The 90,088-nt window shown below is 40.0% G+C and carries 76 protein-coding genes and 5 tRNA genes (1 of these 81 only partly in view); 29 read left to right on the top strand and 52 right to left on the bottom strand.

Going from position 1 to position 90,088, the window contains the following annotated elements:
• From M3P19_RS14825 to M3P19_RS14805, 5 genes are all read right to left on the bottom strand, one after another.
• On the bottom strand, positions 1-5,562 hold a 5,562-nt coding region (locus M3P19_RS14825), incomplete at its 3' end, for a beta strand repeat-containing protein (RefSeq protein WP_249658465.1).
• Positions 5,563-5,885: 323 nt separating this feature from the next.
• On the bottom strand, positions 5,886-10,313 hold the full coding sequence (locus tag M3P19_RS14820) for a beta strand repeat-containing protein (RefSeq protein ID WP_249658464.1): 4,428 nt from the start codon (positions 10,311-10,313) through the stop codon (positions 5,886-5,888).
• Between the two features lie 191 nt (positions 10,314-10,504).
• Positions 10,505-12,460: an OmpA family protein gene (locus M3P19_RS14815; protein ID WP_249658463.1), complete on the bottom strand. Its 1,956-nt coding sequence runs from the start codon at positions 12,458-12,460 to the stop codon at positions 10,505-10,507.
• Positions 12,461-12,471: 11 nt separating this feature from the next.
• Complete coding sequence (locus tag M3P19_RS14810) at positions 12,472-13,422, bottom strand: PorP/SprF family type IX secretion system membrane protein (protein ID WP_249658462.1); 951 nt, start codon at positions 13,420-13,422, stop codon at positions 12,472-12,474.
• Between the two features lie 14 nt (positions 13,423-13,436).
• Positions 13,437-16,910: a T9SS type B sorting domain-containing protein gene (locus tag M3P19_RS14805; protein WP_249658461.1), complete on the bottom strand. Its 3,474-nt coding sequence runs from the start codon at positions 16,908-16,910 to the stop codon at positions 13,437-13,439.
• Positions 16,911-17,309: 399 nt separating this feature from the next.
• Between M3P19_RS14805 and M3P19_RS14800 the strand changes: the two genes are divergently transcribed.
• Positions 17,310-18,902: a peptide chain release factor 3 gene (locus M3P19_RS14800; protein ID WP_249658460.1), complete on the top strand. Its 1,593-nt coding sequence runs from the start codon at positions 17,310-17,312 to the stop codon at positions 18,900-18,902.
• Positions 18,903-19,001: 99 nt separating this feature from the next.
• Complete coding sequence (locus tag M3P19_RS14795) at positions 19,002-19,433, top strand: hypothetical protein (RefSeq protein ID WP_249658459.1); 432 nt, start codon at positions 19,002-19,004, stop codon at positions 19,431-19,433.
• 55 nt (positions 19,434-19,488) lie between these two features.
• Here M3P19_RS14795 and M3P19_RS14790 read toward each other — a convergent pair whose 3' ends face one another.
• From M3P19_RS14790 to M3P19_RS14655, 28 genes are all read right to left on the bottom strand, one after another.
• Positions 19,489-19,803, bottom strand: coding sequence for a DUF3467 domain-containing protein (locus tag M3P19_RS14790; RefSeq protein ID WP_249658458.1), 315 nt, complete (start codon positions 19,801-19,803; stop codon positions 19,489-19,491).
• Between the two features lie 63 nt (positions 19,804-19,866).
• Complete coding sequence (rpoC, locus tag M3P19_RS14785) at positions 19,867-24,165, bottom strand: DNA-directed RNA polymerase subunit beta' (RefSeq protein ID WP_249658457.1); 4,299 nt, start codon at positions 24,163-24,165, stop codon at positions 19,867-19,869.
• A 43-nt stretch (positions 24,166-24,208) separates the two neighbouring features.
• Positions 24,209-28,018, bottom strand: a complete 3,810-nt coding sequence (gene rpoB / locus M3P19_RS14780) for a DNA-directed RNA polymerase subunit beta (protein WP_249658456.1) — start codon at positions 28,016-28,018, stop codon at positions 24,209-24,211.
• A 129-nt stretch (positions 28,019-28,147) separates the two neighbouring features.
• Positions 28,148-28,528: a 50S ribosomal protein L7/L12 gene (gene rplL, locus M3P19_RS14775; protein WP_249658455.1), complete on the bottom strand. Its 381-nt coding sequence runs from the start codon at positions 28,526-28,528 to the stop codon at positions 28,148-28,150.
• Positions 28,529-28,582: 54 nt separating this feature from the next.
• Positions 28,583-29,101: a 50S ribosomal protein L10 gene (gene rplJ, locus M3P19_RS14770; protein WP_249658454.1), complete on the bottom strand. Its 519-nt coding sequence runs from the start codon at positions 29,099-29,101 to the stop codon at positions 28,583-28,585.
• A gap of 22 nt (positions 29,102-29,123) precedes the next feature.
• A complete protein-coding gene (gene rplA, locus M3P19_RS14765; protein ID WP_249658453.1) occupies positions 29,124-29,816 on the bottom strand; it encodes a 50S ribosomal protein L1 in 693 nt (230 codons plus the stop codon).
• Positions 29,817-29,834: 18 nt separating this feature from the next.
• Positions 29,835-30,272 carry a 50S ribosomal protein L11 gene (gene rplK / locus M3P19_RS14760; RefSeq protein ID WP_249658452.1) on the bottom strand — a complete coding sequence of 146 codons (438 nt, stop codon included), beginning with the start codon at positions 30,270-30,272 and terminating at the stop codon, positions 29,835-29,837.
• Between the two features lie 106 nt (positions 30,273-30,378).
• A complete protein-coding gene (gene nusG / locus M3P19_RS14755) occupies positions 30,379-30,930 on the bottom strand; it encodes a transcription termination/antitermination protein NusG (RefSeq protein WP_249658451.1) in 552 nt (183 codons plus the stop codon).
• A gap of 6 nt (positions 30,931-30,936) precedes the next feature.
• The gene (gene secE, locus M3P19_RS14750; protein WP_249658450.1) at positions 30,937-31,125 is read right to left on the bottom strand and encodes a preprotein translocase subunit SecE; all 189 of its coding nucleotides are present in this window, start codon (positions 31,123-31,125) and stop codon (positions 30,937-30,939) included.
• Positions 31,126-31,144: 19 nt separating this feature from the next.
• Positions 31,145-31,217 (bottom strand) — tRNA-Trp (locus tag M3P19_RS14745).
• 70 nt (positions 31,218-31,287) lie between these two features.
• Positions 31,288-32,475 (bottom strand): elongation factor Tu, encoded by a 1,188-nt coding sequence (tuf, locus tag M3P19_RS14740; RefSeq protein ID WP_073181471.1) that lies wholly within the window; start codon positions 32,473-32,475, stop codon positions 31,288-31,290.
• A gap of 50 nt (positions 32,476-32,525) precedes the next feature.
• A tRNA-Thr gene (locus M3P19_RS14735) sits at positions 32,526-32,597 on the bottom strand.
• An 82-nt stretch (positions 32,598-32,679) separates the two neighbouring features.
• Positions 32,680-32,752, bottom strand: a tRNA-Gly gene (locus tag M3P19_RS14730).
• An 80-nt stretch (positions 32,753-32,832) separates the two neighbouring features.
• Positions 32,833-32,915, bottom strand: a tRNA-Tyr gene (locus M3P19_RS14725).
• A gap of 22 nt (positions 32,916-32,937) precedes the next feature.
• A tRNA-Thr gene (locus M3P19_RS14720) sits at positions 32,938-33,011 on the bottom strand.
• Between the two features lie 101 nt (positions 33,012-33,112).
• Positions 33,113-33,415: a ribosome hibernation-promoting factor, HPF/YfiA family gene (gene hpf, locus M3P19_RS14715; protein WP_249658449.1), complete on the bottom strand. Its 303-nt coding sequence runs from the start codon at positions 33,413-33,415 to the stop codon at positions 33,113-33,115.
• 57 nt (positions 33,416-33,472) lie between these two features.
• Positions 33,473-34,366 (bottom strand): tyrosine-type recombinase/integrase, encoded by an 894-nt coding sequence (locus M3P19_RS14710; RefSeq protein WP_249658448.1) that lies wholly within the window; start codon positions 34,364-34,366, stop codon positions 33,473-33,475.
• Positions 34,367-34,451: 85 nt separating this feature from the next.
• On the bottom strand, positions 34,452-34,646 hold the full coding sequence (gene rpsU / locus M3P19_RS14705; protein ID WP_073181465.1) for a 30S ribosomal protein S21: 195 nt from the start codon (positions 34,644-34,646) through the stop codon (positions 34,452-34,454).
• An 83-nt stretch (positions 34,647-34,729) separates the two neighbouring features.
• Complete coding sequence (locus tag M3P19_RS14700) at positions 34,730-35,869, bottom strand: acyl-CoA dehydrogenase family protein (RefSeq protein WP_249658478.1); 1,140 nt, start codon at positions 35,867-35,869, stop codon at positions 34,730-34,732.
• Positions 35,870-35,906: 37 nt separating this feature from the next.
• Positions 35,907-36,764 carry a ComEA family DNA-binding protein gene (locus M3P19_RS14695; protein WP_249658447.1) on the bottom strand — a complete coding sequence of 286 codons (858 nt, stop codon included), beginning with the start codon at positions 36,762-36,764 and terminating at the stop codon, positions 35,907-35,909.
• A gap of 18 nt (positions 36,765-36,782) precedes the next feature.
• Positions 36,783-38,390 carry an alanine/glycine:cation symporter family protein gene (locus M3P19_RS14690; protein WP_249658446.1) on the bottom strand — a complete coding sequence of 536 codons (1,608 nt, stop codon included), beginning with the start codon at positions 38,388-38,390 and terminating at the stop codon, positions 36,783-36,785.
• An 86-nt stretch (positions 38,391-38,476) separates the two neighbouring features.
• On the bottom strand, positions 38,477-39,484 hold the full coding sequence (locus M3P19_RS14685; protein ID WP_249658445.1) for a potassium channel family protein: 1,008 nt from the start codon (positions 39,482-39,484) through the stop codon (positions 38,477-38,479).
• A gap of 1 nt (position 39,485) precedes the next feature.
• The gene (locus M3P19_RS14680) at positions 39,486-39,713 is read right to left on the bottom strand and encodes a PspC domain-containing protein (RefSeq protein ID WP_138839391.1); all 228 of its coding nucleotides are present in this window, start codon (positions 39,711-39,713) and stop codon (positions 39,486-39,488) included.
• 52 nt (positions 39,714-39,765) lie between these two features.
• Positions 39,766-41,046 carry a DUF2851 family protein gene (locus M3P19_RS14675; protein WP_249658444.1) on the bottom strand — a complete coding sequence of 427 codons (1,281 nt, stop codon included), beginning with the start codon at positions 41,044-41,046 and terminating at the stop codon, positions 39,766-39,768.
• 21 nt (positions 41,047-41,067) lie between these two features.
• Positions 41,068-41,577 (bottom strand): DinB family protein, encoded by a 510-nt coding sequence (locus tag M3P19_RS14670; RefSeq protein WP_249658443.1) that lies wholly within the window; start codon positions 41,575-41,577, stop codon positions 41,068-41,070.
• 3 nt (positions 41,578-41,580) lie between these two features.
• Positions 41,581-41,892: a rhodanese-like domain-containing protein gene (locus M3P19_RS14665; protein ID WP_249658442.1), complete on the bottom strand. Its 312-nt coding sequence runs from the start codon at positions 41,890-41,892 to the stop codon at positions 41,581-41,583.
• Between the two features lie 75 nt (positions 41,893-41,967).
• Positions 41,968-42,585 carry a thioredoxin family protein gene (locus tag M3P19_RS14660; RefSeq protein ID WP_249658441.1) on the bottom strand — a complete coding sequence of 206 codons (618 nt, stop codon included), beginning with the start codon at positions 42,583-42,585 and terminating at the stop codon, positions 41,968-41,970.
• Position 42,586: 1 nt separating this feature from the next.
• A complete protein-coding gene (locus M3P19_RS14655) occupies positions 42,587-43,144 on the bottom strand; it encodes a TlpA disulfide reductase family protein (RefSeq protein ID WP_249658440.1) in 558 nt (185 codons plus the stop codon).
• A 133-nt stretch (positions 43,145-43,277) separates the two neighbouring features.
• On the opposite strand from M3P19_RS14655, the gene M3P19_RS14650 reads away from it, so the two are divergent.
• The 13 genes from M3P19_RS14650 (at position 43,278) to M3P19_RS14590 (ending at position 54,419) form a co-directional block, all read left to right on the top strand.
• Entirely contained in the window at positions 43,278-43,724 is a 447-nt protein-coding gene (locus M3P19_RS14650; RefSeq protein WP_249658439.1) for a MarR family winged helix-turn-helix transcriptional regulator, read from the top strand.
• A gap of 1 nt (position 43,725) precedes the next feature.
• On the top strand, positions 43,726-44,358 hold the full coding sequence (locus M3P19_RS14645) for an NAD(P)H-dependent oxidoreductase (RefSeq protein WP_249658438.1): 633 nt from the start codon (positions 43,726-43,728) through the stop codon (positions 44,356-44,358).
• A gap of 36 nt (positions 44,359-44,394) precedes the next feature.
• A complete protein-coding gene (locus M3P19_RS14640) occupies positions 44,395-44,967 on the top strand; it encodes a YceI family protein (protein WP_249658437.1) in 573 nt (190 codons plus the stop codon).
• A 236-nt stretch (positions 44,968-45,203) separates the two neighbouring features.
• The gene (locus M3P19_RS14635; protein WP_249658436.1) at positions 45,204-46,601 is read left to right on the top strand and encodes an anthranilate synthase component I family protein; all 1,398 of its coding nucleotides are present in this window, start codon (positions 45,204-45,206) and stop codon (positions 46,599-46,601) included.
• Position 46,602: 1 nt separating this feature from the next.
• Positions 46,603-47,169: an anthranilate synthase component II gene (locus M3P19_RS14630; RefSeq protein WP_249658435.1), complete on the top strand. Its 567-nt coding sequence runs from the start codon at positions 46,603-46,605 to the stop codon at positions 47,167-47,169.
• A gap of 17 nt (positions 47,170-47,186) precedes the next feature.
• Positions 47,187-48,182 (top strand): anthranilate phosphoribosyltransferase, encoded by a 996-nt coding sequence (trpD, locus tag M3P19_RS14625; protein WP_249658434.1) that lies wholly within the window; start codon positions 47,187-47,189, stop codon positions 48,180-48,182.
• Positions 48,179-48,964 (top strand): indole-3-glycerol phosphate synthase TrpC, encoded by a 786-nt coding sequence (gene trpC / locus M3P19_RS14620; RefSeq protein WP_249658433.1) that lies wholly within the window; start codon positions 48,179-48,181, stop codon positions 48,962-48,964. Before trpD ends, trpC begins: the two co-directional genes overlap by 4 nt.
• Positions 48,961-49,617, top strand: coding sequence for a phosphoribosylanthranilate isomerase (locus M3P19_RS14615; protein ID WP_249658432.1), 657 nt, complete (start codon positions 48,961-48,963; stop codon positions 49,615-49,617). Before trpC ends, M3P19_RS14615 begins: the two co-directional genes overlap by 4 nt.
• Positions 49,614-50,795: a tryptophan synthase subunit beta gene (gene trpB / locus M3P19_RS14610; protein ID WP_249658431.1), complete on the top strand. Its 1,182-nt coding sequence runs from the start codon at positions 49,614-49,616 to the stop codon at positions 50,793-50,795. The genes M3P19_RS14615 and trpB overlap by 4 nt, the downstream gene beginning before the upstream one ends.
• 39 nt (positions 50,796-50,834) lie before the next feature.
• Positions 50,835-51,596, top strand: a complete 762-nt coding sequence (gene trpA / locus M3P19_RS14605; RefSeq protein WP_249658430.1) for a tryptophan synthase subunit alpha — start codon at positions 50,835-50,837, stop codon at positions 51,594-51,596.
• Positions 51,597-51,627: 31 nt separating this feature from the next.
• Positions 51,628-53,124 (top strand): M20/M25/M40 family metallo-hydrolase, encoded by a 1,497-nt coding sequence (locus M3P19_RS14600; protein ID WP_249658429.1) that lies wholly within the window; start codon positions 51,628-51,630, stop codon positions 53,122-53,124.
• 66 nt (positions 53,125-53,190) lie between these two features.
• On the top strand, positions 53,191-53,556 hold the full coding sequence (locus tag M3P19_RS14595) for a hypothetical protein (protein WP_249658428.1): 366 nt from the start codon (positions 53,191-53,193) through the stop codon (positions 53,554-53,556).
• On the top strand, positions 53,553-54,419 hold the full coding sequence (locus M3P19_RS14590) for a hypothetical protein (protein WP_249658427.1): 867 nt from the start codon (positions 53,553-53,555) through the stop codon (positions 54,417-54,419). Before M3P19_RS14595 ends, M3P19_RS14590 begins: the two co-directional genes overlap by 4 nt.
• Here the strand turns inward: M3P19_RS14590 and M3P19_RS14585 are convergent.
• The 6 genes from M3P19_RS14585 to M3P19_RS14560 form a co-directional block, all read right to left on the bottom strand.
• The gene (locus M3P19_RS14585) at positions 54,416-55,081 is read right to left on the bottom strand and encodes a uracil-DNA glycosylase family protein (protein WP_249658426.1); all 666 of its coding nucleotides are present in this window, start codon (positions 55,079-55,081) and stop codon (positions 54,416-54,418) included. The two genes, M3P19_RS14590 and M3P19_RS14585, sit on opposite strands and share 4 nt — an antisense overlap.
• On the bottom strand, positions 55,081-55,806 hold the full coding sequence (locus M3P19_RS14580; protein ID WP_249658425.1) for a hypothetical protein: 726 nt from the start codon (positions 55,804-55,806) through the stop codon (positions 55,081-55,083). The genes M3P19_RS14585 and M3P19_RS14580 overlap by 1 nt, the downstream gene beginning before the upstream one ends.
• Before the next feature lie 73 nt (positions 55,807-55,879).
• Positions 55,880-58,426 (bottom strand): phosphoenolpyruvate carboxylase, encoded by a 2,547-nt coding sequence (locus M3P19_RS14575; protein ID WP_249658424.1) that lies wholly within the window; start codon positions 58,424-58,426, stop codon positions 55,880-55,882.
• A 157-nt stretch (positions 58,427-58,583) separates the two neighbouring features.
• Positions 58,584-59,345 carry a peroxide stress protein YaaA gene (gene yaaA, locus M3P19_RS14570; protein ID WP_249658423.1) on the bottom strand — a complete coding sequence of 254 codons (762 nt, stop codon included), beginning with the start codon at positions 59,343-59,345 and terminating at the stop codon, positions 58,584-58,586.
• Between the two features lie 87 nt (positions 59,346-59,432).
• The gene (locus M3P19_RS14565; RefSeq protein WP_249658422.1) at positions 59,433-60,461 is read right to left on the bottom strand and encodes an RluA family pseudouridine synthase; all 1,029 of its coding nucleotides are present in this window, start codon (positions 60,459-60,461) and stop codon (positions 59,433-59,435) included.
• 2 nt (positions 60,462-60,463) lie between these two features.
• Complete coding sequence (locus M3P19_RS14560) at positions 60,464-61,051, bottom strand: PASTA domain-containing protein (protein ID WP_249658421.1); 588 nt, start codon at positions 61,049-61,051, stop codon at positions 60,464-60,466.
• 78 nt (positions 61,052-61,129) lie between these two features.
• On the opposite strand from M3P19_RS14560, the gene M3P19_RS14555 reads away from it, so the two are divergent.
• The 5 genes from M3P19_RS14555 (at position 61,130) to M3P19_RS14535 (ending at position 66,851) form a co-directional block, all read left to right on the top strand.
• The gene (locus M3P19_RS14555) at positions 61,130-62,104 is read left to right on the top strand and encodes a D-alanine--D-alanine ligase (RefSeq protein WP_249658477.1); all 975 of its coding nucleotides are present in this window, start codon (positions 61,130-61,132) and stop codon (positions 62,102-62,104) included.
• Positions 62,105-62,135: 31 nt separating this feature from the next.
• Positions 62,136-62,594: a pantetheine-phosphate adenylyltransferase gene (coaD, locus tag M3P19_RS14550; protein ID WP_249658420.1), complete on the top strand. Its 459-nt coding sequence runs from the start codon at positions 62,136-62,138 to the stop codon at positions 62,592-62,594.
• Positions 62,595-62,770: 176 nt separating this feature from the next.
• Positions 62,771-64,609, top strand: coding sequence for a PAS domain-containing sensor histidine kinase (locus tag M3P19_RS14545; RefSeq protein ID WP_249658419.1), 1,839 nt, complete (start codon positions 62,771-62,773; stop codon positions 64,607-64,609).
• Entirely contained in the window at positions 64,593-65,006 is a 414-nt protein-coding gene (locus M3P19_RS14540; RefSeq protein ID WP_249658418.1) for a response regulator, read from the top strand. Before M3P19_RS14545 ends, M3P19_RS14540 begins: the two co-directional genes overlap by 17 nt.
• 42 nt (positions 65,007-65,048) lie before the next feature.
• On the top strand, positions 65,049-66,851 hold the full coding sequence (locus tag M3P19_RS14535) for a M14 family metallopeptidase (RefSeq protein ID WP_417953930.1): 1,803 nt from the start codon (positions 65,049-65,051) through the stop codon (positions 66,849-66,851).
• On the opposite strand, the gene M3P19_RS14530 is transcribed toward M3P19_RS14535, so the two are convergent.
• Positions 66,838-67,440, bottom strand: coding sequence for an NUDIX hydrolase (locus M3P19_RS14530; RefSeq protein WP_249658417.1), 603 nt, complete (start codon positions 67,438-67,440; stop codon positions 66,838-66,840). The genes M3P19_RS14535 and M3P19_RS14530 overlap by 14 nt on opposite strands.
• A 7-nt stretch (positions 67,441-67,447) precedes the next feature.
• Between M3P19_RS14530 and pyrE the strand changes: the two genes are divergently transcribed.
• Together pyrE and M3P19_RS14520 are read left to right on the top strand one after the other, a co-directional pair.
• Positions 67,448-68,086, top strand: a complete 639-nt coding sequence (gene pyrE / locus M3P19_RS14525) for an orotate phosphoribosyltransferase (RefSeq protein ID WP_249658416.1) — start codon at positions 67,448-67,450, stop codon at positions 68,084-68,086.
• A gap of 9 nt (positions 68,087-68,095) precedes the next feature.
• Positions 68,096-68,488, top strand: a complete 393-nt coding sequence (locus tag M3P19_RS14520; RefSeq protein ID WP_249658415.1) for an SRPBCC family protein — start codon at positions 68,096-68,098, stop codon at positions 68,486-68,488.
• On the opposite strand, the gene M3P19_RS14515 is transcribed toward M3P19_RS14520, so the two are convergent.
• Entirely contained in the window at positions 68,485-69,228 is a 744-nt protein-coding gene (locus M3P19_RS14515) for a biotin--[acetyl-CoA-carboxylase] ligase (protein WP_249658414.1), read from the bottom strand. The two genes, M3P19_RS14520 and M3P19_RS14515, sit on opposite strands and share 4 nt — an antisense overlap.
• 81 nt (positions 69,229-69,309) lie before the next feature.
• Between M3P19_RS14515 and rsfS the strand changes: the two genes are divergently transcribed.
• Genes rsfS through M3P19_RS14485 form a run of 6 tightly spaced genes read left to right on the top strand, consistent with a single transcriptional unit; the run spans position 69,310 to position 74,021 of the window.
• Positions 69,310-69,687 carry a ribosome silencing factor gene (gene rsfS / locus M3P19_RS14510; protein ID WP_249658413.1) on the top strand — a complete coding sequence of 126 codons (378 nt, stop codon included), beginning with the start codon at positions 69,310-69,312 and terminating at the stop codon, positions 69,685-69,687.
• A gap of 3 nt (positions 69,688-69,690) precedes the next feature.
• The gene (gene ftsH / locus M3P19_RS14505; protein WP_249658412.1) at positions 69,691-71,637 is read left to right on the top strand and encodes an ATP-dependent zinc metalloprotease FtsH; all 1,947 of its coding nucleotides are present in this window, start codon (positions 69,691-69,693) and stop codon (positions 71,635-71,637) included.
• A 53-nt stretch (positions 71,638-71,690) separates the two neighbouring features.
• Positions 71,691-72,299: an LUD domain-containing protein gene (locus tag M3P19_RS14500; protein WP_249658475.1), complete on the top strand. Its 609-nt coding sequence runs from the start codon at positions 71,691-71,693 to the stop codon at positions 72,297-72,299.
• A 4-nt stretch (positions 72,300-72,303) separates the two neighbouring features.
• A complete protein-coding gene (locus M3P19_RS14495; RefSeq protein WP_249658411.1) occupies positions 72,304-73,107 on the top strand; it encodes a phosphatidate cytidylyltransferase in 804 nt (267 codons plus the stop codon).
• Complete coding sequence (locus M3P19_RS14490) at positions 73,097-73,762, top strand: phosphatidylserine decarboxylase family protein (protein ID WP_249658410.1); 666 nt, start codon at positions 73,097-73,099, stop codon at positions 73,760-73,762. Before M3P19_RS14495 ends, M3P19_RS14490 begins: the two co-directional genes overlap by 11 nt.
• Positions 73,755-74,021 (top strand): acyl-CoA-binding protein, encoded by a 267-nt coding sequence (locus tag M3P19_RS14485; RefSeq protein WP_249658409.1) that lies wholly within the window; start codon positions 73,755-73,757, stop codon positions 74,019-74,021. The genes M3P19_RS14490 and M3P19_RS14485 overlap by 8 nt, the downstream gene beginning before the upstream one ends.
• 60 nt (positions 74,022-74,081) lie before the next feature.
• On the opposite strand, the gene M3P19_RS14480 is transcribed toward M3P19_RS14485, so the two are convergent.
• The 11 genes from M3P19_RS14480 to M3P19_RS14430 form a co-directional block, all read right to left on the bottom strand.
• Entirely contained in the window at positions 74,082-76,451 is a 2,370-nt protein-coding gene (locus tag M3P19_RS14480; RefSeq protein WP_249658408.1) for a spondin domain-containing protein, read from the bottom strand.
• A gap of 120 nt (positions 76,452-76,571) precedes the next feature.
• Positions 76,572-77,210 carry a Crp/Fnr family transcriptional regulator gene (locus M3P19_RS14475; RefSeq protein WP_249658407.1) on the bottom strand — a complete coding sequence of 213 codons (639 nt, stop codon included), beginning with the start codon at positions 77,208-77,210 and terminating at the stop codon, positions 76,572-76,574.
• A gap of 61 nt (positions 77,211-77,271) precedes the next feature.
• Positions 77,272-78,528 (bottom strand): sterol desaturase family protein, encoded by a 1,257-nt coding sequence (locus M3P19_RS14470; RefSeq protein WP_249658406.1) that lies wholly within the window; start codon positions 78,526-78,528, stop codon positions 77,272-77,274.
• Between the two features lie 21 nt (positions 78,529-78,549).
• Entirely contained in the window at positions 78,550-80,847 is a 2,298-nt protein-coding gene (locus tag M3P19_RS14465; protein WP_249658405.1) for an FdhF/YdeP family oxidoreductase, read from the bottom strand.
• A gap of 127 nt (positions 80,848-80,974) precedes the next feature.
• Complete coding sequence (locus M3P19_RS14460) at positions 80,975-81,835, bottom strand: RNA polymerase sigma factor (RefSeq protein WP_249658404.1); 861 nt, start codon at positions 81,833-81,835, stop codon at positions 80,975-80,977.
• A gap of 9 nt (positions 81,836-81,844) precedes the next feature.
• Entirely contained in the window at positions 81,845-82,336 is a 492-nt protein-coding gene (locus tag M3P19_RS14455; protein ID WP_249658403.1) for a YybH family protein, read from the bottom strand.
• A gap of 109 nt (positions 82,337-82,445) precedes the next feature.
• Positions 82,446-83,288, bottom strand: coding sequence for a sugar phosphate nucleotidyltransferase (locus tag M3P19_RS14450; RefSeq protein WP_249658402.1), 843 nt, complete (start codon positions 83,286-83,288; stop codon positions 82,446-82,448).
• A complete protein-coding gene (locus M3P19_RS14445; RefSeq protein WP_249658401.1) occupies positions 83,288-84,346 on the bottom strand; it encodes a GHMP family kinase ATP-binding protein in 1,059 nt (352 codons plus the stop codon). The genes M3P19_RS14450 and M3P19_RS14445 overlap by 1 nt, the downstream gene beginning before the upstream one ends.
• Before the next feature lie 16 nt (positions 84,347-84,362).
• Positions 84,363-85,751: a Gfo/Idh/MocA family protein gene (locus tag M3P19_RS14440; protein ID WP_249658400.1), complete on the bottom strand. Its 1,389-nt coding sequence runs from the start codon at positions 85,749-85,751 to the stop codon at positions 84,363-84,365.
• 85 nt (positions 85,752-85,836) lie between these two features.
• The gene (locus M3P19_RS14435) at positions 85,837-86,541 is read right to left on the bottom strand and encodes a LytR/AlgR family response regulator transcription factor (protein WP_249658399.1); all 705 of its coding nucleotides are present in this window, start codon (positions 86,539-86,541) and stop codon (positions 85,837-85,839) included.
• A 3-nt stretch (positions 86,542-86,544) separates the two neighbouring features.
• Positions 86,545-87,543: a sensor histidine kinase gene (locus M3P19_RS14430; protein ID WP_249658398.1), complete on the bottom strand. Its 999-nt coding sequence runs from the start codon at positions 87,541-87,543 to the stop codon at positions 86,545-86,547.
• 215 nt (positions 87,544-87,758) lie between these two features.
• Here M3P19_RS14430 and M3P19_RS14425 point away from each other — a divergent pair, with 215 nt between their 5' ends.
• Positions 87,759-90,088: the 5' portion of a TonB-dependent receptor gene (locus tag M3P19_RS14425; protein WP_249658397.1), read on the top strand. 43 nt of this gene lie beyond the right edge of the window; the window shows 2,330 of its 2,373 coding nt (coding positions 1-2,330); it begins with the start codon at positions 87,759-87,761; its stop codon lies off the right edge, out of view.

Genomic DNA, 90,088 nt, shown 5'->3' with positions numbered 1-90,088 from the left:
GGTATTTCCAGTCAAACTCAAAGTCTGGTCATCCGTGTCCGTATCAATGGAACTGATGTCTATTGTATTTCCATCTGCAATGCTCAAATCTGTACCAGATAAGCTTAATGTTTGATCATCTGTATCAATGGAGCTAATGTCTATTGTATTTCCGTCGGCGATACTCAAATCGGTTCCTGTCAGACTTAAAGTCTGGTCGTCAGTATCCACATAACCACTCAAGTCAACGGAGTTACCATCGGCAATAGCCAAGGTGTTTCCAGTCAAACTCAAAGTCTGGTCATCCGTATCAATGGAGCTAATGTCTACTGTATTTCCGTCAGCGATACTCAAATCGGTTCCGGTCAGACTCAAGGTCTGGTCGTCAGTATCCACATAACCACTCAGGTCAACGGAGTTACCATCGGCAATAGCCAAGGTGTTTCCAGTCAAACTCAAGGTCTGGTCATCTGTATCCGTATCAATGGAACTGATATCGATGGTGTTTCCGCCACTGATGGATAGGTCGTTTCCACTTAAGGAAAGTGTCTGTGAATCCGTATTTACTCCTGAGATATCCACCGTATTTCCATCGGCAATAGATAGATCTGTGCCTGTAATGCTTAATGTTTGATCATCTGTATCCGTATCGATGGAGCTAATGTCCACTGTATTTCCGTCAGCGATACTCAAATCGGTTCCTGTCAGACTCAAGGTCTGGTCGTCTGTATCCACATAACCACTCAAGTCGACGGAATTACCATCGGCAATTGCCAATGTGTTTCCGGTCAAACTCAAAGTCTGGTCATCCGTATCAATGGAGCTAATGTCTATTGTATTTCCGTCAGCGATACTCAAATCGGTTCCGGTCAGACTCAAGGTCTGGTCGTCTGTATCCACGTAGCCACTCAAGTCAACGGAGTTCCCATCGGCAATAGCCAAGGTATTTCCGGTCAAACTCAAGGTCTGGTCATCTGTGTCGACAGTGTGGGAAAGATCAGAAATTTGACTCTCCGTTATTGTTAAGTTCGCAACATTGAAATCAATATCGACCTCATCATTTGCAACATCATCAGTTATGCTGATAAGATTGGATCCTGCATTAATATTTTTAAACTCTAAATCAGCTCCTATTTTACGAGCAAACAATCCAACACCCCCATTACCTGTATTCGAAGCAGTATTGGTTTGACCTGAAGTTGCCGCAAAAGCATCCACTTCTGCTTTTAGCTCTTCGATTACGTCTTGCACATTATTAGAAACCAAAGTTGTTGTACTGGGGTCGTAACTCACCTCACTGGCGTCCTGGTTATCGGTATCTATACCACTTAAATCCACTGTATTTCCATCGGCAATGCTTAAATCAGTACCTGATAAACTTAGTGTCTGATCATCAGTATCAGTATCTATTGCACTGATATCAATTGTATTTCCGCCACTGATGGACAGGTCATTTCCACTTAAGGAAAGTGTCTGTGAATCCGTATTTACTCCAGAAATATCCACAGTGTTTCCATCGGCAATAGATAGATCCGTACCTGTAATACTTAATGTCTGATCATCTGTGTCGACGGAACTAATATCTACAGTATTTCCGTCAGCGATACTCAAATCAGTTCCGGTAAGACTTAATGTCTGGTCGTCTGTATCCACATAACCACTTAAGTCAACGGAATTACCATCTGCAATAGCCAATGTATTTCCGGTCAAACTCAAGGTCTGGTCATCGGTATCCGTGTCAATAGAACTGATATCAATGGTATTTCCTCCACTGATGGACAGGTCATTTCCACTTAATGAAAGAGTCTGTGAATCTGTATTTACTCCTGAAATATCTACTGTGTTTCCATCGGCTATGCTCAAGTCCGTTCCCGTGATACTTAAGGTTTGGTCATCTGTATCCGTATCAATGGAACTGATATCGATGGTGTTTCCATCTGCAATACTTAAGTCAGTACCGGAAAGACTCAATGTTTGATCATCGGTGTCAACAAATCCACTCAGGTCGACGGAGTTACCATCGGCAATAGCCAAGGTGTTTCCTGTCAAACTCAAGGTCTGATCATCCGTATCCGTATCAATAGAACTGATATCGATGGTGTTTCCATCGGCAATCGATAAATCCGTTCCTGTAAGACTTAATGTTTGATCGTCGGTGTCAACAAATCCACTCAAGTCAACTGAGTTACCATCAGCAATAGCCAACGTATTTCCGGTCAAACTCAAGGTCTGGTCATCCGTATCCGTATCAATTGAACTGATATCGATGGTGTTTCCATCTGCAATCGATAAATCCGTTCCTGTAAGACTCAATGTTTGATCGTCGGTATCGGTATCTATACTGCTAATATCCACGGTATTTCCTCCACTGATAGAAAGGTCATTACCGGTTAAAGAAAGCGTTTGTGAATCCGTGTTTACCCCAGAGATATCCACGGTATTTCCGTCAGCAATCGATAGATCGGTGCCTGTAATACTCAAGGTTTGATCATCGGTATCCACAGAACTAATGTCTATTGTATTCCCATCTGCAATACTTAAATCAGTACCGGTAAGACTTAATGTTTGATCGTCGGTATCCACAAATCCGCTTAAGTCAACGGAGTTACCATCTGCAATAGCCAAGGTGTTTCCTGTCAAACTCAAGGTCTGATCATCCGTATCCGTATCAATTGAACTGATATCGATGGTGTTTCCATCTGCAATCGATAAATCCGTTCCTGAAAGACTCAATGTTTGATCATCCGTATCGGTGTCAATAGAACTGATATCTATTGTATTTCCACCACTGATTGATAGGTCATTTCCAGTTAAGGACAACGTTTGTGAATCTGTATTTACTCCTGAGATATCTACTGTATTTCCGTCAGCAATCGATAAATCCGAGCCTGTAATACTCAAGGTTTGGTCATCCGTATCCACAGTGTGCGAAAGGTCAGAAATCTGGCTTTCTGTAATGGTTAGGTTAGCCACATTGAAATCAATATCCACCTCATCATTTGCCACATCATCAGTGATGCTGATAAGGTTAGATCCAGCATTAATATTCTTGAATTCAAGATCTGCACCAGTTTTACGGGCAAAAAGTCCAACTCCGCCTGCACCTGCATTAGAAGCAGTATTGGTTTGTCCGGAAGTAGCCGCAAAAGCATCCACTTCCGCTTTTAATTCCTCAATTACGTCTTGAACATTATTTGAAACTAAGGTAGTCGTACTTGGATCATAGCTTACTTCACTAGCATCCTGATTATCCGTATTTATGCCACTTAAATCAACTGTATTTCCATCAGCAATGCTCAAATCATTTCCAGACAAACTCAAAGTCTGATCATCAGTATCGGTATCGATGCTACTAATATCCACGGTGTTCCCCCCACTGATGGAAAGGTCATTTCCAGTTAAGGACAACGTTTGTGAATCGGTATTAACACCAGAGATATCAACTGTGTTTCCATCGGCTATGCTCAAGTCCGTACCAGTGATACTAAGTGTTTGGTCATCTGTGTCCGTATCAATGGAACTAATATCGATGGTATTTCCATCAGAAATACTCAAATCTGTACCGGACAAACTCAAGGTCTGGTCATCCGTATCTGTATCGATGCTGCTAATATCTACTGTATTTCCGCCACTAATTGAAAGATCGTTACCACTTAATGAAAGTGTCTGCGAATCGGTATTAACGCCAGAGATATCAACTGTGTTTCCATCGGTTATGCTTAAATCCGTTCCCGTGATACTCAAGGTTTGGTCATCTGTATCCGTATCAATGGAACTGATGTCTATTGTATTTCCATCTGCAATACTTAAGTCAGTACCGGAAAGACTCAACGTTTGATCATCGGTGTCAACAAATCCACTCAAGTCAACGGAGTTACCATCCGCAATAGCCAAGGTGTTTCCAGTCAAACTTAAGGTCTGGTCGTCAGTATCCGTATCAATTGAACTGATATCGATGGTGTTTCCGTCAGCGATGCTCAAATCTGCCCCAGATAAACTTAATGTCTGATCATCTGTATCCACATAACCACTTAAGTCAACAGAGTTACCATCGGCAATAGCCAATGTATTTCCAGTCAAACTCAAGGTCTGATCATCCGTATCAATGGAGCTAATGTCTACTGTATTTCCGTCAGCGATACTCAAATCGGTTCCGGTAAGACTTAAAGTCTGGTCGTCCGTATCTGTATCGATAGAACTGATATCTATGGTATTTCCACCACTGATGGTTAGGTCGTTTCCACTTAAGGAAAGTGTCTGTGAATCCGTATTTACTCCAGAGATATCCACGGTGTTTCCATCGGCGATCGATAGATCGGTGCCTGTAATACTTAAGGTTTGATCATCGGTATCCACGAAACCGCTTAAATCTACAGAGTTACCATCAGCAATAGCCAAGGTATTTCCAGTCAAACTCAAGGTCTGATCATCTGTATCGGTGTCAATAGAACTTATATCGATGGTGTTTCCATCGGCAATACTCAAATCCGTTCCTGTAAGACTCAATGTTTGATCATCCGTATCTACATAACCACTCAAGTCAACTGAATTACCATCAGCAATAGCCAAGGTGTTTCCTGTCAAACTCAAGGTCTGGTCATCCGTATCGGTGTCAATAGAACTGATATCTATTGTATTTCCTCCACTAATGGAAAGGTCTGTACCTGTTAAGGAAAGTGATTGTGAATCTGTGTTCACTCCTGAGATATCTACCGTATTACCGTCTGAAATACTTAAATCAGTACCTGTAATACTCAATGTCTGGTCATCGGTATCTGTATCAATTGCACTTATATCGATTGTATTTCCACCACTAATAGAGAGATCATTTCCAGTTAAGGACAATGTCTGTGAATCGGTATTTACTCCAGAGATGTCTACCGTGTTTCCATCTGAAATGCTTAAATCAGTACCTGTAATACTCAATGTCTGGTCATCAGTATCTGTATCAATTGCACTTATATCGATTGTATTTCCGCCACTAATAGAGAGATCATTTCCAGTTAAGGACAATGTCTGTGAATCGGTATTTACTCCCGAGATGTCTACTGTGTTACCGTCTGAAATGCTTAAATCAGTACCTGTAATACTCAATGTCTGGTCGTCTGTATCGGTATCAATCAATGCTGCAATATCTGCCAGAGCCACGGCAAATGTATTGGTATCAGAATCAGTAATTACAAGATTTGTATTACTACCATCTATAGCAAAAGATGTGATAGTTGTATTTGTATCTGTCAGCGTATCACTCAATGCACTAAGGTCTACATTCACACTTCCCCCATTTTCAAGTGTCAATGTCAACTCATTGGTTGCACCGTTGAAAGTAAATCCAGTTAATTGCTGATCATCTGTTGATGTCAACTCCCAAGAGTCACCATCCCAAAAGAAAATGGTTCCAGTATTGGTATTGACATAAATATCTCCTGCATCTGCACCAGTGGGCGCTACGGCTCCTGGAGCTGCAACAGCGGTTCCGCTAAGAACTTCACAGTTGCATTGATCTTGAAGTGTTACTGTGGTTTGAGAAAAGGCAAGTCCTGAACATAGCAATAGGACTAAGACTAATAGGCTCTTTTTCATGGGGTTATGCTTAGTAGACGTTGAGGTCTAAATTGTTATTTGTGTTTTTTCAGTTGATATTTTGATCCTTCAAAACATTTTATACTTCTACACTTTACAAAATTACCCTTACCTCTAGGGGGGGAAAATATTTGTTGTGTATGCATGAAATCCGAATGTATAGGGATACTATTTTGAGGTCATCCATTATTTTTTTGTTGTTTTTTTTGGTGTCATTGGTCGATTAGACCAGTGTAATCAATGGATTTAGGCAGGGCATAAAATGCCTTTGTCGATTAAATTTCGACGCATTTTATTCACAGAAAAATCTTGCAAAAATGGTATCAATCCCTGTTGACCCTATAGGTAATTCCGCGGTTGGTTATCACTGTTGGAATCAATAATGCTGAAATGGGGGAAAACTCCGATGTTGAGTTCCCTAACATTGCGGTTGCCGTAATCAAATCTCCTCCCGAAGGAACAATAGATAAGGGTATAGAAAATTGAAAAGCATTGGTATTGTCCGTATTTCCATCAGCATCGGAATAGGCAGAGGTGGAGCTATCTGAATCAGATCCACTGCCTTCAATTGCACTTCCTAAAAAGGTTTGCCCTTCTCCATAATCTGTGGATTGGCCTAATTGGTTGTCACCTGTAGTTGCGGTGCCTTCACTTATATCCGTAATAAAGAATTCCAATGTTGTTCCCGGTCTGGACCATCCTTTAACAACTAAATTGGAGCCTGATAAGTAAACTGATTCAATAATTGGAAAATTGAGCAGGTTATTTGGTCCTGAATCTCCATCGCCACTGTCGTTTATGTTGACACCGTCTCCTACGTTTGCAGTCGGGTCTAAATCAATTCCTAGCGCAGCAGTACTTGTTCCATTGGCATAAATTGAGTTCTGGCTTATTAAATTCCCTGTTCCGCCAACAACTACAACTCCTGCCCCACCATTGCTATAAATTTGATTGTTGGATAACTGGGAATTGTTTCCAGCCAATAAAACACCCATATTTTCAATGTTTCCAGCACAGTTACCTCCGTTTTGACCGGCAGTGGTTATTGCATTTTCTGAAAGTATCAAGCCTCCAGCGTAAGCAGAAGCATCCACGCCTCCAGCTGCAGAATTTTCAATCAAGTTTCGTTGAATCGTTATTCCAGAACCACTTAAAATCTCAATATTGTCATCACATGGCTGATCACCATTATTTGTGATATGATTGTTTTGGATTACACTGGATGTTCCTCCATTTATGAGCAATCCCGCGTCTGTATTTGTGGCTATGTAATTGCCATCAATTTGAATACCTCCACCCAAAATTTCGACACCATAATCCACGTTACCAGCGTTAGTACCAGCGGCATTGACACCTATTAAACTGGATAGGATACTTCCTGCCCCACTATTCACCTGAATTGCTGCATTATTGTTAGCATATATTGCTAGGTTACGAATGGTTGCATTAGCCTGCAAATCCAGCACATCACCTTGATCTCGATGCACCTGTATTTCAGGTCTGGAATAGTTCGGCAATGTGTTTGCTGAAGTTCCTACTGTGGCGCCACCTGAACCAACTGTCCCAGAATTTGTATTTCCGGAATAAGCGGTCTGCGTACGACCATCAATTCTTGTATTATCCCCTGTAATGGCCGTCAATGGGTTGCCATTACTAATGGTTATATCAAAATACCCACTCCCATAATTGGAGTCTGTAGTTCTTCCTAAAGGATCAGCAGAAGATGGAATCATGAAAATTGAAGTATCATCTCCAGCTGCTGGGTCAAATATTGAATTGGAACCTATATCCAATCCAGTTTCGTCCAAATTATTCGAGTTAATTATGAATTGCTCTAAAGATCCTTGGTCGTCCTCATTGGTATTTACGATGGTATTGAAGTTGAATCCAAAATCCAAACCTACGATACCACCACTTGCAATGGTTATTGCAGACCGTGTTTGAGCCCCTGTTAAGGTTCCTGCAACAGCATCAGCTGCAGAAGGGTCAGCACCCCCGACTTCATTGGTTACATCAACAAATGAGCCTGATGTATTGTAATTTCGATACGTTTGTACGGGTAAACAGGAAGTACAGGCGATACCTCCACCCCTAGAAGATCTTACAGATGAATTAACCACTCTAATGGTATAATTCCCATCTGCCATACCTCCAAAAGTATAATCTCCACTGCTATCCGAAGTCACCGTTTCAACATAAGTATTGGATGCATCATATAGCTCTAAACTAGCATTGTTTACGCCTACACCAGACGCAGTTGCCATATCACGACCCGCCCCTCCAGGGTAATTAACATCTTCAAAAACAGTACCTGTTACCAAGTTAGACTGAACGCGAATCAATACTGCATTGAAAAAAACAGCATCTGAAGCAACAGACACATTGGCCGTTACTTGTGAATCTCCGGGTGATATATAGGATGATATGCCATAGGTATCCAAATCTAAACCATAGGTCGTAGCATCGTTGTATGCAGGGCCTTGAGTATCATCATAAATTGTAGAATTGTATGCATTGTTACCCGTCTGACCACCGTCACCACTCAATGTATGTGTTGTTCCTGATTGATTGGTTATTGATAATGTTTCGGAAGCTCCAGACAATGTACTATCCCCTTCCCATGAAAGAAATGTTGCTTTTGCACCAGAACCTGCGATGGCATAAAATGAATCCAAAGTGAAGGAATCACTTGCATTACGCAATCGTTGAAAACCTTGGTATAAATTGATACTGGATGCTGGTAATGTTGGATCGTCATAAAAAACGATAAGTGCCCAACCCCCTAAAACACCCTGACTTCCGCAACTAGATGTATTGTCTATGGTAAGATCAGCGAAATCGTAGGTATTGGTTGAAGGATTTGCAACACCGTTTACAATGGTGGTTACATCACTTAAATAACTCCAATAGGTCGCAGAATACGCGTTGTAGGCCAAATCCGCCGTAACCGCCTGTCCTTCAAAGGTGACATCCGCATCCATGGTGGAACTTGAATGGGCCCAGTATAAATAAGCTTTTCTAATTGTCCCCGTACCTGGAATAGGTGCGATTAAATTAGCGGAAGTTGTATTTGTCACCGCACATGGGTCAGTACCATTGTCGGCTGTCCTTAGGGTATTTCCTGTAACTACATAGTCTACATTACCATGGAATTCTTCAAACAACGTAAGTGGAACATCTGAGGAAATTTGTGCGTTAATTGTTCCAGTTGCAGTATCTGAATAATCTACTGTTCCATCGGAGGAAGCCGTAAATTGTACCGTAAACGTTTCATCGCCTTCTATTACAGCATCATCCGTAATTGGCACTGTAGTTATCTCTGTGTCCCCCACGGTTCCATTAAAGTTCAAGGTTCCTGTACTGCTTGTATAATCACTTCCCGCTGTTGCTGTCCCGTCTGCGGTTTGATAATTCACTGTAAATGCACCTGAAGCACTTGCGCCAGTATGCGTAACTGTGAAAACCGCATTACCAGCGTCTTCATCAACGGATACATCCGAAATGGTCATTGTAGGCCCTGGCACATAGCAGGAAACCGTGGCTTCCCAACCATTATTGGTTACGCTAAAATCCGATGTAAATCGAAAGGTAAGACAGCCCGAACCGTCTGTTGAAGTAATTGTACCTGGTACATTCCCATTATGGTACTGACCAATTAAGGTTCCCCCAGTGGTGGTACCTTCATATACATAGAGAAAATCATAACCATTTTCAACATCAAAGCTCGTAAAATTGACTCTTACAAAACTACCCCCCACATCAGGACAAATAGTATAGGTAATGTCTTCATTATTAGTGTATGTACTTGAAACGCCTCCAGAATCCAAAAAAGTTCCACTACAGGTGTTTTCTGTTACGCCATCCGTGATAATCAGACCATCATTGTCCGTAATATTACCTGCAGCGGTATCTGAATAATTAACAGTTCCATCAGAAGATCCTGTAAATTGAATTGTAAAAGCTTCTGTACTTTCCAACGACCCGTCGTCTGTTATTGCAACAGTTATGGTTTCCGTATCCCCGCTTGTTCCATTAAAATTCAAGGTTCCGGAACTAAAGGTATAATCACTTCCTGATGTTGCAGTACCGTTAACGGTCTGATAATTCACTGTAAATGCACCGGAAGCATTCGCGCCAGTATGTGTAACGGTAAATACTGCATTTCCAACGGCCTCATCAAAGGTTATGTCGTTAATGGTAATTGTTGGGCTAAAAGTTGCAGTAAACAACACATTGTCAATATAAATGGTCTCACTGCCACCCCAATTGGAATCCCCACCTACAAATCGTATGGACGAATTAGCGGATATTTGATCGGCTGTCAAGGTATGGGATACTGAACCGGTATTGGTAGAATTTATTGTTGATACTGTTTCATATGAGGAGGTATTGTCGTTCCAAAGTTGAACGCGCAAGGATTCGTTACCTCTGGAATTTGCATCATAATCCAAATCCAATGTAACACTTGATGCACCTGATAGGTCCAAATCCCTAAAAATAGTTCGACTATCTATGTTATTGAACTCCAATTCATTCCCCACAATTTCTATCCGGCCGCTACTTGGACTATTATCATCACCAGTTTCATCCCAGTTTCCTGCGAAATTTTGGGTTCCGTTATTGTTTGCGTAGGAGGTGGAACTGAAGTTGTCCCTATAGGTATCCTGACCAAAACTATTGGTCATAGCGCATAATAGCGCAATGAACAATATGGCCAAACCCTTTTTCGAATCGATTACTTTGGTAAGCATATAGTTAGTGAAATATACTTTCCACCAAATGTAATTTTAGTTGTAAGCCCCTCTAAATAATTGTTGTGAAAGGGCTAATCGATAAAGTGTAGGACAATAGTTATGGGGTTTGAACTTCAAAAATTCACTAAAAATCAAAAAAGAGCCCAAAATTGGACTCTTTTTCATTATAGGTTTCTCATTAAAAACCATTATTCGTATATGATGAACTCTGAACGACGGTTTAATTGGTGCTCTTCACTGCTACAGCGAACACCATTACTACATTGATTGACCAAACGACGTTCTCCAAATCCTTCGCCTTGTAATCTATTCGGCGCTATTCCTTTGGAAATCATGTATTGCACTGTGGATTCTGCTCTTTTTTGTGATAACCAGAGATTGTATGCATCATTACCTCGGCTATCCGTATGCGAATTCACCTTGATTTTTAGACTTGGATACTTTTCCATAGCCACAATGACTTTTTGAATTTCAATTTCTGCATCTGGTCTAATATCGAATTTGTTCAAGTCGAAATAGATTGTGCTCAATTGAAGTAACTTGGCCAAATCGTCACCGAACCCGCCTGTAACAACGTCGCGTTCTAAGTAAAAATCCACTATTCGCGGTTTACCGTAGGACCTATTCAGATATTCTTCAGCTGGTACGTAGCCATCTCTCGAGGCCCGAACAAAATTGCCTTTTGAGCAATCTAGAGCTAAGACATAATTTCCTTTACTATCCGTTAGCGTTGAAGATACTTCCCTGTTTTCCTCATCAATAATTTTTACAGTCGCACCGGCCAATACTTCGTTTGAAATTCTATCTCTTACCGTTCCTGTAACTTCTTGGATGCAATCCAATACCAATGGTTCATTCTCTGTGAACTCATAGATGTCGTCTTCACCAAGCCCGCCTTCCCTATTGGATGAGAAATATCCAATCTTAGTCTCATTATCAAGGATAAATGCAAAATCATCTTGATTTCCATTTACCGGTTTACCCACGTTAACTACCGGTTCATTGAAATTGCCAAAAGTGATTTTTGTGGCAAAAACATCCAATCCACCTAAACCTGGATGACCATCAGATGAGAAGTACAAAACACCTTCTTTGGTAATGTATGGAAAAGTCTCACGCGCAATGGTGTTGATATTGTTCCCTAGGTTCACAATAGGACCATACGTACCATCCCCAATAATCTCAGTTACGAAAATATCGGATTCACCCAATGAGCCCGGCATATCAGAAACAAAGTACAATCGCTTACCATCTGGACTCAATACAGGATGCGCAACAGAATAAGAATCACTATTAAACGGTAACTCTATGATATTGGTCCATTCTCCATCTACAAGTTCTGCGCTATAAATCTTCAAACGAATGATACCTTGTTCATCCTTATACTTTTTCCCGTCCAGAAAGTTATTACGGGTAAAGTACATAGTGGTTCCATCTTTACTAACTACAGAAGTGGATTCATGCAATCTGGTGTTTACATCACCTTGCAGTTTAACTACATTGTCGTTTGAAACACTATCTGCATTTACCTTATATAAATCCAAAAAGTCTTTGGAGTTCCATGTATGCCGATATCTTGCCAAGTTACCGGTATCTCTATCGGATGAGAAAATCAATCCTTTTTTGTAAAAAATAGCCGCAAAATCCGAATATTTACTGTTATAAGGGAACGGCTTAACCGTGTATCGTCCTGAATTCTCTTCAATTTTAGCCAAGTAATCTTCTGCCTCTGGAATATCGCCACCTGCCGTCATTTCCTTGAATCTCGTCATCAAAATTGCTGCAGCATCATAGTCCCCAAGTGTTTTTAAACTCTGGGCGTACCTAAATATGTAAGCTGGGTCGGTTTCATCTGGAAAATCCTCCGCCAATCGCTTGTACACATTGGCTGCTTCTTCGTATTTGGCATTGAAATAATAGGCGTTACCCAATCGCTTTAATAAATCCTGGGACACATAACCTTTATCCAGTACCTTTTTATAGATATCTATAGCGGGACTAAAGGAATATTCATTGTAACGGCTGTCCGCCTTTGATTTGGCCTTGGCTCCTTGTTTATCGCTAATCTTACCCTTTTCCTGGGCTGAAATCGGAGTAGCGAATCCTAGAACAACAATGAGAAGTAAAACTATTTTTTTAATCATCGTATTGGTCATTAGAAGAACCTAGGTGATACTGTTCGTTGGAATGCCTTTAGTAATTCCAATCTCAAAAACAGTTCGAAAGAACCGTCGTTAAATTGGGTTCCACCCAATTCCGTGGTTTCACGATCATAGGCCAAACCTATCATGATTTGATCGGTAATCTGAAATCCAGCCAAAGCACTAATGGCCGCATCCAATCTATAAGCCCCTCCAAAATAGAATTTATCCGCATAAAGGAAATTTGCAGAAAGGTCAACCTGTAGTGGAGCTCCACCAACAACCTTTGTCAACAGGGCAGGTTTAAACTGTAAATCAGCATTCAAATCAAACACATATCCTGTGATCAAGTAAAAGTTTATTCGTTCACTTGAAAGGAAATTCACCGAGTTGGAATCGTTGGCATCATTATCAAAATATTCTGTTTCTAGAATATTTGGTGCTGATACTCCCATGTAGAACTTATCGGTATGGTAATAAATCCCAAGACCGAAATTAGGATTGAACTGATTGTCTATATTATCTTGTTGCACAACTTCCTGATCAAAATTGCGCAAGCCATTAAAATCCAAACTAAGCATGTTCCCTCCTGCTTTCAATCCAAACGACAATTTTGCATCTAGGGAAACATCAATTGTATACGATAAAACTGCATCTAAATAGGTTTCCTGCACAACGCCATCACCAATATTATCATTAACAAGAGATACGCCATAACCTAACCTACTATTACGTATGGGCGAATGTAGATTGAAGGAGAAGGTTTCTGGTGCCCCATCCAATCCAACCCATTGCGAACGATAAAGTCCTGCAAAACTCAATTGACCCCTTGAACCAGCATATGCCGGATTAACGGTCAAGGTATTGAACATGTATTGGGTATACTGGGCATCCTGTTGGGCAATTAAACCCTGTATTGAGATTCCTATAAGTACTAACGGAATTAAAAAATGCTTTCTAACCATTCTGAATCTATCTGTTATCTGCTTATATAAATGTATTCGGAATCTGTAAACTTCCCTTCTTCCGTTTCGTAGTCAAATATATAAAAATATACCCCTGCCGGTAGGTAATCATTAACGCTCAACGTTGACCTTCCACGTGAACGGCCATCAAATACATTGTTTACATTATCGTAGTCCTTTCCTTCGTAAACTGCTACTCCCCATCTATTGAAAATACGTAGTGTACTGGTCTTGATATTGCGTACTCCGCGAATAAACAAGAAATCATTCTTTAAATCACCGTTAGGTGTTAACATCTGATTTACTTCAATTTTCTCATCTGTAGGTGGTGGAGCAGGGTCATCTATGGGATCTAAATAATCCGGTGTTCCATCACCATCTGTATCATCATTGGTAGGGTCACCATCACCATCCGCGTCCTCATCCGGGGTAACGATGCCGTCACCGTCATCGTCAAAATCACGGTAGTTCACATCCTCGGTACCGTCTGTGTCAGGTAGGTCCGTGGCCGGGTCCTCGATCTCGTCGTTCACATCATAGCCATCGTCAACATCCGAACCTTCATATCCATCGTCCAAACCGTCATTGTCCGTATCGTTGCCCGTATAGGCTTGATCTGGAATACCATCGAAATTAAAGTCGTTCCCCTCGTTGTTGTCAGGTACCAAATCATTGTCACTGTCATCATCCAGATAGTCCGGTAATTCGTCATCATCCGAGTTCTCAGGGGTCAATCCACCGATGTAGGCGCTGTTCACACCTTGGTTGGCCTCATAAGTGGCCGCGTCGTCATCATTTGGTGGAATATAGGTTGCCGTGGGCTGTGCCTCAACATTGTCTGGAATGCCATCATCGTCACTGTCAATGTCCAAATGGTCCGGTCTACCGTCTCCATCACTGTCCAATGGTTCGGTCAGTGGGTCACCGTCCCCGTCTATATTGTGGTCTTCAGTGGTGTCAAGGATACCATCGTTGTCATCATCAAGGTCCACTGAATCTGGTACCCCATCACCATCGGTGTCGTCACCCGGGTTAGGGCTGTCAGGGTCCAGGTAATCCGGGGTGCCGTCCTCGTCCGTATCGTCATTGGTAGGGTCACCATCACCATCCGCGTCCTCATCCGGGGTATCGATGCCGTCACCGTCATCGTCAAAATCACGGTAGTTCACATCCTCGGTACCGTCCGTGTCAGGTAGGTCCGTGGCCGGGTCCTCGATCTCATCGTTCACATCATAGCCATCGTCAACATCCGAACCTTCATATCCATCGTCCAAACCGTCATTGTCCGTATCGTTGCCCGTATAGGCTTGATCTGGAATACCATCGAAATTAAAGTCGTTCCCCTCGTTATTGTCAGGTACCAAATCATTGTCACTGTCATCATCCAGATAGTCCGGTAATTCGTCATCATCCGAGTTCTCAGGGGTCAATCCACCGATGTAGGCACTGTTCACACCTTGGTTGGCCTCATAGGTGGCCGCGTCGTCATCGTTTGGTGGAATATAGGTGGCCGTGGGCTGCGCCTCCACATTGTCTGGAATGCCATCATCGTCACTGTCAATGTCCAAATGGTCAGGTCTACCGTCTCCATCACTGTCCAATGGTTCGGTCAGTGGGTCACCGTCCCCGTCTATATTGTGGTCTTCAGTGGTGTCAAGGATACCATCGTTGTCATCATCAAGGTCCACTGAATCTGGTACCCCATCACCATCGGTGTCGTCACCCGGGTTAGGGCTGTCAGGGTCCAAGTAATCCGGGGTGCCGTCCTCGTCCGTATCGTCATTGGTAGGGTCACCATCACCATCCGCGTCCTCATCCGGGGTATCGATGCCATCACCGTCATCGTCAAAATCACGGTAGTTCACATCCTCGGTACCGTCCGTGTCCGGTAGGTCCGTGGCCGGATCCTCGATCTCATCGTTCACATCATAGCCATCGTCAACATCCGAACCTTCATATCCATCGTCCAAACCGTCATTGTCCGTATCGTTGCCCGTATAGGCCTGATCTGGAATACCATCGAAATTGAAGTCGTTCCCCTCGTTGTTGTCAGGTACCAAATCATTGTCACTGTCATCATCCAGATAGTCCGGTTCATCCACACCATCGGTGTTTACCGGGGTAATTCCTTGATCTCCGTCACCTTCATATGCATTGTCCAAACCATCATTGTCATCATCCATTCCTGTTGGCGGCACGTACCCATCTGTGGTTTGACCTTCAATATTATCTGGAATACCATCGTTATCACTATCAATATCCAATCTATCTGGAATCCCATCCCCGTCTGAGTCAACATCTACATTGAAGGTGGTGGTAATTGGATTTACAAAATTATCTAAGCAGGAAAACTGGATTCCAGCTTGTCTTGCAACAGATGTGGTAAAGTTTCCTCCATTGACCGGTTGAATTCCAAATCTGAAAACGAAGGTAGATAGATCAACAAATTGGACTGCAACATTAACGGAAGGGTTCTCATTGGAAATTCCGGGAAACTCAACACTTCCCCCATTGATCAACAATCCACCAAAAGTATTATTTACAAAAACATCCGTGTTAGCATCTACTGTATAACTAACCGGTGTATCAAAACGGTTATATTCTTGATATTGCTCATTTCCATCGACATCAATGAAATTGGCTATTAAATCCTCTAAAACTACAGGATTATTAGTTCCAGTTGCTACGATGGTAAACTTAAAATCAACATAGGGTCTTCTTTCTTCTGAAGTGGTTGTAAAAAACACCTCTGGTTTAAAATAGGCCGCATCAGTTTCATTTTGATCCAAGGTATCTATTTCCCCATTTACAATTTCCTCTAATGTTACCAATGCATCCAGTCCATCGGCCACATTGGGAAATCTATACGTTGCTCCTTCTTGTAATGCGTCACCAGATTCTAAAACCGGAATTTGGCTAAAATCCAACATGGGAATAGTTTCGCAATCAAATTCCGTGCTCAGTACACTTGATTCATTTCTATCAAGAATACCATCATTGTCGGAATCTATATCACGAAAATCGGAAACACCATCAGCATCTGTATCAACTGGTGTTAAACCTAAATTTCCGCCTTGTTCATAGGCATCATCCAACCCATTATCATTGGAATCTGTAGCTGTTGGGGCGATAAACTGTGCAGGTGTTTGAGCTTCAACATTGTCGATGAGACCATCATTATCCGAATCTGAATCCAAATAATCCGGGATTCCATCAGCATCGGTATCCGTGGGGTTTGTCCAATATTGATTATCCCCATCACTGTTTTTATCCTCTGCACTGTCTGTTATCCCATCATTGTCATCATCAATATCCATACTGTCAACAACACCATCACCATCGGAATCGGTGGTCACTGACATACTTAAAGATGTAAGACTTGACGGATGGTCAAATGAAGTTACTGCTAAATAGCCAAACGCGATTAGCGGCAACATAAGACCATAAAAAACCTTTTTCTTAAGATTTAAGAAATTAAATTTTTCCATAATGATAGCTTTGGTCAACTTATCACCATGGCATTAGTGTTCTCGAACTAGTAAGAAAATGGGGCTTTTCTTAACTAACAATTGGTCTTGCCAATATATAGCACTCCCAATTTAACATAGGGCACATAATTAATGCTTTTGTTGGGCAAGTCCTATTTTAATCGACAAAAGGTAATTTCCTTGTTATTACCAACCATCTCTATTTATACGGATGGTTTTTTGTCTTGGATTTCAAACCAACAAATTCAATCGATTCCTATGTGGGAAAATTACTTTACTTTTTGAATTTTTCATCTCATTATCCACTTTTTTTGTTCGCATTCTATTAACAACAACAGAGATGCGTTTAATTCAGCTCCAAATAGTCAAAAACCCCTATTTTTGCGCAAATTTTTGTCCATGGATTTTGAAAAGGAAATAGCTAGAAGAAGGACTTTTGGGATTATTTCGCACCCTGATGCCGGTAAAACCACTTTAACCGAAAAATTACTTCTATTTGGAGGGGCCATTCAAGAAGCCGGTGCTGTTAAAAACAACAAAATAAAGAAATCCGCAACTAGTGATTTCATGGAGATCGAACGTCAAAGGGGAATCTCTGTGGCCACTTCGGTATTGGCATTTATCTACAAGGATAAAAAAATCAATATTCTAGATACTCCAGGACACAAAGACTTTGCTGAGGATACATTCAGAACACTTACCGCAGTAGATAGCGTAATTGTTGTAATTGATGTAGCCAAGGGTGTAGAGGAGCAAACCGAAAAATTGGTGGAGGTCTGTAGAATGCGGAATATACCAATGATTGTCTTCATTAATAAATTGGATCGAGAAGGTAAAGATGCTTTTGATTTATTGGACGAAGTCGAACAAAAGTTGGGACTTTCTGTTACCCCATTGAGTTTTCCAATAGGTATGGGTTTTGACTTCAAGGGTATTTATAATATTTATGAAAAGAACATTAATCTTTTCAGTGGCAATAGCAAACAAAATATTGAGGAAACTATTGCCTTTACCGATATTGAAAGTCTGGAATTGGAAAATATCATTGGTGAATCCGCGGCTGCTGAATTAAGAGATAACTTAGAGTTGGTATCTGGTGTTTATCCAGAATTTGATATGAATGCTTATCTAAACGGAACACAACAGCCCGTATTTTTTGGCTCTGCATTGAATAACTTTGGTGTTCGTGAACTTTTGGATTGCTTCATTGATATTGCTCCCGCTCCTAGGGCAAAAATGGCAGAGGAACGCCTTGTTGAGTCGGATGAAAAGGATTTTTCTGGCTTTGTATTTAAGATACACGCCAATATGGATCCTAAACATCGTGACCGTTTAGCATTCATTAAAATCGTATCAGGTACGTTCGAGCGAAACAAACCCTACTTGCATGTAAGACACGATAAAAAATTAAAGTTTTCCAGTCCCAACGCCTTTTTTGCCGAGAAGAAGGAAATCGTGGATATTTCATTCCCTGGAGATATCGTAGGACTTCATGATACGGGAAATTTTAAAATTGGTGATACTTTGACCAATGGGGAAAAATTGAACTACAGAGGCATACCTAGTTTCTCCCCAGAACATTTTAGGTACATCAATAACGCGGATCCTATGAAGGCCAAGCAGCTAGGTAAAGGAATAGATCAGCTAATGGATGAGGGTGTAGCCCAGCTATTTACCTTGGAAATGAATGGTCGTAAAGTTATTGGAACAGTTGGCGCCTTGCAATATGAAGTAATCCAATATCGATTGGAACATGAATATGGTGCTAAATGCACTTATGAAAATTTTCCTGTCTATAAAGCATGTTGGGTGGAAGTTGATGATCCAAATCATGAGGAATTCAAAGAATTTAAAAGGGTAAAACAAAAGTTTTTAGCCCAAGACAAAAGGGGACAGCTGGTTTTTTTAGCGGATTCTGCATTTTCATTGCAAATGACCCAACAAAAGTATCCATCCGTAACGCTTAGATTCACCTCTGAACTAACACAATAGCACTGCACCTATTGTATACTACAGACAATCAGATGTTTGCAAAATAAACATCCGTAGATTTTTTGTACTTTATTGGCTGTAACCAATAAAAACTTTTCTATGTCTGATTCAAACAAACCACCAATCTGGTTTTGGATTTTAAGCGTTCTTGCCCTTGTATGGAATCTCTTTGGGGTATTCAATTACTTGTCGACCAAATTCAACCAAGTTGAGTTATTGGAGGCCATGTCGCAAGCGGAGCGGGAGCTGTTTGAGGGTATCCCTGCTTGGGCTACTGCAGCTTTTGCCATTGCGGTATTCTCGGGGACCATTGCTTCAATTGGATTGCTGATGCGAAAAAAATGGGCCAAACCCTTATTTGTTGTTTCACTTATTACGGCAGTTCTTCAGTTTATCAACTGGCTTTTCCTTCAGAACGCAAGTGAAGTATATGGGAATGCAGCCTATACAATGCCTTTAATCGTAGTCGTCGTAGGAGCATTGTTAATTTTCTTTTCCAATAAATCCATTCAAAAGGGTTGGATTTCCTAACGCTTTCGGTATCAAGAAACAAAAAACCCAGATGTATTAGTCTGGGTTTTGTTTTTTATGCCTCTCCTGTTGGACCAAAATTTAAAGGGATTGGTGGTTGCTCATAGTCTTTAATCGTACCATGTGCTTTTTCAAAACGTGAAACGTTATCACTCAATGCTTTTAAAAATTTTTTGGCATGTTGCGGGGTTAGTACAATACGACTTTTAACCTTGGCCTTGGGAGCGCCAGGCATCATACTTATAAAGTCCACCACAAACTCAGATACGGAGTGATTTATAATTGCCAAGTTGGAATAAATACCTTCGGCGGTTTTTTCATCCAACTCTATATTTATTTGCTTTTGATTCTGATTATTATTCTCTGCCATAGATGCAATGTTAGAAGATAAAGTAAAGAAAAAACCCTGACTTTTCGGTCAGGGTTTTTTTATTTAGAATTTGAATTCCTCTTTTCGAGCCATGATTTCATCATACTCCTCTTTAGAGCCTACAATGATGCTATCATAATCCCTCATACCTGTACCGGCAGGAATCTTATGTCCAACAATGACATTCTCCTTCAATCCTTCCAAAGTATCCACTTTACCGCTAACAGCAGCTTCGTTCAATACCTTAGTGGTTTCCTGGAATGATGCCGCTGAGATAAACGACTTGGTCTGAAGGGAAGCTCTTGTAATACCCTGCAAGATTGGTGTTGCAGTTGCTGCAACTGCATCTCGAGCGGTTACCAAAGTTTTGTCTTCTCTTCGCAAGATGGAATTTTCATCCCTCAATGCTCTTGCAGAAATGATTTGTCCAGCTTTCAAGTTTTCAGAATCACCTGCATCTTCAACTACTTTCTGACCGTAAATCTCATCGTTTTCACGGATAAAGTCATCTTTATGCACCAATTGGTTCTCCAAGAAGGTAGTGTCTCCTGAATCTTCAATACGTACTTTACGCATCATCTGGCGTACTACTACCTCAAAGTGCTTATCATTGATTTTCACCCCTTGTAATCGGTATACTTCCTGTACTTCATTCACCAAATATTGCTGAACCGCTGATGGTCCTTTAATGGCCAAGATATCTTCTGGCGTAATGGAACCATCTGACAATGGCATACCAGCTCGTACATAATCATTTTCTTGAACTAGAATCTGATTGGACAGTTTAACCAAGTACTTCTTGATTTCTCCTGTTTTGGATTCGATGATAATCTCACGGTTACCACGCTTGATTTTTCCGAAGGAAACTACACCATCGATTTCAGAAACAACAGCAGGATTAGATGGGTTACGTGCTTCGAAAAGCTCGGTCACTCTTGGAAGACCACCTGTAATATCACCCGCCTTAGCAGATTTACGAGGAATCTTCACCAATATCTTACCTTCTTTGATTTTATCACCGTCATCCACCATAATGTGTGAACCAACTGGTAGGTTATATGAACGTAAAGTTTCTCCTTTACCATCCTTAATCAATAAGGTAGGAATCAACTTTTTGTTTCTTGATTCAGAAATCACCTTTTCTTGGAAACCGGTTTGTTCATCGATTTCTACTTGATAGGTAACTCCCTGTTCAATGTTTTCGTAGGCAATTTGACCTGTAAACTCAGAAACAATTACACCATTATATGGATCCCATTGACAAATTACAGTACCTGGCTTGATCTTGGCACCGTTCTTCACAAACAACTGGGAACCGTAAGGAATGTTGTTGGTACTCAAAGTAATTCCGGTATTGGAATCAACAACCTTGATCTCTGAAGTTCTGGAGATTACGATATTGGCCTTTTCGCCTTCGCTGTTCTCTCCAACCACAGTTCTCAAATCCTCGATTTCAGCAACACCTTCAAACTTGGCTTCCAATTTGTTATCCTCGGAAATGTTACCTGCAATACCACCCACGTGGAAGGTACGCAAGGTCAACTGTGTTCCAGGTTCACCAATGGACTGTGCAGCAACCACACCAACGGCCTCACCACGCTGTACCATTTTATTGGTAGCTAGGTTTCGACCATAACACTTGGCACAGATACCTTTTGGAGCCTCACAGGTCAATGCGGAACGCACTTCTATCTTCTCGATAGGGGCAGCATTTACCTTTTTCACATCGGCTTCGGAGATTTGTTGGCCTGCTGCCAACAACAACTCCTCGTTCAATGGGTTGTATACATCGTGCAAGGAAACCCTACCTAGGATTCTTTCTCCCAAGGTTTCCACTACTTCTTCATTTTTCTTCAATGCCTGCACCTCAATTCCTCTAAGGGTACCACAGTCATCGATGTTGATGATTACATCTTGGGATACATCCACCAAACGACGGGTCAGGTAACCAGCATCCGCAGTTTTCAAAGCGGTATCCGCTAGACCTTTACGCGCACCGTGCGTAGAGATAAAGTATTCCAAAATCGAAAGTCCTTCCTTAAAGTTGGAAAGAATCGGGTTTTCGATGATCTCACCACCACCTGCTGTCGATTTTTTCGGCTTGGCCATCAAACCACGCATACCAGTCAACTGGCGAATCTGCTCTTTGGAACCCCTTGCTCCAGAATCCAACATCATATACACAGAGTTGAATCCTTGTTTGTCTTCACGGATTCGCTTCATGGCCAATTCTGTCAACATGGCATTGGTAGATGTCCAAACATCAATAACCTGGTTGTAACGCTCGTTATTGGTGATCAGACCCATGTTATAGTTCATCATAATACCATCAACCTGCTCGTTGGCATCGTTGATCATATCGTGCTTCTCTGGTGGAATAATAATATCACCTAAACTGAAGGACAAACCTCCTTTAAAGGCGAATTCGTATCCCATGGTCTTGATCTTATCCAAGAACTCAGCAGTTGTAGGAACATCGGTCACCGCAAGAATATCCCCGATAATGTTCCTTAGGGATTTCTTGTTCAATACCGTGTTAATATATCCTGCTTGCTCTGGTACCACGCTGTTGAACAATACACGCCCACAAGTAGTCTCTATAATTTGGTTTACAAGCTCACCTTCTTCGTTAAAGTCCTTGGCCCTAACCTTGATACCGGCATTCAGTTCTACTTTTCCTTCGTTGAAGGCAATTTCAACTTCTTCTGCAGAATAAAAGGTCAACCCTTCACCCAATACGGGCTCTTTTTTGGTAGATTTCTTTTCCTTGGTCATATAGTACAGACCCAATACCATATCCTGCGAAGGAACGGTAATAGGAGAACCATTCGCAGGGTTCAGGATGTTTTGGGAGGCCAACATCAACAATTGCGCTTCCAATATAGCCTCTGGACCCAAAGGCAAGTGAACTGCCATCTGATCCCCATCGAAATCCGCGTTAAATGCGGTACATGCCAATGGGTGCAAACGAATAGCCTTACCTTCTATCAACTTTGGTTGGAAGGCTTGGATACCCAATCTGTGAAGCGTGGGGGCCCGGTTTAATAGTACTGGATGTCCTTTGAGAACATTTTCCAGGATATCCCAAACCACAGGCTCTTTCTTGTCTATGATTTTCTTGGCTGATTTTACTGTCTTTACTATACCTCTTTCAATCAGTTTTCTGATGACAAAAGGTTTGTACAGCTCAGCAGCCATATCTTTTGGTAGACCACATTCGTACAATTTCATTTCCGGTCCAACCACAATTACGGAACGGGCAGAGTAATCCACACGTTTACCCAGCAAGTTCTGACGAAAACGACCTTGTTTTCCTTTCAAGGAATCCGAAAGGGATTTTAAGGGTCTGTTTGATTCTGTTTTTACCGCAGAGGCTTTTCTTGTGTTATCGAACAAGGAATCCACAGCTTCTTGAAGCATACGCTTTTCGTTTCTCAAGATCACTTCTGGAGCCTTGATTTCCATCAAACGCTTTAAACGGTTATTTCTAATGATAACCCTACGGTATAGATCGTTCAAATCGGAAGTGGCAAAACGACCACCATCCAATGGTACCAACGGACGTAATTCCGGTGGAATTACAGGTACCACCTTCATGATCATCCACTCCGGTCTGTTTTCACGATTATCTTGGGATTCACGCAAAGCTTCAACTACTTGAAGTCTCTTAAGGGCTTCAGTCTTACGTTGTTTGGAAGTTTCCGTATTGGCTTTGTGTCTTAACTGATAAGACAATTCTTCCAAGTCAATACGTGCCAATAGATCAATCAAACATTCCGCCCCCATTTTGGCAACGAATTTGTTTGGATCTGTATCTTCCAAATATTGGTTTTCCGCTGGTAATTCTTCCAAGATGTTCAAATATTCTTCCTCTGTTAGGAAGTCCATCTTGTTGATTTCCTCACCTTCTGGTCCTTTGGCAAGACCTGGTTGTATTACTACATATCTTTCGTAGTAAATGATCATATCCAATTTCTTGGATGGTAATCCCAATAGGTATCCAATCTTGTTTGGAAGGGAACGGAAATACCAGATATGTGCCACAGGTACCACCAAATTGATGTGTCCTACGCGGTCTCTACGTACTTTTTTCTCAGTTACCTCAACACCACATCTGTCACAAACAATCCCTCTATATCTAATTCGCTTGTACTTACCACAGGCACATTCGTAATCCTTTACAGGACCAAAAATACGCTCACAAAACAGACCATCACGCTCTGGTTTATGTGTTCTGTAGTTAATGGTTTCAGGCTTTAACACCTCACCACGGGACTCGGCCAAGATAGACTCTGGAGAAGCCAGTCCTATGGAAATTTTGTCAAACCTTTTTGGTGCGGTATTATCTTTTATTCTAGCCATAATACTATGGAGATGATATTATTAAAATACTATATAAACTTTGTTACTCTTCCAATCTGATATCCAAGCCCAAACCTTTAAGTTCGTGCATCAATACATTGAAAGATTCTGGCAATCCAGGTTCTGGCATGGTCTCACCTTTTACAATGGACTCATAGGTCTTGGCTCTACCGATCACGTCATCAGATTTTACAGTCAAAATCTCGCGTAATGTAGAGGAAGCTCCGTAGGCCTCTAGTGCCCAAACCTCCATCTCACCAAAACGCTGACCACCAAACTGTGCTTTACCACCCAACGGCTGTTGCGTGATCAAAGAGTATGGTCCAATAGATCTTGCGTGCATCTTATCGTCTACCATGTGGCCTAATTTCAACATGTAAATTACACCTACTGTCGCGGCTTGATCAAAACGCTTCCCGGTACCACCATCGTAAAGGTGGGTATGTCCAAATCTTGGAACTCCAGCCTCGTCTGTAAGCGCGTTGATCTGATCTAGGGTAGCTCCATCAAAAATTGGGGTTCCATACTTTCTACCCAACTTAAGACCGGCCCAACCCAATACCGTTTCGTAAATCTGACCAATGTTCATCCTTGATGGTACACCAAGTGGATTCAATACGATATCCACAGGAGTTCCATCTTCTAGGAATGGCATATCTTCTTGACGTACGATACGTGCAACGATACCTTTGTTACCGTGACGACCTGCCATCTTATCACCAACTTTCAGTTTACGTTTCTTAGCGATGTAAACTTTAGCCAATTTCATAATACCAGCAGGCAATTCATCACCAACAGAGATGGTAAACTTATCTCTTCTAAGGTTACCCTGGATGTCGTTTAATTTGATTTTGTAGTTGTGCAACAAATCAGCCACCATTGCATTGGTACTATCATCTGTTGTCCAGCTACCACCTACCAAGTGTGCAAAATCATCAACGGCATTCAACATTTTAATGGTGTATTTCTTTCCTTTTGGAAGTACTTCTTCACCTAAATCGTTAATTACCCCTTGTGAAGTTTTACCATTGATCAAACCAAATAGTTTTTCGATCAAGACATCCTTCAACTGTTGGAATTTCACTTCGTAGTCCATTTCCAATCTGGAAATAGCTTCTTTATCTTCTGAACGCTTACGCTTGTCCTTTATAGATCGAGAAAATAGTTTCTTATCGATTACAACACCTCTCAATGAAGGTGAAGCTTTCAAGGAAGCATCTTTTACGTCACCAGCTTTATCACCAAAGATGGCACGAAGTAATTTTTCTTCTGGTGTAGGGTCAGATTCACCTTTTGGAGTAATCTTTCCAATCAAAATATCACCAGGTTTTACCTCGGCTCCAATACGGATCATACCGTACTCGTCCAAATCCTTAGTGGCTTCTTCAGATACGTTAGGAATATCGTTGGTCAATTCCTCAGCACCTAATTTGGTATCTCTAACTTCTAATGCGTATTCATCAATATGGATGGAGGTAAAGATATCCTCACGCACCACTTTTTCAGAAATTACTATCGCATCCTCAAAGTTATATCCTTTCCAAGGCATGAAGGCCACCTTCATGTTCCTGCCCAAGGCCAATTCGCCTTTTTCCGTAGCATAACCTTCACAAAGTACCTGACCCTTTTTAACTTTATCACCTTTTCTTACAATAGGCTTCAAGTTAATACTGGTTCCTTGGTTCGTTTTTCTAAACTTAACTAAGTTGTAGGTTTTGGAATCCTCTTCGAAACTTACCAAACGTTCCTCATCGGTTCGGCTATACTTGATGGTAATTTTCTGTGCATCCACATATTCTACAACACCATCACCTTCAGCATTGATCAATACCCTTGAATCCGTAGCAACTTGTCTTTCCAGACCAGTACCAACAATTGGTGATTGTGGTCTAAGTAATGGAACTGCCTGACGCATCATGTTTGATCCCATCAAAGCACGGTTCGCATCATCATGCTCCAAGAATGGAATCAAGGAAGCGGAAATAGAGGCAATCTGGTTAGGAGCAACGTCCGTATAGTTAACCTCGGATGGATCAACTACCGGGAAGTCACCTTCCTCACGCGCAATTACTTTATCGTCTTCAATTTTTCCTTTGGCATCCATAGGAATGTTTGCCTGGGAAATTTTCATTCCCTCTTCTTCCTCAGCGCTTAGATACGTGAACTCCTTGGTATCTACAACTCCATTTTCCACTTTGCGGTATGGGGTTTCCAAGAAGCCCATTGGGTTTACCTTGGCAAACACTGACAATGAAGATATCAAACCAATATTCGGTCCTTCAGGAGTTTCAATTGGACAAAGTCTTCCGTAGTGGGTATAGTGAACGTCACGCACCTCAAAACCTGCTCTTTCTCGTGAAAGACCACCTGGTCCAAGTGCGGATAATCTTCTTTTGTGGGTTATCTCAGCCAATGGATTGGTTTGATCCATAAACTGGGATAGCTGGTTGGTACCGAAGAATGAATTGATAACGGAAGACAAGGTCTTTGCGTTAATCAAATCAATAGGGGTAAATACTTCGTTGTCACGAACATTCATACGCTCGCGAATGGTACGTGCCATACGTGCCAATCCAACACCAAATTGAGAAGACAATTGTTCTCCAACAGTTCTTACACGACGGTTGGACAAGTGATCAATATCATCAATCTCCGCCTTGGAGTTGATCAATTCGATTAAGTATTTGATAATGGTGATAATATCTTCCTTGGTCAAAACTTGTTTGTCCATTCCAATATCAAGACCCAATTTCTTGTTCATTCTATAACGACCAACTTCTCCTAAGTTGTAACGTTGATCAGAGAAGAACAACTTATCAATAATACCACGAGCCGTTTCCTCATCTGGCGGCTCAGCATTACGCAATTGTCTATAAATATGCTCTACCGCTTCTTTTTCAGAGTTGGTAGGATCCTTCTGTAATGTGTTGTGAATAATGGCATAATCTGATTGCGCATTGTTCTCTTTGTGAAGTAGTATAGTCTTTACATCTGCATCAATGATTTCATCAACGTGTTCTTTTTCAAGAACCGTATCACGATCTAGGATGATCTCATTACGCTCAATAGATACAACTTCACCGGTATCTTCATCCACGAAATCTTCGTGCCATGTGTTCAATACCCTTGCGGCCAATTTACGGCCCAATACTTTTTTAAGTCCTGCTTTGGAAACCTTAACTTCTTCTGAAAGGTCGAATATCTCAAGGATATCTTTATCTCTTTCAAAACCGATTGCGCGGAAAAGTGTGGTAACTGGTAACTTTTTCTTCCTATCGATATAGGCGTACATCACACCATTGATATCGGTAGCGAATTCTATCCAAGATCCCTTAAATGGAATTACCCTGGCAGAATACAATTTTGTACCATTTGCGTGGAAGGATTGGCCAAAGAACACCCCTGGTGATCTATGTAATTGTGATACAACCACTCTTTCCGCACCGTTGATAACGAATGTACCACTTGGTGTCATGTACGGGATAGTACCCAAGTACACATCTTGCACGATGGTTTCAAAATCTTCGTGCTCAGGATCGGTACAATATAATTTTAAGCGTGCTTTTAATGGTACGCTATAGGTAAGCCCACGTTCAATACATTCTTGGATGGAATATCTTGGTGGATCTATAAAATAATCTAGAAATTCTAGTACAAATTGATTTCTAGTGTCTGTAATGGGAAAATTTTCCATGAAGGTGTTGTAGAGACCTTCATTTCCTCTTTCGTCAGATTTAGTCTCAAGTTGAAAAAAGTCTTGGAATGACTTAATCTGAATGTCCAAGAAATCCGGGTATTCCGGTATGTTCTTAGCGGATGCGAAATTTACTCTTTCAGTAGTGTTTGTGAACATCAATGGACAAATTTTGATCGTGAAATATTACTGCGGGTGGTGTATGACTTTATACACTCCTATTTAAAGAGGCTAAGGCCTAACCATTATCATGGAAAGACCTTAACCAATTTTGTATGGTAAAAGCTATTATTTAAGCTCAACTTCTGCTCCAGCTTCTTCCAATGATTTTTTGATACCTTCTGCCTCATCTTTGGCAACACCTTCTTTAACAGCTTTAGGAGCGCTGTCAACGATGTCTTTAGCATCTTTCAATCCAAGACCAGTCAACTCTTTTACAAGTTTAACAACAGCCAATTTGGAAGCACCAGCAGCTTTAAGGATTACATCAAATTCTGATTTTTCCTCAGCAGCTTCTTCACCACCACCAGCAGCAGCACCACCAGCAACAGCTACTGCAGCAGCAGCAGGCTCAATACCGTATTCTTCTTTTAAAATGTCGGCCAACTCGTTTACCTCTTTTACTGTTAGGTTAACCAACTGTTCTGCAAAATCTTTTAAATCTGCCATTTTTCTATCGTTTAATAAAAATTTTTAAAATATACTTAGTTAATTGTGCGCGAATTATTCTTTTTCAGATAAAGTCTTAAGGATACCGGCAAGTTTACCACCACCTGATTTAAGACCAGAAATAACATTCTTGGCCGGTGATTGCAACAATCCGATGATATCCCCGATAACTTCCTCTTTGGACTTGATGTTTACAAGTGCCTCAAGGTTTTCATCACCAATGAATATTGCTTCTTCAACAAAAGCTCCTTTCAATACAGGTTTATCTGATTTTTTTCTAAAGTTCTTGATAAGTTTCGCAGGGGCGTTCCCAGTTTCAGAAAACATCATCGATGTATTTCCTTTTAAAACTTCAGGAAGATCCCCAAATTCCTTATCAGAAGCTTCCATTGCTTTTGAAAGCAAAGTGTTCTTTACTACCGCAAGTTTAATGTTTGCCTTGAAACACGCTCTTCTCAAATTGGAGGTGTCAACAGCATTCAATCCTGAAATATCTGCCAAATAAATATTGGCATTATCAGCCAACTGTGCAGTCAAGTCTTCTATTACGATTGCTTTTTCTTCTCTTGTCATAATTAAAATATTGAACTACCAGTTATGAAACTGCTTTTGGATCTAGTTGAACACTAGGACTCATGGTACTTGACAAATAAACGCTTTTCATATAAACGCCTTTTGCTGCAGCTGGCTTCATTCTTACCAAAGTATCCAATAACTCTTTGGCATTGCCTGCAATCTTATCTGCAGAAAAAGAAGCTTTTCCTATTGCCGCATGTACAATTCCTGTTTTATCTACTTTAAAATCAATCTTACCAGCCTTTACTTCAGATACTGCTTTTGCAACATCCATAGTTACCGTACCGGTTTTAGGGTTAGGCATTAAACCTCTTGGACCTAAAACTCTACCTAGAGGCCCAAGTTTACCCATTACGCTTGGCATAGTGATGATTACATCAACATCAGTCCAACCGCCTTTGATTTTTTCCAAATACTCATCTAATCCCACAAAGTCTGCGCCAGCTTCTTTAGCCTCCGCCTCTTTATCTGGAGTCACCAATGCCAAAACTTTAACGTCTTTACCGGTTCCGTGAGGAAGGGTTACAACGCCACGCACCATTTGATTTGCTTTTCGTGGATCTACACCCAAACGAACTGCAAGGTCAATTGAAGCGTCAAACTTTACATTGGTTATTTCTTTTACCAAAGCAGATGCCTCTTCCAAAGAATACAATTTATTCTTATCTATTTTGGAATTGGCTTCTTTTTGCTTTTTAGTCAATCTTGCCATTATAAATTGCTTTAGATTTTAAAAAGGTCTTTTACCAGCTACTTTAAGTCCCATAGAACGTGCAGTACCCGCAACCATACTCATTGCAGATTCCACTGTAAATGCATTCAAATCGACCATTTTGTCTTCAGCGATTTGCTTTACTTGATCCCAGGAAACACTTCCGGATTTAACCCTGTTAGGTTCGCCAGATCCTTTTTTAATCTTAGCTGCTTCCAACAATTGAACTGCCGCGGGTGGTGTTTTTACAACAAATTCGAAAGATTTGTCTTTGTAAACGGTGATAACAACAGGTAATACTTTACCCGGTTTATCCTGTGTACGCGCATTAAATTGCTTACAGAACTCCATGATGTTAACACCAGCAGCACCTAAGGCGGGTCCAACCGGTGGCGATGGATTCGCAGCACCTCCCCTAACTTGTAATTTAACTACCTTATCTACTTCTTTTGCCATTGTTTTTAATTAAAATGAAAGTGTGTCAATTGGAAGCAACACAACTTTATATTTGTAACAGCTCTACTATTCTTAATTATTCAGAAATCAGATTTCTGATTTCTGTTTATATTTTTTCAACTTGCATATAACTAAGCTCCAAGGGTGTTTTTCTACCGAAAATCTTCACCATAACCTCAAGCTTTCGTTTCTCTTCATTGATTTTCTCAACAGTTCCATTGAACCCGTTGAAAGGACCATCAATAACCTTGACCGTTTCACCTAATACGAATGGTATGGCCACATTGTCAGTATTCACCGCCAATTCATCAACCTTACCAAGCATACGGTTTACCTCGGTCTTACGTAATGGAACAGGATCACCACCTTTGGTTTCTCCTAAAAATCCAATCACATTGGTAATGGAACGAATGATATGCACCATTTCACCACCAAGGTTCGCTTTAATCATGATATAACCTGGAAAGTAAACACGTTCTTTGTTTATCTTCTTTCCGTTTCGGATCTGAACAACCTTTTCGGTAGGAACAAGGACTTCTTCAAGGTAATCGCCAAAACCATTGCGCTCTACCTCACTTTCAATATAGCCTTTGATCTTGTTTTCTTGACCACTGACCGCCCTTACTACGTACCATTTTTTCTCCAGAACCTCAGACATATCCAATTATCCTATTACATTATCAAAATACAAACGAATCAACTTACTGAATAGGGAATCAACTCCCCATGTAGCCAACGCAAACAAAATGGAAAACACCGCAACCACAACCATAAGATTGGAAGCTTTTTCCCTGTCTAGCCACGTAACATTGCTCTTTAATTCCTCAAAAGATTCCTTAATGTAAGTGATCATGTTTTATTCGTATTTTTTGCACGGGAGGAGAGACTCGAACTCCCGACACCTGGTTTTGGAGACCAGTGCTCTACCAACTGAGCTACACCCGTTTATATTTACACTGAAAGGTATTCCGCAAAAGCGGAACACCCTTTAGTGCACTATTTATTGTAAAAAGATTTAATCTAGAATCTCAGTAACCTGACCGGCACCTACAGTTCTACCACCTTCACGGATAGCGAAACGTAGACCAACGCTCAATGCGATTGGCTGGATCAAATCAACATTGATAGTCAAGTTATCACCTGGCATTACCATTTCAACTCCATCAGGAAGACCAATGTTACCTGTTACGTCAGTTGTTCTTACGTAGAACTGAGGACGGTAGTTGTTGTGGAATGGTGTGTGACGACCACCTTCTTCTTTTTTAAGGATATAAACCTCAGCTTTGAATTTAGCATGTGGCTTAACAGAACCTGGCTTACAGATTACCATACCTCTTTTGATGTCGGATTTTTCAATACCTCTCAAAAGGATACCAACGTTATCACCAGCTTCACCTCTATCCAAAATCTTACGGAACATCTCTACCCCTGTAATGGTTGAAGCCAATTTCTCAGCACCCATACCAATGATATCAACAGCATCACCAGTGTTAGCAACTCCAGTCTCAATACGACCAGTAGCAACTGTACCACGACCAGTAATGGTGAACACATCTTCAACAGGCATCAAGAAATCCTTGTCAACATCTCTTTTTGGAAGTTCGATCCACTCATCAACAGCAGCCATCAACTCCATAACAGTGTCAACCCATTTCTGCTCACCGTTCAATGCCCCAAGAGCAGAACCAGAGATTACAGGTCCGTTGTCACCATCGTACTCATAGAAAGAAAGCAATTCTCTTACTTCCATTTCAACAAGTTCCAAAAGCTCTTCATCGTCAACCATGTCAACTTTGTTCAAGAAAACAACGATTCTAGGAATACCTACCTGGCGACCAAGAAGGATGTGCTCACGAGTTTGTGGCATAGGACCATCAGTTGCAGCAACAACCAAGATAGCACCGTCCATTTGAGCAGCACCAGTAACCATGTTCTTTACGTAATCCGCGTGACCTGGACAGTCAACGTGAGCGTAGTGACGGTTTTGGGTTTGATACTCTACGTGAGAAGTGTTAATTGTAATACCCCTTTCTTTTTCTTCAGGAGCATTATCAATAGAATCAAAGCTTCTAAGCTCTGAAAGACCCGCATTAGCCAATACGGTAGTAATAGCAGCGGTCAGCGTAGTTTTACCGTGATCCACGTGTCCAATAGTACCAATATTTAAGTGCGGTTTGGAACGATCAAAAGTTTCCTTTGCCATTTTAAATAAATTTAATCTTAGTTTATAATATTAGTGTACAAATCGTTTTGAGCCAATGACGAGATTTGAACTCGTGACCTCTTCCTTACCAAGGAAACGCTCTACCCCTGAGCTACACCGGCGTAAAGTGTTGAATCAACTACTTCAAATAGTCCTCCCATTTTAATTGGAAGAGATTCTTGCTTTCGCAAGGATGACTTTTAGAGCGGGAGACCGGGTTCGAACCGGCGACATTCAGCTTGGAAGGCTGACGCTCTACCAACTGAGCTACTCCCGCATTTTTTGGATAAAAATCCAATGGCATTCAATATTTCAAAAAAACCTTTCCACTTTGGCTGTTTTTTGAACAACACTTTGTGGGGAGAGCAGGATTCGAACCTGCGAAGGTGAAAACCAACAGATTTACAGTCTGTCCTCGTTGGCCGCTTGAGTATCTCCCCGCCTTATTTTCAGTAACTTACGAGCCGATGGAGGGACTCGAACCCACGACCTGCTGATTACAAATCAGCTGCTCTAGCCAGCTGAGCTACATCGGCTTTTTAGAGCCTTTTTTGCATAAAAAAAGTCCGCTATTTCTAACGGACTGCAAATGTATAGATTTATTTGTTTATTCAAAATATTTTTGAAAAAATTTTCATCAAGCTTTTGCCCTTAATTTTTCCTTCTTTTTTACTAGCTGTCTTTCCAGCGAGTTACAGGCAGAATCCACTGCTTCTTCAAATGACTTACATTGTTTTTTTACAATGAATTGATCTCTAGGTACCAACAATTTGATCTCCACTATCTTATTTTCCTTAGCACTGGTATTTTCAACCTTCAAATAAACATCGGAACCAATTACTTTATCATAAAATGTTTCCAGCTTGTCCATACGTCTTTGAATAAATTCAATGAGTTTTGCATCCGCAACAAAATTTACCGATTGTGCATTTACCTTCATAAGATGTTGTTTTTAGGGCTACCGACGATAGTAGCTTTGGTTAAACTTTACAAGAAATCAATCTTTCTTGTTTCTGGGATGGGCTTTCAGATGAACTTTTTTTAGTTCGGCGATACTGTTATGGGTATAAACCTGGGTAGACGCCAAACTACTGTGCCCTAACAATTCCTTCACGGAATTCAAGTCAGCTCCCCTATTAAGCATATGCGTTGCAAAGGTATGTCTAAGTATATGTGGACTTTTTTTAACCTTAGGGGATACCAAACTAAAATACTTATTTATGATGCGATAAACAAGTGTTTCATAAATTTTAGAACCGCTTTTGGTCAAAAATAAAAATGCAGGGGCTTGTATTGATTTTAAAGCATTTCTATGTTCTAGATAGTGCTCGATAAACGGTTTGAGTGTAGGCAAAAGCGGTATAATCCGCTCCTTATTACGCTTGCCCAATACCTTTATGGTTTTATAATCAGCTGCAATGTCATTGCGCTTCAGGTTTACTAATTCGGATCGGCGCATCCCGGTGGTGTAAAGCAGTTCGATTATCAACTTGTCCCGCATGCCTTCAAAATCATCTGAAAAAGGAATGTCTTGGATAATCTTGGACATTTCAATTTCTGAAAATGGCACCTCCAACTTCTTTTGCGTTTTTAATGCTTTGTGCTTCACCAAAGGTGATGCAGTGATTTGTTCCGTCTTTTGTAAAAAACGATAATAGGCTCTCAGTGAAGAAACTTTCCTATTTACACTACGAGTTGTTATTCCTTGATCTACAAGATGGACTATCCAACTGCGTATAAGGTTATATCCAATATGATCAATTGTAGGTTCATCAAATTCCTCCAAAATAAAACCCGAAAAATCCATCAAATCCTTTTTGTAAGCAGTAATGGTATGCTTTGAATAGTTTCGCTCAAACTCTAAGTAAGACGTAAAGGCGCTGATGGACATGCTCCAAAATTATCGAATTCTTGAAAATAAAAAATCCTGCCACAAAAATTGTAGCAGGATTTTTAAAATGTCTTTGAACTAAAACCTAGATTTCTTCTTGGTCTCTTAGTCCTTGTATATATTGAGCTTTTTGAATTTCGGCTCTACGCTTAACAGAAGGTTTTGTGAACTGCTGTCTCTTTCTCAATTGACGCATAGTACCTGTCTTATCAAACTTACGCTTAAAACGCTTTAAAGCTCTATCGATGTTTTCTCCTTCTTTTACTGGTATAATTAACATAGGCTACAACCTCCTTTCTTTTAGAATTTCCCAATTTTCGTTGGGCGTGCAAATATACAGGTAATAATTCTAACTGTACAAACTTACTTTAGTATATTTCTTGAAATTACCAATTTTTGGATTTCCGTGGTCCCTTCCCCTATGGTACATAACTTGGAATCCCTGTAAAATTTCTCGACAGGAAAATCTTTGGTGTATCCATAACCTCCATGAATCTGTACGGCATCATTTGCTATTTTTACACAGATTTCCGAAGCGAACATCTTACTCATGGCGCCTAACTTGGTAACCGGCCTTCCTTCATTTTTAAGAAATGCTGATTTGTGTAACAGTAATTCAGCTGCCTCAATCTCGGTAGCAGCATCCGCCAACTTAAAGGATACACCTTGGAATTGACTGATTGGCTTACCAAATTGGACTCTTTCCTTGGAATACTGCAATGCAGCTTCATAAGCGCCTTTGGCAACACCTAAGGATAACGCACCTATTGAAATTCGTCCGCCATCCAACACCTTCATGGACTGGATAAATCCATCTCCTATTTCTCCCAATCTATTCGCATCTGGGATTCGGCAATCCGAAAAAATCAATTCAGCTGTTTCGCTGGCACGCATGCCCAACTTGTTTTCCTTTTTCCCACTGGTAAATCCCGGGGTTCCTTTTTCAATAGCGAAGGCTGTCATCCCATGACTATCTCCTTTTTCGCCGGTACGGGCAATTACAACTGCAATATCTCCACTCTTTCCGTGGGTAATGAAGTTTTTTGCACCATTTAACACCCAATGATCACCATCCTTGACTGCGGTCGTATTCATTCCTCCTGCATCAGACCCGGTATTATGCTCTGTTAATCCCCATGCGCCGATCCATTCGGCGGTCGCCAATTTAGGAATCCAGCGTTGCTTCTGTTCTTCGTTTCCAAAGGAAAGGATATGATTAGTACATAAGGAGTTATGCGCTGCAACTGATAGACCAATGGATGGATCTACCTTTGAAATTTCTTCTAAAATTGCAATGTATTCATGATAGCCCAATCCCGAGCCACCTAATTCTTCTGGCACCAAAACACCCATGAAACCCAATTCACCTGCCTTCTTAAATACTTCGATTGGGAATGTTTGGCTTTCATCCCATTCCATTACATAGGGCTGAATGTACTGCTGGGCAAAATCCCTAGCTGATTCTGCAACCATTTTTTGTGTCTCGGAATAATCAAAGTTCATCATGGACATTGTTTCCGTAATCATATAATCAGTGGTTTTATAATGACAAATATAATTTAATTCTCTCTATTTTGTTTATCGGAAATCCATTTAAGTTAAACAAATCTTCAATGGATTGATATGGACCCTTTTCTTCTCTATACTTCACCATTTGATTAGCCAACGATTTTTTTATATAAACCAAACTTGCTAATTCTTGGGCTGAAGCCGTATTAATATTCAACTTTTCTATCTTGGGAGGTTGTTCAACTATAAATTTCTGAACAATGCGTAGGACCACTTCTTGCTCCAGACCATACACGTCATAGAGTTGTTCATTCACAACAAATCCACCAAGCCTATTCCTGAATTTAATAATTCTCGCAGAAAGCACCTCTCCTACCCCATAAATTGATTTCAGGTCCTCAGCGGTAGCGAGATTAATATCCTTTGGCTTAATTGAATGCGAATCTGAATTCTTTGAATAGGTAGTCGCTTGTTTGTGGTAGTTCTTTCGTTTAGGGAACTTGAAATATGCAACCATGGTGCCCAACAAGGAGTCCGATACTTTGGTTACTTCTTGAAATTGGGCTGCTGAATTTACATAATTACCCAACTTTCTAAAATCATATATACGATCTAATTCCTCATAGGTCATCCCTAAAACATAACCTTTATAGTCATTGATGTAATTTGGATTAAAAGGGTACAACCGAACTGTATCCCTTACCAGTAAATTTTTGCGCAAACTATCAATTCTGACTTGTTGAACATTATCCACCAAGAATTGCGATTCAGGGGAAACTGGTCGAGATTTTATTATATGAAAAATACATTGCAACAGCACAATCAGGAACAACAAAAAGAAAATCCCACCTCTTTCTTGCTTACTGAATCTAAGGCGGGATTTCTTCATATGTTTTTTGCTACTGGATTACTTTGAAGCCCTTATGGCATCCATATATCTTGCAAGCTGTTTTTTAACTACTGGGAATAGGAAATAGAGCCCAACCATGTTCGGGAATACCATTGCAAAAATCATAGCATCTGAGAATGCCCAGATGGAATCCATACTGGCAGCTGCACCAATTACCACAAATACCAAGAATAGAACTTTATACGTAAGGTCCATTTTCTTTCCTCTACCAAAAAGGAACTTCCAGGATTGAAGACCATAGTAAGACCAGGAAATCATAGTGGAAACAGCAAACAGTACCACTGCGATGGTCAAGAATACATTGGAATATGGAATATAATTTGCAAAAGCTTGGGATGTAATACCCGCTCCTTCATAAGCAATACCGTCAATCATTACCGCTCCAGAACCGTCACCACCATATTCAAAGACACCGCCAAAGTTAAATATGATAATTACCAATGCGGTCATTGTACAAATAACAACCGTATCAATAAAGGGTTCCAGTAGTGCTACAAGCCCTTCTGAGGCCGAATATTTAGTTTTAACCGCTGAGTGCGCAATTGACGCAGAACCAGCACCAGCCTCATTGGAGAAAGCTGCTCTTCGGAATCCAACCAGTAATACGCCTATGACCCCACCTACACCTATTGCAGTTGGATTGAATGCTTCTGTTATGATCAATGAAATCGCATCATCAATTAATCCAAAGTTACCAAGTATGATGTAAAGACATGCGATGATGTATAGCAAAGCCATAAATGGTACAACCTTTTCAGTTACTGAAGCAATCCTTTTGATTCCTCCAATAATGATAATTCCAACCAATAATGCCAATACAACACCAATTACTGTTCCTGCCATGGTGCTTTCCCAACCAAAGAGTTCTTTTACAACGATTGTCGCTTGGTTGGATTGCGCAGCGTTACCACCACCAAATGATCCACCTATGCAGAAAAAGGCAAACAAAGCGGCAGCAATTTTGCCCAAAGTCTTAAACCCGCGTTCCTTTAATCCTTTACTGATATAGTACATTGGGCCACCATACACTGTTCCCTGTTCATCTACATCCCTATATTGTACGCCCAAGGTACACTCCACAAACTTGGTACTCATACCCAATAGACCACAGACAATCATCCAAAACGTGGCACCTGGGCCACCTAGTGCAATAGCCAAAGCAACACCAGCAATGTTACCGTTACCTACAGTACCAGAAACTGCAGTTGCCAATGCTTGAAAATGGCTAACCTCACCTTCATGGCTTTCATCTCTTATGGTATCTGGCAGGTCTCCATCAACTATATTAACTTCTGCCTTTTCTACGCCATGACCTTCAGCTCCTTCCAAATCATCATACTTACCGCGTACTACATTTATAGCAGTCCAAAAATGTCTAACATTTGGAAAACCAAAATACAAAGTGAAGAATAAGGCACTACCAACCAAAAGGATGAGTACAAATGGCGTACCCATGATTTCGAAAAATATAACGGTATTGAAAAAATCGGAAACGGGCGCAAAAGCCTGATCTATTTTTTCATCGAGGCCAACTTCGGCGGTTTCTTGGGAGAATGTCAATAAGGGAAAAAATAGAGAGAAAATTGCTAGAAGTCGATACTTCATAATGAGAAAGTTTGGTGTTTTGTTTTAATGTATAGCGGGCAATATCCTAAAAAAATTCAACGGAATCAAATTTAAAAGTTATAAAACTATCCAATCTGAAACATTTGGTTGAGTTTCCTGATCTGCTCTGGTCGTCCTAAAACAATTACTTTCCCTTTGGGTTGAAGCTGAAGGTCTGCTTCTGGATTAATAATATAATTACCGTCCGGTTCTATGTACCCGATAATGGTACATCCTGTTTTTTTCCGAAGATCCAAATCCCGTAATGAACTGCAGTCCATTTGATTGGTAAAATCCTCAATTTCCACCTCCTCAAGGTTTGTAGTATGTTCTCCTTCAACCGATAATTTGTCCATAAAGGTTATCAGGTCGGGCATAACTACTAAAGAAGCCATATGGTCCCCACCTATTTTATCAGGCATGATTACTTTATCCGCGCCAGCAAATTGGAGTTTCTTTTGCGAGGTAACTTGCGAGGCCCTGCTAATTATAAAAAGATTCTTGTTCAATTGCCTTGCGGTCAATACTATAAATAGATTTTCGGCATCATCTGGTACGGCGGTAATTAAATACTGTGCTCTTTCGATTCCTGCTTCCAATAATACTTCATCTTCATTGGCATCACCCTCAACAAATAGGATTTCTTCCTCATGACGTTCAATAACCTCCTTGTCCCTTTCAATTACAACGAAAGGCTTCTTATAAGCCGTAAGTCTATCCGCAGCTTGCATACCATTTCGTCCAAATCCGCAAACCACCACATGGTTTGATAAGCTATCTATTCTCTTTTTCACTTTTTTTCGTTTTAAAATTTGAAGTGAATTTCTACCCAGCAGGTATTCGGTAATGACCGAAATGGCAAAACCAAAAATGAACACGCTGGTGACAATTAAAAATACTGTAAAAATCTTGGCGTTGGCATCTAAGGGCTTTACCTCGGCAAATCCCACGGTTGTAACCGTAATAATCGTCATGTAAATGGCCTCTATCCAAGAATAATTGGAAAGAAATCGATATCCAATTACACCAATCAATAATACAAGCACCATCAAACTTAGGGCCCATACTATTTTGGAACGAAGTAATCTTATCATATTAGAGGTCAAATACTGAGGTTCGTTTTGTGTATACCAAATCTTTGATTTTCAGCCAAAATGCAATAAACAGGTATAAGGCAAAACCAAATCCTAAGGTAACAAAAGTCAAATAGATGAATGTGGTCCGCACCACACGCGCACGGATTCCAAGTCGCTCTGCAATTCTACGACATACTTCGAAACCGCGTTTTTGGAAAAAATAAAGTGTATTGTAAAACAAACCCATACAGTGCTTTAGCTGTCTTTCTGATAACAGGAACCTTGCGACTGGGATAAAATTATGTATTTCTATTCAATAATCGTGTGCCAATGGCACAGTGTAGACATTTATTCTTGGAACAATATTGTGTATACAATTGAATTTTGGCTTGACTTTCCAATGCGCTTTTCGTTGGTGGGCCTAATAGGTCAAAATTAGTTATGATTGAATTCCTTTCTGCTTTTATTGTTGAAATAAGTTGAAGAAGATCATCGCTCCAATCCAACCCCCGCCATTTTGAATATGCAAATTTTAAAGGGATAAGTGTATTTATGATCAATAATTCGATGAATTTATCCGATAAGGTTTTTGTACGCTCTTTGGAAACCTTCCCAAAGGTATAATGCGTACGCCAGTACTTACTTGTCGGTACTTTTAACTGCTTCCGAATCAATTTAAACTCATTGGCGACAATTAAACCTGAAAACAAATTCTGATGGATACTATACAAATTAGCCAACTGGGAAATTCTTATGGTCGGAAAATTGGCAGGACGCAAACCAAAAAATTCTGGCCCTTTCTTTACTGGCTCTAGACTATATTTTTGCAACAGGTACTGATGTTGTGATTTTAATTGCATGTAATATGCATCTGAGCAATCCATAGTTTCCATGAGGCCAAATTGTCCGAATAAAAGACTTTCCAACGCAAGTAAATCTGAACGTTCCTTCCTGATTATGTTATAGGGTAACAGTGATGCTGCTTGTAAAAACATATCTCCGTTGAGTTTGGTGCCAAAGTTTTTGGCCAGCAATTGAAACAAAACGGCTTCCCAATCATTTTTAGTCTGATGCAGCAAGTTGAGTACTAATTTCGATTTTTGTTCCAGTCGCTCTAGGTAAAGTCGCTCCTGAATGCCAGTCAAAAAAATAGTGTCTATTGTGGCATAGTCCTTTTCACATTTTATGAATGCAGGGTTATAATGCTGGAATAAACGTTGATATCGTTGCAATAGTGAAGCGGGTACATACGTCTTTAACTCAAGTGTGGGAATTTGTGTACCGTCCTGCCTAAACACCGAAATATCGTCCTCCCAAACAACATGGAGCACAACATTGTCATAATTCGAATCAAGTTCATGGTGGTGCGCATACCAATCTGAAGATTTGAGGTGTATCTCCACATTTCCTGCCCAAAGTTGTCCGTTTACCTCCACCAAGGCATTGAAGAAATCAGGACCGGCATACCTGTTTAAGGTGCCCGGATTTTTAACTACAATGTTTTGGGAGGTTGTTGTGGTAAGAAGTCGTCCTTGAAGCTTATTGCACCTCCATATAAAATGGAGTAAGTCTTCCTTCATGTTTATAAATATAGGAAATGATCACCATTTACCAGCATAGGTTAGTTCATCACCTGACAGCTGCTTCAAATATGCGTGTTTTATAACATTTATTTGACGAATATGGTGGTAATCATGTGCCAACCAATTGGCCAGAAACGAAGCCGCCGATATTTTCCCTAAAAAGGGATGGTCAATGGTATTTGACCATGGCACATCGCCTAATTTTGAAAGCCATTCAATTGACTTTTCCCGTTCTTCCAAAAAAGCATCGACCATTTGCAAATATTCTTGATGCTCATAATTATGCTTTTCTATCAAGGCAATAGGATCAAACGGAACCAAGGGTATGTTGGGTGTTTCCAATGCATGCTTTACCCTTGCCCTAAAATCAAGCTTTTCCTCGTCAACCAAATGACAAACTATTCCCAATAAATTCCAGTCTGAGGGTTGACGTTTCCAAGTAATCAATTCTGCTGGTATACCACTTAGTGTTTCTTTGAAGACACCAGCATTGTTATCCAGTCCTGCTATAATTACTTTAATATCCACAAGTTATTGTGCAACCTCGCCCTCCCAGTTCATGAAGCCGCCTTCCAAATTGAAGGTGTTCTCGATTCCGACACTATTCATAATCGCACAGGCCTGCGCACTGCGATTTCCGGAACGGCAGTAGACATAATAATTCTTGGATTTGTCCAATTCCTCCAACCCATCCAAAAACCCTTGTCCTAAATAGATATCGATATTGGTAGCGCCAGGTATATAACCTTCCTCAACTTCTTCTGGAGTTCTAACGTCCAAAATAAAAGCATTGTTATCGTTTTCCAGTTGGTTTTCCCAGGCTTCTTGAGATAAATCTGACATTGTAAGTATTTTTAGCTCTGCAAAAATAAAAATCCGGAGCGTAACCCCGGATTATAATTTGTGATTTATTTTTTACTAGGCTTTTATGCCACATCCAATAGCTCTGGTTTTGGTCACTTTAATTTCACGCCCCTCCAACATCGCATCTATTGCATTTTCCACAAATTTTTCTTCGACAAGTGCAGCACTTTGATAGTTGTCATCTATTGCTCCGATATATCTCACCTTATTGCCCATTGGTGTTTTTTCCAAGAGATAAACATGCGGTGTTCGCGTTGCACCATATTTCGGGTAAACGGTTTGTCCTTCATCCAATAAATAAGGAAAACCAAAGCCTTTGGCCTTAGCTCGGGATTTCATTTTTTCGAAACTGTCTCCAGGCTGCAAATCAGGGTTGTTCGGATTGATGGCAATAATAGGTACATCCAACGGTTTGTATTTTTTATCCAATGCGATTATCCTATCCTCATATTTAACCGCATAAGGACAGGTGTTGCATGTAAATATGACCAAGTATCCCTTGGCATCTTTATAGTCTGCGAGTGAGACCATGTTACCGTCAACATTTTTCAAGGAGAAGTCTGTTGCGTAATCACCAATATCATAACCTGATACTAAAGAGGGTGAAGCGCTAACAAAAATTCCCGCAATTAGCAAGAGCATCATTACTCCAAAAACACATAACGTCTTCATATCAATTCATGTTTAGAAAGCCATTTACGGCTTCGTTCAATTCATCATAAGTAAATCCATGTCCGTAAAATTTACGGTCGTTAGTATTGTAAATTACTGTTGCCGGAATGGCACCATCCCAATCAGGGTCAATTTTTGGAATCCACTCATTTTGTTTTGGGTCATCCAAAATCACGACTTTGGATTTCAATTCCTTCTTTTCGACATAGGGTTTCAATCTGGATTTCCACATGGAGGGCATGTCCAAACTAACCAAAATCACCTCCAAACCATTGTTCTTTTGTTCGGCATATACTTGCTCAAAATAAGGCATCTCTTCTAAACAAGGTTTACACCAAGTAGCCCAGAAATTGACTACATAGGTCTTGCCGTCTTCACGCTTTAATAAATGTTCAAATTCCGCAAAGTCATAGACAGGAAATTTCAAAGAATCTTTGGTTATTGTGTTTACTTCCGCAAATTCAGATTGCCTTTCAACTTTGGATTCCTTTTTTTTTGTTCTATCTCCACAAGAAATTAAAGTTAGAGTAAGCAACAAAACGCCTAGTAAGTGTTTCATTAACTGGTATTTACAAGTTTAAAATTAACCAAAGCACCTATCGTACCTGGATTTTTAACATAAAATTATCTGTTAAAAATAATCATGTATTCAAATATGATTATACATTTGTATATACAATTGTTGTAATTACATGAATGTTGAGGATATCATAAAAACCAATAAGAAACTACCGTTAAAACAACGGACCATGATTCATTATGCGTTGGTTTCAAATAAAATTCGCGAGGCTTTCGCTGCTGCCCTTAAACCGTTTGAGGTTTCTGAACAACAGTTTAATGTGCTCAGAATTTTACGTGGTCAAAAAGGACAACCCGCAAATCTCTCAACCATTAACGAACGTATGGTTACCAAAATGAGCAATACCACTCGCTTAGTGGACAAATTGATTTTGAAGGGTTATGTAGAGCGATGGGTGTGCCCGGAAAACAGGCGTAAGGTGGAAATAATGATTACAGAGAAAGGAAATAAGGAACTAGAAAGAATCGATGAAGTTGTCCTACAGACCGAATCCAAAATATTAGAAAACTTTACCAAAAAAGAACTAGAACAATTAAATACACTTTTAGATAAATTTTAAAATGAGCAACGTACTTAAAAATAGAACATGGCGCTATGCCACTAAAAAATTCGATGCCAACAAGAGGGTATCAGATACTGATTTGGAGCTATTGCTTGAAGCCACTCGATTGAGTGCTTCTTCTTACGGTTTACAACCTTATCATGTTTTTGTAATAACTGATCCAGAAATAAAGGCAAAACTACGCCCTGTTTCATGGAACCAGTCGCAAATTACAGATGCATCCCACATCATTGTCTTCGCAAACATCACTGATTTTGGAGAGGAGCTATTGGATGGCTACATGAAAAATGTAAGTGATACCAGAAACATCCCCGAAGAGAGTTTAAAGGGTTATGGGGATTTTATGAAATCCAAATTGTTAAACCTATCTGAGGAGACCAAGAACATCTGGACCATTAAGCAAGTATATATTGCGCTTGGCAACATGATGCAAGCTGCTGCTGAATTGGAGATCGATACGTGCCCCATGGAAGGTTTTGAATCTGAAGCGTACAACGAAATCCTAGGACTTGATGAGAAAGACCTAAATGCCTCAGTAGTTTTGGCCGTAGGTTACCGCTCGGATGAAGATGAGACCCAGCATTATGCCAAGGTCAGAAAATCAAAAGAAGAATTATTCACACACATATAAATTCAATTATTTAAAATCGAAAATTTAAACACAATCATGAAAAAGACAATTTTAAGTTTAGCCTTAATCACCGTATTTGGAACTTCAGCCTTTGCAGGCCCAATTGATGGAGAAAAGAAAGAAGTGAAAACCAGTGAAAGTACGGTTACTTGGAAAGCCTACAAAGTAGGCGGTAGCCATGTAGGAAACATCAATTTGAAATCAGGTGCCCTTGAGTTTGATGGTGATAAATTGGTTGGTGGTGAGTTTGTAGTAGACATGACCACAATCAATACAACGGACTTACAAGGTGATTACAAAAACAAATTGGACGGTCATTTAAATTCTGATGATTTCTTTTCCACCGCTTCCAATCCAACGGCAAGCTTGGTATTTACCAATGTTAAAGCCAACGGTAAAAATTCTTATGAGGTAACAGGCGACTTGACCATCAAAGGAATAAAAGCTCCGGTAACTTTTGATGTTTCGGTTTATGATACAAAAGCTACAGCTACTTTGAAAGTTGATCGCACAAAATACGACGTAAAATATGGATCGGGAATCATTGGCACTGCCAAAGACAAATTGATCTATGACGAGTTTGATTTAGTGGTTGATTTGCAGATGTAATCAATGCTAGTTTAGTGTTTGGAAATCCCGTTGGAGCTTTGCTTTGACGGGATTTTTAATTTCACAAAACAAAATTTGGTAGTTACATTTTCCTTTCTATCTTTGATGCAATGAAATTTGGAACAGTAAATACTTGGTGGTGGATCAACTTACGGAAAAAGTCGTGAGCTAGTCCCCATTGTAACCATATAGAGGCTTGTCATCACGACAAGCCTTTTTTTATTTATGATCTTGAAATGACATATACTTTAGAAACCAATTACAAACAAATCCTGGCCGATACCATTACACCGGTCAGCGTGTACTTAAAGATACGGGATCGCTTTCCCAATAGTATTCTTTTGGAAAGTAGTGACTATCATGCAAATGATAACAGTTTTTCATATATCTGCTGCAATCCCATTGCTTACATCAAGGTCCAGGATGAAGTAATAACCCAGCGTTTTCCAGATGGAACCAAGGAAGAGACACCTATTAGTTCGGATATAGATGTTACTGATGTCATTCATAATTTCGGTGGACGATTTTCGGTGGCGTCAAATGGCTTTAAGTTTATAAATAATGGGTTGTTTGGTTATATGTCCTATGATGCGGTTCGCTACTTTGAAGATGTGGAAATCACTGCAAAGGAAAATTCCATTAAAATTCCTGACATCTATTATGCGGTATATCAAAACATCATTGCGATCAATCATTTTAAGAATGAGGCTTACGTCTTTTCCCATTCCTACAAAACAGAAAGCAATGTTGAGGAGATAGCGCAATTATTCAATGTACGGAATTTTGCCTCCTATAATTTCACCAAGGAAGGAGCGCCTGAATCCAATTTAAAGGATGAAGAATACAAAGAGCACGTAGCATTGGCAAAAAAACACTGTCAACGTGGTGATGTATTCCAGCTGGTACTCTCCCGCAGGTTTTCCCAGGGCTTCAAAGGAGACGAATTCAATGTATACAGGGCCTTAAGATCTATAAATCCATCACCCTATCTCTTTTATTTTGATTTTGGGGATTTCAAGATTTTCGGTAGCTCACCCGAGGCACAACTTATTGTAAAAGATGGCAAAGCTGAAATCCATCCTATTGCTGGAACCTACAAACGTACCGGTAACGATGAACAGGATGCAGAACTTGCCAAAAAACTAGCACAGGATGAAAAGGAGAATAGTGAGCATGTCATGCTGGTTGATCTTGCACGCAATGACCTAAGTCGAAATGGAAATACGGTAAGTGTGGAAACATATCGTGAGGTTCAATATTTTTCCCATGTGATCCATTTGGTTTCGAAAGTGACAGGTATCAAAAAAGAAGCAAGTCCTACAATGAAGGTGGTAGCTGATACTTTCCCCGCCGGTACCCTAAGTGGTGCACCAAAACACATGGCCATGCAATTAATTGAAAAATACGAGAAGACAAGTAGAGCTTACTATGGAGGTGCTATCGGATTTATGGATTTCAAAGGAAATTTCAATCATGCGATTATGATCCGAACATTTCTAAGTAAAAACCACCAATTGCATTACCAGGCAGGGGCTGGATTGGTGGCCGCTTCAAATCCGGAAGATGAACTACAGGAAACATACAACAAATTAGGTGCCTTGACCAAGGCCTTGGAAATTGCAGAAACCATTTAAGATGGGAAGAAAGATACTGATGATAGACAATTACGATAGTTTCACTTACAATTTGGTGCACTATCTGGAAGATTTGGATTGTGAGGTCACGGTCAAACGAAACGATCAACTTTCCTTGGAAGAAGTTGAAGCTTTTGAGGAAATTGTGTTATCACCTGGACCAGGCATTCCCGACGAAGCTGGATTGCTAAAGCAAATCATTGCCAAGTATGCGCCTACCAAACGCATTTTAGGGGTTTGCTTGGGACAACAAGCTATAGGTGAAGTTTTCGGCGGCAATTTGGTAAATCTAGATCAGGTATATCACGGGATTGCCACCAACATCACCATTAAACAGCCAGGTATTCTTTTTAAAGGAATGCCGGAACAAATACAGGTGGGTAGATATCACTCTTGGGTAGTTGATTCCAATTTACCAGAGGAATTAGAGGCTACTTCCGTTGATGAAAACGGACAAATTATGTCACTAAGACACAGAACATATGACGTTACCGCGGTGCAATTCCATCCAGAATCCGTATTGACACCAGAAGGAAAACAAATGCTAAAAAACTGGCTAAACGGCTAATCAAGAACCCAATTGAAATGAAGGCAACACTCAATAAATTGATAAATCACGAAATCCTCGCAAAGGAAGATGCCAAGCAAATTTTGGTGAACATTGCCAAAGGGGATTACAACACTTCTCAAATTGCGGCATTCTTGACCGTTTATATGATGCGCAGCATAACCATAGAGGAATTGGAAGGGTTCAGGGATGCGCTCCTTGAGCTTTGCCTGGCCGTGGACTTGTCCGAGTACAACCCCATTGACCTCTGTGGAACTGGAGGTGATGGTAAGGACACCTTCAATATCTCCACTTTGGCTTCGTTTGTAACGGCCGGAGCAGGGATCAAGGTCACCAAACATGGAAATTATGGTGTATCCTCAAAGTGCGGAAGCAGTAATGTCATGGAATTTTTGGGTATCAAATTCAGCAATGAAGCTGATTTTTTACGAAGATCCATTGATGACACTGGAATTTGTGTACTGCATGCTCCTTTGTTCCATCCTGCAATGAAAAACGTTGCACCAATACGTCGGGAATTGGCCGTTAAAACCTTCTTCAACATGTTGGGGCCTATGGTAAATCCCGCATTTCCCAAAAACCAGATGGTAGGTGTCTTTAACCTGGAACTGGCAAGAATGTACGGTTATCTTTATCAAAATACTGACAAGAATTTTACCGTATTACACGCCTTGGATGGCTATGATGAAATTTCCTTGACGGGAGCAACCAAGACCATTTCAAATAATTCGGAAGGTATGTTGTCCCCTTCGGATTTTGGGGTTGCCAAAATCAATCAACAAGATATTGTTGGAGGCGAGGACATTGGAGAATCGGCCCAAATATTTCTAAATGTATTAGGAGGCAAAGGAACTGAAGCTCAAAACAACGTTGTTTGCGCAAATGCCGGAATAGCTATTGCCACTGTTGAACGCAGCTCCCCAAAAGAAGGATTTGAAAAGGCAAAGGAATCCTTGCTAAGTGGAAAAGGACTCAAGGCCTTGAAAAAACTACAAGAACTGAGCGCAAAATGAACATTCTAGATAAAATAATTGCGGATAAACACAAGGAAGTGGCCCTTAAAAAGATGCTGGTTCCTACCAGTCAGTTGGAGGCGTCTTCACTGTTTGAGCGACATTCCAATTCGCTTTCCCAGGCCTTAAAGCAATCTAAAACAGGAATAATTGCGGAACACAAGCGACGATCACCTTCCAAACAAACCATAAACCAAGACACAAACGTAGGCCAAGTAGCTTCGGGCTATCAAGTTGCTGGTGTATGTGGTATGAGTGTTTTGACCGATATTAAATATTTTGGTGGCTCCCTTGAAGATCTCATGCTGGCCAGAGCATCTGTGGATATGCCGCTACTGCGAAAGGAATTCATGATTGATGAATTTCAAGTATTGGAAGCGAAAGCACATGGAGCGGATGTCATTCTCTTGATAGCCGCAGTTTTAGACCGCAATCAAATAAAGACGCTCTCGGAATTGGCCAAAAGTTTAAGCATGGATGTGCTTTTGGAAGTTCACAATGAAGAAGAACTGCACAAATCCCTAATGCCTAGCTTGGATATGCTAGGGGTCAACAATAGAAATCTAAAGACTTTTGAGGTCAGTTTGGACACCAGTAAATCCTTATCACAACTGATTCCCAATGATTTTGTGAAAGTATCCGAAAGTGGCATAAGCAATATTGAAGCTATACAAGATCTTCAGAAATATGGATATGAAGGTTTTTTGATTGGTGAAAATTTCATGAAAACGAGTAATCCCGGTAAAGCTGCGAATGACTTTATTAAAAATCTAGATGCATGAAGTTGAAGGTTTGCGGAATGAAATACAATCCAGGCGAAGTAGCTGCTTTACAACCAGACTATTTAGGCTTCATCTTTTGGGAACCCTCTGCCCGTAATTTCGTTGGTGAAATCCCAGAACTACCTACTACCATAAAAAAATTTGGCGTATTTGTGGATGCTTCGATAAAAACGGTTTTGGACAAGGTTATCACCTATGATTTGGGAGCTGTACAACTTCATGGAAAAGAAAATGCAGGGTATTGCAAGGCTATTCGGGATAACATTCAAAAGGAGGGTTTTGAAATCATCAAGGTTTTTTCCGTTAACGAAGATTTTGATTTCGGCACACTTAAAGACTATGAGGATGTGTGTGATTACTTCCTTTTTGATACCAAAGGAAAACTTCCAGGGGGTAACGGATATACCTTTGACTGGTCGCTTTTAAACGACTACCCTTCTAAAAAACCATTCTTCTTGAGCGGTGGAATTGGATTGGAATCCATGGAAAAACTAAAAGATTTTTTGAAGAGTCCAGCTTCAACATACTGCCATGCCATTGATGTCAATAGCAAATTTGAAACTAAACCTGGACTTAAGAAAACTGAAGCACTTAGAGCATTCAAAGCACAACTAATAGAGAATCGTCTAATTAAAACTGATAACCGATCATGAGCTATCACGTTAACGAAAAAGGATACTACGGAGAGTTTGGAGGTGCATTCATTCCTGAAATGCTATATCCCAATACTGAAGAACTCCGCCAGAATTATTTAAGGATCATGGCGGAACCCTCTTTTCAAAAAGAGTTCCATCAGTTGTTAAAGGATTACGTAGGGAGGCCTACCCCACTCTACTATGCAGAACGCATGTCCAAAAAATACAATACCAAGATCTACCTGAAACGCGAAGACCTTTGTCATACTGGGGCACACAAGGTAAACAATACTATTGGGCAGATTTTGATGGCCAAAAAACTGGGCAAAAACAGGATTATAGCAGAAACTGGTGCTGGTCAACATGGGGTGGCCACCGCCACGGTCTGTGCCTTAATGGGTATAGAATGCGTGGTGTATATGGGCGAGGTTGATATTGCACGACAAGCACCCAACGTAGCCCGTATGAAAATGCTAGGTGCAGAGGTTAGACCTGCATTATCGGGTAGTAGAACCTTAAAGGACGCGACCAATGAAGCCATAAGGGATTGGATCAATAATCCTGTGGACACACATTACATCATTGGCTCTGTAGTGGGTCCACATCCTTATCCTGATATGGTGGCACGATTTCAGGCTGTTATCTCCGAAGAAATTAAAAAACAGTTGCAAGAAAAAGAGGGTCGTGAAAATCCGGATTATGTGATTGCATGTGTGGGTGGCGGTAGTAATGCCGCCGGTGCCTATTATCACTATCTAGATACGCCAGAAGTTGGTATAATCGCCGTAGAAGCTGCCGGTAAAGGCATAGATACTGGAGAAAGTGCAGCTACCTCTGCCCTAGGAAAAGTGGGCATTATCCATGGTAGCAAAACACTTTTGATGCAAACACAGGACGGACAAATCACCGAACCGTATTCGATATCTGCAGGATTGGATTATCCGGGAGTTGGTCCGTTGCATGCCCATTTGTATACGTCAGGTCGTGGTGAGTTCATTTCCATTACGGATGATGAAGCTATGACAGCTGGCCTCACGCTATGTCAGATGGAAGGTATAATTCCGGCTATTGAATCTTCTCATGGATTGGCAGTTTTTGAACAGAAAACATTCAAGCCAGATGATGTTGTGGTTATGAATCTCTCCGGAAGAGGTGATAAAGACCTTCAGAATTATATCGATTATTTCAAACTATAACCCCAGATAATTTTACGAAAATAACAGTAGCGTCAAAGGATGAATAGAATCAATAGTAAACTTAAAGCGGACAAAAAACTACTTTCCATCTATTTTACGGCTGGTTATCCGGCATTGGAAAACACAGTCCAAATCATACAGGAGTTGGAGAAAAATGGGGTTGACATGATTGAGATTGGACTACCTTTTAGCGATCCATTGGCAGATGGTCCAACCATTCAAGCTAGTTCAACACAAGCGCTTCGCAACGGCATGACCACGGATAAGTTATTTGAGCAGTTGGTCGGTATTCGAAATTCAGTTGAAATACCTTTGATCATTATGGGCTATTTCAATCCAGTTTTCCAATATGGAGTGGAGGCTTTTTGTAAGAAATGTCAAGAAATCGGAATTGATGGTTTAATCCTACCTGATCTACCTTTGGATGTTTATCAAGAAGAATATGAAGCAATCTTCAAAAAGTATGGATTAATCAACGTTTTTCTGATTACGCCTCAGACGAGTGAAGCGCGAATTCGGGAAATAGATGCCGCTTCTGACGGGTTTATCTATATGGTAAGTTCTGCAAGTACAACTGGAACAAAAGAAGGGTTTGGAGATGCACAGCACACCTACTTTGACCGAATTGCAAACATGAAGTTGAACAACCCACAAATTGTAGGCTTTGGCATTAGTAATAAATCCACTTTTGAACAAGCTACAAACAAGGCCAAAGGAGCAATAATCGGGTCCGCTTTCATCAAACATTTGAAGCAAAATGGCCCTAAAAAAATCGATGGGTTTGTTGCGGGAATTCGCTAACTTCGGTTTTCATTTTTAACCGAATCGAGTTATGAAAAAACTGGTATGTTTTTTTGCCCTTTGTTTATCAATTACAGTTTTTGCCCAAGACAAGGCGGCTATTAAATCGCAGGTAGCCCATGCCATTGAGGAACTTCGGGATTTTATTGCCATTCCGAACGATGCTTTGAATCCGGATGACATTGACCGAAACATAAGCTGGTTAAAACGAAAATTCGGTGATCGTGGTTTCAATACTGCAGAACTGGCTACTGAGAATCTCCCCTTGTTTTTTGCCGCAACACCAATGGAGGATAACAAACCAACTATATTGATTTATATGCATTTTGACGGACAATCAGTAGAACCTTCAAAATGGAATCAACCAGACCCCTATAAAACGGTATTGAAAAAGCCAACTGCGAATGGTTTTGAAACTGTTTCCTTTAATGAATTGAATGATGACATCAACTATGACTATAGATTGTTTGGTCGTTCAACTTCGGATGACAAGGGCCCTATTGTAATGTTTCTTAACGCTATTGATTTACTTAAAAAAGATGGCAAGGAAATTCCATTTAATGTAAAAGTCATATTGGACGGCGAGGAAGAGAAAAGTAGCAAACCTTTGCCAAAAGCAGTTCAGCAATATCGTGAGTTATTAGAAGCGGACTTTTTATTGATTGCTGATGGTCCGATCCATGCATCGGGAAGACCAACTGTGGTATACGGGTGCCGAGGTATCACCACTATGACATTGACAACATATGGTCCTATTAAACCCCAGCATAGTGGACATTACGGCAATTATGCCCCAAATCCTGGATTCCAATTGGCGCAATTGCTTTCTGGAATGAAAGATAAGGAAGGTCGGGTAACCATTCCTGGCTATTATGATGGTATAACGGTAAATGAGGACATCATCGAGGTATTGCGAAGTGTTCCCGATAGCGATGAAGCCATTGCAGATAAATTACAATTCAAAACTGCGGAAAAAGTAGGTGGTTTTTATCAAGAATCCCTTCAATACCCAAGTTTGAATGTGCGTGGTCTTGGTTCAGGTTGGATTGGCCCTAAGAGCCGGACCATAGTACCGGAAAGTGCAACGGCAGAACTCGATTTGCGTTTGGTTCCTGAAAGTGATGGTACACGTCTAAAAAACCTTGTGAAAAGTTATATTTCCGAACAGGGTTATCATGTATTGGATCATGTACCCAGTAAATCTGAACGAATGGCAAATGACAAAATAGTTACCGTTACCGAAGGAAGCGTAACAGACGCCTTCCGTACTGATTTGAACAGTCCTTTTGGTGTTTCATTGGTCCAAACCCTTGAGTCTACCTTTGATGCTGAAGTAGTGCGGTTTCGGATCATGGGCGGTACTGTACCAATAGCTCCTTTTATCAATGAACTTCAGATACCTGCGTTCTTAGTGCCAATGGTTAATCCGGATAACAACCAGCATAGTCCGAATGAGAATCTTAAAATTGGACAGTTAGCCTATGGCATTCAAGCTTTATATGCAATTTTGAGTACTAATCCTCAATAAAAAGAACCCTCATTACAATGAACCGCATATCTTATCGTTCTTTAAGGCATTATATGCTTCGGTTGTATGATTAACAATAAATATCTTACAGTTCTTTTAAGTTTTACTTTCTTGATCTCTTGCAGTCCAAAACTTTCCTCGGTATTGGTAAAAGACTATCAATCCTTAGCCTATGATGAAGAAGTAGTTGTATTTGACATAGATGAAGATATACCAGAAGAATTCGAGCAAATTGGTGTATTGAAAGCTCGTGATACTGGATTCAGCGTAAAATGCAACTATGAGATCGTGCTAGATAAAGCCAAATTGGAAGCTCGCAAAGCGGGTGGAAATGCTATTAAAATCACAATGCACAAAAAACCTGATTTCTGGAGCACTTGCCATAGAATCGATGCGATTATTTTGAAAACACCTATCAAATACAACAAATGAAAAATTTACTAATTGCTTTTTTAGCGCTTTTTATCTCCAGTTCCCTTTGTGCTCAAGATGTAATTGTCACAACTAGTGACCAAACTATTTCTTGTAAAATCACAAATCTGGAAAAAGACTATATCCAATTCGTATATCTCAAAGATGGAGTTTATGAAAGTACTCTAATACAACGATCTGAAGTAAAGTCCTTTAAACAGGGTTTTGACCCAACTATTAAAATTCCAAAAGACAGTTTACCGGGATACATTGATGCGTCTGGTATTAGATTGGCGATTAGTGGAGGTCTAAGTTACGATCCAGGAAGAATTGAAGGCGTAACACCAGAAAACTTTTATAAAGATTTAAGATCTGGTTACCATATTGAAATTGGTGGAATCTATTTTTTTGACAGAACCATAGGCGTTGGTCTAAAATATAATTTGTTCAAGTCATCAAATTCATTTGATAATGTTTCATTCGATAACCCGGATGGAGAACAAGTAACCGGTAGATTAGAAAACAAAATAACTGCCTCTTTTATAGGAGCAACACTAGCAACACGATTCTTGGGCAAAAACACGAAAACCGCATTTTTTATAAATTCTTCATTCGGTCTGTTACACTTTAAAAACGAACAAGTTTTGGTAGACAACTATGAAGTAAATGCAAAAACGTTCGGAACAAGTGTTGATTTAGGATACGATGTACAAGTGGCGAAGCAATTCTATATGGGTCTTCAATTAGGTATAACAGGAGGACGAATCAAAAAATTTGATTTTGAATCCCCAGATGGAACAGAAACAGTAGAGCTCCCTAATGGTCAACGGTTTATTGGAAATCCAAGACTGGATTTTTCCTTAGGTGTCCGATATACGCTCTAATCCTCTATAAAAAACTCGCGATACTGTAATACCCGAAAATCGAAGGTGGTGAACTTAGGGTTTTTAGCTTTCAAATCCTTATAGGTTTGAAGACTTCCAATCGCCCTGTTTGCTGCACCTGATGGCGCAGTAAACGAAACTGTTCGGATTTTTCTAGAAGATCCTAAAGACAATCGATGTATTCTGGGAACACTATTGGAAATCACTTCCAATTGTAATCCTTGTTCTTTCAGTTGCCTCCGAAAAAAGTATTCGGGTCCATTTTTACTATTTCCGCCCATGAACAATACCGTATCTATTGCTGGGTATTGTTTCAAATAACCTACCAGATTACGCAACTTTGCATCTTGCATGCCCAAATCAGAAGCATCAATTTTCTCTCTTAGTGCACTTTCAACAATATCGCAAACGCCAATTTTATGTTTCAGCAGAAAGTTTTTACGTTGTTCTGTAGCCTCGTGGGTAGTTTCAAATTTTAGATTCAAATTGAAGATTTCATCCAAAATTGGCCACAACATACCGTTACGGCTACCATAGCAAAAATCGACATCATCTGCCTTTAAATCGCCGGTGGTAAATCGTGGTGGAGGCAAAGTACCTACAATGACCTTGGTAGCCTCTGGAAACAGAAATGGTTTATAAGGATGCGTATGTTCGAACATTATTGGAGTTGCTGTAATTCTTCGCGTACTTTTTTGATAGTATCCCTATGTTGTCTCAAATTCTGTTTTGACATATTCTCAGCTTCACCAAGCATTTCCTGATAGATTTCCTTGGCGTCTGACGGTCTGTTTTGACGGGTCAAAAAACGCCCCAATTCCAATCGTTCTATGAAATTGGAATATGGCGCATCAAAAGTTCTCAAAACTTCTTCTGCCAAATTGAGGCCTCCATGTTTTTCCAAGGAAAGCGCGTAAAAGAAGGAAGCTTTGGATTTTCTAAATTGGGTGTTACCCCTGATTTTTTCGGCCTGCAGGATCACTTCCTCCAAATTGCCTGAATAATAATTGGCTTCCAAAAGTTTAGAAATCACGTAGAAATCCTGGCTGAACACATCCTTTAAGGAAGCCTCATAATGTGAAATTGCCTCAGGATATAAATTTTCATTCAAATAAGCATCTGCCAACGCCACTCTATTTTCAAAGGTTTCGGAAAACTTGAGTTTCTTCTCCAAATCCTTGATTTTTTTTGAAGGGTTTATTACAGTCACCAAACTATCCTGCACTTTTTCGATATCCCTCTTTTGAAAAACATTCATAAACAAATAGAGCAGTGATCCTACCAATGGCAGAAATATAATGGCAAAAATCCAATAGTAGTTATTTCGTTGTGTATAGCAGTGGTAGATACAAAACCCTTGCAGGGCAATTACGAGGTAGTAGTACATTGCCTAAAAATAAAAAGTATCCATTAATAACAATGGATACTTCTTAATTTTCATTTAAAATATATGGGCTTAACTATGCTGAATTCCTGCTAGCGTTTATATTCCCATAAAGTGATCTTGTGACAATCTTCTCATACAGCTCTTTATGCTTGGTGTCTTGTGTAATATGATAGAGTGCATTTTGCTGAATCACCAATAGCGGTAGAACTATCTGCTCCCTGATTTTCACCGATTCCCTTGAAACCGCTTCATCTTCCATCAAAATTTCTTGCCCGGAGATTTCTAACAGCATTTTTTTAGACAATTCGTACTCATCGAATAAAATACTCCAGAATTCACCAAATTCTTCATCGTCACGAAGGTAACTGGTCAGATTAAAATTTGTCTTAGCCAAAGACATCATACTATTGTGCATCAAGGCTCTAAAGAAAGGTACTTCTTGGTAAAGCTTTTTGACCGCATCCAGATTTCCTTCTTTTTCTAGTTGTTGGATAGCAGTTCCCATTCCAAAATAACCAGGTACGTTCTGTTTTAATTGGCTCCAAGAGCCCACAAAGGAAATGGCGCGTAAATCGGAGAGCGTAAGTTGTTTTTTACTTCCTCTTTTTCCAGGCCGGCTTCCAATGTTCGCTTTGGTATAGTACTTAAGCGTACTTCTATGTTCCAAATACGGAATAAAACGATCGTGCTGCTTCAAGGCATCATACTTATCAAAGCTCAATTCCGATAATCGTTCAATTAGTTGGCGTTGCTCTTGGGAAATCACATGTTCTTCTCCATAAAGGTCATTACTCAATCCTGCTGTCAACAATTGCTCTGCATTGTGCATGAATTGTTCCTTTGTACCATAGGTACTGGTAATGGTCTGACCTTGAATGGTCATTTGGATTTCATGATTTGCCACATCATTGGTTTGGGCCGCGTAGAACCTATGTGTCTTACCTCCACCTCGTGCGGGTGGTCCTCCCCTTCCATCAAAGAAAATAGCTTTAATGCCGTTCTTTTTGCAGACTTTACTGAGGGTTTCCTTAGTTCTTAGAATGGACCAGTTTGCTTTAAGGTAGCCACCGTCCTTTGTACCATCTGAGAAGCCTAACATAATGGTATGCTTGCCGTTTCTTCTTGCCAAATGCTCTTTGTACACCGGTGTATCAAAGAAGGTTTGCATTACCGATTCAGAAGCTTCCATACCCTTCATGGTCTCAAACAGCGGCACAATATCAAAAGTGATATCCTCTGTTTTCCACCCACACCATCTAAACAATCCAAATACGAAGAACACAGAATAAATGTCTTCTGAATTACTAATGATATATCTGTTGCAACCTTGCTCTCCGTTACTATGCTGAATCTCCTTCAATTGCATGATGTTGGTAAGCGTATCTCTTACTATATCCTCCTCATAATCCGATGGATTCAAGGAAAGGTCTTTATTCAATAACCAGTCAACCAGTGTTTCTTGACTCAACTCCTCCAAGGATTCCTTGATTACACCATTTTGCTTTAGAATGGTTTCCACGGTTAAGTAATGTTTACTATGATCCTGGCGGATGTCCAAGGACGCAAAATGGGTCTTGAAAATATGTACCTTATTGATGAAACGATCCAATTCCTTTAAATACAGACCATGATGGTTTGTTACGAGTTTTTCGCGGATGTCAGTCAACATTCCAATGATTTCCGTATAACTGATCAAGGTTTTTGCATCGAACATGGCCTTATACAACTTATTGCTCAATACAATCAAGTCTTCCTGAATACTCTTAAAAGTGAGTTTCTTGCGTAAGGCTTTAAGTTCATTGTAGTAGCACTTCATCAAAGTCAATCGTAACTCATCCGCCACGCTTTTGGTGATTTTTGCAGTTACAAAAGGATTACCGTCTCGGTCGCCACCAGGCCAAAATCCAAGTTTAATTATGTCGTAGTTGGCAAATTCCTCATCTCGAATATTGCTTTTTATAAATTCGAAAAGTTCACCAATGGTTTCGTAATAGGTATTTCTTAAGATGTATATGATATTCTTGGCCTCATCTAAAGGTGTTGGTTTTTTTGAGTTGACCAATGAAGTCAAACCTAGTTGTTGAAGCGTCAAATCTATGTCATCAACCTTGTCAGCATCAATGAGTTCCCGAAGTTTGGCAATGATATCCAAAACTGCCGGGGTGTAAAATTGCGTAGGATGCGCGGTCAGTACAAAACGGGCACTAAAACTAGATAGATTTTGGGATATCTTGTCCCAGTTTTTTGTCTGGTTTACCAACTCAAAATAGTCTTTTACCGATAAAGAGTTGGTATACTTTTGGAGTTTTGGAAAAGCAGAATCTTCCACACTATCATAAAGCACCACTTGTCGTTCCACGTATTGAATGATCTTGAACATAAAGTCCAATCGTTCGCGTTCGTCTTTGATTTCCACAAAGTTGGTGAAGAATGTCTCTAATATTTCCTGCGGTTGCTTGCCTTCTTTCAACCCCTCCTGACACTGATCTAATAACAAGGGAATCAACATCCCTACATTTTCAATATCACGATAAGGTAAGCTTAAGAAAAGGCTGTTATAGATATTGAATTTATTGGTTACCGATTTTCTAAATTCCTCAAGACGTCTTGAATGCTGCATTGTACAAACGGTGTATGGTTATAGTTAATGATGAAGGGCTAAGTTCGTGATAAATACCTAATATGCGCAGATATTTTATGCACATCACAAATTAAGGTGTCTTGTTTTTATTACTAACACCAACAGATTTATCAGAAACTAAATTGGTATCTGAGACCTAACGAATGAAAACTGGCTCATTTTCCTTTAGCGTATGTTCCGCACTAAAGATGTAACCATCATAATCAAAACCTTTTAGTTCTTCCAAGTTAGTCGTATTCGTGTCAAGAATATAGCGTACCATGCTCCCTCTGGCCTTTTTGGCGAAAAAACTGATGACTTTCAATTTATCATTTTTCCAGTCTTTGAAAACGGGGGTAACAACTGGAATTTTAAGTTTCTTGGTGTCAATGGCGCCAAAATATTCGTTACTGGCCAAATTGATGAACAACTCATCATCTTCCAATTCTGAATTAAGATGATCCGTAAGCTGTTTTTTCCAAAACTCATAGAGGTTCTTTTTACGTGCTACTTTGAGCTGCGTCCCCATTTCCAAGCGGTATGGCTGCATTAAATCCAAGGGTTTTAAAATCCCATAAAGTCCAGATAGGATACGTAAGGTGTCTTGCAAATTGTCCAATTTATCTTCAGAAATGGAATAGGCATCCAAACCTTGGTACACATCACCATTAAATGCATAGACTGCTGGTCTTGCATTTTCTGTGGTAAATGGAACAGAAAACTGTTGATTACGTTCCCAATTGAGTTCAGCAAGGTTGTCAGAAATGGACATTAATTTTGACAACGCCTTAGGTTTCTTCTTAGCCAAAACTGCATTCAGTTTCAAGGATTGCTCTAAAAATTCAGGTTGACTGTGTTTAGATGTTGGTAAAGCGGTTTCAAAATCCAACGACTTAGCTGGGGAAATAACAATCTTCATCAATTTAAGTTTTAGTAAAAATAGGGAGTAAAAACTGTTTGCACCGATATTTTTAAAAGGTGTTTTCAATCCTGTGATTGAATTCCTTTATGATTGGTTGTGCTTGCTATAATGTCGCCACTTTTCAATGCAGGTTATCATGTCCTCAGGCAACTCTGAATCAAATCGCATAAGTTCACCTGTTACCGGATGGATAAAGCCCAAGGTTTTGGCATGTAAGGCTTGCCTAGGAAGAATCTTGAAGGTATTATCAACGAACTGCTTGTATTTAGTAAACGTTGTTCCTTTTAAAATTTTGTCGCCGCCGTAGCGCTCATCATTGAACAAGGTGTGCCCAATGTATTTCATATGTACACGAATCTGGTGTGTTCTTCCCGTTTCCAACTTACAGGAAACCAGGGTTACATATCCCAAACGTTCCAGAACCTTGTAATGTGTCACCGCCTCCTTGCCTTGATCCCCCTCTGGGAAAACCATCATTTGCAGTCGGTTCTTCGGGTTTCTTGCAATATGACCTTCAACTGTTCCTGCCTCATCTGCGACATTTCCCCAGACCAGAGCCACATATTCCCGTTCACTGGTTTTATCAAAAAATTGTTTGGCAAGGTGTGTCATTGCCGTTTCAGTTTTGGCAATTACCAATAGGCCTGAAGTATCCTTATCAATCCTGTGCACCAAACCTGGGCGATTAGAACTGTTATGAGGTAGGTTCTCAAAATGATGGACCAAAGCATTGATCAAAGTTCCAGAGTAATTACCGTGTCCGGGATGTACCACCATTCCAGCTGGTTTGTTGACCACCAATACGGCATCATCTTCGTAGACGATATCCAATGGAATATCTTCTGGCGTTAAAAGAAATTCATAGGGAGGATGCTCAAACATCACTTTGACCTCATCTCCTGCTTTTACCTTGTAATTCTGCTTAACAATGGTGTCATTCACCCAAATCTGACCCTGCTTTGCAGCCTGCTGGATTTTATTTCGTGTTGCGTTCTCAATGAAATTCATCAAAAACTTATCCACACGCAGCGGTTCCTGACCTTTGGAGGCCACAAATTTGTAATGCTCAAACAAATCGTCTTGTGAGCTGTCTGGATTCTCCGAAGTATCCATGGTTATTGGGATTCTGCCTGTACCCTAGCGCTACCTGGAATGGTGCCATTCCCGCAGATAAGTTCAATCTTGGAAGTTTTGGGTAATTTATCACCAGGTTTCACATGTTTTCCTTTATACATCATACGGTATACCATATCCCTGCCCAACTCATCTATATAGGTAACCCGTTGAACGTCCAAACCTACCGCATGCAGCATTGTACGGGCGTTTCGTTGTGTAACTTGAATAATATCCGGTATAGTCACTTTCTTATAACCAGAAGGGTTTACCGTAAAATAAATTTTACGATTAGCCTTTACTTTGTTTCCAGCAGGTGGATTTTGCTCTAAAATGGAAAATCGTGGATAGTCTGGATTGTAGTTGGAAGAATCCAAGACTTGATAACGTAGCCCTGCATCTTCAACTGCTGCTCGCATTTCCATCACCGACATTTTGGAAAAATCCGGAACCTCAACAAATTCGCCATGATTCGTGGAACTTTTTAGCCATTGTAACGCCAATAATGTCAGTAAGACCACAGCCAACACTGCTAATCCCAATTGGATAAAAAATACTTTACTTTTTAAAAAGCTCAAAAAATGTTTCATGTACTTGGGCTTATAGGAACAAATATAGGAAAGCCAACCATTTTTATTTACTTTGGCGTAGCCATATTCGATAAGCCGATGAAAAAAAACATAGCCATCATCATGGGTGGTTACTCCAGCGAGTACGATATTTCCATAAAGAGCGGAAATGTGGTACACAAGTTTTTGGACAACTCTAAATTCAATGCATACCGGATAATCATTTCCAAGGAAAAATGGGTTTATGTGGATTTGGAGAACAACGAATCGCCCATAGACAAGTCGGATTTCAGCGTAACCGTTGAAGGTAAAAAAATTCGCTTCGATTGTGTTTTCAATGCCATTCATGGTACTCCAGGAGAAGATGGTCTGATACAGGCTTACTTTGAACTACTAGGTCTACCCCATACTTCTTGCAATCACTATCAATCTGCTTTGACATTCAATAAAAGAGATTTGTTAAGTAGTTTAAAACCCTATGGAATTCCCTGTGCTCAATCCTATTATGTTAACGCCGGTGACCACATAGATGAGCGAGCAATCATTGACAAAGTGGGTTTACCATGTTTTGTAAAGGCCAACAGGGCAGGTAGTAGCTATGGTATCAGTAAAGTTTATAAACAAGAAGATCTTACAGCAGCCATTGCTAATGCATTCACAGAAGATGATGAAGTAATCATAGAATCATTTTTAGATGGAACTGAAGTTTCAGTTGGCGTAATTACCTATCAAAATGAAATCAAGGTTTTACCCATTACGGAGATTGTTTCAGAAAATGATTTTTTCGATTATGAAGCAAAGTATCTGGGACAATCCCAAGAAATAACCCCTGCCATGATTACCAAACCACAAGAAAAAGCTGTTACAGACCTAGCAGAATTCATTTACAGGACTTTGAGATTAAAAGGCTATACAAGAAGTGAATTCATTTTTATGGATGACACACCTTATTTGTTGGAAGTAAACACTACCCCTGGACTAACAGAGGAAAGTATTCTACCCCAACAAGCTGCAGCGGCTGGAATAGATTTGAAAACGCTTTTTAGCAGCGCCATTGAAGAAGCATTGCGCTAGAAATTCAGTACTTTTAAACAAACTTACAGTTATGCGACGTGCAATTTTTCCTGGCTCTTTTGACCCTTTGACCCTTGGTCATTACGATATCATTCAACGCGGAATCACATTGTTTGATGAGTTGTTGATTGCGATAGGGATAAATGCCGATAAGAAATACATGTTTTCATTGGAAGAACGTACCAAATTCATTGAGGAGGCTTTCGCCAATGAACCCAAGATCAAAGTGGTAACTTATGAAGGATTAACGGTAGACTTTTGCAAAAAAGTAAATGCCGACTTTATTCTAAGAGGTCTCAGAAACCCTGCAGATTTCGAATTTGAGAAAGCCATTGCACATACCAACCGTCAACTTTCCGAAATTGAGACCGTGTTTTTACTGACTTCTTCCGGCAAATCCTTTATTAGCTCGTCCATTGTGCGGGATGTAATCCGAAATGGAGGAGACATCTCAGGTTTAGTTCCAGATACGGTAAAAGTCAGTGACTGAGCTCTCAGCGAAAAATTCGTATGAATTCTGGACAAACCAACGTACCAAAACTGCCATTCATCGAAGAAACCACATAAATTCATCGATTCACAACAAATACTATTGAGCTAAGGGCAATACTTATAATTTAGTGGGAAATTTCTTATAAAATCAATAACCCCAAATCTCCCCCAATCTTGAAATCCACTAAAACCCTACCTATACCCTATATTCTCAAACAACTGCCCAATGCCACAGCTTTAGTTGATAATCATGCAGATTTAATCGATGCTTCAGATAGTTGGTACGCGCTTTTTGATATCGATAGAAACGAGCCGTTAAACCTTATCACTTTTTTAAAAGACCATAAGGATATTGACAAGGACGCTTTACAGGAAATATTAAGTACCAATGCCAATGCAACCTTGACGCATAGTACAATGGTTGATGCTAGATCCAACTGGTTTGAAAGTACTTTTACCCCTTGGTTTGATGAACAGGAAAATGCCATAGGTACCATTATTCAAACCAAAAACATTACCGATAGTGTAGAAAACACGGTAGAACTTGATCGTATAAAGACTCTTTTAAAAGCACAATCCGAAGTAGCCAAAGTGGGCTGTTGGGAGTATGATTTGGGAACAGAGGAGCTAAATTGGTGTGAGGTCACAAAGAACATTCATCAAGTAGCCCCGGACTATGTTCCAAATGTTAATGATGCAATAGCGTTTTACAAACAAGGGTATAGTAGAAACCGCATCTCAATGTTGTTTCATAAAACCCTTGAGAAAGGGGCGCCATTTCATGAAAAACTGACCATCATAACACAACAGGGAGAAGAACGTTGGGTTGCTGCAGCAGGCAAGGCAATCCGAAAGCAAGGAGAAATCGTTAAAATCTTTGGCACGTTCCAAGACATCCATGAACAAGTCATGACGGACAAAAAAATCAGGGAAAGTGAGCAGTTATTGACTACGCTAATTGACAACTTACCAATTAACGTATTCGTCAAGGATAAGGATTCCCGAAAAATATTAGTGAATAAAGCGGAGTGTGACTATCTGGAGACCACTCCTGATGCCCTTTTAGGCAAAACCGATTTTGACCTCTACGATAAAGAAGTAGCACAGATTTCCCGTGACGAGGATTTGGAAGTTATGCGTTCCAATAAATCCATGATCGGTAAAGAAACCATTAACGTAAAAAGGGATGGAAAAACCACAAACTTCCTTACCTCAAAAATACCTTTGCTTGATCTTAATGGTAAAGCCTATGGTTTGATTGGTATGAGTATGGACATTACCAATATGAAGCAAAAAGAAGATCAATTACGGAATCTAATCAACGTCACTGCTATACAAAATAAGAAACTCATCAATTTTGCCCATATCGTTTCCCATAATTTACGCTCGCACACCGCAAACTTTTCAATGTTATTGGATTTTCTGATTCGGGAAACCGAAGAAAAGGAGAAAAAACGCATCATGAAAATGTTGTTCCATGCCTCCGACAATCTCTTGGATACCTTGGAAAACTTAAATGAAGTTGTGGACATTAGTACCAATGTTAATTTGGATAAAAAATCATTGAATCTGAGTGAGAACATCACTAGGATGCAACAAAACCTTTCTGCCTTTCTTGAAGAAAACCAGGTAGAATTCGAAAATTTTGTTCCCGATGATCTAACCGTTTTAAGTGTTCCTGCATACTTAGAAAGTATTTTACTCAATTTGGTGACAAATGCCGTGAAGTATCAACATCCTGACCGTACTCCAATTATTCAGTTACGAGCCATCAAGCAAGATTCCAATGTGCTGTTCAGTGTAACGGATAATGGATTGGGAGTCGATTTGGAACGTTATGGCAAAAAGATATTTGGTATGTACAAAACCTTTCATAATAACAAAGATGCCCGAGGACTTGGGCTGTACATTATCAAAAATCAAATAGAGGCTATGGACGGTAACATTACCGTAAGCAGCGAAGTAGATAAAGGTTCTACCTTCAACGTATGTTTTAATGAAGAAATTGAATAGTATTTTTATAATTGATGATGACCCTATTACAGTTTTTGGTATCAAAAAAATGTTGAAGGCCATCACAATTTGTGAGGACATTTCGGATTACAAAAATGGGAAACAGGCCATGGAAGGCCTAAAAGAACGCTTGCAACATGGTTATCCCTGTCCAGAAGTTATATTCTTGGACATAAATATGCCTATCATGGACGGATGGGAGTTTCTTGAGGAACTGGTGAATATAAAACTGCCCGAGCGCATCATTATCAACGTAATAACATCATCCATTGATCCAATTGATTATAAAAAGTGGAATGACTTCCGTCTTAGATGCTGGCATTATCTCAATTTTAAGAACAAGCCACTATACAAAATCGAGGCTACCGATCTAAGTAGGGTACATTTGGCATCCTAATCGTTTTATCCTTATTTTTAGGGTTTGCAAATGGTTAAAACCATGTTGATCAGATACCAAACCAAATCCGGCTTTAAGCTTTTATTTTTTGCCTTGGCAACTTTCTTTATGTCCTGTGAAACCGTTCCGGAGGATAAAGTTGCGTCTTACGGCATAACCTTCGAAAAAACTGAAGGAACAGAAACTGCAACCTATCAGGAAACCATTGATTTTTATATCCAGTTAGCCAAGGATTTTCCAGAAATCAATATTCAGACCATAGGTACAACAGATAGTGGCCTACCATTACACATGGTCACATTTAACCCAGACGGTGATTTCAATTTTGATCATGTGCGCTCCAACAAAGCCATTATCTTGATCAATAATGGTATACATCCTGGAGAAAGTGATGGAATCGATGCTACCATGATGCTTTTTAGGGACTTGGTCACCGGAAAAATCAAGGGTCCTGATAATGTGGTATTGGTTACCATTCCCGTTTACAATGTTGGCGGTTCGCTAAACAGAAATTCCAATACAAGGGCAAATCAAAATGGTCCTAAAGCTTATGGTTTTAGGGGGAATTCCAGAAATTATGACCTTAATAGGGATTTCGTGAAAATGGACACCAAAAACGCGGAAACCTTTACCCAAATATTCCACTTAGTAAAGCCTGATGTGTTTATAGACAATCATGTAAGCAATGGAGCAGATTACCAATATACCTTGACGCACCTCTTTACCCAACACAATAAGTTAGGTGGTGAACTAGGTTCCTACTTACATGAAACCCTGCAACCCAGATTAGAAAAAGCGTTAAGCGAAAAAGATTGGGATATTACTCCGTATGTAAATGTATTCAATCGTCCTCCTGAACTAGGTTTTTCCCAATTTATAGACCATCCAAGATATTCCACAGGATATACCACCTTTTGGAACACTTTGGGAATGATGGTGGAAACCCATATGCTCAAACCTTATAAGCAAAGGGTTGAAGGAACATATGAACTCATGGAAAGCATGATAGGAATTGTTGAAAAGGAACATGAAATAATCAAGGCACTTCGTGACAGTACGGCTCAAAATATGTTTGAATTGGAAGAATACCATTTGAACTGGCAAATAGATCGTAGTAGAACTACAACACTACAATTCAAGGGTTATGAAGCCGAGCAAATTGAGAGTGAGGTAACTGGTTTACCTCGACTCAAGTACAACAGGGAAAAACCATTCACAAAGGAAATAGAATATTACAATTATTTTATCCCTATGGACACCATACAGGTTCCTGCGGCTTATGTGATTTCGCAAAGTTGGACTGACATTCTTGCTAGGTTGGAAGCCAACGGTATTTCGTACATGGAAATTCCTTCCGATACGATATTGGAATTGGAAACCTATACAATTAATGGGTATGAAACCAGACAGAACCCTTATGAGGGTCATTATTTGCATTACAACACAAAAGTTAACTCCCAAATGGAAAAGGTTTCGCTCCGAGCTGGAGATGTTGTTATTCCTACCCAACAGGCTGGTATTCGATATTTAATTGAAACTTTGGAACCACAAGCGGATGATTCGTTTTTCAACTGGAATTTCTTTGATACCGTACTACAGCAAAAAGAAGGTTTCTCCCCTTATGTATTTGAAGACGTCGCCAAGGAAATGTTGGCAAAAGACACCTTACTTTTTCAAGAGTTCAACAACAAGAAGGAACAGGATCTTCAGTTTGCGGCGAATTGGTATGCGCAATTGGATTGGATCTATCAACGATCCATAAATCGGGAGCCGGCCTATTTAAAATATCCGGTCTTTAGAATTAAAAAGGATTCTGAAGCTGAAGCAATACTTAAGAAGGAATAAACCAATCTTCAAACAGGATCTTGATATTATGATATGAATTTTCTAGGGCCTTCCTTGTTTTTTTCGGACCTTTCCATTTAACCTTCATTATACCTTCGGCTTCTTGTCCCACAAGTTTACCGTCATATTCCGTGGTCATGGAAAACCAATGCACTTGTTTTAACCGGTATTCTCCGTTTCTTCTAAATACATGATAGGTTGTGCGAAGGAATTTTTCAATAATCAGGTCTTTCACCCCGGTCTCTTCCTCCACTTCCCTAATGGCAGCTTTTTCTATAGATTCACCTTTGTCCACTTTTCCCTTTGGCAAATCCCACTTTCCATTTCTGTAAATGAACAACACTTTGCCTTTTGGATTGGTAACAAAACCACCTCCGGCCACAACCACCGGGATTTTATGCATGAACACATCCAGTATTTTCTCTTCATCTGGATGGTAAATAAAAGCTTCTTTAAGTCTCCCCTTCGCCAAGGAATCAATAGCCATGATTATCGAATCACCATCAAGTGAAAAAAGATTACCATTCGTGTTATCTTGGCGCTCATTTGTTAAAATCAGAGGAGCCTCATTAACAAAAACTTTATACATTTGCGCAATGGTTTTAAACAAGGATACTGCTAAGAAAACAGCCGAGCTTTTGCTGCAAATTAATGCAATTAAGTTGGAACCAGAAAATCCTTTCACATGGGCTTCTGGCTGGAAATCTCCAATATACTGCGATAACCGAATCATGCTATCTTATCCTGAAGTTCGAAACTTTGTTCGCCAACAAATGGCAAACCAGGTTGAGAAACTTTATGGTAAACCTGATGTGATTGCAGGGGTAGCCACGGGAGCCATTGGCATTGGAATGCTCGTTGCAGATTTAATGGACCTTCCCTTCATATATGTTAGACCAGAACCGAAGTCGCATGGAAGACAAAACCAAATTGAAGGCTATGTTGAAAAAGGACAGTCCATTGTTGTAATTGAAGATTTGATCAGTACAGGTAAGAGCAGTTTAAATGCCATTCGCGCCCTTCGATCACAAGAATTGGATGTAAAGGGTATGATTGCCGTATTTACCTATGGTTTTTCATTGGCAGACGTCAATTTTGCAGAGGAAAAAGTGGAACTCCATACCTTATCCGACTATGACCATTTAATAGAACAAGCTTCAGATATTAACTATATTGAAGCCTCACAAATGCAAACCTTGTTGCAGTGGAAATCAAATCCACAGCAATGGAAATAAGCGCTAAACATGCATATCGAAGTACCTAAAAAGAAAGTATCCAAAAGTGCCCAAGAAGTTTTTGAATTTTTAACGGATATCAAAAACTTTGAAAAGTTGATGCCCGACAATATTGATAAATTTGAGGTTTTAGATGAAATCACCTTCAAATTTGCCTTAAAAGGAATGCCTGAAATCATTTTAAGGCTAAAGGAGCAAAACCCAAACGACAAAGTAGTTTTAGGTGCTGCAAGCGATAAATTACCTTTCACTTTAACTGGTAATATTGAAGCATTAGGAGACACAGAAAGTGAAGTTGGATTAAGTTTTGAAGGGGAGTTCAATGCCATGATGGCAATGATGATAAAAAGTCCAATTACCAACTTCATGGAAACCTTGTCCGCCAATATGGACAGGATTTAATTCAGGAGCGAAACTTCCTTTAATCCAAATTCCTTAAATAGTGCGTCCTCCATTTCAATACGCAGTTGGCCTTGTTGGCTTACCCCGCGTATAAACCCCATAAAAACCTCATTTTTGGCATTTTTAAAGGTGGAAGGCTTGTCTTTTCTAAATAGATAGCGTTCATAGTTAGACCAAAGCATTTTCAAGTCCAGGCTTTCAATTTGTGACAAGTGTTTTGCAAGTTGTTTTAATAAGGCATCCAATAATTCATCCAAATCCAAGGATTGCGATAATTTCTGCTTTAAGGAAGATACTTTTTGCAACCCAATGAAGTTGGTTTGGTTTACATTTAATCCAATACCAATAATAGAATGCTTTATCGTCATGCTTTTTAGGACATTTTCAATCAAAATACCGCATATTTTGTCCGAACCTGACATTATGTCGTTGGGCCATTTTATTTTTAGATTTGGGACATTCAGACTGTTCAATGTGTCATAAATAGCTAGGGAAACACATGCATTAATTGCAAACTGATTTTCAGCCTTAAGGTGCCCATACCTTTTCAAGACACTAAAAGTGAGGTTTTTACCAGCTTCCGACTGCCAAGATGTGCCCATTTGACCTCTTCCCTTTACTTGATTTTCAGTCACGACACAGGTTAGGTCAGACAACTCTTTTGTACGCGTCAGTGACCGTAAATACAAATTTGTAGAGTCCGTGGCATCAAGTTTGATTATTTGACTGTGTTCTCCCAAAGTGGTGCGCCCAAGGTTATGTTAAAATCTAGGGCTAAGAAAACAAAAAAAATATAACTTTGTAGAAACTAAAATTTTTGAATGCAGAAAACGAAAGCTAGTGCAGATGAACTGATTGCCTTAATTTTACATGGAATTGAAGAAGTAAAAGGAGTGGATATCAACCTCCTCGATTTAAGGGAAATAGAAAATACAGTTTGTGACTACTTTATAATCTGCAATGGTACTTCCAACACGCATGTAAACGCAATTGTTGCATCCATTCAAAAAACCGTCAGCAAAGCCATTAAAGATAAACCTTGGCATGTTGAAGGTTCAGAAAACGCGGAATGGGTCTTAATGGACTATGTCAACGTTGTTGTGCATGTATTTCAAAAACACATTAGGGAATTCTACGACATTGAAGGACTTTGGGGAGATGCCAAAGTCACCATGGTGGAGAGCAGCTACAATTCTTAAAAAATGGCAAAAGAAAACAATCCAAATACCCCTAAGAAACCTCGTTTTAGCTCCTGGTGGATCTATGGTGTGGTCATTGCTTTAATCATTGGTTTCCAATTTTTTGGCGGAAACAGCTTTTCAAGCACTGAGAAAACTACAACCTCAGAATTACAGGAATACCTAAGGAATGGGGATATTTCAGAAATACTGATTATCACAAATACACGTCAAGCTAAAGTGTTTCTAACAGAAGAAGCGCTTCAAAAAGATGTGCACCGTAACGTAGCAGATAGACCATTTAATATTTCTGCAGGCAAAATTCCACAGTATATTTTGGATTATGGTGATCTTCAAAATTTTGAAGATGAGATAAAAAGCATCAAAAAAGAAAACAACCTTGATACTATTGTAGATTTCGATACGGAATCCAATGTTTTAGGTGAATTGTTGCTTTCCTTACTCCCATTTGCACTAATTATCGGAATTTGGATTTACCTAATGCGTAGGATGTCTGGAGGTGCCGGTGGTGGTGCCGGTGGACAGATTTTCAATATCGGAAAATCCAAAGCAAAATTGTTCGATGAGAAAACCGATACCCGAACTTCCTTCAAAGATGTTGCTGGTTTGGAAGGTGCAAAAGAGGAAGTCCAGGAAATCGTGGAATTCTTAAAGAACCCTGATAAATACACTTCTTTAGGTGGTAAGATACCTAAAGGTGCATTGCTGGTAGGACCTCCGGGAACCGGTAAGACGTTATTAGCCAAGGCCGTTGCAGGCGAGGCAAAGGTTCCGTTCTTCTCACTATCAGGTTCGGACTTTGTGGAAATGTTTGTAGGTGTAGGTGCTTCCCGTGTCCGAGATTTATTTAAACAAGCAAAAGATAAATCCCCAGCCATCATCTTTATTGATGAAATAGATGCCATTGGACGTGCAAGAGGAAAAAACAATTTCACGGGATCTAATGACGAAAGGGAAAATACCCTGAACCAGTTACTAACCGAGATGGACGGTTTTGGAACCAATACAAATGTTATTGTTTTGGCTGCAACCAACCGTGCCGACGTATTGGATAAAGCATTAATGCGTGCTGGTCGATTTGATCGTCAGATTTATGTTGACCTTCCTGATCTAAGGGAACGGAAGGAAATTTTTGAAGTCCACTTAAGACCCATAAAGACTGCCGAAACCTTGGATTTGGATTTCTTGGCAAAACAGACACCTGGTTTTTCCGGAGCAGATATTGCAAACGTTTGTAATGAAGCAGCATTGATTGCGGCCCGCAAGGAAAAGAAATCGGTGAACAAGCAAGATTTCTTGGATGCTGTGGATCGTATTGTGGGTGGTCTTGAAAAGAAAAATAAGATCATTACACCTGAAGAGAAAAAAACAATTGCCTTTCACGAAGCTGGTCACGCTACAGTAAGTTGGATGCTGGAACATGCTGCACCTTTGGTGAAAGTAACCATTGTTCCTAGAGGTCAATCCCTAGGTGCTGCTTGGTACCTACCAGAAGAGCGCTTAATCGTGCGTCCGGAGCAAATGTTGGATGAGATGTGCGCCACAATGGGTGGTAGGGCAGCCGAAAAGGTGATTTTCAATAAAATTTCAACGGGTGCGTTGAGTGATTTGGAGAAAGTCACAAAACAAGCCAGAGCCATGGTAACCATATACGGATTGAATGATCAATTGGGTAATATCACCTATTACGATTCTTCTGGACAAAACGAATATGGTTTTACAAAACCATACAGCGAGGAAACCGCACAAAAAATTGATGAAGAGATTTCAAAAATCATAGAAGAACAATACCAAAGAGCCATTAAATTACTTCAAGACAATAAAGACAAATTATCTGAACTTGCAGATCGTTTGCTAGAAAAAGAAGTGATCTTCAAGGATGATTTGGAAAAGATTTTTGGAAAAAGACCTTTTGAAAAGGAAGAAGAGGAGTTGGAAACAGCTGAATAATTTTTAGCTTCTAGGACATATGTCCTCCAAGACTTGTATTTTTGAAACCGTACATGGGAGTTTTTGACAAACTTTTTGGTGGTGGCAAAAAGGTTTCCAAGGAAACCCTGGAAACTCGTGGAGAACATATGCCTGACCTTAAAATTCCGGTTGATGAAAAATTCACCATCTATTTTAAGAAAAATGGGGGAAAGTTCATCTATTGCGAGGATGACCTTGAGATTTCCGAAACACTTCAAAACATTATTTCCGAAAACACTTGGCAACAGCATCTTTTTTACACGCTGGATTCCCGCTTGGAAAATAAATTTGCTTCCGAAAAAATTGGATTTACCCAAAACCGAAAGGAAAGTGACATTTTCCTGACCACTTGTGAGCATTTAATTGCCCATAATGGCTCAATATTGGTCTGTTCAAATCAAATTAGGGAGAAAAAGTTGGACGAGTTACCTTCTAACCTAATCGTTTTTGCCACAACTAGTCAATTAGTGGACTCCATAAGTGAGGCGTTGAAGATTATAAAGGAAAAATATAAAAAGAACATTCCCAACAACATAACTACATTAAAGCACTTTCAACCCACCCCAGAAAATAAAAATGATTTTCTTTCCTACGGTAGTGCCTCAAAAAATGTATATCTTTTGCTCCTAGAAGACTACTAACTACATGAAAGAAATTCTAAGGCGCGCCATTACAGGAGTAATCTATGTAGTACTCCTTATGGGTACTGTATTCTTAAGTTCCGATGCGTTCGACTTTCTTTTTATGGTCTTCGGCTTAGCCTGTCTATACGAATTCAAAAGAATCGTCAACCTGCGTAATTACTATGTCTACGTAGCCTATCTGGCTTTATGGTGGGCATTTATTTACTTCGTGGAAGACAAATTACTCATCACAGCTTTAATGTTGATTACCATCACCATTGATGTCATTTTGCTTGGCTTTCTTTTTTCCAATAAACCCAAGGCATTCAATACGATACAGAAATGCATAATCGCAGTATTTTACCTAGGTGGCGGTTGCATTTTCCTAACCATGATACCTTATAAACAGAATAGTTTTTCGCAATTCTTGATAGCAGGAATATTTATTTTGATTTGGGTAAATGACACATTTGCCTATTTAGTGGGTAAAACTATGGGTAGAACCAAGCTTTATCCATCAGTTTCTCCAAAAAAAACCGTGGAAGGTTCTGTAGGAGGTCTTATTTTTGCATTGTTAGCAGCCTACTTTCTGGCCAAGTACGAAACCAGTCTATCACTACTGCAGTGGATTATATTGGCTATCGTAATCGTAATTGCCGGAAGTTTGGGAGATTTATTGGAATCCAAGTTTAAGCGTATAGCACAAGTTAAGGACAGCGGAGCAATACTTCCTGGTCACGGAGGTATTTGGGACCGTTTGGACAGCTTGGTATTTGCTGCCCCATTTGCATATCTGACATTAAATATATTTTCTTATGTTTCATAAAGAAGGTCAAAAAATTATAATAACCACCTTTTTTCTTGTTGTAGCTTTAATACTGGTTGCCCAATTTTATATTGATTTGGAATGGATCAGGTATGCTGTTCAAATAGTCGCATTGGTATTACTTATCCTGGTACTCCAGTTTTTTAGGAATCCAAGGAGACCCGTTACACCAAATTTTGATGAAATATTGGCACCAGTTGATGGCAAAGTAGTGGTAATTGAAGAGGTTGAAGAGCCAGAGTACTTTAAGGGCAAAAGAAAGCAGGTTTCCATTTTTATGTCGCCTCTGAATGTGCATGTTACCAGATATGCAGCTAGTGGAACCATTACCTACTCTAAATATCATCCAGGGAAATACCTAGTGGCCTGGCATCCTAAATCCAGCACGGAAAACGAAAGAACAACCGTGGTGTTGCATACCCCTAAATTTGGGGAAATCGGTTACCGGCAAATAGCTGGGGCACTTGCGCGTCGTATTGTCAATTATGCTGAAGAAGGTGAACAAGTTACACAAGGTCAGGATGCAGGGTTCATTAAGTTTGGATCTAGGGTAGATCTATTACTGCCATTAGATTGTGATATTACCGTTAAACTCAACCAAAAAGTTGTAGGTGCCAAAACCTGCATAGCCTCACTTAGAAAAAAAGATGATTGATGAGGATTTAAATAACAAGTTTGAAGAAGCTGTAAACTTTGTCAACAGCTATACGGATCCCATGCCAGCAGATTTTCTGCTAAAACTTTACGCATACTATAAAATAGCAAAGAAAAACTTCAATCACCCTGGAAGCAAAACCCCATTGATCAATGCCTTTAAGGCAAATGCGCTTATTCAAGCCAAAAATATCAGTGCCGAGGAAGCTATGCAAAACTATATTCAGCTTGTAGATACTGAACTAAGGCAGACCGACTAAAAAGAAAAGCCGGAAAAATCAATTTCCCGGCTTTCCCAAAAAAACACAAACTATCCTGGACTATTGTGGTTGAATGTCTATTCGAACCAAATTGTAGCCACCACGGGGGTCTTCTAAATAAACTACACCAGGACCGTTGTTGTAAATTCCTTTACCAAACTGTACGTCCTCCAAAGCACTTACTCTTCTGATGGTCGTATTGGCATCAGCCGGTCCCATATCAGGTCCAGCCTGTCTTGGCGCTTGATACATCCCAAATCCTACAGGTTCATCTTCTTCGGTACCTGCATCAAACAAATAAGATTCATCACTTTCTGAAGTACCTGAAAAAGGCGTCCCAGTTTCATCAAACAATGCAACACCATTGTTGTTATAACTAATGAACCAATCATTAGTCTGTACCAACATGGTACTTATCCCTAATTTGTAATCTTGATCTTGCGGTACATCAATGGTAAATGACAAATATTCTCCAGGACCAATTGGTGCAGTTTCATTACTGGCCGCTACCGGAAGACCCAAGTTATTGAAGTAGGAAACCGCGACTGCATTATTTCCATCTTCAGCAATTTCCTCTAATCCACTGCCCTCTTTTACTGTACCGCCCTGCGCGAAGAATGGGTCGCTATTGGTATTGAATGCATAGACAATTCCTGGTGAGAAAACACTCAAAGAGGACGCCAATCGCAATGGGGACCCATTACTACCAGTTGCTGTAAACCAGTTGTACAATTCGCCTGGCATACCATCTTCTGCGATTCTTTCTAGGCCTACTCCCCTATCTTCCTCACCTAAGGTGAACAAGGGTTCTGACTGTGCGTGTAAAACAACAATTCCAGGCGTTACTACAAAACCATTGTTGGAGCCAGCAGGCTGTCCTGGATCAGGTGTGTTAATAGCGGTAATGGTCAATGTAAATGTACCTGCTGAGAATCCATCACCATTGGTATAATCCAATATTGCTGTTATATAGATATCTCCTGTATCCCTTCCGTCAACCAATCTTACTGCCGTATTCGCATCAGCTGCACCAACATCCAACCCTGCTGGTGGAAAACTTGCTACATCATTATCGGCTTCTGTTCCAAGATCATATAAGGACAATTGACTTGCAATATCAACACCATTCAAAGCCTGCCCATTTGGAAACAAATCGATACCAGCTAAATCTGTTGGAGCCAAAAACCAGTCATTACTGTTACCCATCATGGTAACTGGGGTAAATTTAGTGCCAGGCACAGCCTTAAATGAAATTTGGTATTGTGCGCCATTGGTAGCTAAAGGACCTGGAGCCCCTGCACCTACCGGTGTCGTAAACGTGTGAACATTCAAATAATTGATAACGTTGCTTATGGTCACATTGAACGTTGTCAATGCAACTTCAGTATCGTTGGCAAATCCTAGGGAAGGGTTCACTTCCTGCGTCCAATCTGAAGCTTCATCCCCTTCACCATCATATTCTATACTGTAACTGTCCAAAGCTACGGTAGGCACGAATTCGCCTGCTGTCCAAATACCAGCTTCGACAGCAACATTTTCTCTTGGACTTGATGCCGCACCCCATTGCACGAAATCCATTATGGCCTCTGAGCTTGTAAAGGCATTACTGGAATACAATCCTAATCCACCTTCCGTATCTGGTAATGAAAAAGGAACCACTAAAAATTCACCAGCAGCCAATTCCAAGTTTCCACTTTCCGGGGTTACATTGCCCAATTGGACATAATTCCCTGGACCTAGACACATCCAATAAGAACTTAAATCAACGGCCACATTGCCATTGTTGTATAGTTCAACCAAATCTCTGCTTCCATACAATACTTCGTTGATTACGATAGATCTAATTTCCTCAGGCACGGTCAATTGATTCTCTTCCCCTATGGTTGGTGTGGTGGTCTCGGCCCAATTGGCCACACCTATACCATTTCCATCATAAATAAGGGTATTGTCCGAATTGCCCATTACTGGCACAAAATCACCAGCAGTCCAAATACCAGCTTCTACTGCGACATTTTCCCTTGCACTTGAACCAGCTCCCCATTGCACAAAATCGGCTAATGTAGAAGCATCAGTAAAATCGGAATTGCTATTGTACAATCCCAAACCTCCTGTTGCATTTGGCATTTCATATGCCACGGAAACCATCGCACCTGCTGCCAATTGTAAGTTTCCATTAACAGTCAAATCAGACAATCTCTGGTAAGTCCCAGGTCCTAGACATAGAAAATAATCACTTAAATCAACGGTTTCATTCCCGTTGTTTCTAATCTCCACCCAGTCACCTAGGTATTGTACTTCATTTAGCCTAACGTCTGCATCTGCAGTAGGTTCCGGCGTAGTAGGTATCTCACCAACAATATCATTGTCATCATCGCTACATGAAGACAACAAGACTGCAAAGAGTAAGGCTGTAAATAGATTTCTTTTCATAATTTCTTTTTTAGATTAATTATGATCCAAAACTACATCCTACTAAAACCGGGAAACGGTGATCAAAATCACCGTTTTCTGTTAAATTCTTATTAAATGCCGTTATGTTTTTGTGATAACTTAGGCTTGGAGCAGTTCTATATATCTCTTTTGTTGCGCTAAAACTCCAGCCTTTTCAAGCTTTTTCGTGATTCTGGAAATCACTTCACGGGAAGTACCCAAATCCAAAGCAATCTGTTTATGGGACAGATGAACTTGATTACAATTACCGCGTTTACATTTGTTTTCGAGGTATTTGATCAAGCGATCTTCAATACCAAAACAAACTATTTCCTTAGTAGTGCGTAGTAAATCCTCAAAGTTTCGTTGAAAATCGCTGATAAGGATCCTGGCAAATGTTGGGTACCGTATAACCCATTCCTTGACCTTGGCCACAGGCAGTGTCATAACTACAGTATCTTCTTCTGTAATCGCTGAAAATTGGACAGGTTTTGGGTCAAACAAATGATTGAAGCTCAATATGCATGATTCTCCGGAATTGATATAATACAATAGAAATTGAACATCTTCTTCCTCGGCGTACATTTTTATCTGGCCCTTCAGCACCACAGGCAGAAAATTCAGATAAGCTCCTTGCTTTACAACATAAGTGCTGCTTGGAAACTCATGATAGCTACAGGTTTCAATGATTTCTTGATACAGTCTTTCTTCCAGAACGGGAAAACACTGTTTGATGTATGATTGGTTAGCGTTGACCATGGTGAAGTTTTTTCTTGGCGCATAGAATTTCCATGACAACCAATCAGTCTCAAAAAAATGGCTAACCTTTCGTTATTGAATCATCAAAACAGGTAAAATATATGGCGCCGAGGATTGAGACAACAAAGTATGTCGCTACGAGATAGCTGCCAAAAAATAGCAAGTTGTTCAATCCAAACCAATCTCCGGTGAGGTAAATCAAAATCAAACCTGCTAAACTACGTACAACTTCTATCCATATCGCATATCCTTCTTTATCCATTAAAGTAGTATACCCGTAGACCCCGGCGAAGACGAATGCGCCAAACCACAACAGCCCATCCGTACCGATGTCTGCGTAGTTATAAAACATAAAGAGCATCAATAGTGTAATGGATAGTAATTGGAAAATAGCATATCCCTTTAATGCATGTGAAGCGGCCGGTCTATATTTTTTAAAATTATATACATTTTCGATGATCTCTACCGGGTATTTTTCTTTGACATCCGCAGGACGCCAACCCGTTGGCATAAACCATATACGCAGTTTATCCCAAAAACTATTAGTTCTCCATGCATCCTTTATCAATCGCCAAATATGTTGAAAGTTGATGAGTATTGGGTTCCAGGTACTAGCTGGTTTCAATACCCCGTATTGTGGTGGAACATCATCCAATTCTTCCTGAAAAGTGCCAAACATGCGATCCCAAAAACTGAATATTTGACCCAGGTTTTTATCAATATACTCTGGATTTATGGCATGATGCACACGATGTTGGGACGGGGTTATGATTATGTATTCCAACCATCCCATTTTACCAATATGCTGGGTATGATACCAGAATTGGGCAAACAAATGCAATGGGGCTAAAATAGCCACTACTTTGTGAGGTACACCTAGCAAGGCCGCTGGAATCATTAAAAAAGGGAAATATACCAAGAGATTTGATATGGACTGACGCAATGCACAGGCTAAGTTAAATTCCTCGCTACTATGGTGGATAACGTGTTGATTCCAGAAAAAGTTGATTCGGTGGCTTAGTCTATGGTTCCAATATCCAGCAAAATCCAAAGCCAAGAATCCAAAGACCCATAATAACCATGTCGATTTGACTTCAATAATGGCCAATTGTTCCAACAAATAAGGGTACGTGATCAACACGACGCCCAAACCTAACGAGTCTTTCACAATATTGGTAATACCGGAACTTAAACTACTCACAGTATCCATGACATTATGTTTCTGATTTTTTACAAAGTATCCATAAAGGACTTCTATAAGAACCAATCCAACAAAAAAAGGAATGGCATATAATAACGCAGTGGCGTAGGTTTCCATGTCCCTAATATATAAAAATGATCAAAACGAATTGGAAACTGGATGAATCTTAACCACAATAGATTTACTAACAGGTGTATTACTTTTATCAGCATACAAATCTATTGGCACCAAAACATTGGTCTCTGGAAAGTATGCACAGAGATTTTTTGAAGGTATATCATAGGGCACCAATTTAAAATTCTCTGCCCTGCGTTCTTTTCCATTGTAGGTACTTACCAAATCAACTACTTCTTGTGGTTTGAACCCCATCTCAGCCATATCCTCCTTATTCATAAAAACTACTCTACGCTCACCATGTATACCGCGATACCTATCATTCATCCCATAAATTGTGGTATTAAATTGATCATGACTTCTAACCGTCATTAATACAAATTCGTCCTGCTGTAACTGGATATCCGGTAAGCTGCATACGGAAAACTGGGCCTTACCTCCTGGTAATTTGGTGAAATCTGCCTCTCGAGCATTGTTGGGCAGATAAAACCCTGTGCCTTTTGATCTATTGGAATAGTCTTTAAACCCATTTAATACATTGGTAATTTTCTCACGAATCAACGCGTAATTGACACCCATTTCATGCCAATCGATGGAATGGTTTTTCCCAAAGTATGCAGCCGCAATACCAGCCACAATTTCCGGTTCACTTTTAAGGAATTCACTGGCAGGCTTCAACTTTCCTTTACTCTGATGAACTTTACCCATGCTATTTTCAACCGTCACTAAACGACCACCATCCTGTTCCGTTCTACCCAAAGTAGGAAGTATAATTGACGTTTTTCCCGCGGTTAAATGCGTGCGATTCAATTTAGTACTAACAGAAACCGTGAGTTCGCAATTTTCAAGTGCCGCGGCAGTATAATGTGTATCCGAAGCTGCTGAAACAAAGTTTCCTCCCAAGGCTACGAACACCTTTGCATCTCCTTTATGCATAGCCTGTATGCAATTTACCGTATCCAGGCCTTCCTTTTCAGGTGGGTCAAAGTTAAATTCCGCTTTAATGGCTTTGTTCAATGGTTTGGATACGTGATGCATAATACCCACCGTACGATCTCCTTGAACGTTACTATGGCCACGAACAGGGCAGGTTCCTGCTCCCTTTTTTCCTATACTTCCTTTGAGCAATAGTAAATTCACGCATTCCTTGATGTTCTCCACACCATTTTTGTGCTGCGTTAGCCCCATGGCCCAGCAAATGATTATTCTGGACTTTGTTGCCAATATATCAACAGCCTTATCTATTTCTTTTGGATCTACACCACATATTTCCAAGAGCTCATGGTCTTCAAAATCTTCCAAACTCTTCATCAACTCATCGTAACCATGGGTCTTTTCAGCTATAAATGTATGATCAAATACCTTCTCGCCATCTTTGTCCCGCTGGGCTAGACGTTTCATAATCAATTTCAATAAGGCCACGTCTTGATTTATCTTAACTTGAAGAAAGACATCGGTCAATGTGGTACCCTTACCAAATATTCCTTTTACTTCTTGTGGATTTTTGAATCGATTCAAACCACTTTCCGAAAGTGGATTTACAGTTATGACACTTCCTCCATTTTCTTTGCATTTTTGCAGGGCGGATAACATTCGCGGATGGTTGGTACCTGGATTCTGACCAATTATCATAACTACTTCAGCTGCCTCAAAATCATCTAAGACAACGGAACCCTTACCAATACCCAATGTTTCTGAAAGTGCAACACCACTTGATTCGTGGCACATATTGGAACAATCCGGCATATTGTTTGTCCCAAACGCCCTTACGAACAAGCCGTACAGAAAAGCCGCCTCATTACTTGATCTGCCAGAAGTATAAAAAATAGCTTCATCCGGATAATCCAAGTTTTTCAAATGAGATGCTATAGTCTCAAAGGCTTCATTCCAAGAAACAGGCTTATAGTGCAACGAGTCTGGCCTTAGGATAAAAGGTTCGGTAATGCGTCCACTCTTTCCAATTTCATAATCGGTCCAATTGGAAATTTCCTCTACGGAATACCTTTTGAAAAAATCACGATCTACACGTTCAAAAGTTGTTTCCTCAGCAATTGCCTTCACGCCATTTTCGCAATACTCTCCCAGTTTTGAAGGTTTATCTGGATCTGGCCAAGCACAACCTGGACAATCAAAACCATCCTTTTGATTCATTCTGGAAAGCGTTTTAATCGACCTAAACAATCCAGATTCCTTACTAAGATGTTCCAGCGCAACCTTTACTGCAGGAATACCTGCGGCATAATCACTTGGTTCCGATACTTCGAGGTCAGCAAATGATGTATCGCCGGTAGCAGAAATATTTCGTTTCAATATAGCACCCATAAAAGCTTGACTTTGCTCTTAAAGATAACGATTGCCGATAACAACCTAGTAATCCATTGAAATCCAATGGGCCCTACTTTTCCGAAAGGGCCAGCTATACCACAGAGCGCTGACCCTTTGGCAAGACCTATAAATTAAAGGTCTCTTTTATACTATCCGTGGAAAGTAATCTTCTAATGGAAGCCATCTTATCTGGGCTTTTTAAAAAAGGATGCGCTTGATACAATTTTTGGTAATCATCCAAAACATCAGTGGAATAAGCTTCGACTTTTTTATCTACTACTTTATTGATTTGACTCAATACGTCTTTTTGAAAATGAAGTTCATTAGGGTCAACATATCCCAATTTTATAAACCCTACAGTTTTACGATGACACCTGCATGGGTTTGCTTTATTGATTAAGCCACATTTATGGTTCATAAAGTTATACAGCTGCTTTTTGGTCCGATGTAGCTTAACCCTAAAATTTTGCTTGCTCATTTCCATTATCTCACTTCCTACAGTATCTGGAAACTCAAATAACTCGCCCAAAATGTAAATGAGTCGTTGTTCGCGGTCCAAGCAAAGTAGCATACCCTTCATGCAACCTATTTTTGCTTCATTTACCAGTAATTTTTCTTCTACTTCAAACGAATAGTTGGCCAATGATTCATCTGGGATTTGATCCAATCCTTGTCCAAATTGTTCAAAGGTTGGGGGGCTGACCTCATGCTTGCCCCTTTTCATATTCAGAAAATGGTTTTTTACAATTCGATACATCCAGGTTCTAAAACTGCTACGGTTTTGGAAAGTATCCAATTTGGTGATCACTTTGATCAAGACTTCCTGGGTTAAATCCGCTGCTTCATCTGCATCTCCAACAAAGGTCATGGCAACATTATAAATCCAATCTTGATTATTGGAAATCAACAACTCCAAAGCGGCCTTATCGCCGGATAAGGCTCGCTTTATCAATTGTTCATCTGAATTATGATCTGACAATTGCATATTCATGGTTTAATTTGCCATTAAATAACTACCGTGGGGGTTATCAAAGGTAAGTAACCATTTACCATCTTTTTGCTTTCTTAAATTGGCCACGGAAAGACCACTCTGCTTTATTTGTGTTCCATCTGGAGCTGTTCCGGACATAATCCAGGGAGCAATATGAGTTGCATTGTCACCATTTACGAATACTTCATGACCTTGGGGGTATTCAAACTTTGGGTTTATGGCGAATGCCGCCAAAAACATTTCTTTGAGTTGCTTAAAGTTCCGCACTTGCATTCCGGGTTCAAAAATCACCAATGCGTCTTTTTGATAACTTCCCATCACCACTTCAATGTCTTTTCCATTGAAGGCTTTGGTCATGGTTTCCACGGTTTGTAATACCGCCAATTCGTCTTTAGTCATTGTTTTAGTCTGCATAACTGTCTGTTTTTGTGAAAAGATTGCGGTCATACTTAAACACATGACCAATGTTGCTAGGATGCTTCTTTTGTTCATCATAATAATTGCTTTATGATTTGGACACATCCCAAACAGACACTGTTACAGTTATTGCAACATAAATTTACAAGTAATTGAAAAACAGTTAATTAAAAAGAATAAACTAGTACTAAACCTCGAACAAACCTATGTCTTCGGCACTTGTCAAATCCGGTAATTTCTCTGACCGAGGTAAGCAAACTACGGCTTTGGCATCCTGTTGTACCAGATTACGAACTGCCTCAGGAAGTTCTTTTTCATTTCGAACTGGGTGAATTGGACAGGATTTTAGAAAGGGGTAAATATCACTCCCTAAAAAGCTAAATATGTTCATACTTACACGTAATTCACCACCAACATCACGGTAATCATTTAAACTTTCAATTCCTGGCTTCTCAACGATTTGTTTCAAAAAATCATCTTCTGAAATATCCATCAATGCGAACTTAGTCAAACGCTCATCTGTAAATCCTAGGCCGGAACCACTATAGCTGATTAAGGCGTTATTTGCTTTTCTTGGGGCTTTCAAATCATCCAATGCCCCTTCGGAGTATAGATTATCCCCATTGCAAACGGTAAACAACTTAGTCTGAAGCTCTGGATATTGCTCCATACATTGTTCTAGCGCATCTGCTGTGCCAAGCGGTTTTATTCTATTTTCAGGTATTTCCTGTATTGCAAAATGTACATTGACATCTTGATAAGAGTTATTGGAATTTTTAGTACCTACCAAATCCTTAAAACCTTCATTCTCTTTGCTGGTTATCAGGTATATTTCTTTGTATCCCGCTTTTTCAGCATTGTTGATCAAGTAATACAACAGCGTCTTTCCTTCTTTACCCAAAGGAATTAAACTTTTGTGAAGCTTCTGTGCTGCACTCTTGGTTGTCTCATCCAATTGTGCGGTTTCCAAACTTTTTTTCATGCGAGAGGATGCTCCTCCCACCATGATTACCAAACTTTCGTTGTTCATTAGGATACTTCGGTTATGTTTACTGGGTAAGCCGCTTTGGCACCACTATTCAAAAATGCTTCTATTACGTTTTGTTTTGTATGTTCCTCAACCATGGCAACCATGCATCCCCCCCCGCCAGAGCCAATGATCTTTGCACCCAATGCACCAGCAGCAATCGCAGCTTCCATCATTTGTTGCATTTCAATAGGTGTGTTTTGGATTTGGTTTTGAAGGATGGCCTGATGTTGATTCATTAAGTCACCGAGAAGTTTGGTATTTGGGTTTTTACCAGACAATTCAGTTTTAGCACATTTGGTGATATGAAAATTGAGAACTGCAGCATACCAATGTTTCAGATATTTTTCAGGGACTAAATGTTTGTATCGTTCGTAATCCGATTCGGTAGCATTCAGGATTTCAAAATCGGGATATTGTCCTTGTACAGCCTGAATAGCATTTTGCGCATAGACTCGGGCGTTTTTAAGAACGCTCAAAGTTTTTTTAGCTAAACCTGATTCTGCAACAACCAAAGTCCCTAGTTTTGGATTCAATGCTTCACTTTCACCACTTTCCGTGTCTATAAACAACAAGCCGCCTTGCGCAATACTATATTGATCCATTAACCCTCCGGGCTGATTAAAAAACAATACCTCAGCTTCATAAGCCCATTGCCCAATTTGCTTATTGTCAGGTTTACCGGGAAACTGCTGTGATTGCAACAAAAACCGAATCCACGAGACTATTAGTGCGGATGAACTAGAAAGACCGGCATTTACCGGTATAGTGCTATAAATTTCCAAATCATAACCTTGAATAAACTCCATACCATTCTTTTTAAGAATGGACATAACTGAACGGACGTAATCATTCTCTTGAATATTATCCAAGGAATCATTTAAATCGATTTTGATTCGCTTATCAAGGTCCTTCAGAAAAATATCAAAACTGGAACTGTTATTGGTTTTGGCATGAACATGAAAATACCTATCAATTGCGCCGGCAATTACAGGTAAGCCTAAATAATCTTGATGATCTCCAAAAAAGCAGATTCGTGCGGGGACGGAAATATTAATCATTAATTCGGAAGGGATACTAAGTTATAATTTCCAAAGGTTTCGTTTTTTTCCAACTTCCCCTAGTGAAATCAGGAAAATTTTGCGGTGCACCACCACTAGCCACTGACCGTTCACTTAAGGGTGCTACTGCACTCCAAAAACAACCTTCATAAACATTTTGATCCAAGGGTAGACCGTGTTGCAAGCATTCCACAATACGATACATCATGATGCCATCCATGCCGCCATGACCACTATTTTTGGTGCTTTCATTCAAACGTTGGTACAAAGGATGGTCATACTTTTCATACACTGCGGCCAATTGGTCACCTTGCGCCCAAGAATGATGATCTTTTGTTACACCTTCTACCCCACCTTCCAATGCCACTCTTGTTGGGAAGCCAGCCAACGCACCTTTGGTTCCTTGAATCAAATTTAAACGGCTATATGGTCTGGGACTTGTTTCATCCCATTGTACCATTACCGTTTTACCTAAAGTTGTTTTTATAATTGAGGTATTCAAATCGCCTCCTTTATAATCCAATTTGTTCCACTTATGGTCGGCGTCATAGTTTTTGGCAGCGTAAGATGCTCTTCCCATGGCTGGTGTGGAAAAAGAAACAATACTTGCAAAATTATCATCTGTTCGACCCAGATTCATATATTGGGCCACTGGCCCCAAACCGTGAGTTGGGTAAAGATTCCCATTTCTTTGGGCATAATGATACGTTCTCCATGAACCAGTGCCACGTTTTTGTTCTTCCATTTGAAATCGCAGTTCGTGGATATAGGCGGCTTCACCATGCAAAATATCACCAATCACACCCTGCCTACACATATTCAAAAACAACAGTTCATCGCGGCCATAATTGACATTCTCCATCATCATGCAATGCTTTTGTGTTCGTTCTGAAGCATCTACGATAGCCCACATTTCATCCACTGTCACAGCCATTGGAACTTCCACAAAGGCATGCGCTCCTTGGTTCATGGCCTCAATTGCCATGGGTGCATGATTCAACCAATTTGTAGCGATAAAAACTACGTCAGGATTAACTTCTTGTAGCATCTTCTTCCACAAATCTTCCTCACCCCAGTATTCAGCAATATTTTTGTGCCGTTCTTTAGGTGCTACCTCCCTGACCCAGGATACTTTTTGTTTGACCAAATCCTCGTATAGATCACAAATGGCCACCACTTCGGTTCCTTCTAAAGCAGCAAAGAATTTAAGATGGGTCCCACCACGTGCACCAACTCCAATAAAGGCTGCCCTTATCGTTTCCAATTTAGGTGCAGCGTGATCACCCATATAGGTTGATTGAAACGGTCGTGATGGCATTGCTGCAAACTCGTTGGGTACGAGGGCAACAGCCGCAGCGGACATCGATGTCCGCTTAATGAATTTTCTACGGTCCAGGTTTTTCATTTCCAAAGGTATGGTTGTTTCAAGAAACCAATTTACATAAGTCTTTTAATATATGGTATAGGTAAAACAGAATCGTTCATGAATGTTAATTCATGATATGGGCAAGGAATTTTTCCTTAAAAGCCCTACCAATAGGTATCTTGGAACCACCTGCTACGTGGATAAGGTTACCCACCCATTTTTCAATCAAGTCCGTATTGACGATATGGGATTTATGCACCCGTATGAAATTCTTGGTTGGCAGTGTTTCTACCCAATATCTCAACGGCTCGTTGGAAAGATGCTTATGCTCAAGTAAGAACACTTCGGTATAATCGGAATCCGCTTGTATATGGACAATATCCGTTAATTGTATTTTAATATGTTCATGACCTGATTTCAAATAAATATAGTCCTTCTCAACTTCTTGCAATTCAGCCCTATTGGTAATTTCGGCAGGGGCGGAAGTTACAGGTACTTTGGCAACCGCTTTCAAGAACCGTTGGAATGAAAATGGTTTTAAGAGATAGTCCACAACATTCAAGTCATAACTTTCCAAAGCATATTCAGAAAATGCGGTGGTCAATATTACATGTGGCGCGTTGGGTAATGATTTCAGAAAGTCCAATCCGGTGATCTTAGGTAGATGAATGTCCAAAAACATTAAATCGGTTGGCTGTGTCTTTAGGAATTCCATGGCTTGTAATGCATCGGAAAAAACACCAATCAATTCTACAGCGTCTACATCATCGATAAACTTTTTTAGGATGCGCTGCGCTGGTGGTTGATCTTCTATAATTATGCACTTCATAGGCTAAGCTGTCTCCAATTGCATAGAAAGTGAAACCATATACTGCTTTCCCTTGTCTAAAATTTTCAACTTATGTTTTCCTGGATACAACAGTTCCAATCTTTTACGTACGTTTTGAAGTCCAATTCCGGCCGCAACTGCTTGCATTTGTTCTGAAGGTTCAAAATTGTTTATGCAGGTAAACTGGATTTCATTTCCTTTTTGGGTCAATTCAATCTCAATCTCAATATTGGATGATTGTCCAGATTGACTATGTTTAAATGCATTTTCAATAAAAACAATCAAAATCAAAGGAGCAATTTTATAACCTGATTGGATTTTACCCAGTTTAAAACTAACATTTCCCCGTTCCTCAATCTGCATTTTATAGAGCTTGATAAAATTACCCAATTGCTCTGCCTCCTTCTTCAATGGAACGAATTTTTCCTTGCATTCATAAAGCATATATCGCAATACCCCACTCATTTCCAATATAATCTCCGGTGTTTTAGGGGAGCTTTCGAGGGCATACGAGTAGAGATTATTCAAATTATTAAACAAAAAGTGGGGGTTTATCTGTGAACGTAAAAACTGAAGTTCGCTTTCTTCCACCACACTTTTTAATTCGTCAATTTGTTTCTGTTTTTGAAGTGCATCCCAAGCAAATTTGAAGCCTGCCAAAATTGCAACTACCGGAATTACCCCAAACATGGCCCAATTTAGCCCTGGCCATATTTGCGCTCTATCCGTTCCTGCAAAGAAAATAGGTTCTAAAACCATTTCTTGGAACAGAATAGTCCCAGTAAGCACAAGTAAAACACCTATGAAAAATTTCCAATGCTTCTTTTGGTATAAAAACTTTGGCATTAAATAATAGGAAATGATAGCTGTCCAAACGCTATAATTGAGGAAAAAGGCAATTTCAAAACCTTCAATACCTGGGTGCTTTCTGTCGTAGATATTGAACAGAAACACCAAGACATGTAGTACAATTTGAAAAATAAGCTCTTTTCGTTGAATCAAAACGCCTGATTTAGAGCCGCAAAGCTATCCATCGTAAGGTAAGAAAAGAAAAGGATTGCTGCCAACAACCAATTAAACACTGTAAACAACAAGATTGTAAAAAATCAAAAAAGAATGTCGGTGGCGGGCCAATGTTGGTTGTTCGCAGATTATCCGCATAAACTGTGTGTATGCTTTGCATCTTTGGGGTATTAATCAAATCACGAGTAATCCAGATGAACTACAAACTAATTTTCTTTAGCCTTTTATTGGCCTTTTTCCATTCCACATTGTCAGCACAACAAGGCAGTGTGTTTATTGGCAAGGTGGTGGACAAGGGTAGCGGAGAGCCTGTAGCCTATGCCACAGTAATGGCAGCAGACAGTGAAACGCAGCAGGGCATAACAGGCACTACGACATTGGAAGACGGTACCTTCTTGTTGGAAACCACTGCGAATGGCTTCTACCTGGAAGTGAGCTTTATAGGATATCAGAAAAAAATTATCAGACCAGATAACAATTCATCAGGCCGCACGGAATTAGGCGTGATTGAAATACAAGAAGATGCCCAACAATTGGAGGAAGTGGTAGTAGAAGGAGAGGTTTCGCAGACCGTTTTTAAGTTGGATAAACGCGTGTTCAATGTTGGAAAGGATTTAAGCAGCACTGGCGCAAGTGCGTTGGAAGTGCTGAATAACGTACCAAGTGTCAATGTAAATATCGAAGGGCAAATAAGCCTACGTGGAAGTCAAGGCGTACAGGTATTGATAAACGGAAAGCCTTCTATCATTACGAGTGATGAAAGTAATGCGCTTGGCACCCTGACTGCCGATATGATCGATAGAGTGGAGGTAATTACCAATCCTTCTGCCAAGTATGATGCTGAAGGAACTTCCGGGATAATAAATATTGTGATTAAAAAAGAGGAGCGTCGTGGAATGAATGGGTCGGTGTCGGTGAATACTGGCGCTCCCAATAATCACAGTGTTGGTGTAAGCCTAAATCGAAGAACTGAAAAATTCAATTTGTTCACACAACTCGGTGCAGGGTATAGAGAAGGCCCAAATGAAGTTGAGACCCGAAACACGGATTTAGTCAACAATACCACAATCCTATCCTTTGGAGACCAATTTAGAAATGAAACTTTTTACAATTTTGTTTTAGGCACGGATTATTATATCAATCCTTCTAGTATTATCACGCTTTCTGGAAACTTTTCTATGGAAATTGAAGACCAGCCCTCAACAACGAATTTTACTTCCCTTGAAGGCACCAATACCATAACCTCCGAATGGGAACGTACTGAAATCACTGAAGCTACAAATCCAAAGTTTAGGTATGAATTCCAATACAAAAAGGAGTTTGAGGAAAATGAAGATCATAACCTACTTTTCAGTGCATTGGGTAACTTTTTTGGCAAAGACCAGTCTTCTGAATTTTTTGACAATACCCTTTCCGGTGCCAACAATGATGACTCACAGTTGACCCGTACAGATTTCAAGGAAGCGCTATTTACATTCAAGTTGGATTACAGCCGCCCCTTTACCGAGGAATTCTCGATGGAAACAGGTGCCCAGTATGTCATTAATGATGTAAGCAATGATTTTGAGGTTCAAAACTTTGAAAATGGTGGATTTGTCACAGACCCAGGTTTGACCAATAATTTTGAATTTGACCAAAAGGTTCTGGGTATTTACGGCACTGGTGCCTACGAAGGAAAAACTTGGGGTGTAAAGGCCGGACTCCGATTGGAACGCACCAATTTGGCAACGTTACTAACCAATACCAATGAATCCAACAACCAAGATTATTCCAATTTGTTCCCCAGCGTTCATACTTCCTACAAATTCTCTGAAAAGGTTTCTTTGCAAGCAGGGTATTCCAAACGAATCTATAGACCCCGTTTATGGGATTTGAATCCATTTTTTAATATTCGAAACAACTTCAATATAAGACAAGGTAATCCAGATTTGATGCCTCAGTTCACTGATTCCTATGAGATGACCAGTATTTTTTTAATTGGCAAAACATCATTGAATTTAGGTGTGTACCATAGGTTTACCACAGATATCATTGAACGTGTTTCTACATTTGAAAACAATGTGACTACCACACGACCGGAAAACATTGGCACCAACAAAACGACTGGTATTGAATTCAACACCAAATATAGGCCGGCTAACTGGCTGACCTTAAATGCCGATTTCAATTATTTTAGGTTCAATAGGGAAGGTTCGTTTGAGGAAACCGTATTTGATTTCAATGCAGACCGTTGGACAGCAAAATTGATGACTAAGGTAAAATTACCTGCGGACTTTGATATGGAATTCACTGGAAACTACCGTTCAAAATACCGAACATTCCAAGGCGAAAACAATTCCATAGCCTTTTTGGATATGGGACTTCGTAAAAAAATCATGAAAGGCAAGGCCATCCTTAACTTAAGCATCAGGGATGTGTTTGCATCACGTATTTGGGAAAACCAGATTGCACAACAAGATTTTGAAGTATATAGCCAAAGGTTAAGAGGCAGGTTTGTGGCGTTTGGATTTAGCTACGGCTTTGG

Source organism: Flagellimonas spongiicola, assembly GCF_023502425.1.
Lineage (GTDB): Bacteria > Bacteroidota > Bacteroidia > Flavobacteriales > Flavobacteriaceae > Flagellimonas > Flagellimonas spongiicola.
Note: the sequence above shows the minus strand (reverse complement) of the source record. Positions and strands in the feature narration are given on the sequence as shown.

Excerpts from the sequence above, each read along its gene's own strand:
- M3P19_RS14820 (WP_249658464.1), bottom strand. The coding sequence starts at position 10,313 with ATGCTTACCAAAGTAATCGATTCGAAAAAGGGTTTGGCCATATTGTTC.
- M3P19_RS14815 (WP_249658463.1), bottom strand. The coding sequence starts at position 12,460 with ATGATTAAAAAAATAGTTTTACTTCTCATTGTTGTTCTAGGATTCGCT.
- M3P19_RS14810 (WP_249658462.1), bottom strand. The coding sequence starts at position 13,422 with ATGGTTAGAAAGCATTTTTTAATTCCGTTAGTACTTATAGGAATCTCA.
- M3P19_RS14805 (WP_249658461.1), bottom strand. The coding sequence starts at position 16,910 with ATGGAAAAATTTAATTTCTTAAATCTTAAGAAAAAGGTTTTTTATGGT.
- M3P19_RS14800 (WP_249658460.1), top strand. The coding sequence starts at position 17,310 with ATGGATTTTGAAAAGGAAATAGCTAGAAGAAGGACTTTTGGGATTATT.
- M3P19_RS14795 (WP_249658459.1), top strand. The coding sequence starts at position 19,002 with ATGTCTGATTCAAACAAACCACCAATCTGGTTTTGGATTTTAAGCGTT.
- M3P19_RS14790 (WP_249658458.1), bottom strand. The coding sequence starts at position 19,803 with ATGGCAGAGAATAATAATCAGAATCAAAAGCAAATAAATATAGAGTTG.
- rpoC (WP_249658457.1), bottom strand. The coding sequence starts at position 24,165 with ATGGCTAGAATAAAAGATAATACCGCACCAAAAAGGTTTGACAAAATT.
- rpoB (WP_249658456.1), bottom strand. The coding sequence starts at position 28,018 with ATGTTCACAAACACTACTGAAAGAGTAAATTTCGCATCCGCTAAGAAC.
- rplL (WP_249658455.1), bottom strand. The coding sequence starts at position 28,528 with ATGGCAGATTTAAAAGATTTTGCAGAACAGTTGGTTAACCTAACAGTA.
- rplJ (WP_249658454.1), bottom strand. The coding sequence starts at position 29,101 with ATGACAAGAGAAGAAAAAGCAATCGTAATAGAAGACTTGACTGCACAG.
- rplA (WP_249658453.1), bottom strand. The coding sequence starts at position 29,816 with ATGGCAAGATTGACTAAAAAGCAAAAAGAAGCCAATTCCAAAATAGAT.
- rplK (WP_249658452.1), bottom strand. The coding sequence starts at position 30,272 with ATGGCAAAAGAAGTAGATAAGGTAGTTAAATTACAAGTTAGGGGAGGT.
- nusG (WP_249658451.1), bottom strand. The coding sequence starts at position 30,930 with ATGTCTGAGGTTCTGGAGAAAAAATGGTACGTAGTAAGGGCGGTCAGT.
- secE (WP_249658450.1), bottom strand. The coding sequence starts at position 31,125 with ATGATCACTTACATTAAGGAATCTTTTGAGGAATTAAAGAGCAATGTT.
- tuf (WP_073181471.1), bottom strand. The coding sequence starts at position 32,475 with ATGGCAAAGGAAACTTTTGATCGTTCCAAACCGCACTTAAATATTGGT.
- hpf (WP_249658449.1), bottom strand. The coding sequence starts at position 33,415 with ATGAAGGTAAATGCACAATCGGTAAATTTTGTTGCGGATGCAAAACTC.
- M3P19_RS14710 (WP_249658448.1), bottom strand. The coding sequence starts at position 34,366 with ATGTCCATCAGCGCCTTTACGTCTTACTTAGAGTTTGAGCGAAACTAT.
- rpsU (WP_073181465.1), bottom strand. The coding sequence starts at position 34,646 with ATGTTAATTATACCAGTAAAAGAAGGAGAAAACATCGATAGAGCTTTA.
- M3P19_RS14700 (WP_249658478.1), bottom strand. The coding sequence starts at position 35,869 with ATGAACTTTGATTATTCCGAGACACAAAAAATGGTTGCAGAATCAGCT.
- M3P19_RS14695 (WP_249658447.1), bottom strand. The coding sequence starts at position 36,764 with ATGAAGAAATCCCGCCTTAGATTCAGTAAGCAAGAAAGAGGTGGGATT.
- M3P19_RS14690 (WP_249658446.1), bottom strand. The coding sequence starts at position 38,390 with ATGAAGTATCGACTTCTAGCAATTTTCTCTCTATTTTTTCCCTTATTG.
- M3P19_RS14685 (WP_249658445.1), bottom strand. The coding sequence starts at position 39,484 with ATGATAAGATTACTTCGTTCCAAAATAGTATGGGCCCTAAGTTTGATG.
- M3P19_RS14680 (WP_138839391.1), bottom strand. The coding sequence starts at position 39,713 with ATGGGTTTGTTTTACAATACACTTTATTTTTTCCAAAAACGCGGTTTC.
- M3P19_RS14675 (WP_249658444.1), bottom strand. The coding sequence starts at position 41,046 with ATGAAGGAAGACTTACTCCATTTTATATGGAGGTGCAATAAGCTTCAA.
- M3P19_RS14665 (WP_249658442.1), bottom strand. The coding sequence starts at position 41,892 with ATGTCAGATTTATCTCAAGAAGCCTGGGAAAACCAACTGGAAAACGAT.
- M3P19_RS14660 (WP_249658441.1), bottom strand. The coding sequence starts at position 42,585 with ATGAAGACGTTATGTGTTTTTGGAGTAATGATGCTCTTGCTAATTGCG.
- M3P19_RS14655 (WP_249658440.1), bottom strand. The coding sequence starts at position 43,144 with ATGAAACACTTACTAGGCGTTTTGTTGCTTACTCTAACTTTAATTTCT.
- M3P19_RS14650 (WP_249658439.1), top strand. The coding sequence starts at position 43,278 with ATGAATGTTGAGGATATCATAAAAACCAATAAGAAACTACCGTTAAAA.
- M3P19_RS14645 (WP_249658438.1), top strand. The coding sequence starts at position 43,726 with ATGAGCAACGTACTTAAAAATAGAACATGGCGCTATGCCACTAAAAAA.
- M3P19_RS14640 (WP_249658437.1), top strand. The coding sequence starts at position 44,395 with ATGAAAAAGACAATTTTAAGTTTAGCCTTAATCACCGTATTTGGAACT.
- M3P19_RS14635 (WP_249658436.1), top strand. The coding sequence starts at position 45,204 with ATGACATATACTTTAGAAACCAATTACAAACAAATCCTGGCCGATACC.
- M3P19_RS14630 (WP_249658435.1), top strand. The coding sequence starts at position 46,603 with ATGGGAAGAAAGATACTGATGATAGACAATTACGATAGTTTCACTTAC.
- trpD (WP_249658434.1), top strand. The coding sequence starts at position 47,187 with ATGAAGGCAACACTCAATAAATTGATAAATCACGAAATCCTCGCAAAG.
- trpC (WP_249658433.1), top strand. The coding sequence starts at position 48,179 with ATGAACATTCTAGATAAAATAATTGCGGATAAACACAAGGAAGTGGCC.
- M3P19_RS14615 (WP_249658432.1), top strand. The coding sequence starts at position 48,961 with ATGAAGTTGAAGGTTTGCGGAATGAAATACAATCCAGGCGAAGTAGCT.
- trpB (WP_249658431.1), top strand. The coding sequence starts at position 49,614 with ATGAGCTATCACGTTAACGAAAAAGGATACTACGGAGAGTTTGGAGGT.
- trpA (WP_249658430.1), top strand. The coding sequence starts at position 50,835 with ATGAATAGAATCAATAGTAAACTTAAAGCGGACAAAAAACTACTTTCC.
- M3P19_RS14600 (WP_249658429.1), top strand. The coding sequence starts at position 51,628 with ATGAAAAAACTGGTATGTTTTTTTGCCCTTTGTTTATCAATTACAGTT.
- M3P19_RS14595 (WP_249658428.1), top strand. The coding sequence starts at position 53,191 with ATGATTAACAATAAATATCTTACAGTTCTTTTAAGTTTTACTTTCTTG.
- M3P19_RS14590 (WP_249658427.1), top strand. The coding sequence starts at position 53,553 with ATGAAAAATTTACTAATTGCTTTTTTAGCGCTTTTTATCTCCAGTTCC.
- M3P19_RS14585 (WP_249658426.1), bottom strand. The coding sequence starts at position 55,081 with ATGTTCGAACATACGCATCCTTATAAACCATTTCTGTTTCCAGAGGCT.
- M3P19_RS14580 (WP_249658425.1), bottom strand. The coding sequence starts at position 55,806 with ATGTACTACTACCTCGTAATTGCCCTGCAAGGGTTTTGTATCTACCAC.
- M3P19_RS14575 (WP_249658424.1), bottom strand. The coding sequence starts at position 58,426 with ATGCAGCATTCAAGACGTCTTGAGGAATTTAGAAAATCGGTAACCAAT.
- yaaA (WP_249658423.1), bottom strand. The coding sequence starts at position 59,345 with ATGAAGATTGTTATTTCCCCAGCTAAGTCGTTGGATTTTGAAACCGCT.
- M3P19_RS14565 (WP_249658422.1), bottom strand. The coding sequence starts at position 60,461 with ATGGATACTTCGGAGAATCCAGACAGCTCACAAGACGATTTGTTTGAG.
- M3P19_RS14560 (WP_249658421.1), bottom strand. The coding sequence starts at position 61,051 with ATGAAACATTTTTTGAGCTTTTTAAAAAGTAAAGTATTTTTTATCCAA.
- M3P19_RS14555 (WP_249658477.1), top strand. The coding sequence starts at position 61,130 with ATGAAAAAAAACATAGCCATCATCATGGGTGGTTACTCCAGCGAGTAC.
- coaD (WP_249658420.1), top strand. The coding sequence starts at position 62,136 with ATGCGACGTGCAATTTTTCCTGGCTCTTTTGACCCTTTGACCCTTGGT.
- M3P19_RS14540 (WP_249658418.1), top strand. The coding sequence starts at position 64,593 with ATGAAGAAATTGAATAGTATTTTTATAATTGATGATGACCCTATTACA.
- M3P19_RS14535 (WP_417953930.1), top strand. The coding sequence starts at position 65,049 with ATGTTGATCAGATACCAAACCAAATCCGGCTTTAAGCTTTTATTTTTT.
- M3P19_RS14530 (WP_249658417.1), bottom strand. The coding sequence starts at position 67,440 with ATGTATAAAGTTTTTGTTAATGAGGCTCCTCTGATTTTAACAAATGAG.
- pyrE (WP_249658416.1), top strand. The coding sequence starts at position 67,448 with ATGGTTTTAAACAAGGATACTGCTAAGAAAACAGCCGAGCTTTTGCTG.
- M3P19_RS14520 (WP_249658415.1), top strand. The coding sequence starts at position 68,096 with ATGCATATCGAAGTACCTAAAAAGAAAGTATCCAAAAGTGCCCAAGAA.
- rsfS (WP_249658413.1), top strand. The coding sequence starts at position 69,310 with ATGCAGAAAACGAAAGCTAGTGCAGATGAACTGATTGCCTTAATTTTA.
- ftsH (WP_249658412.1), top strand. The coding sequence starts at position 69,691 with ATGGCAAAAGAAAACAATCCAAATACCCCTAAGAAACCTCGTTTTAGC.
- M3P19_RS14500 (WP_249658475.1), top strand. The coding sequence starts at position 71,691 with ATGGGAGTTTTTGACAAACTTTTTGGTGGTGGCAAAAAGGTTTCCAAG.
- M3P19_RS14495 (WP_249658411.1), top strand. The coding sequence starts at position 72,304 with ATGAAAGAAATTCTAAGGCGCGCCATTACAGGAGTAATCTATGTAGTA.
- M3P19_RS14490 (WP_249658410.1), top strand. The coding sequence starts at position 73,097 with ATGTTTCATAAAGAAGGTCAAAAAATTATAATAACCACCTTTTTTCTT.
- M3P19_RS14485 (WP_249658409.1), top strand. The coding sequence starts at position 73,755 with ATGATTGATGAGGATTTAAATAACAAGTTTGAAGAAGCTGTAAACTTT.
- M3P19_RS14480 (WP_249658408.1), bottom strand. The coding sequence starts at position 76,451 with ATGAAAAGAAATCTATTTACAGCCTTACTCTTTGCAGTCTTGTTGTCT.
- M3P19_RS14475 (WP_249658407.1), bottom strand. The coding sequence starts at position 77,210 with ATGGTCAACGCTAACCAATCATACATCAAACAGTGTTTTCCCGTTCTG.
- M3P19_RS14470 (WP_249658406.1), bottom strand. The coding sequence starts at position 78,528 with ATGGAAACCTACGCCACTGCGTTATTATATGCCATTCCTTTTTTTGTT.
- M3P19_RS14465 (WP_249658405.1), bottom strand. The coding sequence starts at position 80,847 with ATGGGTGCTATATTGAAACGAAATATTTCTGCTACCGGCGATACATCA.
- M3P19_RS14460 (WP_249658404.1), bottom strand. The coding sequence starts at position 81,835 with ATGCAATTGTCAGATCATAATTCAGATGAACAATTGATAAAGCGAGCC.
- M3P19_RS14455 (WP_249658403.1), bottom strand. The coding sequence starts at position 82,336 with ATGATGAACAAAAGAAGCATCCTAGCAACATTGGTCATGTGTTTAAGT.
- M3P19_RS14450 (WP_249658402.1), bottom strand. The coding sequence starts at position 83,288 with ATGAACAACGAAAGTTTGGTAATCATGGTGGGAGGAGCATCCTCTCGC.
- M3P19_RS14445 (WP_249658401.1), bottom strand. The coding sequence starts at position 84,346 with ATGATTAATATTTCCGTCCCCGCACGAATCTGCTTTTTTGGAGATCAT.
- M3P19_RS14440 (WP_249658400.1), bottom strand. The coding sequence starts at position 85,751 with ATGAAAAACCTGGACCGTAGAAAATTCATTAAGCGGACATCGATGTCC.
- M3P19_RS14435 (WP_249658399.1), bottom strand. The coding sequence starts at position 86,541 with ATGAAGTGCATAATTATAGAAGATCAACCACCAGCGCAGCGCATCCTA.